Source organism: Croceicoccus sp. BE223, assembly GCF_031457155.1.
Lineage (GTDB): Bacteria > Pseudomonadota > Alphaproteobacteria > Sphingomonadales > Sphingomonadaceae > Croceicoccus.
Genome location: NZ_JAVDWB010000001.1, coordinates 219585 through 333113, shown reverse-complemented (window position 1 = coordinate 333113; position 113529 = coordinate 219585). Strand labels below are relative to the sequence as shown.

General features: G+C 68.0%; 100 protein-coding genes (2 of these 100 running past the window's edge). 50 read left to right on the top strand and 50 right to left on the bottom strand.

Features of this window, described 5'->3' with window-relative positions; genetic code table 11:
• The 14 genes in view from J2X37_RS01655 to J2X37_RS01590 are tightly spaced (at most 51 nt apart) and all read left to right on the top strand, a layout consistent with a single transcriptional unit that may run on beyond the window.
• On the top strand, nt 1–1036 hold the 3' portion of the coding sequence (locus J2X37_RS01655) for an acyl-CoA dehydrogenase family protein (protein ID WP_310017034.1). 137 nt of this gene lie to the left of the window's left edge; 1036 of the gene's 1173 nt are visible here — the last part of the coding sequence; its start codon lies beyond the left edge, outside the window; the stop codon is at nt 1034–1036.
• Complete coding sequence (locus J2X37_RS01650; RefSeq protein WP_310017031.1) at nt 1033–2259, top strand: CoA transferase; 1227 nt, start codon at nt 1033–1035, stop codon at nt 2257–2259. Before J2X37_RS01655 ends, J2X37_RS01650 begins: the two co-directional genes overlap by 4 nt.
• Entirely contained in the window at nt 2256–3368 is a 1113-nt protein-coding gene (locus J2X37_RS01645; RefSeq protein ID WP_310017029.1) for a CoA transferase, read from the top strand. Before J2X37_RS01650 ends, J2X37_RS01645 begins: the two co-directional genes overlap by 4 nt.
• A complete protein-coding gene (locus J2X37_RS01640; protein ID WP_310017027.1) occupies nt 3369–4673 on the top strand; it encodes an MmgE/PrpD family protein in 1305 nt (434 codons plus the stop codon).
• A complete protein-coding gene (locus tag J2X37_RS01635) occupies nt 4670–6046 on the top strand; it encodes a phenylacetate--CoA ligase family protein (RefSeq protein WP_310017025.1) in 1377 nt (458 codons plus the stop codon). Before J2X37_RS01640 ends, J2X37_RS01635 begins: the two co-directional genes overlap by 4 nt.
• A complete protein-coding gene (locus J2X37_RS01630) occupies nt 6043–7212 on the top strand; it encodes an amidase (RefSeq protein WP_310017023.1) in 1170 nt (389 codons plus the stop codon). The genes J2X37_RS01635 and J2X37_RS01630 overlap by 4 nt, the downstream gene beginning before the upstream one ends.
• A gap of 13 nt (nt 7213–7225) precedes the next feature.
• The gene (locus J2X37_RS01625) at nt 7226–7531 is read left to right on the top strand and encodes an REDY-like protein HapK (RefSeq protein WP_310017021.1); all 306 of its coding nucleotides are present in this window, start codon (nt 7226–7228) and stop codon (nt 7529–7531) included.
• On the top strand, nt 7531–8328 hold the full coding sequence (locus J2X37_RS01620; protein WP_310017019.1) for an SDR family NAD(P)-dependent oxidoreductase: 798 nt from the start codon (nt 7531–7533) through the stop codon (nt 8326–8328). Before J2X37_RS01625 ends, J2X37_RS01620 begins: the two co-directional genes overlap by 1 nt.
• Entirely contained in the window at nt 8328–9215 is an 888-nt protein-coding gene (locus tag J2X37_RS01615) for a polysaccharide deacetylase family protein (protein ID WP_310017017.1), read from the top strand. Before J2X37_RS01620 ends, J2X37_RS01615 begins: the two co-directional genes overlap by 1 nt.
• The gene (locus J2X37_RS01610; RefSeq protein WP_310017015.1) at nt 9212–9982 is read left to right on the top strand and encodes an enoyl-CoA hydratase-related protein; all 771 of its coding nucleotides are present in this window, start codon (nt 9212–9214) and stop codon (nt 9980–9982) included. The genes J2X37_RS01615 and J2X37_RS01610 overlap by 4 nt, the downstream gene beginning before the upstream one ends.
• Nucleotides 9979–10884, top strand: a complete 906-nt coding sequence (locus J2X37_RS01605) for a hypothetical protein (protein WP_310017013.1) — start codon at nt 9979–9981, stop codon at nt 10882–10884. The genes J2X37_RS01610 and J2X37_RS01605 overlap by 4 nt, the downstream gene beginning before the upstream one ends.
• Nucleotides 10881–11621 carry an aspartate/glutamate racemase family protein gene (locus J2X37_RS01600; RefSeq protein WP_310017012.1) on the top strand — a complete coding sequence of 247 codons (741 nt, stop codon included), beginning with the start codon at nt 10881–10883 and terminating at the stop codon, nt 11619–11621. Before J2X37_RS01605 ends, J2X37_RS01600 begins: the two co-directional genes overlap by 4 nt.
• On the top strand, nt 11618–12616 hold the full coding sequence (locus tag J2X37_RS01595) for an NADP-dependent oxidoreductase (RefSeq protein WP_310017010.1): 999 nt from the start codon (nt 11618–11620) through the stop codon (nt 12614–12616). Before J2X37_RS01600 ends, J2X37_RS01595 begins: the two co-directional genes overlap by 4 nt.
• A 51-nt stretch (nt 12617–12667) precedes the next feature.
• Nucleotides 12668–13240 carry a carboxymuconolactone decarboxylase family protein gene (locus J2X37_RS01590; RefSeq protein ID WP_310017008.1) on the top strand — a complete coding sequence of 191 codons (573 nt, stop codon included), beginning with the start codon at nt 12668–12670 and terminating at the stop codon, nt 13238–13240.
• A gap of 31 nt (nt 13241–13271) precedes the next feature.
• On the opposite strand, the gene J2X37_RS01585 is transcribed toward J2X37_RS01590, so the two are convergent.
• Nucleotides 13272–14018: an arylmalonate decarboxylase gene (locus J2X37_RS01585; RefSeq protein ID WP_310017006.1), complete on the bottom strand. Its 747-nt coding sequence runs from the start codon at nt 14016–14018 to the stop codon at nt 13272–13274.
• Between the two features lie 13 nt (nt 14019–14031).
• A complete protein-coding gene (locus J2X37_RS01580) occupies nt 14032–15237 on the bottom strand; it encodes an NAD(P)/FAD-dependent oxidoreductase (RefSeq protein WP_310017004.1) in 1206 nt (401 codons plus the stop codon).
• Nucleotides 15238–15426: 189 nt separating this feature from the next.
• Between J2X37_RS01580 and J2X37_RS01575 the strand changes: the two genes are divergently transcribed.
• Nucleotides 15427–16704 carry a serine hydrolase domain-containing protein gene (locus J2X37_RS01575; RefSeq protein WP_310017002.1) on the top strand — a complete coding sequence of 426 codons (1278 nt, stop codon included), beginning with the start codon at nt 15427–15429 and terminating at the stop codon, nt 16702–16704.
• Between the two features lie 83 nt (nt 16705–16787).
• Here the strand turns inward: J2X37_RS01575 and J2X37_RS01570 are convergent, their stop codons facing one another.
• On the bottom strand, nt 16788–18293 hold the full coding sequence (locus tag J2X37_RS01570) for an aldehyde dehydrogenase family protein (RefSeq protein WP_310017000.1): 1506 nt from the start codon (nt 18291–18293) through the stop codon (nt 16788–16790).
• 197 nt (nt 18294–18490) lie between these two features.
• Here J2X37_RS01570 and J2X37_RS01565 point away from each other — a divergent pair, with 197 nt between their 5' ends.
• From J2X37_RS01565 to J2X37_RS01545, 5 genes are all read left to right on the top strand, one after another.
• The gene (locus J2X37_RS01565; protein ID WP_310016998.1) at nt 18491–20539 is read left to right on the top strand and encodes a hydantoinase/oxoprolinase family protein; all 2049 of its coding nucleotides are present in this window, start codon (nt 18491–18493) and stop codon (nt 20537–20539) included.
• Between the two features lie 15 nt (nt 20540–20554).
• Complete coding sequence (locus J2X37_RS01560; protein ID WP_310016996.1) at nt 20555–22432, top strand: hydantoinase B/oxoprolinase family protein; 1878 nt, start codon at nt 20555–20557, stop codon at nt 22430–22432.
• An 84-nt stretch (nt 22433–22516) separates the two neighbouring features.
• Entirely contained in the window at nt 22517–23389 is an 873-nt protein-coding gene (locus J2X37_RS01555; protein WP_310016994.1) for an isocitrate lyase/PEP mutase family protein, read from the top strand.
• Nucleotides 23390–23391: 2 nt separating this feature from the next.
• Entirely contained in the window at nt 23392–24561 is a 1170-nt protein-coding gene (locus tag J2X37_RS01550; RefSeq protein WP_310016992.1) for a zinc-binding dehydrogenase, read from the top strand.
• 103 nt (nt 24562–24664) lie between these two features.
• Nucleotides 24665–25459: an IclR family transcriptional regulator C-terminal domain-containing protein gene (locus tag J2X37_RS01545; protein WP_310016990.1), complete on the top strand. Its 795-nt coding sequence runs from the start codon at nt 24665–24667 to the stop codon at nt 25457–25459.
• A 28-nt stretch (nt 25460–25487) separates the two neighbouring features.
• Here the strand turns inward: J2X37_RS01545 and J2X37_RS01540 are convergent, their stop codons facing one another.
• From J2X37_RS01540 to J2X37_RS01525, 4 genes are read right to left on the bottom strand one after another with little or no spacing between them, the layout of a single operon-like run.
• Entirely contained in the window at nt 25488–26993 is a 1506-nt protein-coding gene (locus tag J2X37_RS01540) for an aldehyde dehydrogenase family protein (RefSeq protein ID WP_310016988.1), read from the bottom strand.
• The gene (locus J2X37_RS01535; RefSeq protein ID WP_310016986.1) at nt 26990–28135 is read right to left on the bottom strand and encodes an FAD-dependent monooxygenase; all 1146 of its coding nucleotides are present in this window, start codon (nt 28133–28135) and stop codon (nt 26990–26992) included. The genes J2X37_RS01540 and J2X37_RS01535 overlap by 4 nt, the downstream gene beginning before the upstream one ends.
• A complete protein-coding gene (locus tag J2X37_RS01530; RefSeq protein WP_310016984.1) occupies nt 28132–29046 on the bottom strand; it encodes a polysaccharide deacetylase in 915 nt (304 codons plus the stop codon). The genes J2X37_RS01535 and J2X37_RS01530 overlap by 4 nt, the downstream gene beginning before the upstream one ends.
• A gap of 50 nt (nt 29047–29096) precedes the next feature.
• Nucleotides 29097–30572, bottom strand: coding sequence for an NAD(P)/FAD-dependent oxidoreductase (locus J2X37_RS01525; protein WP_310016982.1), 1476 nt, complete (start codon nt 30570–30572; stop codon nt 29097–29099).
• Between the two features lie 206 nt (nt 30573–30778).
• On the opposite strand from J2X37_RS01525, the gene J2X37_RS01520 reads away from it, so the two are divergent.
• The 4 genes from J2X37_RS01520 to J2X37_RS01505 all read left to right on the top strand — a co-directional run bounded on the left by J2X37_RS01520 (nt 30779) and on the right by J2X37_RS01505 (nt 34646).
• Entirely contained in the window at nt 30779–31840 is a 1062-nt protein-coding gene (locus tag J2X37_RS01520; protein ID WP_310016980.1) for an alpha/beta fold hydrolase, read from the top strand.
• Between the two features lie 99 nt (nt 31841–31939).
• Nucleotides 31940–33391: a 3-isopropylmalate dehydratase large subunit gene (leuC, locus tag J2X37_RS01515; protein WP_310016978.1), complete on the top strand. Its 1452-nt coding sequence runs from the start codon at nt 31940–31942 to the stop codon at nt 33389–33391.
• Nucleotides 33388–34017, top strand: coding sequence for a 3-isopropylmalate dehydratase small subunit (gene leuD, locus J2X37_RS01510; RefSeq protein ID WP_310016976.1), 630 nt, complete (start codon nt 33388–33390; stop codon nt 34015–34017). Before leuC ends, leuD begins: the two co-directional genes overlap by 4 nt.
• On the top strand, nt 34014–34646 hold the full coding sequence (locus J2X37_RS01505; protein WP_310016974.1) for an isochorismatase family protein: 633 nt from the start codon (nt 34014–34016) through the stop codon (nt 34644–34646). The genes leuD and J2X37_RS01505 overlap by 4 nt, the downstream gene beginning before the upstream one ends.
• A 16-nt stretch (nt 34647–34662) precedes the next feature.
• On the opposite strand, the gene J2X37_RS01500 is transcribed toward J2X37_RS01505, so the two are convergent.
• Together J2X37_RS01500 and J2X37_RS01495 are read right to left on the bottom strand one after the other, a co-directional pair.
• Nucleotides 34663–35643, bottom strand: a complete 981-nt coding sequence (locus J2X37_RS01500) for a hypothetical protein (RefSeq protein WP_310016972.1) — start codon at nt 35641–35643, stop codon at nt 34663–34665.
• Nucleotides 35631–36494: a DUF1838 family protein gene (locus J2X37_RS01495; protein ID WP_310016970.1), complete on the bottom strand. Its 864-nt coding sequence runs from the start codon at nt 36492–36494 to the stop codon at nt 35631–35633. Before J2X37_RS01495 ends, J2X37_RS01500 begins: the two co-directional genes overlap by 13 nt.
• A 187-nt stretch (nt 36495–36681) precedes the next feature.
• Here J2X37_RS01495 and J2X37_RS01490 point away from each other — a divergent pair, with 187 nt between their 5' ends.
• Nucleotides 36682–38253 carry an FAD-binding oxidoreductase gene (locus J2X37_RS01490; RefSeq protein WP_310016968.1) on the top strand — a complete coding sequence of 524 codons (1572 nt, stop codon included), beginning with the start codon at nt 36682–36684 and terminating at the stop codon, nt 38251–38253.
• A gap of 135 nt (nt 38254–38388) precedes the next feature.
• Here J2X37_RS01490 and J2X37_RS01485 read toward each other — a convergent pair whose 3' ends face one another.
• Nucleotides 38389–39426 (bottom strand): DUF1838 family protein, encoded by a 1038-nt coding sequence (locus tag J2X37_RS01485; protein WP_310016966.1) that lies wholly within the window; start codon nt 39424–39426, stop codon nt 38389–38391.
• Nucleotides 39427–39703: 277 nt separating this feature from the next.
• Here J2X37_RS01485 and J2X37_RS01480 point away from each other — a divergent pair, with 277 nt between their 5' ends.
• Both J2X37_RS01480 and J2X37_RS01475 read left to right on the top strand, forming a co-directional pair.
• Complete coding sequence (locus J2X37_RS01480) at nt 39704–40951, top strand: class I SAM-dependent methyltransferase (RefSeq protein ID WP_310016964.1); 1248 nt, start codon at nt 39704–39706, stop codon at nt 40949–40951.
• Entirely contained in the window at nt 40948–41316 is a 369-nt protein-coding gene (locus J2X37_RS01475) for a hypothetical protein (protein ID WP_310016962.1), read from the top strand. Before J2X37_RS01480 ends, J2X37_RS01475 begins: the two co-directional genes overlap by 4 nt.
• A gap of 67 nt (nt 41317–41383) precedes the next feature.
• On the opposite strand, the gene J2X37_RS01470 is transcribed toward J2X37_RS01475, so the two are convergent.
• From J2X37_RS01470 to J2X37_RS01435, 8 genes are all read right to left on the bottom strand, one after another.
• On the bottom strand, nt 41384–42337 hold the full coding sequence (locus J2X37_RS01470) for a serine aminopeptidase domain-containing protein (protein ID WP_310016960.1): 954 nt from the start codon (nt 42335–42337) through the stop codon (nt 41384–41386).
• Between the two features lie 7 nt (nt 42338–42344).
• A complete protein-coding gene (locus J2X37_RS01465) occupies nt 42345–42740 on the bottom strand; it encodes a c-type cytochrome (RefSeq protein WP_310016958.1) in 396 nt (131 codons plus the stop codon).
• A gap of 113 nt (nt 42741–42853) precedes the next feature.
• Nucleotides 42854–43990 (bottom strand): DUF3089 domain-containing protein, encoded by a 1137-nt coding sequence (locus tag J2X37_RS01460; protein WP_310016956.1) that lies wholly within the window; start codon nt 43988–43990, stop codon nt 42854–42856.
• Nucleotides 43991–44114: 124 nt separating this feature from the next.
• Nucleotides 44115–46670, bottom strand: coding sequence for a TonB-dependent receptor domain-containing protein (locus J2X37_RS01455; RefSeq protein ID WP_310016954.1), 2556 nt, complete (start codon nt 46668–46670; stop codon nt 44115–44117).
• A 205-nt stretch (nt 46671–46875) separates the two neighbouring features.
• Nucleotides 46876–47241, bottom strand: coding sequence for a DUF2794 domain-containing protein (locus J2X37_RS01450; protein ID WP_310016952.1), 366 nt, complete (start codon nt 47239–47241; stop codon nt 46876–46878).
• 28 nt (nt 47242–47269) lie between these two features.
• Complete coding sequence (epsC, locus tag J2X37_RS01445; protein WP_310016950.1) at nt 47270–47971, bottom strand: serine O-acetyltransferase EpsC; 702 nt, start codon at nt 47969–47971, stop codon at nt 47270–47272.
• A gap of 69 nt (nt 47972–48040) precedes the next feature.
• Nucleotides 48041–48661, bottom strand: a complete 621-nt coding sequence (locus tag J2X37_RS01440) for an HdaA/DnaA family protein (protein ID WP_310016948.1) — start codon at nt 48659–48661, stop codon at nt 48041–48043.
• A gap of 23 nt (nt 48662–48684) precedes the next feature.
• A complete protein-coding gene (locus tag J2X37_RS01435; RefSeq protein WP_310016946.1) occupies nt 48685–49965 on the bottom strand; it encodes a heavy-metal-associated domain-containing protein in 1281 nt (426 codons plus the stop codon).
• Between the two features lie 126 nt (nt 49966–50091).
• Between J2X37_RS01435 and purM the strand changes: the two genes are divergently transcribed.
• Nucleotides 50092–51201, top strand: coding sequence for a phosphoribosylformylglycinamidine cyclo-ligase (gene purM, locus J2X37_RS01430; RefSeq protein ID WP_310016943.1), 1110 nt, complete (start codon nt 50092–50094; stop codon nt 51199–51201).
• A 21-nt stretch (nt 51202–51222) separates the two neighbouring features.
• Here purM and J2X37_RS01425 read toward each other — a convergent pair whose 3' ends face one another.
• Nucleotides 51223–52278 carry an AI-2E family transporter gene (locus J2X37_RS01425; RefSeq protein ID WP_310016941.1) on the bottom strand — a complete coding sequence of 352 codons (1056 nt, stop codon included), beginning with the start codon at nt 52276–52278 and terminating at the stop codon, nt 51223–51225.
• A 189-nt stretch (nt 52279–52467) separates the two neighbouring features.
• Between J2X37_RS01425 and purN the strand changes: the two genes are divergently transcribed.
• Complete coding sequence (gene purN, locus J2X37_RS01420) at nt 52468–53466, top strand: phosphoribosylglycinamide formyltransferase (RefSeq protein WP_310018034.1); 999 nt, start codon at nt 52468–52470, stop codon at nt 53464–53466.
• A 69-nt stretch (nt 53467–53535) separates the two neighbouring features.
• Here the strand turns inward: purN and ndk are convergent, their stop codons facing one another.
• The 4 genes from ndk to J2X37_RS01400 form a co-directional block, all read right to left on the bottom strand.
• A complete protein-coding gene (gene ndk / locus J2X37_RS01415; RefSeq protein ID WP_310016938.1) occupies nt 53536–53958 on the bottom strand; it encodes a nucleoside-diphosphate kinase in 423 nt (140 codons plus the stop codon).
• 98 nt (nt 53959–54056) lie between these two features.
• Complete coding sequence (locus tag J2X37_RS01410; RefSeq protein ID WP_310016936.1) at nt 54057–54575, bottom strand: hypothetical protein; 519 nt, start codon at nt 54573–54575, stop codon at nt 54057–54059.
• Nucleotides 54572–55006 (bottom strand): DNA polymerase III subunit chi, encoded by a 435-nt coding sequence (locus J2X37_RS01405; RefSeq protein ID WP_310016934.1) that lies wholly within the window; start codon nt 55004–55006, stop codon nt 54572–54574. The genes J2X37_RS01410 and J2X37_RS01405 overlap by 4 nt, the downstream gene beginning before the upstream one ends.
• 64 nt (nt 55007–55070) lie before the next feature.
• Complete coding sequence (locus J2X37_RS01400; protein ID WP_310016931.1) at nt 55071–56531, bottom strand: leucyl aminopeptidase; 1461 nt, start codon at nt 56529–56531, stop codon at nt 55071–55073.
• 163 nt (nt 56532–56694) lie between these two features.
• Here J2X37_RS01400 and J2X37_RS01395 point away from each other — a divergent pair, with 163 nt between their 5' ends.
• From J2X37_RS01395 to rsmA, 4 genes are all read left to right on the top strand, one after another.
• Nucleotides 56695–59049: an LPS assembly protein LptD gene (locus J2X37_RS01395; RefSeq protein WP_310016928.1), complete on the top strand. Its 2355-nt coding sequence runs from the start codon at nt 56695–56697 to the stop codon at nt 59047–59049.
• A 212-nt stretch (nt 59050–59261) separates the two neighbouring features.
• A complete protein-coding gene (locus tag J2X37_RS01390) occupies nt 59262–60665 on the top strand; it encodes a peptidylprolyl isomerase (RefSeq protein WP_310018032.1) in 1404 nt (467 codons plus the stop codon).
• Between the two features lie 52 nt (nt 60666–60717).
• Complete coding sequence (pdxA, locus tag J2X37_RS01385; RefSeq protein ID WP_310016926.1) at nt 60718–61728, top strand: 4-hydroxythreonine-4-phosphate dehydrogenase PdxA; 1011 nt, start codon at nt 60718–60720, stop codon at nt 61726–61728.
• On the top strand, nt 61725–62543 hold the full coding sequence (rsmA, locus tag J2X37_RS01380) for a 16S rRNA (adenine(1518)-N(6)/adenine(1519)-N(6))-dimethyltransferase RsmA (protein WP_310016923.1): 819 nt from the start codon (nt 61725–61727) through the stop codon (nt 62541–62543). The genes pdxA and rsmA overlap by 4 nt, the downstream gene beginning before the upstream one ends.
• A 51-nt stretch (nt 62544–62594) precedes the next feature.
• Here the strand turns inward: rsmA and J2X37_RS01375 are convergent, their stop codons facing one another.
• The 6 genes from J2X37_RS01375 to J2X37_RS01350 form a co-directional block, all read right to left on the bottom strand.
• The gene (locus J2X37_RS01375; protein ID WP_310016921.1) at nt 62595–64259 is read right to left on the bottom strand and encodes an NAD(P)/FAD-dependent oxidoreductase; all 1665 of its coding nucleotides are present in this window, start codon (nt 64257–64259) and stop codon (nt 62595–62597) included.
• A gap of 40 nt (nt 64260–64299) precedes the next feature.
• The gene (locus tag J2X37_RS01370) at nt 64300–65400 is read right to left on the bottom strand and encodes a CaiB/BaiF CoA-transferase family protein (RefSeq protein WP_310016919.1); all 1101 of its coding nucleotides are present in this window, start codon (nt 65398–65400) and stop codon (nt 64300–64302) included.
• Between the two features lie 271 nt (nt 65401–65671).
• On the bottom strand, nt 65672–66379 hold the full coding sequence (locus tag J2X37_RS01365; protein WP_310016917.1) for a TetR/AcrR family transcriptional regulator: 708 nt from the start codon (nt 66377–66379) through the stop codon (nt 65672–65674).
• Nucleotides 66376–68025, bottom strand: a complete 1650-nt coding sequence (locus tag J2X37_RS01360; protein WP_310016914.1) for a long-chain-fatty-acid--CoA ligase — start codon at nt 68023–68025, stop codon at nt 66376–66378. Before J2X37_RS01360 ends, J2X37_RS01365 begins: the two co-directional genes overlap by 4 nt.
• Complete coding sequence (locus J2X37_RS01355) at nt 68022–69044, bottom strand: phosphotransferase family protein (RefSeq protein ID WP_310016912.1); 1023 nt, start codon at nt 69042–69044, stop codon at nt 68022–68024. The genes J2X37_RS01360 and J2X37_RS01355 overlap by 4 nt, the downstream gene beginning before the upstream one ends.
• Entirely contained in the window at nt 69041–69763 is a 723-nt protein-coding gene (locus J2X37_RS01350; protein ID WP_310016909.1) for an SDR family NAD(P)-dependent oxidoreductase, read from the bottom strand. Before J2X37_RS01350 ends, J2X37_RS01355 begins: the two co-directional genes overlap by 4 nt.
• 348 nt (nt 69764–70111) lie before the next feature.
• Here J2X37_RS01350 and J2X37_RS01345 point away from each other — a divergent pair, with 348 nt between their 5' ends.
• The 5 genes from J2X37_RS01345 to J2X37_RS01325 are packed head-to-tail and all read left to right on the top strand — an operon-like array spanning nt 70112 to nt 74624.
• Nucleotides 70112–70864, top strand: coding sequence for a glucose 1-dehydrogenase (locus J2X37_RS01345; RefSeq protein WP_310016908.1), 753 nt, complete (start codon nt 70112–70114; stop codon nt 70862–70864).
• A 37-nt stretch (nt 70865–70901) separates the two neighbouring features.
• A complete protein-coding gene (locus J2X37_RS01340; protein ID WP_310016906.1) occupies nt 70902–72194 on the top strand; it encodes an acyl-CoA dehydrogenase family protein in 1293 nt (430 codons plus the stop codon).
• 7 nt (nt 72195–72201) lie between these two features.
• Entirely contained in the window at nt 72202–72663 is a 462-nt protein-coding gene (locus tag J2X37_RS01335; protein WP_310016904.1) for a nuclear transport factor 2 family protein, read from the top strand.
• 12 nt (nt 72664–72675) lie between these two features.
• Entirely contained in the window at nt 72676–73479 is an 804-nt protein-coding gene (locus J2X37_RS01330) for an alpha/beta hydrolase (protein ID WP_310016901.1), read from the top strand.
• On the top strand, nt 73476–74624 hold the full coding sequence (locus J2X37_RS01325) for a 12-oxophytodienoate reductase (protein ID WP_310016898.1): 1149 nt from the start codon (nt 73476–73478) through the stop codon (nt 74622–74624). The genes J2X37_RS01330 and J2X37_RS01325 overlap by 4 nt, the downstream gene beginning before the upstream one ends.
• A gap of 54 nt (nt 74625–74678) precedes the next feature.
• Here the strand turns inward: J2X37_RS01325 and J2X37_RS01320 are convergent, their stop codons facing one another.
• The 5 genes from J2X37_RS01320 to J2X37_RS01300 are packed head-to-tail and all read right to left on the bottom strand — an operon-like array spanning nt 74679 to nt 81252.
• A complete protein-coding gene (locus tag J2X37_RS01320; protein WP_310016896.1) occupies nt 74679–75821 on the bottom strand; it encodes an aromatic ring-hydroxylating dioxygenase subunit alpha in 1143 nt (380 codons plus the stop codon).
• Nucleotides 75818–76279: a zinc ribbon domain-containing protein gene (locus J2X37_RS01315; RefSeq protein WP_310016894.1), complete on the bottom strand. Its 462-nt coding sequence runs from the start codon at nt 76277–76279 to the stop codon at nt 75818–75820. The genes J2X37_RS01320 and J2X37_RS01315 overlap by 4 nt, the downstream gene beginning before the upstream one ends.
• On the bottom strand, nt 76279–77463 hold the full coding sequence (locus J2X37_RS01310) for a thiolase C-terminal domain-containing protein (protein WP_310016892.1): 1185 nt from the start codon (nt 77461–77463) through the stop codon (nt 76279–76281). The genes J2X37_RS01315 and J2X37_RS01310 overlap by 1 nt, the downstream gene beginning before the upstream one ends.
• A 26-nt stretch (nt 77464–77489) precedes the next feature.
• Nucleotides 77490–79190, bottom strand: coding sequence for an AMP-binding protein (locus J2X37_RS01305; protein WP_310016890.1), 1701 nt, complete (start codon nt 79188–79190; stop codon nt 77490–77492).
• Complete coding sequence (locus tag J2X37_RS01300) at nt 79153–81252, bottom strand: PQQ-dependent dehydrogenase, methanol/ethanol family (protein WP_310016888.1); 2100 nt, start codon at nt 81250–81252, stop codon at nt 79153–79155. Before J2X37_RS01300 ends, J2X37_RS01305 begins: the two co-directional genes overlap by 38 nt.
• 394 nt (nt 81253–81646) lie before the next feature.
• Between J2X37_RS01300 and J2X37_RS01295 the strand changes: the two genes are divergently transcribed.
• The 6 genes from J2X37_RS01295 to J2X37_RS01270 are packed head-to-tail and all read left to right on the top strand — an operon-like array spanning nt 81647 to nt 87346.
• Nucleotides 81647–82438: an enoyl-CoA hydratase-related protein gene (locus J2X37_RS01295; RefSeq protein ID WP_310016886.1), complete on the top strand. Its 792-nt coding sequence runs from the start codon at nt 81647–81649 to the stop codon at nt 82436–82438.
• A 40-nt stretch (nt 82439–82478) separates the two neighbouring features.
• Nucleotides 82479–83378, top strand: a complete 900-nt coding sequence (locus J2X37_RS01290) for a 3-hydroxyacyl-CoA dehydrogenase NAD-binding domain-containing protein (protein ID WP_310016884.1) — start codon at nt 82479–82481, stop codon at nt 83376–83378.
• Nucleotides 83375–84574 (top strand): thiolase family protein, encoded by a 1200-nt coding sequence (locus tag J2X37_RS01285; protein ID WP_310016882.1) that lies wholly within the window; start codon nt 83375–83377, stop codon nt 84572–84574. The genes J2X37_RS01290 and J2X37_RS01285 overlap by 4 nt, the downstream gene beginning before the upstream one ends.
• A 14-nt stretch (nt 84575–84588) precedes the next feature.
• Complete coding sequence (locus tag J2X37_RS01280; RefSeq protein ID WP_310016880.1) at nt 84589–85596, top strand: aldo/keto reductase; 1008 nt, start codon at nt 84589–84591, stop codon at nt 85594–85596.
• On the top strand, nt 85593–86768 hold the full coding sequence (locus J2X37_RS01275) for an acyl-CoA dehydrogenase family protein (protein WP_310016878.1): 1176 nt from the start codon (nt 85593–85595) through the stop codon (nt 86766–86768). Before J2X37_RS01280 ends, J2X37_RS01275 begins: the two co-directional genes overlap by 4 nt.
• A gap of 17 nt (nt 86769–86785) precedes the next feature.
• Nucleotides 86786–87346, top strand: coding sequence for a nuclear transport factor 2 family protein (locus J2X37_RS01270; RefSeq protein ID WP_310016876.1), 561 nt, complete (start codon nt 86786–86788; stop codon nt 87344–87346).
• A 4-nt stretch (nt 87347–87350) separates the two neighbouring features.
• On the opposite strand, the gene J2X37_RS01265 is transcribed toward J2X37_RS01270, so the two are convergent.
• Genes J2X37_RS01265 through J2X37_RS01245 form a run of 5 tightly spaced genes read right to left on the bottom strand, consistent with a single transcriptional unit; the run spans nt 87351 to nt 92926 of the window.
• Nucleotides 87351–88076: a GntR family transcriptional regulator gene (locus J2X37_RS01265; RefSeq protein ID WP_310016874.1), complete on the bottom strand. Its 726-nt coding sequence runs from the start codon at nt 88074–88076 to the stop codon at nt 87351–87353.
• A gap of 31 nt (nt 88077–88107) precedes the next feature.
• A complete protein-coding gene (locus J2X37_RS01260; protein ID WP_310016872.1) occupies nt 88108–88950 on the bottom strand; it encodes a hypothetical protein in 843 nt (280 codons plus the stop codon).
• The gene (locus J2X37_RS01255) at nt 88947–90590 is read right to left on the bottom strand and encodes a GMC family oxidoreductase N-terminal domain-containing protein (RefSeq protein WP_310016870.1); all 1644 of its coding nucleotides are present in this window, start codon (nt 90588–90590) and stop codon (nt 88947–88949) included. The genes J2X37_RS01260 and J2X37_RS01255 overlap by 4 nt, the downstream gene beginning before the upstream one ends.
• The gene (locus J2X37_RS01250) at nt 90583–92061 is read right to left on the bottom strand and encodes an aldehyde dehydrogenase family protein (RefSeq protein WP_310016867.1); all 1479 of its coding nucleotides are present in this window, start codon (nt 92059–92061) and stop codon (nt 90583–90585) included. The genes J2X37_RS01255 and J2X37_RS01250 overlap by 8 nt, the downstream gene beginning before the upstream one ends.
• A 25-nt stretch (nt 92062–92086) precedes the next feature.
• Nucleotides 92087–92926: a hypothetical protein gene (locus J2X37_RS01245; protein ID WP_310016865.1), complete on the bottom strand. Its 840-nt coding sequence runs from the start codon at nt 92924–92926 to the stop codon at nt 92087–92089.
• A gap of 86 nt (nt 92927–93012) precedes the next feature.
• Between J2X37_RS01245 and J2X37_RS01240 the strand changes: the two genes are divergently transcribed.
• From J2X37_RS01240 to J2X37_RS01225, 4 genes are read left to right on the top strand one after another with little or no spacing between them, the layout of a single operon-like run.
• On the top strand, nt 93013–94629 hold the full coding sequence (locus J2X37_RS01240) for a class I adenylate-forming enzyme family protein (protein WP_310016863.1): 1617 nt from the start codon (nt 93013–93015) through the stop codon (nt 94627–94629).
• A 25-nt stretch (nt 94630–94654) separates the two neighbouring features.
• Nucleotides 94655–95461: an enoyl-CoA hydratase/isomerase family protein gene (locus tag J2X37_RS01235; protein ID WP_310016861.1), complete on the top strand. Its 807-nt coding sequence runs from the start codon at nt 94655–94657 to the stop codon at nt 95459–95461.
• Nucleotides 95461–96195 carry an SDR family oxidoreductase gene (locus tag J2X37_RS01230; protein ID WP_310018031.1) on the top strand — a complete coding sequence of 245 codons (735 nt, stop codon included), beginning with the start codon at nt 95461–95463 and terminating at the stop codon, nt 96193–96195. Before J2X37_RS01235 ends, J2X37_RS01230 begins: the two co-directional genes overlap by 1 nt.
• A gap of 5 nt (nt 96196–96200) precedes the next feature.
• The gene (locus J2X37_RS01225) at nt 96201–97193 is read left to right on the top strand and encodes an amidohydrolase family protein (protein ID WP_310016859.1); all 993 of its coding nucleotides are present in this window, start codon (nt 96201–96203) and stop codon (nt 97191–97193) included.
• Here the strand turns inward: J2X37_RS01225 and J2X37_RS01220 are convergent.
• The gene (locus tag J2X37_RS01220; protein WP_310016857.1) at nt 97190–98458 is read right to left on the bottom strand and encodes an aromatic ring-hydroxylating dioxygenase subunit alpha; all 1269 of its coding nucleotides are present in this window, start codon (nt 98456–98458) and stop codon (nt 97190–97192) included. The two genes, J2X37_RS01225 and J2X37_RS01220, sit on opposite strands and share 4 nt — an antisense overlap.
• A 156-nt stretch (nt 98459–98614) precedes the next feature.
• Between J2X37_RS01220 and J2X37_RS01215 the strand changes: the two genes are divergently transcribed.
• Entirely contained in the window at nt 98615–99238 is a 624-nt protein-coding gene (locus J2X37_RS01215; protein ID WP_310016855.1) for a TetR/AcrR family transcriptional regulator, read from the top strand.
• A 21-nt stretch (nt 99239–99259) separates the two neighbouring features.
• On the opposite strand, the gene J2X37_RS01210 is transcribed toward J2X37_RS01215, so the two are convergent.
• The 10 genes from J2X37_RS01210 to J2X37_RS01165 all read right to left on the bottom strand — a co-directional run bounded on the left by J2X37_RS01210 (nt 99260) and on the right by J2X37_RS01165 (nt 112661).
• Nucleotides 99260–100456, bottom strand: a complete 1197-nt coding sequence (locus J2X37_RS01210; RefSeq protein ID WP_310016852.1) for a cytochrome P450 — start codon at nt 100454–100456, stop codon at nt 99260–99262.
• A gap of 210 nt (nt 100457–100666) precedes the next feature.
• Nucleotides 100667–102904: a TonB-dependent receptor gene (locus J2X37_RS01205; protein WP_310016850.1), complete on the bottom strand. Its 2238-nt coding sequence runs from the start codon at nt 102902–102904 to the stop codon at nt 100667–100669.
• A gap of 170 nt (nt 102905–103074) precedes the next feature.
• The gene (locus J2X37_RS01200; RefSeq protein ID WP_310016847.1) at nt 103075–103440 is read right to left on the bottom strand and encodes an EthD domain-containing protein; all 366 of its coding nucleotides are present in this window, start codon (nt 103438–103440) and stop codon (nt 103075–103077) included.
• Between the two features lie 36 nt (nt 103441–103476).
• Nucleotides 103477–104382, bottom strand: a complete 906-nt coding sequence (locus J2X37_RS01195) for a hypothetical protein (protein WP_310016845.1) — start codon at nt 104380–104382, stop codon at nt 103477–103479.
• A 1-nt stretch (nt 104383) separates the two neighbouring features.
• Nucleotides 104384–106504, bottom strand: coding sequence for a PQQ-dependent dehydrogenase, methanol/ethanol family (locus J2X37_RS01190; RefSeq protein ID WP_310016842.1), 2121 nt, complete (start codon nt 106502–106504; stop codon nt 104384–104386).
• A gap of 58 nt (nt 106505–106562) precedes the next feature.
• On the bottom strand, nt 106563–107399 hold the full coding sequence (locus J2X37_RS01185) for an EthD family reductase (RefSeq protein WP_310016840.1): 837 nt from the start codon (nt 107397–107399) through the stop codon (nt 106563–106565).
• 207 nt (nt 107400–107606) lie between these two features.
• On the bottom strand, nt 107607–108038 hold the full coding sequence (locus J2X37_RS01180; protein ID WP_310016839.1) for a hypothetical protein: 432 nt from the start codon (nt 108036–108038) through the stop codon (nt 107607–107609).
• Nucleotides 108039–108161: 123 nt separating this feature from the next.
• Complete coding sequence (locus J2X37_RS01175) at nt 108162–109349, bottom strand: cytochrome P450 (protein WP_310016837.1); 1188 nt, start codon at nt 109347–109349, stop codon at nt 108162–108164.
• 34 nt (nt 109350–109383) lie between these two features.
• Nucleotides 109384–110394 carry a sensor histidine kinase gene (locus J2X37_RS01170; protein WP_310016835.1) on the bottom strand — a complete coding sequence of 337 codons (1011 nt, stop codon included), beginning with the start codon at nt 110392–110394 and terminating at the stop codon, nt 109384–109386.
• A gap of 176 nt (nt 110395–110570) precedes the next feature.
• Nucleotides 110571–112661, bottom strand: a complete 2091-nt coding sequence (locus J2X37_RS01165; protein WP_310016833.1) for a malate synthase G — start codon at nt 112659–112661, stop codon at nt 110571–110573.
• Nucleotides 112662–112886: 225 nt separating this feature from the next.
• On the opposite strand from J2X37_RS01165, the gene J2X37_RS01160 reads away from it, so the two are divergent.
• A protein-coding gene (locus J2X37_RS01160) for a hydrolase (RefSeq protein WP_310016831.1) crosses the window boundary here: on the top strand, nt 112887–113529 show its 5' portion. Its footprint extends 593 nt past the window's final position; only the first 643 of its 1236 coding nucleotides appear in the window; its start codon is at nt 112887–112889; its stop codon lies off the right edge, out of view.

Here is a 113529-nt window from a genome sequence, read left to right as displayed (position 1 = left end):
ACTGGTGGAACAGATGGCCGAGATGGGCCTGTTCGGCGCCACCATCGGCACCGAGTACGGCGGCCTGGGCCTGCCGGCATCGACGTATTCCAAGATCGTGATGAAGCTGTCGTCGCACTGGATGGCGCTGACCGGCATCTTCAACTCGCACCTGATCATGGCCGCGGCGGTCGAACGCTTCGGAACCGAGGAGCAGAAGCAGACGTGGCTGCCGCGCTTCGCCAACGGCGAAATCCGCGGTGGCCTCGGCCTGACCGAACCGGGCGCGGGCACCGACCTTCAGGCGATCCGCACGGTGGCGCGCCGCGATGGCGACGACTACGTCATCAACGGCACGAAGACGTGGATTTCCAATTCGCTCAACGGCTCGTGCTTTGCCGTGCTGGTCAAGACCGATCCCGCCGCCGAGCCGCGCTACAAGGGCATGAGCTTCTTCATCTGCGACAAGCACGAAGGGCTGAGCACCGGCAAGAAGTTCGACAAGCTGGGCTACAAGGGCATCGACAGCGCCGAGCTGGTGTTCGAGGACTATCGCGTGCCGGCGGACCAGCTGATCGGCGGGGTCGAGGGGCAGGGCTTCTTCCAGGCGACGGGCGGGCTGGAACTGGGCCGCATCAACGTCGCGGCGCGCGGCGTCGGCATCGCCGAGGGCTCGCTGCGCCTCGCCACCCAGTACGCGCAGGAGCGCGAGACGATGGGCAAGCCGATCGCCCAGCATCAGGCCATCCAGCTCAAGCTGGGCGAAATGGTGACCCGCGCCCGCGCCGCCCGGCTACTGACGCTGGACGCCGCCGCGGCCTATGACCGGGGCGAGCGCTGCGACATGGAGGCCGGCATGGCGAAATATTTCGCCAGCGAGGCCGGAGCCACCAATTCGCAGGAGGCTATGCGCATCTTCGGAGGCTATTCCTATTCCAAGGAATACGAGATCGAACGCTATTACCGCGACGCCATGCTGATGTGCATCGGCGAAGGGACCAACGAGATGCAGCGCATGATCATTTCCAGGCAGTGGGTGAAGCGGAACCCGGCATGAGCCAAGCCGCTGCCTCCGCGCGCCCCCTCCCCCTCGCAGGCCTGCGCATCATCTCGATGGAGCAGTATGGCGCGGGGCCATACGGCACGATGCACCTTGCCCAGCTTGGCGCCGAGGTCATCAAGATCGAGCCCCCGCGCAAGAACGGCAAGGGCGGCGGCGACACCGCCCGCGCCGTGGGGCCGCATTTCCTGCGCAAGGACGAGAGCCTTTATTTCCAGGCCTTCAACCTCAACAAGAAATCGCTGACGCTCGACCTGAACAGCGCGGACGGCCAGGCCGTGCTCCACAAGCTTGCGGCGACTTCGCACGCGGTGGTCAACAACCTGCGCGGCGACCTGCCCGAACGACTCGGCGTCACTTACGGCGCGCTGAAATGCGTGAACCCCGCGCTGGTCTGCGCGCACCTGTCCGCCTATGGCCGCGACAACGAACGGGCCAAGTGGCCGGGCTACGACTACCTGATGCAGGCCGAGGCCGGCTACTGCATGCTGACCGGCGACCCGGACGGCGAGCCTCAGCGCATGGGCCTGTCGATGGTCGATTTCATGACCGGATCGATCTGGGCGATCGGCGTCGTCGCGGCGATGCTCGACGCGCAGCGCACCGGCCTTGGCCGCGATGTCGATACCGACCTTCTGTCGGCGGCGGTCCACCAGACCAGCTACCCCGCGCTCTGGTACATGAACGAGGGCGACGTCACCGGACGCACCCCGCGATCGGCGCACCCTTCCGCGACGCCGAGCCAGATGTTCCGGGCGAAGGACGGCTGGATGTTCGTCATGTGCCAGTTGCCCAAGTTCTGGGATGTGCTGATGACCGCGATGGCGCGCCCCGATATCGCCGGCGACCCGCGCTTTGCCACCAACGCCGACCGCCTCGCCAATCGCGATGCGCTGACGCAGGTGCTCGACGACGCCTTTTCGGAGCAACCGGTCGCCTACTGGCACGAACTGCTGGCGGGCAAGGTGCCGGTCGCCCCGGTCAACGGGCTCGACCAGGCGATGGACAATCCGTGGCTCGAAACCATCGGCATGCGCGATACCGTCGACCATCCCGACCGGCCCGGGCTGCATGTTCTCGCCAGCCCGATCAAGCTCGACGGCGAGCGGCTGCCCAACCGGGCCGCGCCGCTGCTCGGTGCCGATGCCGACGATATCCTCGCCGAACTGGGCTACGATGCCGCCGCGCGCGAGGATCTCGCCGCCCGGGGCGTGACATGACGAACCGGCTCGAGGGTATCCGGGTCGTCGACCTGACCCAGTTCCTGCCCGGCCCGGCGATGACCGGGATGCTGGCCGACCAGGGCGCCGAAGTCATCAAGGTCGAGCCGCCCGCGGGCGATCCGGTTCGTGCGATGGCCCCGTTCGAAAACGGGCAATCGGTCTGGTTCGCAAATCTCAATCGCGGCAAGCGGTCGGTCGTGCTGGATCTGAAGGCCGAGGCGGGCAAGGCCGTGCTTCGCGATCTGATCGAGGGCGCCGACGTCTTCGTCGAAAGCTTCCGGCCCGGGGTGATGGCGCGTCTCGGGTTCGACTATGCCGCGGTGCGGGCGATCAATCCGCGCATCGTCTACTGCTCGATCTCCGCCTTCGGACAGGACGGCCCCCTCGCCTCGCACGCGGCGCACGACATCGCGGTAGAGGCGCTGAGCGGCTTTCTCTCGGTCAACGACGGGCCCGACGGCACGCCCGTGGTGCCCGGCGTTCCCGCGGCGGACATGGCCGCGGGGCTGACCGCACTGGCCGCCGTGCTGGGGGCGCTACTGGGCCGCGAGAAGACGGGCGTGGGCGAATATCTCGACATCGCGATGTTCGATGCGATGCTGCCGTGGTGCGCGCATATCGCCGGTGAGGCGCTGGGCGGCGGGGCCAGCCCGCGCTCGGCGACGCAGCGTTCGCTGGGCGGGGCGGCATTCTATCAGGTCTATACCACCGCCGACGATCGCCATGTCGTACTGGGCGGGCGGGAGCCGAAATTCGCCAAGGCGCTGCTCGAGGCGCTGGGCCGATCCGATCTCCTGCCGCTGGCGCTTGGCGAGGCGGGACCGGACCAGCAGATCCTGATCGATTTCCTGCGCTCGACGTTTCTCACTCGCACGCGCGACGAATGGGACGCGTTCATGCACCAGATCGATGTGGCCTATGCCCCCGTCCTCGATTTCACCGAGGCTTTCGCCCAACCGCAGATCGCGCACCGCCATCTCCTGGCGAAGGCCGATGGCCGCCACCACATCGCCCCGCCGTTCGGTCAGGGCAAGGACTGGCAACCCGGCCCGGTCCCGGAACTGGGCGACGCCCTGTCGGATAAAGATCTGCAGGACCACGCCTGAATGACGGCGACGGCCCGGATCCTCGATTTCGCCGCGGCGGCCCACCGACTGGGCCCGAGTGTCGCGGATGATACCCGCCGCCTCGTGGCCGATACGCTCGCGGTTGCCGCGGCCGGAACCGCCGCTCCGGGCTACGAAGGCGTCCTGGGCGTGGCGCGCCAGTGGGGAACGGGGTCAGAGGCCCGCCTGGTCGGGCGCGCAGATCGCCTGCCGGCCGGGGCCGCCGCCTACGTCAACTGCTTCGCCGCCCATGCGCTCGAATGGGATGCGGTCCACGAAGGGGCTGTCGTCCATGCCATGACGGCGGTGGTCCCGGCGGTGATGGCGGTGCTCGATCGGCGTGCCGCCAACGGCCTGCCGCGGACCGAGGAGGCCGACGTGCTGGCCGCGATCGCGGTCGGCGTCGATGTCGCTGCCGGCCTCGGCCTCGCGGCGACAAGCGCGCTGAGCTTCTTCCGCCCGGCCGTCACCGGCATCTACGGCGCGGCGCTCGCCGTCGCCCGGATCGAAGGACTGCCGCAGGCGATGTTCGCCGACGTCCTCGGCATGGCCCATGCCCATGCGGCGGGCACGATGCAGGCTCATACCGAAGGCTCCATCGCGCTGCCCCTGCAATTCGCCAATGCCGCGCGCAGCGCCGTTCACGCGGTCGATCTCGTCCGCCACGGGCTGACCGCCGCGCACGACGTGCTCGATGGACCGTTTGGCCATTTCAGCCTGTTCGATCGCGGCACGGCGGCGACCTACGCCGACCGGATCGGCACGCCATGGCTGATCGGCGAGATCAGCACGAAACCTTTCCCCTCCGGCCGCGCCAGCCATGCCGCGCTGGCCGCGCTTCGGCCCTTCGCCGGTCAGGACGTCGCCGCCGTCGAGGTGCAGGTCCCGCCCCTTATCGGGCATCTCGTCGGCCGTGTGGCCCATGCCGGCATGGCCGCCTCGCACGCGAGACTGTGCCTGCCGTTCCTGGCCGCGATGATGCTGCGCGACGGGGCGATCGACCCGCTGCGGTTCGACCCCGCTGGCCTGTCTGACGCGGCACTGCTGGCCTTGGCGGAAAGAGTGACGGTCGTTGTCGACGGCAATCCCGATCCCAACGCAATGTCGCCGCAGCGGGTCATCGTCACCATGGCCGACGGCACGATCCACGACATCGCGGTGCCCGCCACCCTCGGCTCGCCGAAGGCCCCGCTCGACCCCGCGGCGCAGCAGGCGAAGCGCGACCAGTGCCGCGCGCTTGCCCCCGACGCGACCGACCCGCGCCTTTTCGCGGCGCCCATCGACTACCTGCTGGACCTGACATGACCCACCCTACCTATTTCGAGAGCTTCGACATCCGGCAGGTCCTGTCCGATCACCCGCTGGGCACGCCCTTTACCGACCGGTTCGGCGGGATCAGCCGCGACGCGATGTTCGCGATGCAGGACGCACAGTTCCGCAAGGTCATGGCGCGGGGCTGGGAGATTCCCTTCTACCGCCGGTTATGGGGTGCGCAGGGCATCGAACCCGGCGACATCGCGGGCCTGGCCGACATCGCAAAGCTGCCCGTCTATGACAAGAGCGACCTCATGGCATCGCTCGCCGAACATGGCCCGCTGGGCGATTTCACCGGTATGGACAGCTTCGGCGGGGGCGGTGCGGCGCGCCCACCGGTGGTTTTGCACACCACCAGCGGCACCACCGGTCGCCCGCAACCGCTGATGTTCGGGCCGAAGGGCCGCGAAGTCATCAACCTCCTGGTCGGGCGCATCTATCGCTGGCTGGGGGTCGGCGCGGACGACGTGATCCATTCGGTCTACGGCCATGGCATGATCAACGGCGGCCACTTCATCCGCGAGGCGGCGCTGCATTTCACCAACGCGCTGTTCCTGCCCGCCGGCACGGGGATCGAGACCCGGTCGGTACAGCAGGTCCGGCTGATGGCCGACTTCGGCGTCACCACCCTCGTCGGCTTCGGCGACTATGTCCGCAAGCTGGCGCAAGTGGCCGAGGCGGAGGGTGTGCTCGATCGCATTCCGATGCGCCTCCTCATCGGGCATCTCGGCTCGGACGAGCGGGCCCTGCTGGAACAGGCCTGGGGCGGCGCGAAGGCCTACGACTGGTACGGCGTGGGCGATACCGGCCCGATCGCCGCCGAAGGGCCGTCGCGCGACGGCTTGCACGTGTTCGAGGATGCGCATTACCTCGAACTGCTCGATATCGACAGCGGCGCGCCGGTCGGCATGGGCGCGACCGGCGACATGGTCGTCACTTGCCTGTTCAAGGACGACATCGCGCCGTGCATCCGGTTCAACACCCATGACGTCACGCACGAACTGGGCATGGGCGGGGACGTTGCCCTGCGCCGCATCGCCGGGTTCAGGGGGCGCAGCGACAACATGGTGAAGCTGCGCGGGATCAACGTCTTTCCGCACGCGGTCGCGGGGCTGATCGACGGTCGCGCGGACCTCACCGGCGAATACGTCTGCCGCCTGCGTCGCGACGGGGCGGGGCGCGAGGAAATGCAGGTCACGCTCGAATCGCGCGGCGGCAGCGATCTTGCCGAATTGGCCGAGGCGCTGCGCCGCGGGCTGGGCGTGGAAGTCGCCGTGGTGCTTTGCGAACCGGGCGGAACCGCGGCCCATACCCAGGTCGAGACCCGCCAAAAGCCGATCCGCCTGATCGACGAACGCGGATGATCGATCTGGCCACCCTGAAGGCGCGCGACGCCGCCACCCACGCCTTCAACGCGTGGGACGACGCTGCGGCGTTCGGCACGGGGCCGCTGGCCGGCACGACCGCCGGGATCAAGGCGAACATCGCCGTCGCGGGCCTGCCGTGGACGGCGGGCATGGGCCACCGCCAGGACGTGATCGCGACGGAAGACGCGCCGGCCGTGGCCCGCCTGCGCGCGGGAGGCGCGGCGATCCTGGGCACGCTAAACATGCATGAAGCGGCGCTAGGGGCGACAACGGCGAACCCCTTCACCGGCACGACGCAGAACCCGCACCGCATCGGCCACACGCCCGGCGGCTCCTCTGGCGGCAGCGGCGCGGCGGTGGCGGCGGGCCTGTGCGATCTCGCGCTTGGCACCGATACACTCGGCTCGATCCGCATTCCGGCCGCATACAACGGGGTCTATGGCCTCAAGCCCACCCAGGGCCTGATCCCCGACGCGGGCGTCGTCGCGCTCGAGCCCGCGTTCGACTGCGTGGGGCCGCTTGCCCGCGACCTGTCGGTGATCGAGCGCGCGATGGCGGCGATGGCGCCGTCAGACCACCGGCGTCACGAACTTTCACGCGTTCTCGTCCTCAAGGATGGGGGCGGCGTCGCCTGCGAACCGGATGTCGCCGATGCGCACGCCCGCGCTATCGCGGCGATCGGCATGCCCGTGTCCGAAATCGCCCTGCCTGCCAAGGCATCCAGCATCAGGCTGGCCGGATTGCTACGCTGCACCGGTCACTTGCGCGCGGCGCTGGGTCCCTTGCTGGAGCGCGCCTCGCCGGATCTGCAACGCACGGTCGAGGCGATCGAGGGCAAGGCGATCGACAGCGCGCTGCCCGCGACCGTCGCCGACTGGCTGGTGTCCGCCCTTGGCGAGGATGGCTTGCTGGTCATGCCGACCACGCCGCATGCCGCCTTCGCGCATGGCACGCCCGCTCCCGCTTCGCAGGCCGATTTCACCGCGCTGGCCTCGCTCGCCGGGCTGCCCGCGCTCGCCGTGCCCTCCGGGCGCGATGCGCTCGGCCTGCCGGTCTCGGTCCAGCTTGTCGGCCCGGCACGCAGCGAGGCGGCGCTCATCGCGCTCGCCCGGCGGATCGAACCGGCGCTGGGCGGTGCCATCGTTCCCGAACCGACGCCCTGACTAGGAGAGGCCCATGCGTATCGTCGTCCTGTTCAACCTGAAGCCCGAAGCCGACCCCGCCGCCTACGAGGCATGGGCCCGCGGCACCGACATTCCCGGCGTCAACGCGCTGTCCTCGGTGCATGGGTTCACCGTGCACAAGGCAAAGGGCCTGTTCGGAAGCGATGCGCCCTCGCCCTACCAGTACATCGAGATCATCGACATCGCGGGCGTCGACCCCTTCGTCGCGGACATCTCGACGCCCGAGTTCCAGGCCGCCGTCGCCGCCTTCGGCGAATTCGCCGACAATCCGCAGTTCATCGTGACGGAAGACCTGTGATGGCCCGCTTTGCCGGCAAGACGGTCGTCGTCACCGGATCGGGACGCGAGAAGGGGCTGGGCCAGGCGATCCTGCAGCGCTTTGCCGACGAGGGCGCGACCTGCGTCGTATCCGACATCGCCATAGGCGAGGAAGCCGGACGAGTGGCAGACGAGCTGCGGGCCCGCGGAGCCGAAGTGGCGACAATCGCCTGCGACGTGGCCGACCCGGCGCAGTGCGAGGCGCTGGTGGCGCAGACCGTCGAGGGGTTCGGCAGCATCGACGTGATGGTCAACAACGCCGGCATCGGCTTCATGATGACCCCCCTGCTCGACGTAAGGGCCGAGGACTGGAGCAAGGTGATCGGCGTCAACCTTTCCGGCGCGTTCTTCTGCACCCAGGCGGCGGCGGCGGCGATGGTCCGGACCGGCAACGGCGGGCGGATCATCAACATCGCCAGCCAGGCCGCCAAGACCGGCTTCCCGCACCTTGCCGCCTATGTCAGTTCCAAGCACGGCATGATCGGGCTGACGCGGGCAAGCGCGGTGGAACTGGGCGCGCACGGCATCACCGTCAACGCGGTCTGCCCCAATCACGTCACGACCGCCCTCGGTGCCGAGCAGAACGCCTATTTCTCGCGCCTGCTGGGCTACGACAGCGTCGAGGCCTACCTTGCCAACATGGCGGCGAAGAACCCGATGGGCCGGCCAGGGCTGCCCGGCGACACCGCGGGCGCCTGCGCCTTCCTGGCCAGCGACGATGCCGTCTACATCACCGGCGAGGCGATCAACGTGTCGGGCGGGGAGGAGATGCACTGATGGCAGCGCAGCGCGATATCTGGGCCGAGGAGCGGATCGACTGGCCCGGCAATGCGGCCATGGCGCTGTCCATCGTCGTCAATGTCGAGGAAGGGTCGGAACAATCGCTGCTTCGCGGCGACAAGGGGATGGAGCCGGTCGACGAACTGGGCCTCTTCGTGAAGGGCGCGCTGCGCAACCACCAGAACGAGAGCAACTACCTCTACGGCATCAAGGCCGGTGCGCCGCGCGTGCTCAAGCTGCTGCGCCGATACGACATCAAGGCCAGCTGGACCGTCGCGGCCATGAGCCTTGAAGAATACCCCGAGCTTGCCGCCGCGATCGTGCAACTGGGGCACGAGCCGGTCAGCCACGGCTATCGCTGGGTCCACCAGTTCCGCATGGACGAGGATGCCGAGCGCGAGTTCATCCGCCAGGCGGTAGCCTCGATCGAGCGGACCTGCGGGGTGCGGCCACACGGCTGGCTGTCGCGCTACATGCTGACCGACAACACCCGCCGCCTGCTGATCGAGGAAGGGTTCTCCTACCACATGGACGACCTGTCGGGCGACGTGCCGTTCTGGGACCGGGAAACGGTGCCGGGCCGCCCCATCGCCATCGTGCCCTACCAGATCGACAACAACGACATGAAGATGTGGACCGATCCCGCCTACACGCCGGACGACTGGCTGAACTACGCGATCCGCAACTTCGACCAGGTCCTGAAGGAAGGGCGCGAGGGCAATCCCAAGATGATGAGCCTTGGCCTCCACCTCAGGATCATCGGCAGGCCCGCGCGCATCTCGGCGCTGGACGAATTCCTGCGCCATGTCCGCTGCCACGACGATGTCTGGGTCGCCACCCGCAAGGAAATTGCCGACCACCTCGCCACGGTCGAAGCGCCGTGATCCGGCTCGAACACGAAGGCCCGGTCGCGCGCCTGCTGATCGACCGGGCTGCCCGCCGCAACGCCTTCACGCTGGAGATGTGGGAGGAGATGCCCCGCCTGCTCGCCCGCGCGCAGGAACTGCCGGGCCTGCGCGTGCTGGTACTGGAGGCTGCCGAGCCCGGCGCGTTCTGTGCGGGCGCGGACATCGCAGAACTGCTCGCCAACAAGGACGACCTTGCCTGGCGGCGGCGCAACCAGCAGGCGATCAACGCGGCGCAGTTCGCGCTGGCCCGCTTTCCGCTGCCGACTGTCGCGATGATCCGCGGCGATGCGGTTGGCGCCGGCTGCGGCATGGCGGTCGCCTGCGACATCCGCGTCGCCGCCGACGATGCCCGCATCGGCATCACGCCTGCCAAGCTGGGCCTGATCTATCCGCTTCACGACGTGAAGCTGCTGGTCGATCTCATCGGCCCCGGACAGGCCCGGCGCATGCTGTTCACCGGCAGCCTGCTCGATTCGGAGGAAGCGCGCCGCGTCGGCCTGTTCGAACTGCGCGACAGCGAATTCGACGGGCTGATCGCCGCGATCGTCGCCGCCTCCTCGCACTCGACCCGGCAGCTCAAGGCCTTCGTGCGCCGCATTCTGGACGGACAGGTGGCGGACGATGCGGAAACGCTGGCGATCTTCGCCGATGCCTTCGAGGGCCCCGATTTCATCGAGGGGGTGAACGCGTTCCTGGAAAAGCGCCGCCCCGATTTTGCCGGACGCGAGGGATCGGGGACATGAGCGAGTTCCTGCAACACGGCCGCATCGTCGGCGGCATCGTCACCACGCCGGACCTCGACGCGGCGCTGGCCGACTACGGCACCCGGCTCGGCCTGAACGTGGTGGAACGCGGCACGCTTGCTGATCGGCTGGCGGCCAGCTGGGGCTGCTCGGCCAGCGCCGGCGCGCGCTGCGCGACGCTGCAACCGCAGAGCGGGGTCCATTCGTTCATCCGGCTCGTCGAACAGCCGGTGCCCGCCGGTTTCCGCCCGACGACGACGTTCGGCTGGAACGCCTACGAACTGACGGTGCAGGACGTTTTCGGCTGGCCGACGCGGCTCGACGGCAGCGGCTTCACCATTGTGGGACCGCCCAAGGAGATACCCGGCCTGCCCTATTTCGTGGCGATGCAGATGACCGGGCCGGGGCAGGAGATGATCTACCTCAACGAGGTCCGTTCCGACACGCCGACATCCGACCTGCCGCGCGCCGCCTCTCCCGTAGACCATGCCTTCATCGTGATTCTCGCCACGCCAGACCGCGCGGCGACGATGGCTTGGTATCGCGACACGCTGGGTTTCGTCGACGGCGGCACGTATACGATTCCCTATTCGATGATCAATCGGGCCTTCGACCTGCCGGCCGATCACATGACCACGATCAGCATGGCGCAGGCCGGGCGGATGCCGATCGTCGAGGTCGACGACTATCCCGAACAGGCGACCGAGCGGCGCCGCGAGGACGGGCTGCTGCCGGCGGGCAACGCGCTCGTGACGCTGGCCGTCGATACGCTCGATCGCACCAGCCTTTCCTTCATTACGCCGCCCGCTTGGCACGGCGGCCCGTTCTATGGCGATCGAAGGTCGGCCACGGTGCGCGGGCCGGCCGGCGAATTGCTGGAACTGCTGGAAACGGGATCGTGACGCGCCGCATTGGCCTCGTCGGCACGGCATTCAACCCGCTCGATCGGAACCGCCCGGCGGCGGAACTGGCGGCAATGCTTCCGGCCGGGGTCGAGCTTGTCGGCTATCCCTCGCATGTCCCCGCCTTTCCGCACTCTGCTCTCGAACAGGTGTTGCAGCAGATCGGCCACCTCCACGCCGCGATGCGCGCCGCCGATGACGGTTGCGCCGCGCTCGTCATCGACAGCCTCGGCGATTATGGCCTTGCCGCCATGCGTGCCGGGGTCGGGGTGCCGACATTCGGTTCGGGCGAAGCCGGTGTGGCCGAAGCCATGGCCGGGGGACGGCGCTTTGCCGTCGTCAACGTCGGGGCGGAGGCGGATACGGACAATCTCGGCGGGCCCGACGGCTATCTCGCGCAAGTGCGCGGCGGGGCGCCCGCGCTCCTCGACCGCATCGTCGCCGCTTGCGAAGACGCGGCCCGCGGCGGGGCGGAGGCGATCCTGCTGGGCTGCACCTGCATGTCCCCGCTGGCCGCAACGCTGGCCGAGCGGGTCTTTCTGCCAGTCGTCAACCCGCTGGCGGCGGGGCTGCGAGCCGCCCTCGCCGCACCGGACGTTCCGGTGCCCGAACGCGCGCACCCGCTGCGCGACCGCCGCGCGCTGGTCGACGCGATGGTCGCCGCCGTTGCCGATCAACCGGCGGAGGACTGCCCCGTCTGCGTCGTCGCCAGCCATTTCGAACAGGAACAACCATGACCCGAACCGCCCGCGAAGTCGTCTTGGCGCACGCCATCACCGAACCGGCCACTGCCGCCGACTTCGCCCTGATCGACCGCCCCCTGCCCGACACGCTGCCGCCCGGTTCGGTGCACGTGCGGGTACGCTGGCTGTCGCTCGATCCCTATGTCGGACAGGTCCTGCGCGGCCGCCACATGGGCGAGGCCGCGCCCGCGCCGGGAATGCCGCTGCCGGGCGAAGGGATCGGCGAGATCCTCGCCTCGGCCGATCCGGACCATGCGGTGGGCGATCATGTGGCGGGACACTTCGGCTGGGCCGAGGAAGCCGTGGTTCAGGCCTCCGCGCTGCGCAAGGTCGATGCGGCGCAGGGCACGTTCGAGCATCTCGGCATCCTCGGCATGCCGGGCCTCACCGCTTGGGTCGGCACGACGCAGCTTTCGCGGATCGAACCGGGGATGACCTTCTGCGTCGATGCGGCGGCGGGGCTGGTCGGCGGCACGGCAGGGCAGATCGCCCGCCTCCTCGGCGCACGCGCCGTAGGCATCGCGGGGGGCGCGGACAAGTGCGCGATCGTCACCGGAACCTACGGCTTCGACGCCTGCGTCGATTACCGGCAGGATGGCTGGAGCGATCGCCTGGCCGAGGCCGCTCCGGGCGGCATCGACGTGCATTTCGAGAATGTCGGGCAGAAGGTGCTCGACACAGTGCTGCCGCGCCTGTCGGTCAATGGCCAGGTCATCCTGTGCGGTCTTGCCGACCATTACGGCGACGGGCGCCCCGCCCTCCTCAACGCCGGGTTGCTCGTCGGCAAGCGGGCGACCGTTCGCGGGCTCGTCGTCTACGATTACGTCGGGCGGCGGCAGGAATGGATCGATTTCGCCCTGCCCCACCTTCGCGAAGGGCGCCTGGTCGAGCATGACGACATCGCCGACGGGCTGGAGGCTGCGCCGCTGCAGATGGAACGCGTCGCCGCCGGGACGACACGGGGCAGGCCGCTGGTCCGCGTCGGCTGACCAGGCCTGCCGCCAGAACCCATCCGACATCCCGCCGAAAGGAACGCAGCCATGCTCCCCCAAACAGTCTTCAACCGCGTTCCCCGGCAGGCCATGGCCGAACGCGAACAGGCCATGTGGGACGGCGCCGATGCGCTCCACGGCGACACCACGTTCGTCGAGGTGATGGCCAACTCGCCGCAGACGCTTCGCTGGTACATCGACCGGTTCTACGGAGAGCTTTTCCATTCGGGTCGCCTCGATCGCAAGCTGGTCGAACTGGTGCGCCTGCGGCTCGCCAACGTCCACGGCTGCGCGTTCTGCAACCGGGCCGACCGGATCGCCGCGCTGGAGGCGGGGCTGGGCGAGGCCGAGGTCGATGCCATCGGCGACTACGCGAACGGACCCTATTCGCCGGCGCAGAAGGCCGCCCTGCAACTGGCCGACGTGATGGTGCTGACCAACCCCGCGGGCAGCGTCGACAAGCCGCTCTACGACCGCCTGCGCAACCATTTCAGCGATGCTGAACTGGTCGAGCTGGGCATGATCATGGCCGTACTGACCGGGGTCGCGAAGTTCATCTTCGCCTTCGACCTCGTCGAAAAGGAAGACACCTGCCCCTTCATCCCGCCTGCCGGGCGCTGACGGAAACCGGCGGCTGTCCGGCGCGGCGCGATCAGAATTCGCTCAGCAGCCGTCCCAGCCCTTCGACGCGGTCGTCGATGCCCAGAGTGCGCAGCGCGTGCCAGTAGGTTGCGGTGTTGATGGCGATGACCGGCTTGTCCAGCTTCGCCTCGTACTCGGCGGCAAGGCTGACCATCGACAGGTTGGTGCCGACCTGCACGATCGCATCGACATCGCTGCCGTCGAGCTCGCGGATCACCTCGCGCATGCGCTGCGGCGTCACCTTCGCGATGTCGGTCCACGACCGGCACTTGAGCGGGATGTCGCGCTTGACCGTGAAACCCGATTCCTCGAGGAAGCGGCGCACCTCGGCATTCGCGACCGGGTAGTAGGGGGATACGAACGACACCGTCCGGACGTTGCCATAGGCGTTGAGCGCCGCAGCGACGGATTCCGATCCGGTCGACGCGCCGACACCGGCCAGCGCCTCGATCTCGGCCTTGAACCGGCGACCGCCCTCGACCCCGCCGTAGAAGGTGATAGCCGACATCCCCAGCACCAGGTATTCCGGGCGCAGGGTCATGACCGAGCGAACCGCGTCGTTGGTGTTCTGCGCGATCGCGGTCGTCCCCGCGATGAAGTCGTCGTTGTTAAGCGCGACCGGATCCTCGACATAGATGCGCGAGAAGTGGTTGGTCACTCCGGCGGGACGCATCCGCTCCATGTCGGGCTGGACCGTGGTGTTGGTCGACGGCGCGACAACGCCGAGGCACGCGCGATATCCCTGAACGTCGGTCATGGCGTATTCTCCGTCAGTCGATCGCCGCAGCCTGCTCGAGGCTTTCGAACATGGCCTGCCGCAGAAGGTAGGCCCGGCGTCGCTCGTCGTCGTTGCGAATGGCCAGCATGTCGGCGCGGCGCCTGGCGTGCGCCTCGTCGCTGCCGCCCTTGATGAAGGCCATGTTGGCCTTGGTCTGGGCCTGGGTGAAATCGTGCGTCACCGTGCGCCGCTGCCGGTCGTAGAGCGACAGGCGCTCGTCCATGTCGGCCTCCGCGCGCAGCACCGGATCGAGCTTCTCGAACAGGTTGAACGCGTCGTGCACGCCCGAATTCATCCCGAAACCGCCCAGCGGATTGTTCAGGTGCGCCGCATCGCCGACCAGCATGACGCGGCCCTTGCGGAACGACTGCGCGACGCGCTGGTGAACGCGGTAGAGCGTGCGATGCTCGGTCACGACGTCGGGCTTGCCGATCAGCCGGTCGAAGATGCCCTCCTTCATGCCATCGGACCGCAGCGTATCGTCGTCTAGCGTCCCGTCCGTCGGCACCAGCACGCGCCAGAGCGATGGCACCCGCAGCAGAACCAGCCATTCCTCCGGATCGGACACGTAGTTCACATAGGCGAGGTTGGGCAGATGGTCGGCCAGTTCCTCGCGCGTCGAAAGGCACAGGAACCTTTCGGGATAAGTGAAGCCGTCGAATTCGATGCCGAGCCACTTGCGCACGATCGAGTTGGCGCCATCGGCCCCGACCAGGAAGTCGGCGCGCATCTCGCGCATGCCTTCCATCGTCTCGACCCAGAGCTGAACCCCGTCGTCGTCTTCCCGGAAATAGGTCAGGCGATGGGCAAAGCGCATGTCGGCGTTGCCGCTGTGCGACAGGCGGTCGGCGAGGGCGCGGGACAGGTGGTACTGTTCGCACTGGATGCGGAACGGATAGCGCGTCACGTCCGAAAGCTCGGTCAGGTCGAGCTCGATCACTTCGCCGCTGGTGCGGTCGCGCCAGTGATAGACCGGAGCCTTGAGCCCGCGCTCCAGCAGCATCGGGGTGACGCCGATGCTGTCCAGCATCTCGAGCGTCGGCGGATGGAAGGTGGAGGCGCGCAGGTCCTGCGCACAATCGACACCTGCCTCCAGAACGACGACGTCATGCCCCGCCTGGGACAGGAGGGTCGCCAAGGTCGTCCCTACCGGTCCGGCGCCAGCGATCGCGACGCGAAACCGTTCAACCCCCGCCATGAATCCCGTACTCCAACTTCTTTCCATCACGTCTTCGGGCTATGAACGTGCGGGCGACGAAGGGGAGCGAGGCTCGGCATTCTATCCGCCTTGCGGGCATTGGGGACCGTCAGGCCCGAACGCGACCGTTGCTGCTGCACAGTCGCCGGGCGGGTTCGGCAGCGTGTCCCGCCCTGACAGGAGATGACGATGATGGCCCCTTGCCGCGCCGCGACCGCAGCGCTCGTTCTTGCCGCATTGGCGGCGCCTGCCGCGGGCCTGGCCGATGACGGCGGCACTCCGGCGGCGCAGGCCTCCACCGCCAAGCTCCATTCGCCGCCGCTTCCCGCCGCAGAGGCGGAGCGCATCTACCTTGAGCGGCTGAAGAGCTTTCTCACCGGCTACGACAACTTCCGCTACGAACCGATGGTGGCGCTGCGCGGCGCGAGCACGGTGACGCCGCTGCCTCGCGCGACGAAGCGGCAGCGGACGATCTCGGCAGAGGCGCTGGCCAACGCCCGCGCATATGCCGAGGCAATGAACAGCGACGCCTTCATCGTCTGGCGCGGCGGACGGGTGGAGGCGGAATGGTACGGCAACGGGCATGACGCGAAGAGCGAACTGGTGTCCAAGTCGCTGTCCAAGCCGCTGATCGCGCTCGCCATCGGGCGGGCGATCGCGCTGGGCCATATCCGTTCGGTCGACCAGTCGATCGCCGATTTCGTGCCGATGGCGCGCGGCACCGACAAGGAAGCGATCACCGTGCGCTACCTGCTCGACATGCGTTCGGGCATGCTGGACCAGGGCTTCTCGCCCGATCCCGCGCATCCCTACAACACCGCCTACCTCGGCACCGATCACGGGACCGCGATCGTGCGCGACTACCCGATGGCGCATGTGCCGGGGCAGACCTACTCCTATGCCAACGCACCGGCGGACCTCGTCGCCATGGTGATCGAGGGGGCGACCGGACAGCGGTTCGAGGATTTCGTCGCCGACCAGCTGCTGGCCCCGATCGGGGCGCCGGGCGGCAGGATCTGGCTCAACCGGCCCGGTGGCCTCGCCCATTCCGGATGCTGCCAGATGCTGCCGGCGGACACCTTCCTGCGCCTTGCCGTGCTGATGCAGCAGGACGGGACCTGGGGCGGAGAGCGTCTGCTGCCGCGCGGATACGTGAACCAGATGCGGGCCGGGACCCCGGCCAACCCCAATTTCGGCATGGGGGTCTGGCTGGGCGAGCCGTGGAAGGAACGGCGCGGTTTCGGCGCACCGGGCACGCTGGGGCCGCAAGTGCTCCATTCCGAGCCGTTCCTCGATCCCGATCTCTACCTGTTCGACGGCAATTCGAACCAGATCGTCGCGATCAGCCCGCGCCACGACCTCATCGTCCTGCGCATGGGCCGGACGCCGCCCAAGGCCGGTGACGGACGCAACGAGTGGGACAACGCCTATCTTGCGAATACCCTGATTCGCGGCATCAAGGATTGAACCGGCGGCGGGCGCGGGCCCGGAGGCTCGCTCCCGCCCAGTTTCATCCGGCGGGTTTCACCCGGCAGGTTTCAGGCAGCCGATCACAAGACTGCGCACACCGTCTTCCATTCCAGATAGCTGTCCAGCGCCTGCCGCCCGCTGTCGCGTCCCCAGCCGGACTGCTTGATGCCCCCGATGGGCAGCGCCGCGTCGTACATCGCGTGGCAGTTGATCCAGACGGTGCCCGCGTGGATCGCGTCCGACATGCGGTGCGCGTGCGACAGGCTTTCGGTCCACACGCTGGCGGCAAGCCCGAACTGGCTGTCGTTCGCCGCCGCGACCACCTCGTCCACATCGTCGAAAGGCTGGACGACGAGCACCGGCCCGAAAACCTCCTCGCGCACGATCTCCATGTCGGCGTGCACGCCGGCCAGGACAGTGGGGCTGATGAAGGTCCCAGCGTCGCCCGACCGTTCGCCGCCGCAGACCACTTCGGCCCCGTCGGCACGGGCACGGGTCAGAAAACCTTCGACGCGTTCGGCGTGGCGGGCCGACACGACGGGGCCCATCTGCGTCTCCGCATCGAGGCCATGACCCATCCGCAGCCCGGCGGCATAGGCGGCCACGCCTTCGACGACGCGGTCGTGGACCGCGCGATGGGCATAGAGCCGCGACCCGGCGATGCAGACCTGCCCGCCGTTGAAGAAGATCGCGTTGGCCACGCCGGGAACCGCCAGATCGAGATCGGCGTCGGGCATCACGATGGTCGGCGACTTGCCGCCCAGTTCCAGCGTCACCCGCTTGAAATCGGTCTTGGCGGCGTCGAGCACCGCGCGGCCCGTGGCGGTCGAGCCGGTGAAGGCGATCTTGTTCACCCCCGGATGCGATGCCAGCGCCGCCCCGGTCGCCGCGCCGGTGCCGGTCACGATGTTGACGACGCCGGGGGGGAGCCCCGCCTCGTGCATCAGTTCGCCCAGTCGCAGCGCGGTGAGCGAAGTGTCCTCGGCGGGCTTCAGGACGATCGTGCAACCCGCCGCAAAGGCCGGCGCCAGCTTCATCGCGGTGAGCACCAGCGGCGAATTCCACGGCACGATGGCGGCGACGACGCCGACCGGTTCGCGCCGGGTCCAGCTGCGCACCTGCTTGCCTTCTGGCTGATAGGCGATCGAGCTGTCGATGGTGTTGCCCTCGATCGCCATCGCCTGTCCGGCAAAGAAGCGGAACTGGTTGACCGCGCCGGGAATCTCGGCCCACCGTCCGACGAAGAGCGGCTTGCCCTGGTCGAGCGTTTCCAGTTCGGCGAGCGCGTCGATATTGGCCTCGATCAGGTCGGCGATGGCCCACAGGATCCGGGCGCGCTCGACCGGGACCGTCGCTTTCCAGCCCGGCAGGGCCGACCGGGCGGCAGCCACCGCGGCGTCGACGTCGCCGGGCCCTGCGGCGGCGATGCGCGCGGTCTCGACGCCGGTTGCCGGGTCGAGCGTCGCAAAGGTCTCGCCGCCCGAGGCTGCATGCCACGATCCGCCGATCAGCAGCCCCTCGCCCCGCCCGCGACGGTCGAGGAATGCGGTGTTGTCCGCGCAAAGCCGTGCGAGATCGAATGCCATGTCCTGAATGTCTCCGCCTGCGAGCAAGGTGTTGTTCCTGCGTCCATCCATCCGGGCAGGGCTGCGCCGAGGCAATCCGGCAGGACGCAAAATCCGAGTGTCGGACAAGTCCGTCCAAAACTGCTTCAGGTCGCGAGCCGATGTTACCGGTCGGGCTTCAGGCGCATCGATTGGGCGCGGCGAAAACGGAACGGGACATGACGTATCGACTGGGAGTGGACGTGGGCGGCACGTTCACCGATCTTCTGCTGCTGGATCAGGCCAGCGGCGCATTCTGGCGGCACAAGACGCCGTCGACGCCGCACGACAGTTCGCAGGGGATCCTGAACGGCCTGGCGGCGATCTGCGGCGAAGCGGGCGTCACCCCCGGCGACATCGAGTTCTTTTTGCACGGCACCACCGTCGCGACCAACGCGGTGCTCGAAGGAAAGGGCGCCCGCGTCGGGCTGATCACCACCGAAGGCTATCGCCAGGTCATGCAGATCGCGCGCAGCTTCGTGCCCGGCGGGCTTGCCGGCTGGATCGTCTGGCCCAAACCCGAACCGCTCGCCGCGCTGGAGGATACTTTCGAGATCAGGGGCCGGATGAACGCTCGCGGGGTCGAGACCGCCCCGATCGACGAAGCGCAGATCCGCGACGTGCTGGCGCAGCTGAGGGACAGCGGCGTCGAGGCGCTGACCGTCAGCCTGATGAACGGCTACCTCAACGGCGCGCACGAACGCCGGGTCGGCGAACTGGCCGCCGAGATCATGCCCGATGTGCCGGTCTCGCTCAGCCATGTCGTCCTGCCGGAAATGCAGGAATACGAACGGACCTTGACCACCGTCGCCAACGCCGCTGTGCGCCCGGTCGTCGGCAGCTACGTTCGCAACCTGCGCAGCAGTCTGCGCAGCAGCGGCATGGCCGGCTCGCTCTCGCTGCTGCGGTCCGACGGCGGGTTGATGAGCAGCGAGAAATCGGAGGAACACCCGGTCGCGCTGTTGATGAGCGGTCCTGCGGGCGGCGTCACCGGCGCGCTTTGGGTCGGCAAGAACGCCGGCATCCACAACATCCTGACGCTCGACGTCGGCGGCACGTCGACCGACGTGGCGCTGATCGAGAACCTCGAGGCGCGCCGTGTGCGCACGACCGAAGTCGGCCACCTGTCGGTCCGCGCCTCCGCGCTCGACGTCAAGACGGTCGGCGCGGGCGGCGGATCGATCGCCTACGTTCCCGAACTGACCGGCGCGCTTCGCGTCGGGCCGCAGTCGGCGGGCGCCGTTCCCGGCCCGGTCGCCTATGGCAATGGTGGCACGCTGCCGACCGTGACCGATGCCAACGTGGTGCTTGGCTACCTGCCCGAGAACCTCCTTGGGGGCACCTTCAAGCTCGACCGCGAAGGCGCGAAGGCCGCGGTTCAGACGATCGCCGACAAGCTCGGCATCGGGCTGATGGAGGCGGCGCGCGGCATCATCGACATCGTCAACGAAAACATGTTCGGCGCGCTGCGCATGATCTCGGTCCAGCAGGGGTACGATCCGCGCCACTTCGCGGTCATGGGCTTTGGCGGTGCGGGTCCGCTCCACGTCAACGCCGTGGCCAAGCTGATGGGTTCGTGGCCCGCCGTGTCGCCGGTTTCGCCGGGCGTCCTTTGCGCGCTGGGCGATGCGACGACGCGGATGCGGACGGAGACCGCGCGCTCGTTCTCCCAGCCCTTCTCCGCCACGGAGGAGCAGGCGGTGCTCGACCAGCTCGACGAGATGGCCGAGCAGACCCGCGGCGAATTGCGGGCCGAGGGCATCGCCGAAGCGGACATCACCGTGCAGTTCGAGCTAGACGTGCGGTACGAGGGCCAGGCCTTCGAAGTGCCGCTGTCGATCGATCCGGCGACGCTGCGGGCCGACGGGCTCGAGGGTGTGCGCGCCCGCTTCGATGCCGAGCACGAGCGGTTGTTCACCTTCAACATGGATTCGGAACACGAACTGGTGAACCTGCGTGCCGTTGCGCTCGGCCCGGTCCTCGAACTCGGCGCGCTGCAGCTGCCGGTGGGCAACGGCGACCCGGCGGAAGCGAAGATCCGCGATCACGAACTGTGGGCCGACGGCCGGATGGTTCCCGCCGTCATCTACGACCGCGCGCGACTGAAGGCGAACGACGTCATCCCCGGCCCCGCCATCGTCGTCGAGATGGATTCGACCACGCTGATCGAGGCGGACTGCGTCGGCACCGTCGACGCCTGCGGCAACATCCTGATCAACCCGGCCTGAGCGAAGGAAGACCCCATGCCCGCACGTATCGTCCAGGACGACGCCACGCCTTTCAACAAGGTGGAGATCGACCCGGTCACGCTCGAAGTGATCGAGAATGCCCTGCGCAATGCCCGCATCGAGATGGATGCGACGCTGGTCCGCACCGCGATGTCGCCCGGCATCCGCGAACAGGGCGATGCCTTCCCCCTGATCGCCGACCACAAGGGGCGGATGATCGTCGGCCAGTTCGGCAGCTACATCGGCCCGTTCCTCGACGGATATGACGGCACGGTCGAGGAAGGCGACATGATCTTCCTGTCCGACCCCTATTCGGTCGGTGGTGCGATCAGCCACTGCAACGACTGGCTGGTCCTGCTCCCGGTGTTCAAGGACGGGCGGCTCATCGCCTATACCTCGATGTTCGGGCACCAGTCCGACATCGGCGGCATGGTCCCCGGATCGATGCCGATCCACGCCCGCGAGATTTTCCAGGAAGGCGTGCGCATCCCCCCGGTCAAGATCTGGAAGAAGGGTGAATACAACGAGGACCTGGTCAGGCTGGTCATGCACCAGTCGCGCATGCCCGACTGGTGCAAGGCCGATCTCAACGCGCTGATCGCCTCGTGCCGGGTCGCCGCGAACCGGGTGATCGAGATGGCGGGCCGGTTCGGCGACGACGTCTTCGTTTCGGCCACCGAACTGCTGCTCGACCGCAACTACCGCGCGATGCAGCATCTCATCGAGACCTCGATCGGCGAAGAGAAGGTGAGCTTCGAGGACTACGTCTGCGACGACGGGATGGGTTACGGCCCCTACCGCATCAAGTGCACGATGTGGCGCGAGAACGGGCGCGTGGTACTTGACTTCGACGGCACCGACCCGCAGTCGCAGGCGTCGATCAACATGTTCCTGAACGAGAACATGATGCGCATGTTCTTCGGCATCTACATGATCATGGTGTTCGATCCGCAGATCCTGTTCAACGACGGCTATTACCCGCTGATCGACGTTCGGATCCCGGAAGGATCCTTGCTGAAGCCCAGGTTCCCCGCCGCGCTGTCGGGCCGCACCCACGTGCTGGGCCGCCTGTTCGATATCCTGGGCGGCCTGCTCGGCCAGAAGACGCCCGAATTCCTCAACGCCGCCGGCTTCTCGTCCAGCCCGCACCTGTTTTATGCGGGGCACGACCGCGACGGGAAATGGTTCCAGCTGTTCCAGATCGGCTTCGGCGGCATCCCTGGCCGCCCGCTCGGCGACGGGCCCGACGGGCATTCGCTGTTTCCCGGCTTCACCAACGTGCCGAACGAGTTTCTCGAGCGCTACTTCCCGCTTGAGATCGAGCGCTACCAGACCGTACCCGACAGCGGCGGAGCGGGCCTGCACCGCGGCGGCAACGGCATCGAGATGGTCTACCGCTTCCTCGAACCCGGCGTCATCGCGATTCACGACGACCGCTGGTTCGTGCCGCCGTGGGGCGTCAACGGCGGCGAGCCGGGCGCGCGGGCGCGCAAGGTGCTGGTCAAGGCCGACGGGCGCGAGATCGTCGTCGGCAACAAGCTGGAGGACTACCCCGTGGAGGCGGGCGACAGGCTCCACTTCATCACCTGGGGCGGTGGCGGCTGGGGCGATCCGCTCGATCGCGATCCCGCCATCGTCGCCAGGGAGATCGTCCAAGGGCTGGTCACGGTCGAAGGCGCGCGCCGCTATGGCGTGGTGATCGAGGGCGGCGCGGTCGACGTCGCCGCCACCGACGCCCTGCGCGCCCGGATGCGGCAGGAACGCGGCACGATCGAGACCTTCAATTTCGGTCCCGACATCGAGACGCTGCGCGCCAACTGCCTTGCCGAAACCGGCCTGCCCGCGCCAAAGGCACCGCAGTGGACCTTGCCGCTGGCCGAGGCCGCCGAATAAGGCGATCATCGCCCAGCCGATTGCCGGAGCGGACCATCGTTACTGTCCGCTCCGGCCAGAACTTCAGACTTTCAGGAGAGCCCCGTGGCCGATCCGATCTTCCGCCAGAAACTGCAGAGCGGCAAATTCTTCGTCGTCCCCGGCATCCAGGACATGATCGCCGCCGTCGTCGCCAACAAGGTCGGCTTCGATCTCGTTTACGGCACTGGCTACTGGCTGACCGCGTCGGCCTGGGGCCTGCCCGATGCCGGCATCGCCAGCTACACCCAGATGGTGAACCGCATGGAGACGCTGGTCCGCACCAGCCACGGTGCGGTCATCGCGGATGGCGACACGGGCTTCGGCGGCCTGCTCAACGTGCATCACACGGTGAAGGGCTACGAGGCCGCGGGCGTCACCGCGATCCAGCTCGAAGACCAGGAATTCCCCAAGAAGTGCGGCCATACCCCGTTTCGCCGCACCATCCCGGTCGAGGACATGGTCGAGAAGATCAAGGTCGCCGTCGCTGCGCGCGTGAGCGAGGATTTCCTCGTCATCGCGCGCACCGACGCGCGGCAGAGCGAGGGGATGGACGGAGTGCTGCGCCGGCTCGAGGCCTATGACAAGGCGGGCGCGCACGTCCTGTTCCCCGAAGCCTTGACCAGCGAGGAGGAAATGGCCCGCGCCTGCGCCGCGTTCGACAAGCCGCTGATGGCCAACATGTCGAACGGCGGTTCCAGCCCCGTGCCCGTCGCATCGGTCCTGGCCGAGATCGGCTATGCCTATGCGATCTACCCTTCGCTGACCTCGCTGGCTGCCAGCGCGGCGATGGAAAAGGCGCTGGTCGACCTGAAGGAAAAAGGCATCGGCCAACCCGACGGCCTGTTCGACTTCAACGAGTTCTGCTCGCTGATCGGGTTCGAGGAAGTGTGGGACTTCGAGCGCAAGTGGGGCAAGGCCCCCGCCACGGTCGCCTGACGATGGCCAACGGAAACGGTGACGCAGGGGCCTTGCGCATCGCTGCGGCCACGCTGTCTCGCTGCGGCGGCCACGCCCTTCCCTACCGGGACAGCGCTCCGCTGACGGTCGAGACGCTCACCCTCGCCGATCCGCGCCCCGGCGAGGTGCTGGTCCGCATCGACGCGGCCGGCATCTGTCATTCGGACCTGTCGGTCATCAACGGCGATCGCGCACGGCCGATGCCGATGGTGCTGGGACACGAAGCTGCCGCCACCGTCATCGCACTCGGCTCGGATGGCACGCGCGGGGAGCGCGCAAGCGGGGCGGACGATCTCGCTCCGGGCGACCGGGCTGTCCTGGTCTTCCTGCCCGCCTGCGGCGAATGCGTCGATTGCCGCTCGGGCCAGGGATATCTTTGCTCCTCCGGAGCCGCGGCAAACGGCCGGGGCGAGTTGATGGCGGGCGGCTCACGCCTGTCCGACGACAGCGGTGCGATGCGCCACCACCACCTCGGCATTTCCGCCTTTGCGACCTACGCCGTCGTCGATCGCCGCTCGCTGGTGCGGATCGACCGCGACATTCCTCCCGAAACCGCGGCGCTGTTCGGCTGCGCGGTGCTGACCGGCGTCGGCGCGGTCATGAACACCGCGGCAGTCCGGCCGGGCGAATCGGTGATGGTCTTCGGCCTTGGCGGGGTCGGGCTGGCGGCTCTGATGGGCGCGATCGCTTCGGGCGCGCAGCCTGTCGTGGCGATCGACCCTTCGCCGCAGAAGCGGGCGCTGGCGCTGGAGCTGGGCGCCGCCGCCGCCTTCGAACCGGGGGCCGACCTCGGCGACGTCCGGCCCGACGTGGTGATCGAGACGGTGGGCAAGGCGGCCGTGCTGGCTCAGGCCTATGCCGCGGCGCGGCGCGGTGGGCGTATCGTGACGGTGGGCCTGCCAAATCCGGCCGAAATGCTGGAGATCAACGCCCTCTCGCTGGTCGCCGATGGAAAGACGCTGATGGGCAGCTACATGGGATCGTCGATCCCGCAGCGCGACATCCCCCGCTACATTGCGCTCTGGCGCGCAGGCCGTTTGCCGGTCGAGAAGCTGCTGACCGGCACCGGGCAGCTGGAGGACATCAACGCGATGATGGATCGGCTGGCCGACGGCTCGGCGATCAGGCAGGTGATTGTTCCCGCTTGGTGACATTTTTATCCGCCAAGCGGATATTTCTGGCGAAAGCCGCGACGGCAGGGTTACAAATACCCCCTCTTCGTGTCCGACACGCGAAAAGAGGGAGTATTGCGCCGTGGAAAAAGGGGTTCCGATTCGGTCCATCACCCGGTCGATCGCCGCGCTGAAGGCGATCAACCGCCACGGCTCGCTGTCGATGATGGAAATCGCGCGCGCCGCGAAAGTGCCCTACCCCACCGCCTGCCGCATCGTGCAGACGCTCGCCTACGAAGGGCTGATCGAACAGGAACCCGCACGCAAGCGCTACCGCGCGACGCCGCTGGTGCAGACGCTGGCGACCGGGTTCCAGCACGACGACGAACTGGTCTGCATCGCGCGGCGCCACATCGTCGATTTCACCCGCCGCGCAGGTTGGCCGATGTCGATCGCGATCCGCGTCGGACGCGAGATGATGCTGCGCGATTCGACCCATTCGAACTCTTCGCTGACGTTCGAGAACTACTACCCCGGCTTCACCCTGCCCATCCTCGACAGCGCGTCGGGGCGCGTCTCCATCGCCTTTGCCGATGACGAGGAGCGCGAGCAGATCCTGCAGTTCATGTGGATCTCGCAGGATATCGACAACGCCTACCTCTCCACTGCGGAAATCAGCCTCGATGTCGAGAGGATCCGCGCCGAAGGTTACGCGGTCCAGGGGCGCAACCACCACAACCTGACGCCGGGACGCACGTCGTCGATTGCGGTGCCGGTGTTCCGCAATGGCCGGTTCGAGGCGGCGTTGACGATGATCTTCTTCGTGGCCGCGATGAAGATCTCCGAAGCGGTCGAACGCTACCTGCCCGAGATCAAGGCGACCGCCGCGGCAATCAGCCACGATCTCTCGAACGGCGCGCCGGCAGGAAGCGCCTGACGCGGAGGTCGATCCGCGCGGCGGTCCGTCAAAGGCGAACGGTCACCGCCTTCGTCTCGAGATAGCCGTCGAGCCCTTCCTGGCCGAATTCGCGGCCCCAGCCCGACTGCCCGAAGCCGCCGAAGGGGATGTTGGTGCCGACCGCGCCGTGGCAGTTGACCGACACGTGCCCCGCCCGAATCCGCGCCACCAGCCGGTGCGCGACCGACAGGTCGCGCGTCCAGACGCTGCCCGACAAGCCATAGGGCGTATCGTTGGCGAGCGCGGCGATCTCGTCGAGATCGTCGGTTTCGAAGGCCTGGATGGCCATGACCGGGCCGAAGACCTCCTCGCGCATCAGCGCCATGTCGGCGCGGCAACCGGTGAAGATCGTCGGCTGGACGAAATGGCCCGCGCCCTCGGCCCGCCGCCCGCCCGTGACCAGCGTTGCCCCGTCCGCCACCGCGCGTTCGATATGGCCCATGACCTTTGCCGCATGTCCGGCGGAGATCAGCGGCCCCTGCATCGTCGCGGGATCGAGCCCGTGCCCCATCGTCATGCCTTCGGCAAAAGCGGCCAGTCCTTCGACCAGCCGGTCATGGATCGCGGCATGGGCGAAGATGCGGGTCCCCGCCATGCAGTTCTGGCCCTGCAGGAAGAACGTCGCCATCGCCACGCCCGGCACGGCGAGCGAGAGATCGGCATCGGGCATTACCACCACCGGGCTCTTGCCGCCCAGTTCGAGGCCGACCTTCTTGAGGTTGCCGAGCGCCGCCTGCACGATGCGGCGGCCCGTCGCGGTCGATCCGGTGAACGAGATCTTGGCGATGCCGGGATGTTCGGCCAGCGCCTGCCCGGCCTCTGCCCCCAGGCCGTTGACGATGTTGAACACGCCGTCGGGAAAGCCGGCCTCGCCGATCATGCGGCCGAGCGCCAGCACCGACAGCGGGGTTTCCTCGGACGGCTTCATCACCACCGTGCAACCCGCCGCCAGCGCCGGCGCGAGCTTGAGGATCGCGGTCGACAGCGGCACATTCCATGGCACGATCTGGCCGACCGGCCCAACCGGCTCGCGCAGGGTATAGGTCAGCGCCTCGGTCTCTTGCGCCACGTGGTGCGGCGGGGCGGTGGTGGTGCCCTCGATCCGCAGCACCGCTCCCGCGTAGTACTCGATCATCTCGATGCAGTTGGCGGTGGTCAGCCCGGCGATGAATCGCGGCATCCCGTTGTCGAGAACGTCGAGTTCGGTCAGCAGCGTTGCGTTGTCCGCCATGATCCGCGCCAGGCGATAGAGCATGTTCGCGCGGGCCTGCATCGTCAGAGAACGCCACGGCCCGGCGAACGCGCGCCGCGCCGCGGCCACCGCGGCATCGACCTCGTCGGCCCCGCCGATGGCGAAGCGGGAAAGCTCGAGGCCCGTCGCCGGGTCGAAAGTCGCCATCGTTCCGCTGCCCGCAACCTCCCTGCCGCCGATCAGCAGGGGATGTTCGCGGGCGAGGAAAGCAAGCGTCTCTGCCGAGACCGGGTGACCGCCGAACGGGGCCGCGCCCGTCATACCGGCACGGTCCGGCAGTCGTAGGTGAAGAGGCCGAGCGATTCCTCGTCCTTCATGTCCTCAAGCCCGAAGAAGTCGGTCTGCTGTCCCTGCATCCGGTCGGCGTTGGCGTTCGATTCCATCTGGATGAAAGTCGCGCGTTCATGGCGCGCGGCCTGGTATCGGCGCAGCGCCTCGCTCACGCTCTCGCTCTGGGCCAGCGCGCGGGCGAGCACGACCGCGTCCTCAATGCCGCAGGCCGCCCCGTGCCCCAGGAAAGGGGTCATTGCGTGGGCCGCGTCGCCGATCAGCGTGACCTTGTCCTCAACGATCCAGCTGTCGAGCGGCTGGCGCGCGTTGAGCGCCCACTTGAACATCGGTTCGCGGCAGGCAGCCTCGATCAGCCGCTGCGCATCGGGGCACCATCCCGCGTAGACCTGGCGCAGTTCCGCCGGATTCACTGGCGTGGTCCAGCCGTCGTCGGTCCACCCTTCCTGCCGCGCGAAGAAGACCAGGTTCATGAAGGCAAAGTCGCGGATGTTGTAGCGGGTGATCATCGCGCCGGGGCCGATGATGATGCCGGGAAAGTCCGACAGGTCGCGCAGATCCTCGCTTACGGGAACCAGCGTGCGCCAGGCGACATGGCCGGTGAAGTGCGGCGGGGTCGTCTCGAACCGTTCGCGGATGACCGACTTGACCCCGTCGGCGCCGACGAGAACGTCACCCTCGACCACGCTGCCGTCCGCCAGGATCGCCGCCGCGCCGCGGCTGGACACGACCGGAGAGGCACAGCGCAGGTCCACGCCGGCATCGCGCGCGGCACCGGTCAGGATGGCGTGGAGATCGGCGCGGTGGACCGTGACATAGGGTGCGCCGTACGTCTCGCGCTGGCCGGTGCGGTCCATCGCGACGAGCGTGCGCCCGTCCTGCCAGTGCTGGATGCGCTGGCGGGTCGGCTCGACCCCGGCGGCGGCCACCGCCTCGCACACCCCGATGTGGTCGAGGCCGAGCATCGCGTTGGGCGACAGGGTGACACCGGCGCCGATCTCGCCGAACTGCGGCGCGGACTCGAGCAGGGTGACATCCGAGCCGGCGCGGGCAAGCGCCGCGGCGGCGGTCATTCCCGCGATGCCGCCCCCGGCGATAACGACTTTCGCCTTCATGCGAGCTGACCCGGAATGTGGCTTTCGTGATTGGCGAGATACCACTCGGCGATTTCCTCGCGCGTTGCCCACCATACGCCGGGCAGGCTCTTGGCGTGTTCGATGAATTCGCGCAGCGCACGGACCCGGTGGGCCCGGCCCGACACGTGCGGGTGCAACCCCACGTTCATGATCCGGCCCGAAGTCGCCCCCTCGGCGTAAAGGACATCCAGTTCCTCGACCATCGCGTCGCGGAACTGGTCAGTGGTGTAGTTCTTGCGGGTGATGAAGGTGAAGTCGTTGATCTCGTTCGAATAGGGCACCGACACGATCGGCCCGTGCGGCGTGCGCAACAGGTAGGGCTGGTCGTCGTTCATGATGTCGCAGTAGAATATGCAGCCCTGTTCGGCGAGGATGTCGGCGGTCTGCAGGGTGCCGCGCAGCGACGAGGAGAGCCAGCCCTTCGACTTTCGCCCGGTGAACGTCTCGAACTGCGCGAGACTGCGCAGGACGATGTCGCGTTCCGCTTCGGGATCATGGGCGAAGTTGCTGAGCAGTTCGCCCTGTTCCCAGTTGTGGGTCAGCAGTTCCCAACCGCGTTCCAGCACCGCGTCGGTCATGGCCTTGCGCCGCTCGAAGGTGACGGCGTTGGTCGTGCAGCTCGCCTTCACGCCCAGTTCGTCGAACAGGTCGAACAGGCGCCAGATACCGACCCGCTGGCCATATTCGCGCCAGGTGAAGTTGGGGAAGTCGGGCGTGTTGCCGGGCAGAACGTCGGGCAGGATCGCCGGTCCGCCCGCGTAATAGGGCTTGTCGGTGTCCTTGGTGAGGTCCCAGGTTTCCAGGTTGAAGGTCAGGATCAGCGCCACGCGCGCGCCATCGGGCCATTTCAGGGGCTGGCGCTGCGGCATCGGGACGTAATCGTATTCCATGATCTGGCTTTCGCTGTTCGTTGACAGGGTCGTCGCGGGCTGCGCCGCCCTCAGGCCTCGAGCACTTCGAAACTGACGCGCTCTGCCGATTCCAGTGCGCCCTCCAGCCCGCGCGCGCCCGTCGCGGTGTGCTCGCCGGCAAAGTGCAGCCTTCCGGCCGGCCTTGCCATCTCGTTGACGAAGTCGCGCACCTGGCCCGGCTCGAAGTACGAGACGTCGCCCTGGTTGAAGCGCTGCTCGGCCCAGCTGAAATAGGAGTGGGCGGTGAGCTTGCCCTTTGCGGCGGGGCGCAGTTGTTCGATGCGGGCGACGACCATCGCCTTGGCCGCGTCGTGGCCCATCCGGTCCCAGTAATTGGCAAGGTTGCCGCGCGCCTGGACGATGAAGCCGGTGATCTGGTCGGGATCGTCGCCGAACTTCTGCGGCATGACGGTGCCCAGCGGCCCGTCGCTCCACATGCCGGGGGCCAGCCCGTCCTGCTCCCAATAGGGCGAACTGGCGGTCACGAAGATCATCGAGATGGCCTGGTAGCCAAGCTGCGCCACCGCCTGCGCCTGCCGCCCGGTCAGCGCCGGCACGATGTCGACATTGCGCAGGGTCGAGAACGGCAGCGTGCACACGATGCGCCCGGCGGTGAACTGCGATCCGTCACGGCAGTGGACGGTGGCGTCGTTGGCCGTGGTGGTGATCGCCACGACCTCGCGGCCGAGCAGGAGATCGCCCTTGAGCAGCTTCGCCATGCCGCGCGGCAGCAGTTCGTTGCCGCCCTTGACCGCCCACGAATTGGTTCCCGCCGCCATCTGCGACTTCACGAAACCGTCGTTGAACTGCATCATCAGCGCCGACACGTCCCAGGCCGTGCGACCGTAATAGGGCGAGTGGTCGTTGGCCAGCTGGATCGCGGCGTCGGACAGGCCCTGCGCCTTGAGGAAATCGTAGACCGGGATGTCGAGCGCGGCCTTGACCGGATCGGTCCACGCGCCCCAGTCATCGAGCTGCGAATGTTCGGCGAAGACCCGACTGACCAGCTCGCCCGGCATCGTCGCCTTCAGCGCATCGGGAAAGGGGTTGCCGGGAAAACGGGCCCACTCCTCGCGCGTCATCGCCTTGTCGCCGATGTAGAGCAGTGGCGGCGGGCCGGAACGCCAGCGCGCCCCCACTTCCCACATTTCCACCCCGGCACGTCCCGCCGCGTCGAGACCGCGGCCATAGCCGTCGCCCATCGAGTTGAAGCCCATCTCGGGAAAGCCGGGCTGGTCCATCAGCGTCAGCACCCTGCCGCCGACCCGGTCGCGTCCCTCGATGACGGTGACGTTCAGGCCCTGTTGCTCGAGCATCCAGGCGGCCTGCAGACCCGACACGCCCGCGCCCAGCACGATGACGTCGCTCTGCCCCGGACGCCGGGCCGTGGTTCCGGCTGGCGCGGTCGCGGCGCGAGCCAGCCCCGTCCCGGCGCAGCCCGAGGCCAGCGCGCCAAGCCCCAGCCAGGCGGCACCCATCGCGAAGCGGCGGCGGTCGATGCTCATCGTCAGTTTCCTTGCATGCTCGGCGGCGAAAGTCGCGGCGGATCGGCCCGGCCGCGGCGCGCGTGCGGACGCCGGCGATCTGCCATGCGCCGGAAACTCGGCCCGAGCCGGGTCGGAAGTCGATCAAGAGGATGCGAGTTCACCACCAGTCGGATAACATCGCCGCCTCTCGAAACCCACCTGCCAATCGGGGTAGGATCGCCGGCATGACAATTCTCCGCCATCCCCTGACTGTCCTGCTTGGCGCCGCACTTGTTACAGGTTGCGCGCCGCTCGTCTCCGCCGCCAACGCACCAGATCGCCTTGCCGGCGGACCCGCGGCGGAAGGCCCGGTCATCGTGACCGCGCCGCCCTATCCGCGCCTGACGCTGGCCGAACTGCGCGCCCGCTACGCCGATGCCGACAGCCGCTTCATGACGGTGCGCGGCATCGATCTGCACTACAAGGACGAGGGACCGCGCGGCGCGCCGGTGCTGTTGATGGTGCACGGCTCGCAAAGCACGCTTCGCACGTGGGACGCAATGGTCGCCCGGCTGAAGGATCGCTACCGCATCGTCCGCTACGACGTCGCGCCCTTCGGGCTGACCGGCAGCATATCCGACGCGGCGGCGGACGGCATCGAACCCGCCGCGATTGCCGAAGACCTGCTGACCGCGCTCGGCATCCCGAAGGTCACGGCGGTCGGCGTGTCGAGCGGCGGGACGCTGGCGATGTACCTGGCCGCGCGCCGGCCCGACATGGTGGAGCGGCTGGTCCTGTCGAACACGCCGTCCGATCCGGTCAAGACCGATCACCTCGTCATGCCGCAAGCGTTCCTCGATGCGCAGGCGCGGCAGAAGGCGACGGGCTTTGCCGACCGCGACTTCTGGGACCAGTACTTGTCCTACTTCGCGGGCGACCCGGCCCGCATCCCCCCGGCAAAGCGCGCGGAATACTACGATTTCAATCGCCGCGCGCCCGAAGCGCACCTGCTGGAGGGAACCGCGCGGATCGGCGACGGCGTGCAGGCCAGCGTCGAGATGGCGAAAGTGACGGCCCCGACGCTGCTCGTCTGGGGCGGCGCGGACCCGTTGCTGCCCAAGGCCGCGGCCGACGCGATCGAACGCTACCTGTCGAGCGCTCCCGTCGACCGGGTGGTCATGCCCGATGTCGGCCACTATCCGCCGCTGGAGGTGCCGGACCGCTTCGCACGGCTGATGATCGCCTGGATCGAGGCAGGCGTGCCGGATGAGGCAGTTGCCGGAAGGGGCCGCGGGGCCGCCCGGTGATCGCGCCTCGCGGCAGGACGAAACGGCGGCTGCCCGCTGTGCGGACATCGCGCCGCGCCCTGCTCCCGCCGAGCCTGTCGGGCGATTAGGCGGCGCCGGATGAATACGCCGCGCACGCTCTACGCCAAGCTCTGGGATGCCCACGTCGTCCGCGCGCTGCCCGACGGCGAGGCGCTGCTCTATATCGACCGCCACCTCGTCCACGAGGTTTCCAGCCCGCAGGCCTTTGCCGCGCTGCGCGAGGCGGGGCGCGTGCTGCGCCGTCCCGAAACGCACCTCGCCGTCGCCGATCACGCGGTGCCGACTAGGGCCGCCGCGCCGGGTGCCGACCCCGCCGACGGCCCCCGCCCGTGCGACGATCCGCTCGCCCGCGGCCAGATCGCGGAGCTGGAGGCGAACGCCGCGCAGTTCGCGATGCCCTATGCCGGGCTCGACGGCCCGGAACAGGGCATCGTTCACGTCATCGGCCCGGAAACCGGCCTGACCCTGCCCGGCACCACCATTGTCTGCGGCGACAGTCACACGACCACCCACGGCGCCTTCGGCGCGCTCGCCTTCGGCATCGGCGCGAGCGAGCAGGCGACGGTGATGGCGACGCAGTGCCTGCGCCAGAAAAGGGCGCGCACCATGCGCGTCACCCTGACCGGCGCGCTGCCGCCCGGCGTTTCGGCCAAGGACGTCGCACTTGCCTTCGTGGCGAGGGTCGGCAGCGACGGCGCGACGGGGCATGCCGTCGAATTTGCCGGGCCGGCGGTGACGGCGATGTCGATGGCTGCGCGCATGACGCTGTGCAACATGGCGATCGAGGCGGGCAGCCGGGTCGGCCTGGTCGCGCCGGACGAGACGACGTTCGCGTTTGTCAGGGGCCGCCGCATGGCTCCTGCGGAAGCCGAGCTCGACCGGGCTGTCGCCTATTGGCGCACGCTGGCCAGCGATGCCGATGCGGTGTTCGACCGCGAAGTGACGCTGGACCTCTCGGCTCTCGTTCCACACGTCAGCTGGGGCACCAGCCCCGGCCAGACCCTGCCCGTCGGCGGCTCCCTGCCCGATCCCGCCTGTCTCGGCGATGTCGACCGCGCTTCGCCGGCTGCGGCGCGCGAAGCGGCGCGGGCGCTGGCCTACATGGGCCTTGCAGCGGGCGCTCCGATCGCGGGCACGCCGATCACCCATGCCTTCATCGGGTCGTGCACCAATGGCCGGATCGAGGACTTGCGCGAGGCCGCCGCCGTGCTGGCCGGACGCCATGTCGATCCCGGGGTCAGAGCCATCGTCGTGCCGGGTTCGGCCGCGACCCGGCTCGCCGCCGAGGCGGAGGGGCTGGACGAGATCTTCCTCAGCGCCGGGTTCGAATGGCGCCTGCCGGGCTGCTCGATGTGCGTCGCTATGAACGACGACAGGCTCGAGCCGGGCGATCGCTGCGCCTCCACATCCAACCGCAACTTCGAGGGGCGACAGGGCCCGGGCGGGCGCACCCACCTGATGAGCCCGGCGATGGTCGCCGCCGCCGCCGTGACCGGCCGGATCGTCGATGCAAGGGGACTGCTGCCATGAAGCCGGAACCGTTCGTCCGGGTCTCCGGGATCGCCTCGCCGATGCCCGAAGACAACATCGACACCGACATCATCTTCCCGGCACGTTTCCTGCTCCTCACCACGCGCGAGGGGCTTGGCGAACATGCCTTTGCGGACCGCCGCCGCCACCGCGACGGCAGCGAGGTGGCCGGCTACGTCCTCAATCGCGCGCCGTTCGCCGCGCCGCGCTTCATCGTCGCGGGCGACAACTTCGGCTCGGGGTCCAGCCGCGAACAGGCGGTCTGGGCCTTGCTCGACCTTGGCGTGCGGGTCGTCATCGCGGGCAGTTTCGGCGAAATCTTCCACAACAACTGCCTGCGCAACGGCATCCTCCCGATCCGTGTCGAGGGACCGCAACGGCAACGGTTGATGGCCTTGGCCGAAGCGGAGGCCACCTTTGTCGCCGACCTGCCCACACAGACCCTGACGGTGGCGGGTGCCGACCCGATCGCGTTCGCCATTGATGCCGAGCGCAAGGAGGCGATGCTGCACGGCTGGGACGAAACCGACCAGGTCGTGGCCCGCTTCGCCGACGACATCGCCGCTTTCGAAGCCGCTCAGGCTCGCCTACAGCCCTGGCTCTATCCGGTGGGAGTGCCCGCATGACCGACGACGAACTGCTTGCCAACTACAAGCGCGCCTATGACAACCGGGTCGGTTTTGCAGAGCGCCCGGCCCTGATCCTGATCGATTTCTGCCGCGCCTATTTCGAGCCGGATTGCGACCTTTACGCCGATGTCGACGACGCCATCGCCTCTGCCCTGCGGGTGCGTGCAGCGGCGCGCGAGGCGGGTGTGCCGGTGTTTCTCACCAACGTGGTCTATCACGACGGCGGGGCGGACGGCGGACGCTTCTATGAAAAGGCGCTGCCGCTCAGGCATTTCACGCGCGGCAACCCGATGGGCGAATGGGGTCCGGGGCTGGTTCCCTTCGACGACGAGTTCGTCGTCTCGAAGCAATATCCCAGCGCCTTCTTCGGCACCTCGCTCGCCTCGACGCTGACCGCGATGGGCCGCGATTCGGTGATCCTGACCGGGCTGACGACATCGGGCTGCGTGCGAGCGAGCTGCATCGACGCGATGAGCCACGGCTTCCGCGTCGCTGTGGTCGAGGAAGCCTGCGGCGATCGGCACGACGGTCCGCACCAGGCCAATCTCTTCGATATGAACGCGAAGTATGCCGACGTGGTGAGCGAGACCGAGACGATCGCCTACTTGCAGAACCTCGCCCGCTAGGCTGACGCCGGGCCTGTCAGGCGGCGATTGCCTCCAGCCGTGCGCCCCACGGCGTGATCGCCGCGACCGCCCGGCCGCCGCCCCAGGGCGCCCAGTCAAGCTCGACCGGCCCGACCACCTCGCACCCGCCGTCGGCGGTGCGCCGGGCGAAGTCGTCGGCATCGGCAACCGCGAAGCGCAGCGCGGTCCACCCGCGCCGCGGCGGGACGGTCTGCGCCGAAAAGTCGCGCCCGCCCGCGCCGAAGGCGATGATCTCGACCGACCCCGCCATCGCCCCCTGCGCCTGGTAGATGCCGATTCGCATCGGCACGCCGGGGGCAAGACCGGGCGGAAGGCCCATGCAGTTCTCGCCGCTGGCATCTCCGGCTGCGAACCCGTCGGTTTCCTGCACCGGCAGCCAGCCCAGCGCATCGACGTAGAGCCTGCGCGCGGCTGCGAAATCGGGGACGATCTGGGTGGAATTGAAAACCCACGAGGCGGGTCCCTCCAGCCCTTCGTAGCCGGTCAGCGGCGGTCGGATGCGCTGCATCAGCGCGATCTCGAGCCCCTCGCTATCGCGCTCGATCACTTCCTTGACGGCAAGAGACCCGAAATCCCACGCCGTCACCGGTGCGATCGCGTGCCAGCCGTGCCGGCCGAACCGCGCGTGCAGATCCTCGATATCGCCGAGAGCGCGGAGGTTCACGTCGAATATGCCGCCGCTGTCCCAGGCCTGCGCGCCGTCGCGGGCCAGCGGTTGCCATGCGCCGCCGGGCGCGACCAGGCGAATACCGCCGCGCCCTGCCTGCGGGTGCATGACGAGGACTTCCTCGCCCCCCGCCTCCTCCAGCCCCAGCAGGCGGAACGTGCCCAAAGCGACCTTCCCGGCATGGCGCAAAGCGAAGCCGGTCGCACCGCAAAGACGCGCCGCCGCGGCCTGCGCGTCCGAGACGAGCGCGACCGCTTCGTGGAAACCGTTGTCGCGCGAAACGAGGTCGCCCGGCGTCACGTGTTCCACAGCGGGGCAAGGATGGCGGCAGGGTCCTGGATCACCTCGGGCCGGCGAGCTCGGGTCGCGCGCATCCACGCCTCTGGCATCGTATCCCACGTCGCGTTCTGGCGGCCGTAGCCGGCGGCTGTCAGGTGGCCGGGGCGGTCACCCATCTTCATCCACGGGCGCCAGGACGTGACGTTGGTGAAGCTGACGTCCGCCGGGGCAAAGGTCGCGCCCGGCGCGCTCAGCGCGGCAAGATCGGCGCGCAGGGTGTTGGTTTCCGAATAGCGGAAGGGCTTCTGGCCGGGGATCGCGGCGGCGGTGCGCGAACGCTCGGTCAGCCAGACATCGTCGCCACGCACGTCGATCGGCATGACCTCGTGCTCGACGGTCAGGCCGGGGCGCGGCTCGGGCAGCTCGAAGGAAAGATGGCGGTTGATCAGCAGACGGCTGGGCGGCAAGCCGCCGCTGGGCACCGTGACCGTTTCGCCGGTATAGGGATTGACCCAGTCGTCGAGCGGATTGCCGGTGGCCGGGTCGGTAAACCAGGCCAGCTCGAAGCTCGCCACCTCGAACCCTGCGTCCACTTCGCGATAACGGGCGAAGGTCGCGGCGCTGACCTCGAAGATCGGGTCCATGCGGTCGTCGATGATCGCGTAGTACCGGGCCGAGACCCAGCCCATCACCAGCCGCCCGTCGGTCGCGCCGCGCAGCTTGATGTAAGTGCGCAGCCGCTCCCGCTCGTCGGACCACAGCCCCGCCGTGCCCTTGCCGGCGACAGGCGTGGCCGCGCTTCGCGCCAGCGACGGCGAACAGCCGGCCAGCGCTCCGCCAAGGGCGAGCCCGGCAAGGGCGTTGCGACGATCGAGATTCATGGGGCACCTCCGCACCGGAACAGGTCATGCACGATGGCGGTGCGGCGCTGAGCCGGTGCAACTGGCTCCGACATATCCGACAGGCGGCGAACCCTTGCACCGAACCGGCCACACCGGTCGCCTCTTGCTTCATCGGGCGGTCGGATCGTGCCAAGATCGATCCACGGCAACAAGGAATTTACGCAAGATGACGATCGAGACGCAGGCCCGCCCGGCGCAGGACGCGCTTCTCGGAAAGCTTCGGGCGGCGCTCGGCAATGGGGCCGTCAAGACCGACCCGGCCGCGCTCGCCGCGTTGGCCAGCGACGTCTACGGCACCGGCGGCCTGCCGCTCGCCGCGCTGCGCCCCGAAACCGTCGCCGACATGCAGGAAGCGGTGCGGATATGCGCTGCCGAAAAGCTGGCGATGGTGCCGCGCGGCGGCGGCGCGTCCTACACCGACGGCTACCTCGTGCCCCGGGGCGGGCACGTCATCGTCGACACCGGCGCGCTCGCCGACATCGCCATCGATCTCGAGAACGCGATCGTCACCGTGGGGGCGGGCACCACCTGGGCCGCGCTCAAGGCGGCGCTCGACGCACAGGGCATGCGCACGCCGTTCTGGGGTCCGTTCTCGGGCCTTGCCGCAACGGTCGGCGGATCGATGAGCCAGAACACGCTGAGCCACGGCAGCACCGCGCACGGCATCTCGGCCCAGTCGGCGCTGGGCTTCGACGTGGTCACCGCCAGCGGCGAAGTGCTCGTCACCAACGCGGCGGACACCGTGCGCTTCTACGGCCCCGACCTCACCGGCCTGTTCACCGGCGATTGCGGCGCGCTCGGCATCAAGGTGCGGGTGCGCCTGCCGCTGCTGCCCGCGCTGAGCGCGTTCGAGGCGCTGTCCTTCGCCTTCGACGACTTCGCCGCCTATCACAAGGGCATGCGGCTGGCGCAGCTGGCCCGGCTCGACGACAGTCATTTCGGCATCGACCTCGCCCTGTCACAGGGCCAGATCGCGCGGCAGGAAGGGCTGAACGCCCGGTTGCAGATCGCGGGCCAGGTCTGGCGCCGGTCGCCCAGCAAGGCGAAGGCGATCAAAACACTGCTGCGCATGGCCGTGGCGGGTGAGAACCCGATGCGCGCCGGTGCCTTCATGGGGCACTTCATCGTCGAGGGGTTCGACGCGCAGGATGCCGCCCATCGGGCGCGTCACCTCCGGCAACTGCTGGGCGGGATCGGGCGGGAGATCGCCAATACCGTGCCCTCGTTCGTGCGCTCGGTTCCCTTTGCGCCGCTGTTCAACATCCTCGGCCCCGGCGGAGAGCGCTGGGTGCCGCTGCACGGCGTGCTGGCGCACGACAAGGCGGTGGCTTTCGACGGGGCGTTCCGCGCTCTCCTCGCCCGCCGCAAGGACGATATGGATCGCCACGGCGTATGGATCGGCACCATGTTCTCGCCGGTCGGTCCTTCGGGTTTCCTCTACGAAATCGCGCTCTACTGGCCCGACGCGCGCACCGCCTACCACGATACGGTGCTGCCGCAATCGCACCTGGCCGCCATCGCCACCTATCCCGCCGCGCCCGATGCGCGCGCGTTCGTCGACGTTCTGAAGAACGAGATCATCGCCGAAATGCAGGCCTTTGGCGCGGCGCATTTCCAGATCGGGCGGGCCTATCCCTATCGTGAACGGCTGTCGCCGGGCGCGCAGGCCTTGTTGCGCTCGATCAAGGCGGAGCTCGATCCGGACGGCCTGATGAACCCCGGCGTGCTCGGTCTCTGAACCGCACGCATATCTCTCCCGAACAGGAAAAGGCCGGCGCGCCCCATCGGGCCGCCGGCCTTTGCGTGTCACCCGAAGGCCTTGCCGGCAAGTGTCGGGCCTGCCGGCCATCTCTTCGGTTATGGACCCGTGTGCTTACTGGCCCATCCCGCTCGGCGCCTTGGGCGGAACCCAGCCTGCCGGAACCGGCGCCGGCGTCTGCTCGCGGGCATAGTTCTCCAGGCTGGAGAGCGACGGGCCGTAATCCTCGGTCGGCGCGCTCAGCCATTTCGGGTCCATCGCACGCGCGGCAGCGACGATATCCGCAGGCAGATCGGCGATGCCGTTCTTGGCGGTGCCGAAATGGGTGAAGTAGCTGATGTGTCCATCCGCCTGCCCCATCAGCATCCACGGCAGCCACGGCGTGATCCGGCTCCACGACCCGACCGCCGGGATATGCGTCAGTGCCGGGTTTTCGACATCGGCCCGGTCGACGACGTAGATGAAGTGTTCGGACACCCGGTTCATCGGGCCGGAGGATTCGCGCACCCACTTCTTGGGATCGAGCGCGTTGGGATAAATCATGTCGATCCCGGTCTGCAGCACCATCTTGCCGTCCGCGCCGAACGACCAGTCCTGGAGGAACGGCTTCATCGACGCCTGGGTCTTCTGCAGCCCGCCGTAGCTCGGTCCTTCGGGCTGGAATGCGGTGATGGTGAAGTTGAACGGGTCGTTGGCGATCGGCACGACGCGAACCGTCTCGCCCGTGTACGGGTTGGCCCACTGCTTCAGGATCTCGCCGGTTTCGATATCGCGGTAGAACACGATCTCGCGCAGCATGCGCCGCCACGAACCGTCTTCCAGCCGCTTGGTGCGCACCACGCTGAAACCCTCGACCTTGAACAGCGGACGCACCTTCTCGTTCGGGCGCACGCCGAACGCCTTGCCGCTGATCCAGCCCACCTTCTCCTTCGTCGGATCGATGTCGGCGTCGAGGCGGGCGTAAGTGTCGCGCGTCCAGTACGGATCCTTGAAATCGATCTTCGTCACGAAGGGCGCTGCCCCACCTGCCGCCAACGGGGCCGCAACGGCGGGCGCCGCTTCGGCACGGGCGCATCCTGCGAGGGTTGCCGAGCCGACCGCCAGCGCGGCGAGGCCCAGGCTCTGGCGGCGGGAAAAGGTCTGTTCGTCCATGTGGCTCAATCCTGTGGCGCGGAACGGCACAAGGGCCGGCGCGGGGGTTTTCGAACAATTGCTTCGAACGGTATGAGGCGGCCCGTGGCAAGGGCGCAGTTTGCATCTGCTGCCTATCCGACTGACGGACAGGTCGCTCGTTTCGCGCTTGCCGCCATGCCGCTGCCGGGCCAATCCTTAGGCATCGAGGCACCCCGACGCCAGCGATCCGCGCCCGGATCGCGCGGTTGACGGATTGCAGAAAGGTCCGGCCCAGGCCGATCCGCCGGGCCGCGGCATGGAAACGGAGACGACGATGCTCAACACCTTCCAGCAGGCGGATCACCCCGTCCTGCCCAAGGCGACCGCCGACGAAGCGGCTCGCCAGGAATTCGCCAAGAGCCTCAAGGGTTTCATCCAGTCGACGCTGCTGCCAGGCTTGGACCCGGTCTATCGCACCCGCGCCCGTCCCCGCTTCGAGAACGAGACCGGGCGCAGCGCGAACGACCGCCGCGACATTCGCGACGCGATGGTCGGCGACACCTATTTCCAGCATTACGCCGCCACCAACCGCATCGCGCAGGAACTCCTTTGGGAATCGGTGGCCGGATCGGTCAGCCGCCAGCTTCCCGAACTGATCGAGACGGCGCGCACGCTTTCGGCCCGAAGCCCTGCACGCCTCGACATTCCCGACGGTTTCGTCCCGCCCCGCTATGTCACCGCGCTCGACATCCACTGCATGCCCGGCGGTTATTGCAGCGAGGTGTGCGAGGACGACATCTCGGTCGGCGCGCTCTACGACCGGGGGGTCTATCTCTACTCGATGGGCTATACCGGTCCGAACAACGACGACATGGGCCGATCGGTCTGCAACTACATCCGCCGCAACTTTCCCGACTTCAGGCCGCGCCGCATCCTCGACATGGGCTGCACCGTCGGCCATTCGACGGTGCCTTACGCCGAGATGTTCCCCGATGCGGAGATCTGGGGCATCGATCTCGGCGGACCGTGCGTGCGCTATGCCCATGCTCGTTCGGCCGGCATGGGTCATCCGATCAACTTCGCGCAGATGAACGCGGAGGAGACGAGCTTTCCCGACGGACACTTCGACCTCGTCGTCAGCCACATCCTGCTGCACGAGACGAGCGGCAAGGCGATGCCGCGCATCTTTGCCGAGGCGCACCGCGTGCTCGCGCCCGAAGGGCTGATGATCCACGCCGACCTGCCACCGTTCGACCTGATGGACCCGTTCACCCAGTTCATCCTCGATAACGAGACCTGGTACAACAACGAGCCGTTCTGGGGCGCGATGCGCGACATGGACCAGATCGCGCTGGCCGAACGGGCAGGCTTCGACAGGGCCAGCGTGCGGTTCGACACCGCACCGATGGCGGTCATGGAATTCGCCGGCGCCCAGAAGGGCTACAGCGAGGACGCCGCCGGCTCGGTCGCGGACCGGGAATTCACCGCGGGCGAATTCGCGCCCGGCGGCGGCTGGGAAGTGCTGATCGCGCGCAAGGGCGCGGCCAAGGCGCTCGCGGCATGAACGGAGAAGCGCAGATGGACCGACCCGAGATGATCCGCACCGCCCGCGGCAAGCGTCCGCAATTCTACGATACCCCCGGGCTCGACGAGGCGATGGGCATGATCATGGTGCTCGCGTCGGAGATCTCGACCCTGCGCGACCGGATCGACGCCGGCGAGCGGGTCGCCAGGGCCGCGGGGATCGATCTTGCCGCCGGGATCGAGGCGCTTGAACTGGACGAAGCCGCCCTGGCCGAGCGCGAGGAGCGGCGGCAGGACTTCCTGCGGCGGCTTTACTACCTGCAGATCAAGGATGCCGAGGATGCGCGCGAGCGCCAGACGGCAAAGGGCTACGTCGATACCATCGCGGAGATCGCGCAGACCTGATCATCCCTCATCGCCGCAACGCGCGACGGCCGGGCATGTCCCGGCCGTTTGCGTTTCTGCGGGCGGATCAGCGCGTCGAAAGGCGCACGGCGCCCCGGTCCGCCACCCTGTCGCGCAGGTCGCGCCGGGCGTCATCCTGCCCCGCCGGTCCGAAGCCGCGCGCGAACAGGACCGACAACGAATTGAAATCCGCGAGCCGGTCAAGCTGCATGGGCCCGGGCAGGTCATGGCGGCAGATCGCCCCGCCGAAATAGTGGTCCACCCCTTCCAGCACGAGGCCGAAGCGATCGCCGCCGGGCGCGGGAGCCTCGAAAGCGGCGAGATGCGAGCGCCAGCCTTCGCCGTCGGTCGCGGTGATGCCCGGCACGATGTCCAGCGTACCCGTCTGCACCATGGCCGGGACGCGCAACTGGCCATAGCCTTCCTGCGTGATCAACACCGGGATCGGCGCGGGCGGAGAAAGGGCGATGACGCACGCCGCTTCCGGGCGCGACAGGGGACCGGCAAATCCGTCGGGCGCTGTCGCCCCCGCGCCGCCAAGGGTCAGCGCGGTCAACCCGCCATAGCTGTGCCCCGCGGCGATCCAGCCCGCGGTGCCCGCCCCTTCTCGCCGCACCATGTTGGCAAGGGCGTGCATGTCCTCCAGCCTGGCGCGCCAGCTGGCCAGCCCGGCAAATTCGGCGGTGCGAGGATGCTCGGTCGAATCGACGTGGAGCGGGGCGAACACGCGATAGCCGGCCAGCGCCCAGGGCCGCAGGACGCGATCGTAGAACCGCGGAGACGACGCCGCGCCGTGGCTGAAGAGGATCGTCCCCGCCTCGCCCGCCGGCCCCCAGACGTGGACGTCCATACTGCGACCGGGCGCGGCCTCGATCGTCAGCACGCCCGCCGCTCCGGTGGCGGTCGGGCCGGGCGTGGTAGCGGGGGGCGCGCGCACGCCCGCCGCCGCTCTCGCGGAACCGATCAGCCCTGCGCCGACGAGGGCGGCGCCGCCCGCCAGAACGGCACGCCGATCGGTCACGGGAAACCTACTTCAGGGTCTTGAGATAGGCGATGAGATCGCGGCGCTGCGTTTCGTCGGCAATGCCGGCAAAGGCCATCGAGGTGCCGGGAACGACCTTCGACGGACGCTGCAGCCACGCGTCGAGGTTCTTTTCGTTCCAGACCAGTGCCGACTTGGCCAGCGCCGGCGAATAGCGTGCATCCTTCACCGCACCGGCCTTGCGATTGACGACGCCCGCCATCGTCGGGCCCATCTTCTGCGGTCCGCTTGCGCTGACCGTGTGGCAGGCGGCGCAGCGCATGAAGACCTTCTTTCCTGCAGCCGCATCGCCCGCCGGCGCGGCAGTGACCGGCAGTGCGGCGACGGTGGCGGCAATCCCGGCCATCGCGGCGGCCGAAACAGTCAGGAAACGCTTGGTCATCAGGTCTTTCCTCGATCTATGAAATGCGGTGCAGCGGGTGTGCGATGCCCCCTTCACCGTTACGGCATGGCGGTGTTGCGATGTCATCCACCTGAACGGCGGGCGGCAATATCTCAGGGTTTGCCCGCCTGTCGGATATTCCGCTGAAATTCGCGCGACCGTGCCAACGCATTGGCGCGGATGTCTGACCAGAACAAGCTGATATCGTGGAAATGCATCGAACCGCCCGGCAGGGATTGGAGGTTCAGGCCCGGCGCGGTCCAGACCGTGAGCACACCTTCGTCGCACCGCGCTGCGACCATCCCCTTGCGGGGCGCCGCCATCGGACCGGCGCCCGGCGTTCCCGGAATGGCGCCCTGCGCCTCCGCCGACGGGGTCAGCGGCCTTGCCGCAGCGAAGCTCACCGGATTGACGCAGAGCGTCCGCGCGCCCTCGCCCGTGCCGGTCCGCGCGCGATAGTCCTTTTCGAAGGCCGTACGGATCGCCGCCAGGTCGCTGCCCGCCATGACCGCGTTCCATTGCATCACGCATCCCGTCTGCCGCGCGGTTTTGCAGGGCCGCAGCGTGGGGAAGCGGGTGCCGAAATCGCCCTCCGCAAGATTGATGCCGACGACATAGGCGGCGACCAGCCGATCCTTCAGCGCGGTCCCCTCTATCCGCCTTTCGAGCAGCGTCGCGACGTGTGCCGCGCCCTGGCTGTGCCCGGCAAGGATGAAGGGCCGCCCGCCGTTGTCATGGGCGAGATAGCGGTCGAAGGCCCGCTCGATGTCGGAGTAGGCAAGGTCGAAGGCCTCCTCGCGATCGGCGGAGAACAGGGCGCCGCTGGTCGCCGCCCGGTAACGCGGCGCGAATACCCGGCAGCAGGCGGAAAAGGCGCTGCCCTGCCGCGCGATTGCGCTCTCGTCCGTCCAGACCAGCACCGCCGGGTCGAGCGGGTCGTGGTTGGTCAGCCCCTTCGTGGAGGTCGTCGTGGGATGGATGTAGAACACGTCGACCCCGGCGAGGTCGGCGTCTTGCGCCACGTCGGACAGCAGGGCCATGGGAGCCTCCGACCAGTAGCGGGCGTCGTCATAATCCGGGGCCGCGACCTCGGCCCGAACGGCCGGGGCGATGGCGATCGCGATCAGCGCTGCAAGACTTGCCGCCAGACGCGACAAGGCACGCGGCCCGGCCAGGGGAAAAAGGCCGAAACGCCGTGCCGATCGTGACATCAGAAGTCCCGGTTCGGACATGGTGCGGGCGATGAACATCTTGCGAAGCGCTCTCCGGCGTGGCGATCGGTCTATGGCCACGCCGGATCGCTCCCTCACTGCGGGCCTGCGGTCAATCGAAATAGGTCGGGACCGGCCACGGCGGCGGTCGGCCCCTGGGCGATCAGAAGTTGACCGTCGCCGTCACGCCCACGCGGCGCGCTTCGCCGGCGTAAATTTCGTTCAGCGTGTAGACGAACGGGAAACCGGCGCGAGGCTGGTTGATCGAGTTGGCCACGTACTTCTCGTCGAACAGGTTCGTCGCCCACAGCGCCACGCTGTACATGTCGTTCGCCAGCGTCAGGCGCGCGTTGGTCAGCGTTCGCTTGCCGAACGAGGTCACGTTGATCAGGTTCGAATAGGCGGGGCCGGAGTAGTTCACGTCGACGCGGCCGGTGAGATCCCAGTCGTTGGAGACCGGCACGGACACGGTCGCGTGGGCGTTCCACTGGTTCTTGACCGAACGCTGCGGGCGCAGGCCTTCGAGGCTGGGAACGACGCGGGTTCCACCGTTGGCCAGAGTGACCGTGGTGACCGGCGGGCAGCCCGGCGCGGCCGCGCCGGCTGTCACGCACTGCGACACGGTCGAACCGTCGTACGAGCCTTCCTGGAACTGAGGGTCGGTGTAGATGTAGCTGCCGCCCACGGTCAGGAAATCGGTGGCGCGCAGTTCGGCGCTCGCTTCCACGCCCCAGACTTCGATGCTGCCGGTGTTCTGGACGATGCGGGCAGGGTTCGAGGCGGTGGGGTTGGCGGTGAAGGCCGAAACCTGTGCGTTCTTCCAGTCGGTGTAGAAGGCTGCCGCGTTCAGCTGCAGGCGGCGATCCAGCAGCTCGCTCTTGAAGCCGACCTCGTAGGTCCAGTTGGTCTCTTCGTCGTAGGACACCTCATCCAGCAGGATGCCGGTCGTGCTCACCGGGTTCTGGGTGTTGAATCCGCCCGCGCGCAGGCCCTTGGCCGCCGAAGCGTACACCATGATGTCGGGGGTCACGTGATAGTCGACCGTCAGGCGGGGGCTGAAGCTTTCGTAGGTCTTGGCATATTGGGGGCTGACGACCGGGAACGCCGCGTCGTCAGGCGTGTCGAAGCTGGTGATCGGCTGGTTGACGCCCGGCTGCGACAGTGGGTTGGACACCGAATGGGTCTGGGCGAGCTTCCGCTCGATGTTGTAGCGACCTTCGGCATTGACGCGCAGTGCGCCGAGTTCGAGCCCGATACCGGCGAACATCGAGAAGTTCTTGGTCCGCGCGACGGTATAGGTCGAGAACCGGTACTCGTCCGGGCTCGAGACCAGGAACGGGTTGGCGGTGAAGTCGTAGGAGCCGGTGCCGGTCGCGGCGGGCGTGCCGAACTGCGTGACCTGGACCAGGCGATCGGTGGCCTGGCGGCCCGCGTAGGAGGTTCCGATGCCAAGAGCGGCGAGCGGCACCTTCGAATCGAAGTAGTTGGCGCCGAACATCCACTGGAACGGCGACTCGTAGTCCGACTGGACGCGGATTTCCTGGCTGAAAGTCTTGACCCGCTCACGGTTCTGGGTGGTCAGGTTGACCTGCGCCAGCGACGAGTAGGGGACCGGCGCGCCGACGAACGGGCTGAAGGAGAGGCAGGCCGAACCGGCGGTGCAGACGCCGAAGGTCGTTCCCGTGCCCGACAGGTCGTAATCGGCATAACCTTCGACGCTCGACCGGGTGAAGCCGGTGACGCTGGTTACCTTTACCCCGCCCATGCGCCCTTCGAGGAGGAGCGAGAGCTGGCGGTTCTTGGCAACCGTGTCCGGGATGTCCGACACGCTGAACTGATCAGGATAGGGCAGTTCGCCGCAATAGAGGACGTTGTTGTTGCCGCAGTTGAGGATGTTGAGCGGAATGCGCGCGACGGCGCTCGGCTCGGCCTCGGAGTGGGTGACGAAGCCGGAAAGGAGGGCGCGGAAGTTCTCGCTCGGCTCGAACTCGAGCGCGGCGGAAACCGCATACTTCTCGTACCCGCCGAGGTTGTCGTCGGGATTGGCCTCGTTCTTCGCCCAGCCGTCATAGCTGACGTAGCCGGCGGCGACGCGCGCGCTCAGCGTCTCGCCGAGCGGGGCGGAGATGAAGCCCTTGAGGCGGTAGTCCTCGTCGGTGCCGACGGTGCCGCTGACCGAGCCGGTCAGTTCGTCGGTGGGCCGGCCGGTGCTGACCGCGAGGGCGCCGGCGAAGGTCGAACGGCCGAACAGCGCGCTTTGCGGACCCTTGGCGACTTCGATCTGGCCGATGTCGAGCACCGAGATGATGTCGAGCGTGTTGCGGCTGGTCTGGTAGATGCCGTCGATGAAGACGCCGACGTTCGCCTCGACGTTGAGGTCGTTGGTGGTGTTGGCCGGCGCCAGGCCGCGGATGTAGATGGTCTGGACGTTGCCGCCCGAGATCGAGTTGATCGCGACGCCGGGCGTCGAGTTACCGAGGTCGGCCAGCGAGTTGATCGAGCGCTCGGTCAGGTTCTCCGCCGTCAGCGCGGTTATGGTGATCGGCACGTCCTGCACCGATTCGTCGCGCTTGCGGGCGGTGACGACGATCTCGTTGCCGAAATCCTCGGTCAGCGCAGCCGTGTCCTGGGCAAGCGCGGGCATGGCGACACCGAGACTGCCTAGCGCAGTACCGGCAACGAGAGCATGGCGGGTCAGACCCCGGACCGACTGGAACATGATAACACCCCTTTGTGTGCCGGATCGCCGCGCTGCGATATCTTAGGAGAGGCGGCAATCAGGCTCCCTTGAACCTGCCGCCCGATCGCACCGGACCCAGCGGAAGCGGCATAAGGTCACCTCTGCCGTCGCGGGAAAACGGCGGCAACGGCTCTATCCGCCATGCGGTCACAATCGCGGGAAGCCCCGCGACGCCCCGGACCGGTCAGTCTTCGACCAGCTTGACCAGCCTTCGCTCGATCACGGCCAGCACGCCGGGCAGTTCGTGCCCGCGCTTCAGCACCTGTCCCGCTTCGCCGAAGAGGGTCCACATGCCCTGCCTCTGGCGCAGGGCCGGGCGCTTTTCCAGCCGCACCTCGGGCCGTTCGGCCGCGCGGCGAAAGGCGGCGAAATGGGCCGCGTCCTTGTGGAAGTCCATGGCATAGTCGCGCCACATCCCGGCGGCGACCATGCGGCCGTAAAGGTCGAGGATGCGCAGCAGTTCGCCGCGTTCGAAGCCCACCTGCAGCGGTTGCCCCCTGCCCCCGCCGGGTCCGGCCGGGCCAAGGGGGAGATGCACGATATTGTTCATTCACACCCTGCGGCAGGGGCGCCGCAGGTCATGCGCTGCGCGTTCCGTCGGTTTCGATCGGCAGCGCCGCCGGCTCGGCCTCGGCGCGCAGGCGGTCGATCTCGGTCTTCAGCGCCGCGATCTGCGCTTCCAAATCGTCAAGCCGGGGCGAAGGCTCGCACGGGTCCTTGCAGGGCGTGCCGTAGGGCACGAACTCGCGCTGGTAGGTTTCGGCCGACACCAGCGTCGAGCGCGCCTTGACGCCGACCATCGTCGCGCCGTCAGGCACGTCCTCGGTGACGACCGCCGCCGCGCCGATGCGCGCGCGCCTGCCGATCGTCACGGGGCCGAGGATCTGTGCGCCGGAGCCGACGATCGAACCGTCGAGCAGCGTCGGATGCCGCTTGCCCGCAACGCCGTTGGTCGGGTTGGTGCCGCCTAGGGTCACGCCCTGGTAGATCGTGACGTTGTCGCCGATTTCCGCCGTTTCGCCGATGACGGTGAAGCCATGGTCGATGAACAGGTTCTGCCCGATCTTTGCGCCGGGGTGGATGTCGATCGCGGTGAGGAAGCGGGAGAAGTGGTTCACGAAGCGGGCGAGGAAGAACATCTCCGCCTCGAACAGCCAGTGCGCGACCCGGTGCAGGCCGAGCGCGAGGACGCCCGGATAGAGCAGGATCTCCCAGCGCGAGCGCGGGGCGGGATCTCGCGCGCGAACGCTGTCGAGATAGGCGATGAGGTCGTCCCACATTTCGTCAATTCTCCCACCTCGACCGCGATCTGGCAAGAACCCGCGAAGGGCCCGCCCCGGTCGGATGTGTCACAACAGGTCGCCCTGCTCCGGTTCCCCGCCAGCCAGCGCCTCGCGCCAGATCGCCTGCCGGGCCGGGACCTTTCGCTCCAGGCTGAGGCGGTCGATCTCGGCGACCAGCGATTCGACCGCGGCGAAGCTGCGCTCCACCCGCGGCACGAGATAAGTGGTGGCACCCTCGTCCAATGCAAGCCCGCGCTGCGCGGCATGGGCCTCGATCAGCGCGGCGAGCATCCGGTCGTCGGGCGCACCGATGGCAAGGTTGAGCGCGGCCCCGAGCCGGGACGCGAGGTCGGGCAACCGGACCCGCCACGGCGAGGGCACCGGGCGTCCCACCAGCAGCAGCGGCCTGCCGCTGGCCTGGGCGCGGTTCCAGGCGTGGAACAAGGCGTCCTCGTCGGCCTGCTCCGCATCGTCGATGGCGGTGCCGAGCCCTGCCTGCTCGAACCAGCGGGCGATCAGCGACTTGCCCGAACGCGGCGGGCCGGACAGGATGGCAGTGCCGAACGGCCAGCGGGCGGTTTCCTCGCAGGCGCGCAGCACGGCTTCGTTGGCGTTGCCGACGACAACCGTCTGCGCCTGTCCGGCGCCGGTCAGCGGCAGGACGATCTGGACCGGGCGGCGCCCCATGCGTCTGCTCCCGCGGCCGGAGCCTAGCGGCTGATCCGCAGCGTGTCGCCGCTCTGCGAAACCTGCCAGCCCCGCGCCTTCAGCGCATTGGCCAGCCCTTCGGCGGTGCCGGCAAAGCCGACGCGGAAGACCGAGGTGCCGCCGATGGCGAGGCTGGAGGCGGTGGCGCCGGTGACGCCGGGCACGCCGCTGAGCCCGCGCAGCGCCGCCTCGAACGCGGGGGCGTCGGGCGTCACGACCTGCACCGAAAGCGCGATCGGGGCGATGGCCGGCGTGGTCGGTTGCGGCACGGGGGCGGCGGTGCTGTCGTCCCGTTCGGCCGCCTCGCCTTGCGCCGCGGCGGCGAGCGCGGCGAGCAGTTCGGGGCTCAGCGCGTCTTCGTTGACGTTCAGCGTCTTGTCCGCGCCGAGCAGGCCGCTGGCCAGCGCACCGGCATAGATCTGGTCGAGCTTCACCACCGCCTGCGCCAGCATGGCGGGCAGCTCGTCGTCGTTCTTCGCGGTCATCGTGAAGCTGGACATGAAGCGGTTGTCGGCGCCGTAGCGCGCGGTGAAGGTGCCCTTCACCGGCCCGCCCGGCCACTGCCGTTCCAGCCGCGCCACCGGGAAGATGACGTTGGACGCGCCGAATTCGTCGAGGATCGTGCGCCACCACGTGCGGCTGCGCCGGCTCTCCTGCCCCGCGGTCAGCAACAGCGATTCGCCGCCGCCGCCATAGGGACGGACATAGTCCATCGGGCTCGACGAACTGCGGAATTCGGCCCAGGCGCGCTGCCAGGGGGTGCGCACCTCGTAAAGCTGGCCGACCCCGCCCTGGTAGACGATGGGGATGACCAGTTGCGGGGCGGAACGGGTGGCGCTGCTCGTCGTGCCGAAGATCTCGCCGGTGCGCGCCCGGTCGAAGATGACGCCAAGCGTGGCGACATAACGGCGCGGACCGATCTGCTCGCTTTCCACGACGACGGCGGAAATCATCGAAAAGAGCTGCGATTCGGGCAGCTGGGGCGCCTTTTCGCCCTTGTGGGTCCGCTCGTAGAGCAGTTCCCACGCCTTCTTCTGGGCTTCCTTCCACCCGTTTTCGCGCGCTTCCATCGCGGTCTTGCCGGTGGTGTTGACCTTGATCCCGCCGACTTCGAAATCGCCGGTGTTGGCCAGCGGTGCGATGCCGCGCTCTCCCTCCACCTGCGCGGCAATGCGCCATCCGACGAGCAGCGCGAGCGCCAGCAGCACCGCGGCCAGCAACGCGCGACGCGGCGCGGGGCGAAGGGCCGGATGCGAGCCGGACGGAACGGTGGCGGCGGTCATGGTCGGAAAAGTCAGCCGAACGAGAGCAGAGGCGCAGAAGCGATCATCGTTGGCCCTCTTTGCCGAATGAGGCGTGGAAATCCAAGCGCGAAAGCGATAAGCGCCCGGCAACTTGCGAGAGATTGAATGACCGACACCCCTGACAGCACGCCCGAAAGCTACACTTACGCCAAGGCCGGCGTCTCCATCGCGGCCGGCAATGCGCTGGTCAAGGCGATCGGCCCGCTCGCCAAATCGACCGCGCGCGCCGGCGCGACGAGCGAACTGGGCGGATTCGGCGGCTTCTTCGATCCCAGGGCGGCGGGCTATTGCGATCCGTTGCTCGTCGCCGCCAACGACGGTGTCGGCACCAAGGTCAAGCTCGCCATCGACCACGACCGCCACGACGCCATCGGCATCGACCTCGTCGCGATGTGCGTCAACGATCTCATCGTGCAGGGCGCAGAACCGCTGTTCTTCCTCGACTACTTTGCCACCGGCAAGCTGGAGAACGGCGTCGCCGAGCGGGTCATCGCGGGGATCGCCGACGGCTGCAAGCTGGCCGGATGCGCGCTGATCGGCGGCGAGACGGCGGAGATGCCCGGCATGTACCAGGCGGGCGACTACGACCTTGCCGGGTTCTGCGTGGGCGCGGTGGAGCGCGGGGAGCAGCTTACCGGCGACAAGGTGGCCGATGGCGACATCCTCCTCGGCCTCGCCTCCTCGGGCGTCCATTCCAACGGCTATTCGCTGGTGCGCCGGCTGGCGGCGGACAAGGGCTGGAAACTCGACCGCCCGGCCCTGTTCGACAACGAGGTGCTGCTGATCGACGCGCTGATCGCGCCGACGCGGATCTACGTGCAGAGCCTGCTCGGCCCGATCCGCGCCGGGCGCATCCATGCGCTGGCTCACATCACCGGCGGCGGATTGCTGGAAAACGTCCCGCGCGTCCTGCCCGAAGGGCTGCACGCCCACATTGACGTCGGCGGCTGGACGATGCCGCGGCTGATGGCGTTCCTGCAGGCGCAGGGCAATATCGAGTCCGAGGAAATGGCCCGCACCTTCAACTGCGGCATCGGCATGGTGCTGGCGGTCGCTGCGGACGAAGTCGCCTCGCTGAAGGCCGACCTCGAGGCGGCGGGCGAAGAGGTCTTCGTGATCGGCGCGATCAGGCGCGGCGAGAAGGGCTGCACCGTCGCGGGCCGGGCCGAGGAATGGTCCGCGCGCGAGGACTGGAGCGCGACACACCTCGGCTGACGGCGGCCGTGGCGTGCGGCGTCAGGTCATCGCGTCCTGCGGCACGCCGTCGATGTCCTCGCCAAGCGTGTCGCGCAGGTAGAGCTCGCGCACGCCGACATAGGCGACGACGAGCAGAGCACCGGCAAAGAACACGCCGTAGATGCCGAAGACCGCTCCCGCGCCGAGGATCACGAACAGCGTCAGCGCGGGCGGGATGTTGACCACCTGCCGGTTGACCAGCGGCGTGATCATCCACGCCTCGACCACCCGCACGACGAGAAAGGCGATCAGCGTGTACGACAGGACCGATCCGCCCTGCGTCGCGGCGATGCCGATCGCGGGCAGCATCGCCACCGCCGGGCCGACATAGGGCACGAATTCGCTCAAGCCTCCCAGCAGGCCCAGCGCCAGCCAGTGCTCGACCCCCGCAAGCCACAGCGAGCTGCCGATCAGCACCGTCATCGCGGTCATCGCGATCAGTTTCGCCTTCAGCCACAGGCGCAGCGCGATGCCGATCTCGCCCAGCGCCCGGTCCATCGTCGGACGTCCGCCATGCGGGGTAAGCAGGATGGCGGCGCGGCGATAGGGGCCGGGGTTGGAGGCGATGAACATCGCGCCGATCAGGACGATGACGAAGTTGAGCAGGACCTGCCCGACGCCTGCGACCAGCTGGCCCAGGCGATCGGCGATGGCGCTGCCCGCCACGGCGGCGCGCACCGCCTTGACTACCGCGGCGCCCACCGGGTTCGCGCCCACGGCGCGTTCGATGGCGGCGACGGTTTCGGGCAGATTGTCGATCAGGTTGGCGATCTGCACCCCGAACTGCACCGTCAGCAGGTAGCCCATCACGCCCAGCACGGCGAGGCAGAAGAGGATGCCGAGACCCAGCGCGACGTCGCCGTTGCGAACGCCCAGCTTTTCGAACATGCGCCCGGCGCTCTGGATCACCACCGCGCCGAGGATCGAGCCGAACGCGAGCAGCAGCAGGTCCGCCGCCCGCCACGCGACGATCAGCACCGCCGCGATGGCGAGGGTGTAGAGCAGGCGGCGAAGATAGGGGCGGTCCTCCTCGCGCGGACGGAACGGCGCGGTCATGCGCGGTCGGCCTGCCACGGCAGCGGCGCGGGGGCCTTGGCCTGCACGTCTCTTGCCTGTTCGGGGGGCGCGACGTAGGGACTGCGGCCACGCCGCCGGAGGTTCCGTCTCATAGGACAGGATAACCGCCCCCGGCCCGTCCTGTTCCACGCCCGAGGTTGCCGCTTTCGCATGACTACCGCCCGCACCATGGAGAACGACCCCGCGCCCGGCAACGCCGCCAAGGCCGCTCCCAAGGCGCGAGTCGCGGTGCTGATCAGCGGGACCGGATCGAACATGGCGGCCTTGCTCTACGCCAGCCGCCGGGCGGACTGCCCCTACGAGATCGTGCTGGTCGGATCGAACGATCCGCAGGCAAGGGGACTCGCTCTTGCCGCCGCAGAGGGCGTCGCGACCTTCGCCTTGCCGCACAAGGGCATGAAGCGCGCCGAACACGACGCGGCGATGGAGCAGGCGGTGCTCGACGCGGGCGCGCAATACATCGCGCTGGCCGGGTACATGCGCATCCTCAGCCCCGAATTCGTCAGCCGCTGGGAGGGCCGGATGCTCAACATCCATCCCTCGCTGCTGCCGAAGTACAAGGGGCTCGACACCCATGCCCGCGCGATCGAGGCGGGCGACAGCCATGCGGGCTGTTCGGTCCACCTGGTCACCGCCGAGCTCGACGACGGGCCGGTGCTGGGCCAGACACCGGTGGCGATCCTGCCCGGCGATACGCCCGAGACGCTGGCGGCCCGCGTGCTCTACGCCGAACACCAGCTCTATTCGCGGATGCTGGAGGAACTGGTCACCCGGCCCTATCGCGCCGACTGGCTGCTGGCGAAAGTCGGCGAACTGGCGCTCTCCCTGCCCGAAGCGGAAGCGCGCGAGAGCCACGGCGCGCCGGGCTGGCGCACCGGCGGCAAGAGCGGCAAGTACTTCGCCTATTTCAACGACCGGCACCACGGCGAACCGCATGTTGCGCTGCTGGTGAAGACCGACGGGCCGGACGAGCTGGCTGCGCTGGTGGAGCGCGATCCCGACATCTGGTTCCGCCCCGCCTATTACGGCGCGAGCGGCTGGGCCGGCCTTATCCTAGACCGCCCCGGCGTCGACTGGGACCACGTCCGCGGCTGGCTGGAACGCAGCTGGCGCACGGTTGCGCCGCGGCGGCTCACCGCGCTGATGGACGCGGCGGACGAATTCTAGGCGCTGCCAACGAAAAGGGCCGCCTCCCCACCGGGAAGCGGCCCTTTGGCGTTCAGCAAATCGCTGCGATCAGCCGACGATCTCTTCGGGCTTGAAGAAGTAGTCGATCTCGATCTTCGCGTTCTCTTCGCTGTCCGAACCGTGGACGGTGTTCTCGCCGATCGACAGCGCGTGGGTCTTGCGGATGGTGCCCTCGGCCGCTTCGGCCGGGTTGGTCGCGCCCATCACGTCGCGGTTGCGGGCGACGGCGTCCTCGCCCTCCAGCACCTGGACGACGACCGGCTCGCTCATCATGAACTCGACCAGCTCGCCGAAGAAGGGACGCTCGCGGTGAACGGCGTAGAAGCCCTCGGCCTGCTCGCGGGTCATGTGGATGCGCTTCGACGCGACGACGCGCAGGCCGGCGTCTTCCAGCATCTTGGTGACCGCGCCGGTCAGGTTGCGACGGGTCGCGTCGGGCTTGATGATCGAAAAGGTGCGGGTCACCGCCATCGGAAAAGTCCTTCGAAAGGGAAATGGGAAATGTCTGGCCGCGCCCACGGCACGCCTGCGCGCGCCCCTAGCGCCCCCGGCCTGCGGGCACAAGGGGGCTATGGCTGCGGCGTCGCTTCGGCGGGAAGCGCCGGCCCGGCGCTGGCGACGAGCTGGATCGAGGACCCCGTCTGGCCTGGGGCGATGTCACGCGGGGAAGCGCCCAGGCTGAACTCGCGCCCGTCCGCCGCCTCTCCGGTCACGGCCAGCAGTGATCCGGCGCGCAGCGGCGTCGCCACCTCGTATCCGGCCTTGCGCGCGGTTTCGGCATACCAGTCGGCCACCTTCTGCGCCGGGTCGCGGCTCGTCATCGCCACCAGCGTGCCGCGCCGCCTGTCGGGCAGCGCGACGTTCGACACGCCTTCGACCCTGGCTCCCGGATAGACGGAAAGGCCGTCGGGCAAGTCGGGCGTGCGATCCGCACCGGCTGCGGCGCGGGCGGCCGCGCCGCCATCGAGTGGCCTGTCGCCCGCCGCATAGGCGACATCGTCGTCTTCGCTGTAGGGTCGGTCGCGGTCCTGCCCGCCGCACCCGGCGAGGAGAAGGACAGAGGCCAGTGCGAGCGCGCGCCGCGTCACGGCCCGACGACCCAGCGGCCTTCGACCAGCTTCCAGTAATGCCGCTCCACGTCCTCGCGCTCGCCCAGCATGCGCCACGCGCCGCGCGCGGCATCGATGGTGGCGGCGTCGAACAGCAGCAGCGCGCGCTCGAAGCCGAGGGCCTCGTCCCGCCACGCGCCATCGGCCAGCGCCACGATCGGCGCGGCGTTGGCGGGTGCGGCGGCGGTGTCGGCGATCAGTATCGGTTGCGCCGCCTCTCCCGCTTCGCCCGCCATGCCGTTGGCGAGGAAGCCGGGTGCCTCCCACAAGGCCTCGGACAGCGCGGCACGTTGCGCCTCGTCACCGCTGACGACGAGCATCCGGTGCCCCTGCCCGATCGCCTTGGCCGCGATCTGCGCGAGCGCGACCGGTGCGGGATCGCGGGACAGGTGGTAGAAATCGACCCGCACTGTCCCGCTCCGTTCCCTGATCAGCCCTGCCTGAAACAGCCCTGCCCGGCTCGGCCCTGCCGCCTCAGCCCTCTGCGGTGTCGCGCACGAAGCGGTCGAGCAGGCGCACGCCGAAGCCGGTTGCGCCCTTTTCCCACGTCGCGCCCGGCTTGTCGGCCCAGACCACGCCCGCGATGTCGAGGTGCGCCCAAGGGGTGTCGTTCTCGATGAAGCGCTGCAGGAACTGCGCCGCGGTGATCGATCCGCCCCAGCGCGGGCCGACGTTCTTGATGTCGGCGATCGGGCTGTCGATCAGCTTGTCGTAGGCGGGCGAGAGCGGGAAGCGCCAGAGCGTGTCGCCGCTTTCCTTGCCCGCCGCGATCAGCGCGTCGGCCAGGGTATCGTCGTTCGAGAAGATGCCCGCGTTCTCGTGGCCCAGCGAAATCACCATCGCGCCGGTCAGCGTGGCGAGATCGACGATGCGCGAGGGCTTGAAGGTCGCCTGCGCCCAGGTCAGCGCGTCGCACAGCACCAGCCGCCCCTCGGCGTCGGTGTTGATGACCTCGATCGTCTGGCCCGACATGCTGGTGACGATGTCGCCGGGGCGCTGGGCGTTGCCGTCGGGCATGTTCTCGGCCAGGCCGCAGATGCCGACGACGTTGGCCTTGGCCTTGCGCGTGGCGAGCGCGAGCATCGTGCCCGCGACCGCGCCGGCGCCGCCCATGTCCCACTTCATCTCTTCCATCCCGGCGGCCGGCTTGATGCTGATGCCGCCGGTGTCGAAGGTGACGCCCTTGCCGACGAAGGCAATCGGCGCGGCGGCTTCATCGCCGCCCTTCCAGCGCATGGCGATGATCCGCGACGGGCGGAACGAGCCCTGGCCCACGCCGAGCAGCGCGCCCATGCCGAGCCTCTCCATCGCCGGCACGTCAAGCACGGTGATCTCGATGCCGGTACCCTCCAGCCGCGCCTTGCAGCGTTCGACGAAGGCCTCGGGATAGATGACGTTGCCCGGTTCGGAGACCAGTTCGCGCGTGAACTCGACCCCCAGCGCAACGGCGGCGGCATCGTCCCACGCCGCGTCGGTCCCTTCGGGCGCATCGACCGCGACCACGTCGGTCAGGGTCGGCTTCTGCTCGTCCTTCAGACGGGTGCGATAGGTGTCGATCCGCCATGCCCTAAGCCGCAGGCCCATCAGGACCGCCGCGGCCTGCTCGGCGGAAAGGCCGGAATTGGCGAAATCGACCGCGATCGCCTTCTCGCCCGAAGTCAGGAAACGCCCTGCCAGCGCCGCGCCCGCCTTCTCCAGGTTGGCGAGCCGTTCGGCGGCATCGGCCTTGCCCGCCCCCGCCAGCGCGAGCCGGCGCACATGCCCGTCGATCTCGGCAAAGCCGTCGAAAATCTGTCCCGGCTTGCCCGAAAAGCGCGAGGCCGAGGCCCCTTCGCTCACTGCGCGCGGAAGGCCGCCGGGCAGGGTATCGGCATCGGCGATCATCGCGACAAGGCGGACGTCGGCGGGGACTTCGCGGGCGAAACGGATGTGCATGGAGACTCCTCGAGGAACTGCTTGGCGGCCCGTATAGTCACTTTTGAAACCGGAATCGACCGGCAGTCGCCAGATCGCAGGAAAGCCGCGCCATCGCCGTTGCAGTTAGGCATGAGCGGTGCGATAGGCAAGCCATGCCGCCCGGATCGCAGACCCTTCCCGCATGACCGAGATTGCCCGTCCCCGCGCCGCGGGCCGATTCGCCGCGCTGTCGCGTCTTGCGCTCGTCGCCGGGCTGGCCGCCGGCACCCTTGCCGCGCCCGCCTTCGCGCAGGATGCCGCCATGGGCAAGCAGCCGCGAAGCGACGCCGCCGCCGCACAGGCCGAGGCCGATTTCTTCTGGACCGGCGGCAAGGATCCCGAACCCGCGCCCGTCGCGCCCTTCCTGATCGATGCGCCCGCCGAAGGCTCGATCGGGTTCGAGGCCGATGCGCTGGGCTACAACGACGGCAGCGACACGGTCACCGCATCGGGCAACGTCGTGCTGCGCCGGGGCGACCAGCAGCTGACTGCCGACGAGGTGAGCTGGAACCGCGCCACCGGGGTCATCGTCGCCAGCGGCAACATCCGGTTGCGCGATGCCAGCGGCAACGTCATCTACACCGACCGGCTGGAATTGACCGACGAATTGCGCGCCGGGGCGATGGAGAACATGCTCCTCGTCATGGAGGGCGGCGCCCGCCTCGCCGCGCGCGACGGATCGCGCGCCGAGGACGGTTCGATCCAGCTCAACTACGCCGCCTACAGCCCCTGCGCCATCGAAACGCCGCAGGGCTGCCCGCGCGAGCCGACCTGGCGGATCACAGCGCGGCAGGTCAATTACGATCCCGCCACCCAGCAGATCCGGTTTCGCAAGGCGCGGATCGAGATCTTCGGGATCAGCTTCCTGCCGCTGCCCGGCCTTGCGGTGCGGACCGACGGGAAGCCGGTGTCGGGCTTCGGCACGCCGAACCTGCGCTTCTCCGATTCGAACGGGGTCGAGATCAGCGGCGAATACTACTGGCGCCTGGCCGAAAACCGCGAGCTGACGCTCGGCACCACGGTCTATACCGACGTCCTGCCGCTGGTATCGGCACAGTATCGCGCGCTGACCGAGGACGGCGCCTACCAGGTCACCGGCTACCTCACCGACAGTTCGCGCATCCCGGTCGGCGACAGCGCGCTGGCGGGGGCAGACAGCCAGAAGGACCTGTGCGGCTATCTCGACACCAACGGGCGCTTCCAGCTCGACCCCAACTGGTCTGTCTCGCACTCGATCAGGGTGGCGAGCGACCGCACCTTCCTGCGCCGCTACGACATCAGCCGCGACGACCGCCTGCGCTCGACCCTGTCGGCGGAGCGGATCGACGAGGACAGCTACTTCGCATTGACCGGCTGGGCGACGCAGACCCTGCGCCAGGGGGAGGACCAGGGCCTCGTCCCCTTTGCCCTGCCGCTGCTCGACTATCGCCGCCGCCTGTCCGATCCCTTGCTGGGCGGACGCATCATGCTGCAGGCCAACACCCTGCTGCTCGAACGCGACGAAGGGCAGGATACCCAGCGCGCCTTTGCCGGCGCGACCTGGAGCCTGCGCAAGCTGACGCCGTGGGGCCAGGACGTGACCCTGACCGCGCTGACCCGCGCCGACGTCTATCACTCGACCGAGAACGCACTCACCACGGTCGATTTCTATCGCGGCGATGCCGGCTGGCAGGCCCGCGGCGTGGCCATCGGGGCGGCCGACGTGAAATGGCCCTTCGTCGGCAGCTTCCTCGGCGGGCAGCAGGTGCTGACCCCGCGCGTGCAGTTCGTCGCCAGCCCGCCGATCCGCAACCTCGCCATCCCGAACGAGGATGCCCGGGCGGTGGACCTCGAGGATTCCAATCTCTTCGCGCTCAACCGCTTCCCCGGCTACGACCGGGTCGAGGACGGGGCGCGGATGACCTATGGCCTCGACTGGCGCTTCAGCGCGCCGGGCTGGCGCATCTCGACCAACGTCGGGCAGAGCTACCGCCTCTCGAACCAGAACGACATCCTGCCGGACGGCACCGGCCTCACCTCGCGCACCTCCGACATCGTCGGGCGGACCGAGGTGCGCTTCCGCGATTTCGTCGCCTTTACCCACCGTTTCCGGCTGGACAAGGACAACCTCGCCCCCCGCCGGACCGAGGTCGACCTCACGGTGGGCAGCCGCAAGACCTATGTCGAGGCCGGTTACCTGAGGCTCGACCGCAACATCCCGGCGGTGCTGGAGGATTTGCGCGACCGAGAAGAGCTACGCCTTGCCGCGCGCGTCGCCTTTGCCAACTACTGGTCGGTGTTCGGTTCGACGGTCATCAACCTCACCGACAAGCGCGAGGACCCCTCGCTCACCTCGGACGGGTTCGATCCGCTGCGCACCCGGCTCGGCGTCGCCTATGCCGACGACTGCCTCGAGATCGCCTTCACCTGGCGCAACGACCGGTTCGACAACGGCGACGCGCGCGACGGCAACAGCTTCCTGTTCCGCTTCCGCCTGAAGAACCTCGGCGCGCCCTGAGCCGCCGCGCCGGCCGGGTCGGCGCCGCATTTTTCCGCCGTGTCGCACGCCATCGTGGTTGCCCTCCCGACGGGCGCATCCTAAACGCCCTTCTTCGTACAGGGGGCGTGCGGCTCAGCTATCGTTCAGCCGGAAACCGCCATGCGCCCTGCCTTGAGGCTGTGCTTCTTGCCCGGCCGAAGAGATGTGCAGATGGGATGTCAGGCTTGAAAATGACCATGGGCGAATTCGGTACCCTGCGCGGCAACGTCACCCGGAAGGCCGGGCGCTTCGCGCTGATGCTCGGCGCGGGCGCGCTCGTCGCCGGCCCGCTGGCCGCACAGGCACCGACCCCGGCTGCGGCCGCCGCGAACCAGGAAGATCCCGGCGCCAGCGCCCCGCTCGACCTGCCCGCCAACCCGACCATCGGCACGCCCGCCGCCCCGGCGTTCCGCGGCGCCACCGCGATCGTCAACGGCACGATCATCACCGGCACCGACATCGACCAGCGCCTCGCGCTCGTCATGGCGGCCAACCGCAACGCGATGCAGGGCGAGGAGCTGGAGCGGCTGCGCTCGCAGGTCCTCTCGAACCTCATCGACGAGACGCTGCAGATCCAGGAAGCCGAGGCTTCGGACGTGGGCGTCAGCGATGCCGAAGTGGACGCGACCTACAACCGCGTCGCGCAGCAGAACTTCGGGATGACACCCGACCAGCTCAGCGCCTACCTCAACAAGGTGAAGTCCTCCCCCGCCTCGATGAAGCGGCAGATCAAGGGCGAGCTGTCGTGGCAGCGCATTCTGCGCCGCAACGTCGCGCCCTTCATCAACGTGTCCGAGGAAGAGGTGAAGGAGCGGCTCGAGAAGCTGAACGCCGACAAGGGTACCGACGAATACCGTCTCGGCGAGATCTTCCTTGCGGCCACTGCCGATGCCAAGCCGCAGGTGCGCAGCCAGGCGGAACAGATCATGGACCAGCTGCGCCAGGGCGGCAGCTTCGTCGCCTACGCCCGGCAGTTCAGTCAGGCCTCGACCGCGGCGGTCGGCGGCGACCTCGGCTGGGTGCGCCTCGCCCAGCTTCCGCCCGAACTGGCCCAGGCGGCCAACACGATGCAGCCCGGCCAGCTCGCCGGCCCGGTGGAACTGCGCGGCGGCTATTCGCTGCTCTACCTGATCGACAAGCGCCAGGTGCTGGTCGCCGACGCGCGCGAGGCGCTGCTCAGCCTCAAGCAGATCTCGATCAGCTTCACCCCCGGCATGACCCAGGCGCAGGTGGAGGCCAAGGCCAAGAATTTCGCCGCCGACGTCAAGACCATCAACGGCTGCGGCGCGGCCGAGGCGGGCGCGGCGGCGATCGGCGCCGACGTGGTCAGCAACGACAACATCCGCATCAAGGACCTGCCGCCGCAGTTGCAGGACGTGGTCATGAACCTGCCGCAGGGCGGGATCACCCAGCCCTTCGGCTCGCCGCAGGAAGGCGTGCGCGTGCTGATGCTGTGCGGCAAGACCGAGCCGCAGACGGCGGGCGGCCCGACATTCGACGAACTGATGGCGCAGATCGAGGACGAGCGGGTCAACAAGCGCGCGCAAATCTACTTGCGCGACCTGCGCCGCGATGCGGTGATCGAATACAACTGACGGCCTGACCGACTCTTTTCGCGGGGTCGGTCGCAACAAGGGGAATAGGGGCATGATAGAGGTCGGACCGCTCGTCGCGTCGTGCGGCGATCCGGCGGGCGTCGGCCCCGAATGCCTGGTCCGCGCCTGGCAGCAACGCGGTGCGCTCGCCCTGCCGCCCTTTGCGGTCGTGGGCAGCGCTGCGCATCTCGCGGGCCTTGCCGGGACCGTCCCGGTCCATGCCGTGGCCTCGATGGAGCAGGCGGGCCGGATCTTTGCGGAAGCCCTGCCGGTCATCGATCTCGGCCCGCTCGACATCAAGCCGGGGCAGCCCAGCCGCAAGGGCGCGGCGCTCGCGCTCGCGGCGCTCGATCTTGCCGCCAACCTCGCCGTTTCGGGCGAGGCGTCGGGGCTCGTCACCGGTCCCATCGCCAAGGCGGGGCTGCAGGACGTGGGATTCGCCCATCCCGGCCAGACCGAATTCGTCGCCGCGGCCTGCGGCATAAAGCCCGAAGGCGCGGTGATGATGCTGGCCGGTCCAACTCTGCGCGTCGTGCCGATGACGGTTCACGTACCGCTGGCGAGCGTGGCGGACGCGCTCTCGGCCGAATTGATCACCGGCCGCATCCGCATCGCCGCCGCGGCGCTGACCCGCGATTTCGGCCTGCCCCGCCCGCGCATCGCGGTCGCCGGACTCAATCCTCATGCGGGCGAACAGGGCCGCATCGGCACAGAGGAGATCGAGGTCATCGTCCCGGCCGTCGAGCAGCTTCGCGCCGAGGGCTACGCGGTCACCGGGCCGATGGCGGGCGACACGATGTTCCATGCAGAGGCGCGCGCGCTCTACGACGTGGCGATCTGCATGTATCACGACCAGGCGCTGATCCCGTTGAAGGCGCTGGACTTTGATCACGGCGTCAACGTCACGCTCGGCCTGCCGATCGTCCGCACATCGCCCGATCACGGCACCGCCTTCGGCATCGCGGGCACCGGGCAGGCCAGCATCGGCCCGACCGTCGCGGCGATCCGCATGGCGGCGGACTGCGCGCTGCGCCGCGCCGGGGCGGACAGCCTGGCCGCATGACGCTTCCGCCGATCCGCGAGACCATCCGGCAGCACGGGCTGTCCGCGTCGAAGGCGCTGGGCCAGAACTTCCTTCTCGACGAGCAGTTGCTCGACCGGATCGCCGCGATCCCCGGCCGGCTTGAAGGGCACGCCGTGCTGGAAATCGGGCCCGGCCCCGGCGGCCTCACCCGCGCACTGCTGCGCGCCGGCGCCAGGGTCACCGCGATCGAGATGGACCCGCGCTGCCTGCCCGCCTTGGCCGAGGTCGAGGCCGCCTTTCCCGGGCGGCTGACGGTGATTCGCGGCGATGCCATGGCGATCGATCCGGCGACGCTGTTCGACGGGCCCTACGCCGTGGTCGCCAACCTGCCCTACAATGTCGGCACGGCGCTGTTCACCGGCTGGATGAGCGGGCGCGAATGGCCGCCGCAGTGGGTGTCGTTGACCCTGATGTTCCAGCAGGAGGTTGCCCAGCGCATCGTCGCCGAACAGGACAGCAGCGCCTATGGCCGACTGTCGGTGCTGGCGCAGTGGCGTTCGCGCGCGCGGATCGCGATGCGCGTGCACCGCAGCGCCTTTACCCCGCCGCCCAAGGTGATGAGCGCCATCGTCCACGTCACCCCGGTGCCCGCGCCGCCCGGCGTCGACAGCACGGTGCTCGAAGCGGTGACCGAGGCCGCCTTCGGCCAGCGGCGCAAGATGCTGCGCCAGAGCCTCAAGCGCCTGCCCGGCGCGCTCGACGCGCTCGCCGCGCTGGGCATCGACGAGACTCGGCGGGCCGAGACGCTCTCGGTGGGCGAATTCGTCGCCATCGCCGAGAGGCTCACCGCCTGACGCCCGCCCGGCACGTCCCGCGGACGGGAAAGCCGGACGACGACGCCTGGATCATTCGAATTCGAGTTCGGGGAAGCCCTCGCTCGCCGATTCCTCCATCGCGTCGTAATAGCGGTTGGCGCCGCCGAAGTAGATCAGCACGCGCGCGCCCTTGTCGTCGCGGTTCGCGCCCATCATCCACGAATTGACCTTGTCGCCCTGCGCCATCAGCGTCTGTCCATGGATCTCGGCGGTCTGCCGGGTCCACTCGATCTCCGCCTCCCGGCGCGGATGGAACAGGCTGAGCCCTTCGCTTTCCATCTTTTCCATGCACTTGGTGATGTAGCGCACGTTCTGCTCGATCGAGGTCGGCAGGTTGGCGAAGGGCGCCTGCGGGCCGGTGATCATGAACAGGTTGGGAAAGCCCGAGACGAAGACCCCCATGATGCTGCCCGATTCGGCCTGCCACTTCTCCGCCATGGTGCGGCCGTCCTCGCCAATGATCGGAAAGGCTTCCAGCGCGCCGGTATAGGCCTTGAACCCGGTCGACAGGACGATGATGTCACAGTCGTAGTGCGCCTTGGTGGTGACGATGCCGGTCTCGTCGATCTCGACGATCGGTTCGGCTTTCTTGATGTCGACCAGGGTGACGTTGTCGCGGTTGAACGCTTCCAGGTAGCCGTGATCGAGCGGCGGGCGCTTGGCGAACAGCGGATAGTCGTCGAAGGTCGGCACCAGCAGATCGGCAATCGCCGGATCCTCGACCCGTTCGCGCATCTTGGCCCCGATGAAGTCGGCAGCCATGCGATTGGCCTCGGGGCTGGCGAGGAGGTCGTCGAAGGTCTCGAAGACCCACCGGAAACTGCCGTTCCAGTGCTCTTCGAAGATCCGCTGCCGCTCTTCCGGATCGGTATCCACCGCGTTGCGACCGGGCGGTCCCTCGAACGCCATGCCGAACACGTGGTTGCGGCACTTGGCGATGATCGCGTCGTAGTTCTCCTTGATCTCGCGTTCCCATTCGGGAGTCATTTCGCGCTGCATGGCCGGAAGGATGTAGTTCGGCGTGCGCTGAAAGACGGTGACCTGCGCGGCGGTCTTGGCCAGTTCCGGCACCATCTGCACCGAGGTTGCCCCGGCGCCGATCACGCCGATGCGCTTGCCGGCGTAATCGAGGCCGTGGCTCGGCCATTTCGACGAATGGAACAGCGGGCCTTCGAACCGGTCCATCCCCTTGATCCTGGGGATCATCGGCTCGGAGATCATGCCCATGCCGCTGACGAAGTACTTGGCCGTGTAGCTCTCGCCCGCGCCGGTCTTTATCCGCCAGCCGCCCAGCGCCTCGTCGAAGCGAGCCTCGGTAATCTCGGTGTTGAGCTGGATATGCGGCCACATGTCGCACTTGTCGGCGACGAAGCGCATGTAGGCCTGCGTCTCCTCGCGCCCGGGATAGCGCTTGGTCCACGACCATTCCTGGAGCAGTTCCCTGGAGAAGGTCAGGCAGTAGTAGTAGCTCTCGCTATCGGTCGCCGCGCCCGGGTAATGGTTCCACGCCCAGGTGCCGCCGACGTCCGGGGCGCGGTCGAACACTCGGATCGACAGCCCCGCCTCGCGGAAATAGTGGATCATGCACAGCCCGGCGAACCCCGCGCCGACGCCGATCACGTCGAAATCGAACGTGCCGCCGCCCGTCTTTTCGGCGGACGGGGCATCCTGCACACCGGTTGCACTTCCAGTCATCTCTGCTCTCCCAAGCTGTCCCGGCGTATCGTCGCCGGCCTTATTCGATGCCGAGTTCGCGAAGGATCGCGTCCCGGTCGGAATCCATCTTCCACATCCGCGGTTCGACCGTTTCGGTGCCGAGGAAGCGGGGGGCGGGTCGCGGCTGGATCATGCCGTCCGCGGTGACGAAGTTGCCTCGCGCCCGATTGTGTTCGTGGTGCGGCGCCTCGTCCATCGTCAGGACCTCGGTGTAGCAGCAGTCGAGGTGCGCCAGTCGCCCGGTCCATTCCGCACGCGGGCGAGAGGCGAAGATGGCCGCCAGCCGCGCCTTCATCTCGCTCCACCTGCCCCGGTCGTGCTGCGCCGCGAACAGCGGATCGGCGGCCAGTCCGAGCCCGTCGACGAGCCGCCTGTAGAACTTTTCCTCCATCGCGCCGATCGCGACGAACCGGCCGTCGGCACAGGCGTAGCAGGCATAGAACGGCGCGCCGCCGTCGAGGAGGTTGCGGCCACGCGGCGCGTCCCAGACGCCGTTGTGCTTGAGCGACCACATGGCCGCCATCATCGCCCCCGCCCCGTCCGACATGCTGCAATCGATGACCCGGCCGACGCCGCTGCCCCGCGCGGCCAGCAGCGCGGTGACGAAGCCGAAGGCCAGCATCATCCCGCCCCCGCCATAATCGCCGATCAGGTTGAGCGGCGGCAGCGGCGGCGCGTCCTCCGGGCCGAGGGCGTGCAGGCAGCCGTTGAGCGAGATGTAGTTGAGATCGTGACCCGCCTTGTCCGACAGGGGGCCGGACTGGCCCCAACCTGTCATCCGCGCGTAGACCAGCGCCGGGTTGCGCTGCAGCAGCACCTCCGGACCCAGGCCCAGTCGCTCCGCCACGCCGGGGCGGAAGCCTTCGAGGAAGCCGTCGGCCGTCTCGACCAGCCGCAGCACGATAGCGATCGATTCGGGTTGCTTGAGATCGAGCGTGAGCGAGCGCCGCGAACGGAGCATCACGTCGCGGCCCTGGTCCTGTTCGAGCGGATCGGTGCCGCCGGGCCGGTCGATGCGGATCACTTCGGCCCCGTGATCGGCCAGCATCATGCCGCAGAACGGCGCGGGCCCGATGGCGGCCAGTTCGATCACCCGCACGCCCGCGAGCGGAGGCGGCAACAGAGGTTCGGAGGAGGTGCCGGGCCCCGTCATGGCCTGCGCCGCCCGTGAGGCGGGAAAGTGGCGGACGAAAGCATGAGGCTCCCTGCACGAGCAGGGCCCATCGACCGGATAGGGGTGAACGACCGACTACTCACTTGCGCATCCCCGACCCAGCCGCCTGCTCGTTTTCTTATTTATTTGTTAGCGTCTAGCAACTTGCTTTTCAAGTCGCAAATGGGTCTTCGCGGGCGCCGGGTCACCCAGTGCAAACCCATGTTATTGCGGCAGTTCAGTTCGCCGGGAGGCCGAATTCGCGGACGGTCGCGCCGCGGTAGCTTTCGAACTGGCGGGCAAGGTCGACCTTCTCGGGCGCGACCAGCCACTGATAGATCGTGCCGAAGATGAAGCTGCAGAACTGGAAGGCATAGGCCTCGGCATCGACGCCGGCCTTGATCTCTCCCCGCGCGATCCCTTCACGCACCCAATGGGTGACGTCGCGGCGATAGATCGCCTGGTAGGCCGCCAGATGGCTTCGCGCATCGCCCGGCGAGCTGATCGATTCGAACCACAGGATGTACATGGCCTTCATGTACTGCGTGTTCTTGGCGAGAAATCCCTCGACCGCGTGCAGCGCCGCGAGGCACGCCTTCGCACCGCTGCGATCGCCGATCGCGCCGGCCAGTTCCCTCGTCCAGTCGTTGTTGAACTGCAGGGTCAGCTGCGCGAACAGCGCGTCCTTCGATCCGAACCGGTTCGATGCGAGGCCACGCGAATAGCCCGCCCGCTCGCCAACCTCTTTCAAAGTGGTCGCGTGGGTGCCCTGCTCGACGATCAGCTCGATGGCCGCCTTGAACATCCGCGCGTCGGATAACGCGGTCCGCTCGGCCTGGGTCCGGCGCTTGTTGCGTGGCGACTTGGGCGCGGCGGGCATCGCCGGCTGGCCATCGCGGGAATCGCGAAGCGTGGCCTTCGCGGCCATGGGAGTGGAGGCGTTCATGCCGCGCCCTCTACCCGCTCGAACCCGGTTTTTCCAGTTGCCACCATCTCGCGCAGGGCCCGCTTGTCGATTTTGCCGACCCCGGTCAGCGGCAGCGAGGCGGCATGCGCCCAGTATTCCGGGATCCAGAACCCGGCGACCCGCGATCGCAGACCGGCTCGCAGCGCGCCGAAATCGGGCCGAGCGCCATCGCGGGTCGTGACGATCGCCAGGGGCCGTTCCTCCCAGCGCGGATCGGGCACGGCGATGACTGCGGCGAGGTCGATTCCCGGCAGGCCGCAGATGTGATTTTCCAGCTCGGCCGACGAAATCCACTCGCCGCCCGACTTGATGAGATCCTTGAGCCGGTCAGTGACCTGGACATAGCCGCGCTCGTCAATTGTGCCGGCATCGCCGGTATCGAGCCAGCCATCGGCGGTCAGCACTTCGGCGCCGACCCCGCCGTGATAGCCGCGTGCGATCCACGCTCCGCGCAATTGCAGCCGGCCGACCGATTGTCCGTCCTCGGCCACCGCCTTGCCATCATCGTCGACGATGCGCACCCGAACGCCCGCCACCGGCCGCCCGCTCTTGGCGCGCAACCTGCGCGATTCCGCCGGATCGACATCGGCAGGCGGGTGCGACAGGACGCAGACGGGGCTGGTTTCGGTCATGCCCCAGCCCTGGATCAGCGGCACGCCCCAGCGCGCCTCGACCTGTTCGATCAGCGCCTCGGACACCGACGATCCGCCGGCCACGATGACCCGGAAGCTCGTCATGTCGATCGGGTCGGCACGATCGGCGGCAAGCAGGTCGTTGAGGATCGTCGGCACCGTCGCGGTGAACGTCGGCGCCGTCTGGCGGACCATGCGGCGGATCATCTCGGGGCCGAGGTGCCGGCCCGGCAGCACGAAGTCCGCCCCGGCCAGCCAGCCCGAGAACGGCAGACCCCAGGCATTGGCGTGGAACATCGGGGGAAGCAGCAGGATGCGGTCGCGATCGCTCAGCGCAAAGGCGTTCGCCGCCATCGAGCCGAGGCTGTGGAGGAAGACGGTGCGATGCGAATAGACGACGCCCTTGGGGTTTCCGGTCGACCCGCTGGTGTAGCAGGCCGCCGCCGCCGAGGTTTCGTCCGGTTCGGGAAATGCCTCCATAGGGGCATGGCCCGCGATGAAGTCCTCGTAGGCGACGCAGGGTATGCCGAGGTGCGCGATCCTGCCGACATCGCCGGTCACGACCAGCAGGTCGAGGTCCTGCAGGGCGCCAAGCTCGCGTCCCATCCCGGCGAGCAGGTCGGCATCGGCGATTAGCACCCGGTCGCCCGCATCGCGCATGATGAAGTCGAGCTGTTCGACGTGCAGGCGAAGGTTGAGCGTGTGGAGAACCGCGCCCATCGCCGGCACCGCGAGATAGGCTTCGAAATGTGCGAAATCGTTCCAGCTCAATGTGGCGACCCGCGTGTTTCTCGCGACCCCGGCAGCGGCGAGCGCGCTGGCCAGCTTGCGCGCCCGGTGCGCGGTTTCGCGGTAGCTGCGCCAGGCGACCGTTTCCCCGTCGAACAGGCCGATGCGGCTCGAGGCGTGGATGCGCTCGCCGTGCGCGACGATCGCCGCGGTGCCCAGCGGCTCGTGCATCATCGTGGCGTGCATCGTCGCGGCGTCCGTCATTTCATGCCCTCTGCCCTGGCGATGGCTTCGGCGGCGGCCAGCAAGGCCGGCACGTCGTGTTCCAGCCCCCGCTCGTAGTCGCCGTCGATCTGGCCGCGGCGATAAAGCACGTAGGCCCCTTCGACGATCGCGGCGAGACGCCACAGGGCGAAGGCGCGATAGTAGCCAATCCGGTCGATCGACAGGCCGGTCTTGCCCGACCAGCGCGCCGCCAGATCGTCGCCGGACACGACACCGGCGCGATTGGAAACGCGCTGAATGTGCGGAAAACCGATCGGCACCCCCTCGTCTCGGTTCCACAAGGCGGTGACGAGGCCCAGATCGACGAGCGGATCGGCCAGCGTCGCCATCTCCCAGTCGAGGATGGCGTTCACCCGCGGCTGTGCCGGGGCCATCAGCACGTTGTCGAGGTGATAGTCGCAATGCACGATGCGGATCGCTTCCGGCGTCGGCGCATTCTCGGCCAGCCAGCGGCCCACGTGCTCGATCAGCGGCAGATCGCGGACCGCCGCATCGGCCCTGACGGCGCGCCAGCGTTCGATCTGGCGAAGCACGAAGCCGGCGGCCTTACCGGCATCGCCCAACCCATCCGGCACCGGCTCGATCGCGTGCACACTGGCCAGGGCGTCGATCAGGGCATGGCCCAGCGCGCTCACGCCTTCCGGGCTATCGTCTTGCCCGGCAGGCAGGGTGTCGGTGATCGCATCACCTGCGACAAAGCCGGTGAGGGAGAACGGTGCGCCGATGACCGCGCGGTCGCTGCAGAAGGCGACCGGCTCTGCCACCGGCGCCTTGCCGTGCAGCGCGCCGAGGAAACGGAACTCGCGCGCGATCCCGGCGCTGGCGAGGTCGGAGATCGTGTCGGTCGGCGGATGACGCAGGATGAGGGGGCCGCGCGCGCTTTCGACCAGGCTGGTCACGTTGGAATTGCCGCCGGTCAGGGTGCGGACAATCTGCACCCCGGCAATGCCGGCCTCTCGCCGGGCCCAGTCGGCAAGGCGTTCCGCAGCCTGGGTCACAGCCGCGCCATCAGCCCGCCATCGGTCGCGATGGTGGAGCCGGTCATGTAACGCGACTGCGCCACCCACCAGACGACCTGCGCGATTTCCTCCGGCGTTCCCTCGCGCCGCAAGGGAATGTCCTGAACGATGCTCTCGCGCGCGGTCGGCGAAAGTTCCGCGGTCATCTCCGTCGAAACGAATCCGGGCAGGACGAGATTGACCCGGATGCCGCGCCGCGCCAGCTCGACCGCGAGCACCTTGGTCATGCCCTCCAGGGCCATCTTGCTGGTGCCATAAGCGACGTCGCCGGCAAAGCCGCGAAAGCCGACGACCGCGCCGATGTTGACGATGGCGCCGCCCGCATCCGGGAAATGGGGGAGACAGGCCCGTACCGCGTTGAACGGGCCGGACACGTTGGTGTCCAGCACCGAAGCGAAGTCGGCGTCGTCGATGCGATCGATCCGACCGCCGCGATGCAGGCCGGCGTTGTTGACCAGCACGTCGATGCCGCCCCACCGCTCGCTGAGCGCTTCGGCGGCGGCCTGCAGATCGGCGGGCTTCGTCACGTCTGCCCGCAGCGCCATCGCGCGCCCGTCGTGGCCCTGGGGAAGTTCGGCCCCGCCGCGCGACAGGAACGCGACCCGCCCGCCGCCGTTCAGCGCCGCCATGGCGATCGCGAAACCGATGCCGCGCGATGCTCCGGTCACCAGCCACCGCTGGCCCTGCTCACCCGTCATCACCGCCTCCGGGTCATGCTTCGACCTGAAAGGTACGGTTCGTCGGCATCTGGCACCCCCTCGACTTCAAGCGTATATCGTTGTCCGGCGCTGGCTCTTCGACATGGCCCTGATCGCACCTGAAGGAACATGCCGAACCGGCTTGCTTTCGACAAGCAAATTAGTTTCGCCGCCTGCCCGCTGCTCCGGATGCGGTGATCTTCGGCATTCGCCCTCGACTCGTCAAGCCATTGAACACGTTGCACAAAAAGTAGCTTCGACGCGCAACTTCATATTCTTGCTTGTTCTAAGCTAGTAAGGATGTAGAAGCTAAGTCAACGAATCCGACAGGATCTGGGAGAGAGAATCATGACCGGGCGGTTACAGGACAAGGTCGCGTTGATATCGGGCGGCGCCAGTGGCCTCGGCGAAGCGCAGGCCAAGCTCTATGCCGCCGAAGGCGCCCGCGTCACGATCGGCGACATCCAGCACGAAAAGGGCGCCGCCGTCGTCGCCGCGATCGAGGCGGCGGGCGGCGCCGCCCAGTATGTCGCGCTCGACGTGACCAGCGCCGAAAGCTGGGCCAAGGCGGTCGAGGCGACGACATCGGCTTATGGCAAGCTGACCACGCTGGTGAACAATGCCGGCATCTTTCACCCCGGCGGCATCGTCGATGAAACGCTTGCCGGGTGGGAGCGGATGATCGCGATCAACCAGACCGGCGTGTTCCTCGGCATGAAGACCGCGTCCGATGCGCTGCTGGCCAGCGGCAACGCCGCCATCGTCAACATCAGCTCGCTCTACGGCCTCATCGGCAGTCCGAACGCCATTTCCTATCATGCGTCGAAGGCTGCGGTGCGCCTGATGGGCAAGGCCGGCGCGCTCGAATTCGCCAGGCGCGGCATCCGGGTCAACACGATCTTCCCGGGCCAGATCAAGACGCCCATCCTCGCCGACATCACGCCCGAACAGGACGCGGCGATCAAGGCGGCGATCCCGATGGGCGACACCGGCGATCCCATCGACATCGCCTATGCCAGCCTCTTCCTGGTCTCGGACGAGGCGAAATACGTGACCGGCGCGGAAATCTGGGTCGACGGCGGCTGGTACGCCGGCCAATGACCGGGCTTCCCGTTCAACTTGCGGAGAATGCGGGCTGATGGCCTGGGACTTTTCGACCGACCCCGAATTCCAGCAACAGCTCGACTGGATGCGCGAGTTCGTGCGCGACGAGATCGAGCCGATGGATCTCGTCTTTCGCGATCCCGCCGCGCATGTCGACCCCCGGTCGCCCGCCGCACGCGCGATGGCGCCGCTGAAGGAAGAAGTGAAGAGGCGCGGCCTGTGGGCCTGCCACCTCGGGCCGGAGCTCGGCGGCGAGGGCTTCGGCCAGCTCAAGCTCGGCCTGATGAACGAGATCCTCGGGCGCAGCCGCTTTGCACCGACCGTCTTCGGCACCCAGGCCCCCGATACCGGCAACGCCGAGATTCTCGCCCGCTTCGGCACCGAGGAGCAGAAAGCGCGTTACCTCCAGCCGCTGCTCGATGGCGAGATCGTCTCCTGCTACTCGATGACCGAGCCGCAGGCGGGCGCCGATCCCGGGCAGTTCGAATGCCAGGCCCGGCTCGACGGCGACGAATGGGTGATCAACGGCGAAAAGTGGTTCGCCAGCCACGCCTGCGTCGCCGAATTCCTCATCGTCATGGCCATCACCGATCCCGACGTCCCGGTGCATGAAGGCTCGACCATGCTGATCGTGCCGGCGGGCACGCCGGGCATGGACATCGTGCGCAACACCGCCGTCGGCCCGAAGGACGAGATGGGCAGCGGCGTGCACGGCTACATCCGCTTCACCGATTGCCGCATTCCCGAACGCAGCCGGCTCGGCCCGGTCGGCGAGGGGTTCAAGGTCGCGCAGTCGCGCCTTGGCGGCGGGCGGATCCATCACGCGATGCGCACCGTCGGCATCTTGAACAAGGCGATGGACTACATGAAGGAGCGCGTCGTCAGCCGGATGACCAAGGGCGAACGGCTGGCCGACAAGCAGATGGTGCAGGAAAAGATCGCCGACAGCCACACGCAGATCCTGCAATTCCGGCTTCACGTCCTCTACGCCGCCTGGCTGCTCGACCGTGACCAGGCGTATACCCGCGACGTGCGGCGCGAGATCAGCGCGATCAAGGCGGCCATGCCCGAGGTGCTCAAGGACGTAGTGTATCGCGCGCTGCACCTGCACGGATCGCTCGGCATGTCGAACGAGACGCAGTTGATGGACATGTGGCAGTACGTGCCCGAAATGGGCATCGTCGACGGACCGACCGAGGTCCACAAGGTCGTCGTCGCGCGCGACGTGCTGCGCGACGTGACGCCATCCGACGGCCCCTTCCCCAGCTATCACGTTCCGCCCCGCCTCGCCGAAGCCCGCGCCAAGTTCGCGGCCTATCTCGATTGAGCGCGGCATGAGCCAGACCATCGAGCAACGCCTGGACCTGATCGAGAGCCGGTCGGCGATCCACGACCTCGTCAGCGACTACTGCCACGGCTTCGACAAGCGCGACTGGCCGCGATTCCTCGCGATCTGGTGGCCCGATGCGGTCTGGGACATCGGCCCGCCCTTCGGCAGCTTCGAAGGGCACGACGGGATCGCCCACGTGACCAGGTCGATCCTGTGGGAGGCCTGGCTCGCATCCAGCCATTTCACCACCAACCTCGTCGTCACCTTCGACGGTGCGGACAGGGCAAGCGGGATCAGCGACGTCGACTGCATCGGCACCACCTCGGACGGGCAGGCCCAGACCGTCAGCGCGACCTATCACGACATGTTCGAACGGCGAGACGGGGTGTGGAGGATCGCGCGGCGCAAGGTCCAGATGCACCACTTCAACCCCCTCCCCGGCGTGACCCTCAGCCCGCCAGCATAAGGAGCGTCATCGATGGCCTTTCTCGAAACCGACGGCGGCAGGGTCCACTACGATCATTACCGCGGCGATCACGGCACGACGATGGTGCTGATCCACGGCTGGGGGATGAGCGGGGATTTCTGGAACTCCGCCGTGGAGGCGCTGGCCGATGCGGGCGTGGGCGCGATCGTCGTCGATCATCGGGGTTGCGGCCGGTCCGACCGCGATTTCGCCGACATGTCGATCGAGGCGATCGCCGGTGATGTCGCCGCCATCGTCGAGCGCAGCGGGGTCGATCGTGTCGTCCTCAACGGCTGGTCGCTGGGCGGCGCGGTCGCGGTCGCCGCGGCAGGCCGGCTGGGCGACAGGGTGGCGGGGCTGGTCCTCACGTGCGCCGCCTCGCCGCGCTATACGCAGGCTGACGGATTCCCCCACGGCGGCAAGGCGGAGGACGTCGAGGGCATCGCCGGCGCTATCACCGCCGACCGCGCCGGTTTCTTCCGCGTCCTCGCCAAGGGGGCCGCCGCCGAAGGGGCGAACCCGGCGCTGACCGACTGGTTCGAGCGCGGCTTCCTCGCCAGCGGGCCGCGGGCCAGCAAGACGCTGCTCGACCTTACCACGCTGGACCAGCGCGACCTGCTCGCCTCGTTCGCGTTTCCGGTCCTGTCCATCGGCGGCGAAAAGGACACCATCGCCGATCCCGCGATCGCCGGCTTTGCCGCGAACTGCGCGCGGTACGGACGCCTGCTGATGATGGATACCGGCCATTCGCCGCATCTCGAAGACCCGCCCCGATACAACGCGGCCATCGTCGAATTCATGGAGAGCCTGACGTGAGCGCAAATAACCACGGCCGCGATCTCGCCGCCCTGCTGGAACCCTTGCACCAGCCCTTCGCGTGCAAGTCGCTGCGCGCCAGCAACCGTTTCTGCATGGCGCCGATGTCGCGCTATTTCGCCCCGGGCGGCGTGCTGCCCCCGGAAGGTGCGGAATATTACCGGCGTCGCGCGGCCGCCGGGATCGGGACGATCATCACCGAAGGCACCGGGGTCGCCATCGACCACACCGTCGCGGCCACCACCGTGCCGATCTTCGACGGCGAGGAGGCGCTGGCCGGCTGGCAGCGCGCCATCGATGCCGTACATGGCGAAGGCGGAGCCTTCGTGCCGCAGTTGTGGCACGTCGGCGGGTGCGAGGATTTCAATTATCCCGACGATCCGCACGCGCCGCTGGTGAGCCCCTCCGGCTTTGCCGGCCCCGACGTGCCCGGCGGCCGGGCGATGAGCGACGAGGACATCGCCGATACCGCCGCCGCCTTCGCCAAATCGGCGGCCCATGCGAAACGGATGGGCTGCGACGCCATCGAGCTGCATGGCGCGCACGGCTATATCTTCGACCAGTTCTTCTGGGACGCGACCAACCGCCGCACCGACCGCTACGGCGGTCCCGATATTGCCGCCCGCACCGCGTTCGCCGCCGAAGTGATCGCCAGGTGCCGCGAGGCGGTGGGCGAGGATTTCGCCATCATCTTCCGCCTCTCGCAGTGGAAAACCTACGATTACGAGGTCAAGCTGGCCAGGGATCCGACCGAACTGCAAAGCTGGCTCGCGCCGCTGATCGATGCGGGGGTCGACATCTTCCACGCCTCGCAGCGCCGCTTCTGGGAGCCTGAATTCGAGGGCGACGCCAGGAACCTGGCGGGCTGGGTCAAGGCGGTGTCCGGCAAGCCGGTGATCACCGTCGGCTCGATCGGCATGGACCGCGACCTGATGGAGGATTTCGTCGAGGGCATTTCTTCGCCCTTGCTCAACCGGCTCGACGAACTCGTCGCGATGTACGAGCGGGGCGAATTCGATCTCGTCGCGCTGGGCCGGGTGCTCCTGGCCGATCCCGACTGGCTCGAAAAGATCGAGGCCGGGCGCATCGCCGACCTGACCCCCTACGACCGGTCGACCGCCCTGAAGCAGTACGAGCACGGTTGACCGGCCTCACTCCGGCCCGGTCCGGCAGGTGCCGGCCGGCCAGGGACGGGCCGGTCAGGCGGAAAGCTCGGCCACCGTCTTATGGTAGTGCTGCAGCCCCGGCTCGTTGCGACCGATGACGAAATGCTCGTTGGCGCCAGAGGCAAGCCCCGCCTGAATGCCGAAACCGATCGGATAGTCCTCGAGCTCGACCGCGTTGAAGGCCATGTCGCGGAAGGCTTCCGCCGCCGCCACGTCCTCGCTCGTTTCCGGCTTCTTCGCCGCCAGGATCGTCTGGATCGTTTCCGAGCGCGTCGCGCATTCGCCCGGCAGGATCTGGCTGACCAGGAAATAGCCGCCGACGATCCCCGATATCTGGAAGTTGGGGAAGACGGCGTAGATCCGGCGCAGATAGTTGCCCGCCTGCCATTCCGCTTCGGGCAGGCTCGCCAGTTCCGGCAGGTTGCGCCGCGACATCGTCAGGATCTGGTGGTGGCCGATGATGTCGTGGACGAGCATGTTGCCGATGGTGTGCTGCGACAGGGTGGCGGCGTGGACGGTGTCGTGGTGATAGGCCTCGAGATAGCCGTCCATCGTCACCTTCCACCCGGGCGACGGTATCGTCCGCTGGGTGAAGACGACGCATTCGCCGAGCCTCAGCAGTTCGAGCTGGTGCCGCATCGCACCGAGCCAGTCATCGATGTCGGTTTCGATGCCGGGCGTCAGGGTGGCCCAGATGACCCCGGCCGCCTCCTGTGACGACAGTTCGGTGAGACCCAGCTTCGCCTTGTCCACCTCGCCGAAGGTGCTCGCTCCGAGCACGCCGACGAGCTTGCCTTCGCGGTCGTAGGTCCAGGCATGGTAGGGACAGGTGAAGCGGGGCGCCCGGCCCGATCCCTCGGGACACAGCCGCGCGCCGCGATGGCGACAGACGTTGAGGAATACGCGGGCGACACCGTCCTTGCCGCGCACCACCAGCAGAGGCTTGCCGAGAAACGTGCGGGCGACATAATCGCCGGGCTCGGCCACTTCGGTGGACAGCAGAACCGCTTGCGGCCGGCGCAGGAAGATCGCGTCGAACTCGCGCTGGTAGCACTCTTCGTCGAGATAGGCCGCGACCGGCAGGTCGAGGGTCTGCGGCGCCTGGTCGGTGGTGCCCTCCGCCAGGTGCTTCAGGGCGCGAACCGCCAGTTCGGTCGTGTCGTTGGCGATGGTCATGATCGATCATCCTCCCTTTCCTCTGGCCGGAGCGTGAAGGCTGGCAGCACCCTGCCCGGCGTGGGTTCGATCCAGGTCAGCGCGACGGGCGCATCGACGCGCAGCGCGCCGATCGGACAGTCGACGATGTTGCTGATCAACCGGATGCCCTGCGCGTCGGGAAATTCGACGACCGCCGGCACGTAGGGTAGCGATTGCTCCATCCCCTCGATCAGCACGCGGTCGACGATGGTGTAGCTGTAGAGCATGCCGCACCCGTCGTGCCGGGTCCAGTCGATCGCCTGCGAACGGCAGGCGGGACAGAACGGCGTCGGCGGCATCCGATAGGTGCCGCAATCGGCGCAGCGCGGCAGGACCAGCTCGCGGCGCGCGGCGGCCTCCCAGAACGGTTCGGTCCAGGCGTCGGTGACGATCCGGTTGCCGATCACCGGGGGATGGCGGGCGATCCGCGCGTCCATCACCCGCGCCCCAGGATGAGGCCGCTGACGGGCAGGTTCGACGGCCCGCCGGTAACCAGCGCCACTTCGGCATCGGGCACCTGGTTGCAGGCATCGCCGCGAAGCTGGTGCACCGCCTCGCGCACGTGGGTCATGCCCCAGACATAGCCTGCCGAAAGCTGGCCCCCGTCGGTGTTGATCGGCAAGGCCCCGCCAAGCCGGATGTTGCCGTCCGCGACGAAGGGACCGCCCTCCCCCCGCTCGCAGAAACCGTAGTCCTCGATCTGCATGATGACCTGGCTGGTGAAGTGATCGTAGAACTGCGCGCAATCGATGTCCTGCGGCCCGACGCCCGCCTCGGCATAGAGCCTGGCCGCGACCGAGGCGTGACCGGACGAGGCGAAGACCTCGTCGGGCATGTTCATCCAGTAGATCGAGCGTCCCCAGTCCCGCGATCCGCCATGGGTGCTGGCCATGACCGGGATCGGCCGCCGGCGCAGGTCGCGGGCGCGCTCGGCGCTGGTCAGGACCACGGCGACCGCCCCGTCGGTTTCGAGGCAGAAATCGAACAGGCCGTGCGGATCGGCCAGCATCGGCGCGGCGAAATAGTCTTCCCGGGAAAGCGGGTCGCGCATCCGCGCCTCGGGATTGGTCACCGCGTTGGCCCGCGCCGACAGCGCCACTTCGGCGAAATGATCGCGCGTGGTGCCGTAGAGGTGCATGTGCCGGCGCGCCAGCAGCGCGAAGATGTGGCCCGGTCCGACCAGCCCGGTCGCGCCGAAGAAGGCGTTGCTCGGCGTCGGCGGATAGGCCGACGTGATCGCCCCGAACCGCTGCGCCCCCTGCTGGTTGGCGCCGACGCAGACGACGACATCGGCCATCCCCGCGACGATCGCGGCGGCGCCAAGGCCGATCGATCCTGCCGAACCCCCGCCCGATCCGGTCAGCGAAGCGGTGAAGCGGACCTCGGGAATGCCCAGCGTTTCCATCAGGTAGCCGGTGTCGAAGCCGCCGGAGAAATAGGCGAAACCGTCGATGTCGCGCGGCGCCAGCCCGCAATCATCGAGCGCGTCGAGAATGGCCTTGCCGACCAGCTCCTCCAGCGTCTGCGGCGCGGAACCGCCCCGCCGGTAATAGGGCGTCGCGCCGACACCGACGATGGCCGTCCGGTTGCGAATGCTGCGGGTCGGGTCGGGCGAAATCATGGCTACGGTGAACCGGTTCCCATGGTTCACGCCCCGCCGGGCGCGGCGGCGGCCTCGGCCAGCCTGTCCCAGGTGGTGGCGGTGATGCCCATTTCGCGCAGCTCCTTCTTGCGGACCTTTTCCGTCGCCGTCAGCGGCAGGGCCGACAGGAACTGGACATAACGCGGCACCATGAAGGCCGGAAGTTCCCTTTCGCAACAGGCGATGATCGCGGCGGGATCGGGTTGCGCACCCTCCTTCGGCACGACGAAGGCCATGACCTCGTCCTCGCCTCCCGCCTCGTCGGCGCGGACGCCGACGACGGCGCAGTCCTGCACGTCCGGATGGGCCCTGACCCCTGCCTCCACCTCGAACGAGGAGATGTTCTCGCCGCGCCGGCGCAGGGCGTCCTTCACCCGGTCGGCGAAGTAGTACCACCCTTGCGCATCGCGGCGCATCCCGTCGCCGGTGTGGAACCACAGGTCGCGCCAGGTCTCGACCGTCTTTTCCGGCATGCCGAGATATTCCATGCAGATGATGCCGTCGGCGCGCGGGCGCACCAGCAGTTCGCCGACTTCGCCCTCGGCGACGTCGCGCCCGGTGTCCGGATCGACCAGCCGCACCTCGAACCACTGGTCGACCAGCACGCCCGACGCTCCGGGCGGGCGCGGCGCACCGGGCGGGGTCATGAAGACGTTGGAAATCTCGGTCTGCCCGAAGCCGTCGACATAGTCGGAGACGCCGAACCGCTCGGTAAAGCGGCGGCCCAGTTCGTGGTCGAGCGGGGCCGCATAGATGGTCCGCACCGCGTGCGCGCGGTCGTCGGGCGTTTCCGGCTTGGCCAGGATGAAGGACATCGTTGCGCCCAAAAGGTTGGTGACGGTCGCCCCGCTGCGCACCGCGCGGCTCGCCCAGTCGCCGGCGCTGAACCGGGGATAGAGGGCAAGGCCCGCCCCCGCGATCAGCGCCGGATAGACCGAGAGGAACTGCGCGTTGCCATGGAACAGCGGAAAGCCGGTCATGTAGGTATCGTCGGCGGTGAGGCGCGTGAGCCGGAGGTCTTCCTCGGCAAAGAAATGGAACTGGGAATGCGACATCAGCACGCCCTTGGACACGCCGGTCGTGCCCGACGTCATCAGCACCGCGACCGGATCGGTGGGCTGCACCCGCACCCCCGGATCGTCGGCATGGTCGCTGACGAGGTCGCCGAAGTCGCGCACCTCGATCCGGTCGAACTCGGGGCAGGCGTGTCCCGATCCGTCGTCGACCAGGAAGATCGTCGCCAGGCCCGGCAGGTCGGCTTCGATCTCTCGCACCCGTTCGGCCAGTTGCGCCGTCGTGACCAGGATGCGCGCCTTCGACAGGTTGATCGGATGGGTGAGGAACCGTCCCTTGTAGGCATCGCTGATCGCCACCTCGACCGCGCCGATCTTGGCAAGGCCGAACCAGGCGAAGATGAATTCGGCGCAGTTGGGCAGCAGCAGGCCCACCATGTCGCCCTTGCCCACCCCGTGCGCCGCAAAGCCGTGGGCGACGCGATTGGCCATGGCGTTGGTTTCGGCAAAGGTGAAACAGGCCTCGTCGTTCCAGTTGAGGTAGCGCGCATCCCCGCGCACCCGCGCCTGGTGCTCCAGCACGTGCGGCAGGGTCCACTGCTCGCGCGGGAAGGTCGGCTCAAAGTGGGGAAAGGTCAGCAAGGCCTTCGCTCCGTCATTCGGCTCTCGCCCCGGCGTCGGTGCGATCTGCACGCGCCATGGCGAGGATGTATCGGCGAACCTGTTCGCGCTGGGTCGCGCTCAGCTCGTCGAACTGCGGCATGCCGCGCGATGCGAGTATTCCATCCCGGAGCACCGCGGTAAATGCTTCGTCGGAACGCACCGCCATCGATGCGCGCAAGTCGGGCGCCGGGCCGACCGCGACGGCGCGCATGCCGTGGCAGACGGCGCAGCGCTGCGCATAGATCGGAAAGCCTGCCGCTTCCCCGACGGGATCGGGCGCTTCCAGTCCCTCGCCGGAAATCTCGAGCGGGACACCCGCCTCGACAGGCAGCCGCGCCTTGCCGCCAATCGCAAAGGTCAGCACGCGGCGCTTCTGCCGGCCCGGCGTCAGGTTGTACTTCGCCAGCATCGGGCCGAGATAGGCGCTGGACGTGCCGAGGCCGCTGAGCACGGTGACGTATTGCCGGCCCCCTGCGCGGTAGCTGATCGGCGGGCCGATGATCGCGGTGCCCGCATCGAACGACCAGACCTTGCGCCCCGTGGCCGCATCGAAGGCGTTGAAGGTGCCGTCGACGTGGCCCTGGAAGACCAGCCCGCCGCCGGTCGCCAGCACGCCCCCGCCGACGAAGCCGGGCGTCTCGATGCGCCAGCGCTGCTTCTGGGTCAGCGGGTCGATCGCCACCAGCGCGCTGGAAGGCTGGTTGTCGAGCGGAAAGCTGGCCGCGATCCCGCCGTCGAGCACATTGTCGGGCGGACGCTGCCAGGTTGCCGGATCGATCACCGTCGGATCGAACACCGTCGAGGACAGGATCGCGGGAATATAGACCAGCGAGGTCTGCGGGCTGAAGGCCATCGGCATCCAGCTGTGCGCGCCGAACGTGCCGGGCGCCATCGTGAACGGCCGGTCGGTGGCGCGCAGTCCCTCGGCCTCGATCGGGCGACCGGTCTTCAGGTCGATGCCGGTGGCCCAGGTCACCGGAACGTATTTCTCGGCCGAGATCAGCTTGCCGTCCGCCCGGTCGATCACGTAGAAAAAACCGTTCTTGGGCGCGGTCATCAGCACCTTGCGCGGTTTTCCGCCGATCGGCAGTTCGGCCAGCTCGATATCCATCGATGCGTTGTAGTCCCAGCTTTCGCCGGGGTTCGTCTGGTAGTGCCAGGCATACTTGCCGGTGTCGGCATCGAGCGCGACGATCGAGGACAGGAACAGGTTGTCGCCCTTGCCATCGGACCGGATGCGATAGTCCCACGGAGCGCCGTTGCCGGTGCCGATGTAGACCCGGTCGAGGTCCGCGTCGTAGGTGATCGCGTTCCAGACGGTGCCGCCGCCGCCGTGCTTCCACCATTCGCCCGACCAGGTCCGGGCCGCCATGGCCTGCGCCTCGCTCTCGAACCCGTCGGCGGGATTGCCCGGAACGGTGTGGAAGCGCCACAACTGCCGGCCGGTCTCGGCGTCGTAGGCCGTGACGTAGCCGCGCGTCGCCGCCGCGTCGGCCCCGCCGTGCCCGATGATGACCTTGCCGTCGAAGACCCGCGGCGCGCCCGAGATGAAGCGATAGTCGCCCTCCTCCAGCGTCATCACGCTCCACACCGGTTTGCCGGTGCGCGCGTCGATGGCGATCAGTCGCCCGTCCTGCGTGCCGGTATAGACCTTGCCGTCCCACCACGCGACGCCGCGGCTGCCCCAACCCTGGCGAAGCCGCCGTCCCGCGGCCTCCGCGGCGCCCGGGTCGTATTCCCACAACAGCTTGCCCGTGACGGCGTCGATGGCGTGCACGTGGCTGTAGCCGCTGGCGAAAAAGACGACGCCGCCCACTTCGATCGGGCCGGTCGCGCTGTTTTCGTTGGGCGCGAGATCGTAGCTCCAGGCGAGGCCGAGCTCGCCCACCGTCGCGGCGTCGATTTCGGTCAGGGGGCTGTAGTGCTGCTCGCCGTAAGTCCGGCCGAACGCGGGCCAGTCATCACCGCTGGAACCGTCCACAAGCTGCGCGATGGCGGAGTCCGGGGCTGGCACCCTGACGAGGTCCGCCGGTTGGCACGCGGCCAGCAAGGCGAGCAGCGCAGGCAGCAAGGCGGCACCGGTTCGACCCATTGTTTGCAGACCCCTCCCGCGAGATTGCGCGACGACATGGCGTAAATGCCACCCGACGCCTCCTCATCCGAGAATATACGGAAATGACCTCGTGTGAATACCAAAACGTGGAACAGTGCCACTTTTCGGTGCCGCGCAGCGCACGGGCGGACCTTCCGCACGACGCAGGTGCCGATCGGCAAAAGCGGGCATGCGTGTTCGCGAAACCGCTGATTTGGCGCTTTAGCGCGGATCAAAATCGTCAATCGCAGCCGCCGTTGGAAAATATCCTTGCACGAAACCCCGTTCCGTATATTTCTGATGCGACGGTTGTATAAAATTCCATTTTCGCGCGGTCAGGCAAATCAAGGACGACCGCGCAGCGTCGCGCCGCGGGGAGGGCAAGATCGATCCGATGACCGAAGCGCAGCAGCCCTTGCTGGTGACACGACAGGGGTTCGTGTCCACGATCATGCTCAATCGGCCGGAATCCATCAATGCCTTCAACGACGCGATGCGTGGCGCCTTCAGGGAAACCGTGCGGCAACTGGAGGCCGACGAGGACACGCGCGTCATCGTGCTGTGCGGCGCGGGGGAGAGAGGCTTCTGCGCCGGCGCGGACGTGAAGGAAGGCCGCACGGTCGGCGGCCCAGTCGCCGAACGCCGCCGGCTCGTTCCCAACAGCTGGATCGAGGTGCTCGACGAGTGCACCAAGCCGACCATCGCGGCGGTCCACGGCGTCTGTTACGGCGGCGGCCTCGAACTGGCGCTGGCCTGCGACATCCGCATGGCGGCAAGGGACGCGAGGTTCGGGCTGACCGAAACGCGGCTCGGCCTGATCCCTGGCGGCGGCGGCACCCAGCGCCTGTCGCGGCTGATCGGTCTCGGCCCGGCACTCGACCTCGTGCTCACGGCGGACAGGATCGACGCAAGCCGCGCCTACGAACTGGGTCTGGTGACCCGGCTCAGCCCGGATCGCGAGGCGCTGGAGGGCGACGCCATGGCCCTTGCGACGGCGATGGCGGAACGGCCGCCCGCCGCGCTCGCCTATGCCAAGGAAGCGATGATCGAAGGATATTCGGCGGACCTGCGCGGTGGGCTCCGGCTCGAAAAGGCGCTGTTCGCCCTCCTGATGGGAACACGCGACAGGCGCGAAGCCGCCGAAGCGTTCCGGGACAAGCGCTCGCCCGTCTTCAAGGGCGAGTGAGGGGCAGCGGGGACGCCGATGACTACGGGGTGGAAGGACGATGCCTGAACGGGAAACAGTGATCGTGGTCGGTGCGGGCCTGATGGGGGCCGGGATCGCGCATGCCTTTGCCGCGTCCGACTGCGACGTTCTCCTCGTCGACACCTCGCGCGCCGCGCTCGACAAGGCGCTCGACACGATACGCGGGACTTTTGCGGCGGGGGTCGAGCGGGGGAAGATCACCGCCGAGGTCGCGGAGGCCGGGACCGCCGCCATCGCCACCGCCGAAGCGCTCGACGAGCGCGCCGGTCGCGCCTCGCTGCTGATCGAGACGGCGACCGAGAACCTTGCCGTCAAGTGCGCGATCATGGCCGATGCGGCCGACCGCCTGCCGCCCGACGCGATCATCGCGACCAACACCTCGGCACTCTCGATCAGCGAGATCGCCAATGCCGGCCCCGCGCCCGACCGCGTCATCGGCATGCATTTCTTCAACCCGGTGCCGAAGATGAAGCTGGTCGAGATCATCCTCGGCCTGGAAACGTCGCGACAGACGCTGGAGCGGACGATCGGCTGGACCGGCCGGATCGGCAAGGACCATATCGTCGTCAACGAAGCCCCCGGTTTTACCACCAGCCGCATGTCGGCGCTGATGGGGAACGAGGCGATGCACATGCTGTCCGAAGGGGTGGCGAGCGCGGAGGACATCGACAAGTCGCTGCGCATGGCCTTCAACCACCCGATGGGCCCGCTGGAAACCGGCGACCTGACCGGCTGGGACACCCGGCTCAAGGTGCTCGAATACCTCTACGAGGTGATGGGCGAACGCTTCCGCCCCTGCCCGCTGATCCGCAAGATGGTGAAGGCGGGGCGTCATGGCCGCAAGACCGGCAAGGGCGTCTACGAATACGACGCGGCGGGCCAGCGCATTCCCGGTTCGGGCCTGAAGGTATCGCGATGACCGGCACCGCACCGTCCGCCCTGCGCGAGGTCTGCATCGTCGATGCCGTGCGCACCCCGATCGGGCGATTTCGCGGGGCGCTGGCCGAAGTAAGGGCCGATCACCTTGCCGCCGGCCTGCTCAACGCGCTGGCCGCCCGCAACGGCCTCGACCCCGCCGAGATCGACGACGTGGTCTTCGGCTGCGTCACGCAGGTCGGGGAGCAGTGCGGCAACATCGCGCGCACGGCGCTGCTGTCCGCCGGGTGGCCGGACGCGATCCCGGGGATGACGGTGGACCGCAAGTGCGGATCGTCCGAAGCGGCGCTGCATACCGCCGCAGCCTTCATCGCGTCGGGCATGGCCGATCTCGTCGTTGCCGGCGGCGCCGAGAGCATGAGCCGCGTGCCGATGGGCGGCAACCGCGACGTCCATGGCGAACCGTTCGGCTGGATGTTGAACGAACGCTTCGCGCTTTCGTCGCAGGGCGAAGCGGCGGAGCGGATTTCCGACATCTGGCACATCTCACGGGCGGACCACGACGATTACGCGATGGAAAGCCATCGCCGCGCCGCGGCCGCCGCCGATGCCGGGCATTTCGCCAACGAGATCGTCCCGGTCGATATCGCAGCACTTGCCGAAAAGGGCGCCGAGCCCGCACGCACCGTTCTGGCGGAGGATGAGACGATCCGCCGCGACACCAACCGGGCGAAGCTCGATACCCTGAAGCGCGTCTTCCGGCCCGATGACGGGCGGGTATCGGCGGGTAACGCATCGCAGATCTGCGATGGCGCATCGGTGGTCCTGCTGGCCAGCCGCGCGGAAGCCGAGCGGCTGGGCCTGCGCCCCCGCGCGCGGATCGTCGCGACCTCGGTGGTGGGCTCCGACCCCGAACTGATGCTGACGGGACCGATGCGCGCGACCCGCGAGATCCTCGCGAAGACCGGCCTTGCGCTCGACGACATCGACCTGTTCGAAGTGAACGAGGCCTTCGCCTCGGTGCCGATCGCCTGGATGAAGGAACTGGGCGTGCCGGGCGACAGGCTCAACGTCAACGGCGGCGCGATCGCGCTCGGTCATCCGCTGGGCGCGACCGGCGCGCGGCTCATGACGACAATGCTCAACGAACTGGAACGGCGCGGCGGGCGCCACGCGATGCAGGCGATCTGCTGCGCCGGGGGCATGGGCACGGCAACCCTGATCGAACGGCTGGACTGAATATGGCAACTGGCATGCGAACCATCGGAATCGGGCGATCCGGCGTGACCTCCTCGGTCCTTGGCCTCGGCTGCATGGGGATGAGCGAATTCTACGGCGAGGCGGACGACGAGGAATCGCTGCGCACGCTCGACCGGGCGTTCGAACTGGGCGTCACCCACTACGACACGTCCAACGTCTATGGCCGCGGCGCGAACGAACGGCTGGTGGGGCGATTCCTGCAAGGGCGGCGCGACAAGGTCATGGTCGCCAGCAAGTTCGGCGTGGTCCGCGACCCCGACGGCCCTCCCGGCAGCACCTACGACCGCGACATCGACAATTCGCCCGCATACATGCGGCAATGCTGCGAGGAATCGCTGGCCCGGCTCGGCACCGACACGATCGACCTCTACTACGTCCACCGCGCCGACCCCCGCGTCGCCATCGAGGAGACCGTGGGCGCGCTGGCCCGCCTGCGGGACGAGGGCAAGATCCGCGCCATCGGCCTCTCGGAGGTCGATGCCGCCACCTTGCGCCGCGCGGCAGGGGAAACCCGGATCGATGCGCTCCAGTCCGAATATTCGCTGTGGACCCGCGATGTCGAAGGCGAGGTTCTGCCCGCCTGCCGCGAGCTTGGCATCACCTTCGTCGCCTACAGCCCGCTGGGTCGCGGTTTCCTGACCGGCCAGATCACCCGGGCCGAGGACCTTGCGCCCGACGATTTTCGGCTGACCTCGCCGCGTTTCCAGGGCGACAACTTCGACCGCAACCTCGCGCTCGTCGACCATGTGCGCGAACTGGCGGCGAGGAAGAACTGCACCGCCGGGCAGATCGCGATCGCCTGGCTGCTGCACCAGGGCGACGACATCCTGCCCATTCCGGGCACGAAGCGGATCCGCTATCTCGAGGAGAACGTCGGCGCGGTCGACGTTGCGCTGACGCAGGACGATCTCGACGCGATCGACGCCATCCTACCCCCCGGCGGCGCGGCGGGCGATCGGTACGAAAAGTCCTTCAAGGGCAATCCGGAGGCGACACGATGAACGAAGGCTTCCCGGACCAGGACTGGTATCTCTACGACTGGCCGTTCTTCGAGCAGGCGCATCACGACCTCGCCCAGCGTGCGCGCGACTGGGTTGCGGCAAGGGCCGATCAACCGCACGACGCCGATTTCGCCGCGCATTGCCGATCCATCGTCGCCTCGCTGGGCAAGGCAGGCCTGCTCGAGGCGGCGGTGCCGCAGCCGGACGAGCCGTTCGACGCGCGCTCGCTGTGCGTCCTTCGCGAAGTGCTGACGTACGAGGACGCGCTCTACGACGCGCTGTTCGCGATGCAGGGCATCGGCACGCTTGCCATCCGCAACCACGGCACGGCGGAGCAGAAGGAACGCTACCTGCCGGGTTGCCGCGACGGATCGCGCGTCGCCGCCTTTGCGCTTACCGAACCCGATGGCGGATCGGATGTCGCCGCCACCGCCACGATGGCGCGCGAAACCGACGACGGATGGGTCATCGACGGTCGCAAGACGCTGATCTCCAACGGCGGCTTTGCCGATCAGTACATGGTCGTCGCGCGCACCGGCGAAGCGCCGGGAGCACGGGGGCTGTCGGTCTTCCTGGTCGATGCGGACGCGCCGGGGATCAGTTTCGGCGAACCGATCGAGTTCATTGCCGAGCACCCCGCCGCGCCGGTGAACTTCGACGAATGCCGCGTGCCCGCCAGCGCGCTGCTGGGCGAACGCGGCAAGGGGTTCTCGGTCGCCATGGGCGCGTTCGACGTGTTCCGCCCCTCTGTCGGCGCGGCAGGGGTCGGACTGGCCCGCCGGGCCATGGCCGAAGCGCTGAAGCGCGTGCGCGAACGCACCCTGTTCGGCCAGTCGATGGCCGAGCAGCAGGGGGTGCAGATGATGGTCGCCGACATGGCCGGCGATCTCGATACCGCGGCCCTGTCGGTCTATCGCGCGGCGTGGATTCACGACGTGCGCGGCGACCTCACGCCCTATGCCGCCAGCATGGCCAAGCTCGTCGCCAGCGAGGCGGCGGGACGGATCGTCGACAAGGCGGTCCAGCTTTCGGGCGGGGCCGGCGTCACGCGCGGCAACCTCGTCGAGAAGCTTTATCGCGAGGTGCGCGCCATGCGCATCTACGAAGGGGCTTCGGAAATCCAGAAACTGATCGTGGGTCGCGGACTGCTGAAGGGCAACGCGCGCCCCTGACGCCAATGCGATGGGAGATGGCCGACGTGACAAGCCTTGAAAGCCGCCTGGACAGGATCGAATCGCGCTTCGCCATCGAGGACCTGTGCATGCGATACTGCATCGCCTGCGACGATCGCGACACCGCGCTGCTGGCCGGCTGCTTCACGCCGGACGTCTCGATCGTCGCCAGCAACGGTTCGATGAACGCGCAGGGGCGCGACGCGGTCATGGCGATGTACGACCAGCTTTTCCGCGTGCGAGGGCCGGGCTTTCACTGGTCGCATGACCGGACGATCACGATCGACCGCGAAAACCCCGATCGCGCGACGGGGCACATCCTGGCCCATGCCGAAACCTGTCCGGCCGGACGGGTCAGCATCGCCGGCATCCGCTATTCCGACCGCTACGAACGGCACGACGGAACTTGGTATTTCGCCAGCCGCGTGCTCGATTTCGTCTACTACATGCCGCTCCGCGACTATCTCGACCGCTTCCCGAAGCGCGAGCGCGTGCTCACTCCCGACGGCTGGGCCGAGGCCGACTTTCCCGAAGGCGCGGCAAGCTGGTCGCAGTGGCACGAGGCCGAGAGCGGGTGAGCGATCAGCCCTGCGCGTCGGCCAGGACGCTTTCACCCATCGAGATGTAATCGGCCAGCACGTCGCCCGACAAGGTGACGTGGCGGCGCATCGCGTCGGCGGCGCGGTCGCCGTCGCCGGCCAGGATCGCGGCGAGGATTTCCTCGTGGAAGGCCTGGTTTTGCTCCGACAGGCCGGGGCGGCTCAGCTGGAAACGGCGATAGGCGAGCGTGTGCAGGGCCAGCTTGTTGACCGTCTCGACCAGCACGCTGTTGTGGGTGGCCTGCATGATGATGGCGTGGAAATGCCGGCCATAGCGCGCGTAGTCGGCGGCGTTGCCCGCGGCCAGAGCCTCTGCGGCGAGACGATGCACGTCCTGCAGTTCCTCGCGCTCCCGCGAATTGATGCGCGTGGCGGCATAGCGCGCGCACAGCGCCTCCAGCTCGGAGACCGCCTCGTACATGTGCACCAGCCGCGGCAGGTCCAGCTTGACCACGGTCGGGTGCCGGCGCGGCTGCTTGTCGATCAGCCCGCCCTGCTGGAGCTGCAGCATGGCCTCGCGGATCGGCGTGCGCGACACGTTGAAGCGTGCGGCCAGCTCTTCCTCGTCGATCGGGCTGCCGGGTTTGAGGACGCCGGACAAAATGTCGTTCTCGATAGCCTGGCGAATGGCGCTCGCCTGGGTGATGCGCGCCTTCGGCCTCGCGCCCGGGTTGGCTCGGTCGTCGACTGGAGTGGTGTTGCTTGCCATCGTGCCTCCCTTGTCACCTTGCGCCGCCATGTCAATCTCGTGCCCGGTCGGCCAGCCGCCTCGCCGCTTCCCGCGCCGACATGCCCACCTCGACACCCGCTGCGCGCGCCAGCGTGTTGGCGCCGGTGATGATCCCGTCGCGATAGCTCGAAAGCCCGTCGCCCATTGCCGCAAGGCGCGCATCGACGGTCGCCCCGGCCAGCCCTTCGCGCTCCACGATCTCCAGCGCGGCGCGGCCCGATCCGTCGCGGCCCCCGCCGCCGTCGGAACAGATGAAGCCGTAAGGCGCGACCTTCAGCAGGTAGGGCACCGCGCTGCGCCCGGTATGGCCGGCGGTGACGAGCACGTTGTCGGCATCCTCGGGCAGGCCGAAGGCGATCGAATCGGTGCACACGATCTTGCGGCCGCTGGTCCCTGTATCGACCACCATGCGGTTGGTGACCTGCGACGCGCTGGGCGCTGCGGGATCGTTGTCCAGCATCAGCCGCGCCGCAAGGCTGACGGCCATGCCGGGTTCCACGCCGCAGTCGGCGGCAGCGCGATTGACGAAACTGATGACGCCGCGCTCGTAAAGGTCGACGCCGTTGCCCAGCTCCACCGTCATGACATCGGCCACCGCCGCGGGCATGTTGAGCGCCTCCAGATACCACAGCCCGGCGATCGACGCGCCGCCCGGACCGACCCCGCAATCGACGCCGATCACCGCGCGCGGCGCTTCCGCCGCCAGGAACCGGGCCGGCAGCACGCCGCAGTAGGACGCATTGACGACCACGTCGCGCCCCCGGTTTTCCGGCACGACGTGATAAGCCGAATCGCACGCGACGACGCGCCCGCGGTCGTTCTTCGCCATTTCGGTCTGCAGGTCTCCGGTCATCGCGCGGCCGCCGCGTCCTCCCTGATGATGTTGCTTGCCCGCCACGCCACGGCCATCGCGGGCGCGCCGGTGTTCTGCGAGGTCTGCGTCGGAAAGACCGAGATGTCGACCACGCGCAGCCCGTCGACGCCGTGCACCTTCAACCGGTCGTCCACCACCGCCATCGCATCGTGCCCCATCCGCGCCGTGCCGCACGCATGGTAGCCGGGGCCGGAGTAAGTGGAAAAGGCATCGAGTATCTCGGCGTCGGTCTGGACATCCTTACCCGGGATCGTTTCCTCTCCGACAATCCCGGCCAGCGAAGGGTGTTCGATCAGGGCGCGCATCTTGCGGAACATGTGGATCGAGACGCGGCGATCGTATTCGTCGGTCAGGTAGTTCACCCGGATCTCGGGCGCTTCGGCCGGATCGGCGGAGCGGGCATGGACGCTGCCCTGGCTCTGCGGCTGGCTCGGGTAACCCATCAGCTGCATGCCGGGCAGCTTCTCCAGCTGCGGCCCCTTGGTCCAGCCGTCCCACGACCCCAGGTCCATCGACGTGCGCGAGAAGATCAGGTGGGCATCGGGATGGGTCGCCTCCGGATCGCAGGCGACCAGCGCCGCCGCGTCGAAGCCGGGAAAGGCCATCGGACCGGACTTGAAGGCCAGCCAGCGCGCGACGTTCTTGCCGAGCCGCCAGCCCTCGAACTGGCCGTTGAGGCTCCATGGCTTGAGCAGGCGGCGCTGCATGATGATCAGGCAGTGCTCGCGCATGTTCTCGCCGACGCCGGGACTGTCGTGGATGACCTCGACGCCGATCTCCGCCAGACGCGAGGCCGAACCGATGCCCGAGAGTTCGAGCACTTGCGGCGTCTGCAGCGCGCCGCAGGCAAGGATCACCTCGCGGCCCGCCGCAAACTGGCGCACCCGGTCGCCGGTCCGCACCACGACGCCGGTGGCCCGGCGGCCTTCGAAGGTCACCCGCTCGACCAGCGTTTCGGCCAGCACGGTCAGGTTCGGGCGGCCCTGCGCCGGGCGCAGGAAGGCCTGCGCGGCGGCCGAGCGCCGTCCCTTGCCGATGTTGTAGGGGGTATAGCCGATGCGGTCGCCGCCCGGTTCGTTGAGGTCGGCCACTTCGTCCCAGCCGCACTCGCCCCCGGCCCGGATGACTGCGTGCATCAACCGGCTGCGTTCGGGATTGATCGTAACCTTGACCGGGCCGCCGACGCCGCGCGCTTCGCCCGGGCCCAGGACGTGGTCCTCCATCTTGCGGAAGATCGCGCGGATCTCGGCCCAGCCCCAGCCGCGGTTGCCCATCGCCTCCCACCGGTCGTAATCCTCGGGCAGGCCGTGGAAATAGAGCATGCCGTTGATCGAACTCGACCCGCCGATCATGCGACCACGCGACCAGACCTCGCCGCCCGGCTTGGCGCCGTTGTCGGGACCGGTCTGGAAATAGCGGGCGCGCGCTTCGCTCAGCAGCATCTTGGCAAAACCGCGCGGCATCGCGATCAGCGCGTCTTCCTTGTCCGGCCCCGCTTCGATCAACAGCACGCTGACGGCGGGATCCTCGCTCAATCGCGCCGCGACGACGCAGCCTGCCGCGCCGCCGCCGCACACGATGTAGTCGAAGCTCGCCTCCGCGACGCCGTCGTCAGGCATCCAGATAGCTCCCGCTCATCAGGATCTGCTTCTGGTCGGTGAATTCGAGGATGCCCTCGGCCCCGCATTCGCGGCCCCAGCCCGATTGCTTGAACCCGCCGAACGGTTCGGTGAGCGAGACCCCGGCAGCGTTGATCGCCACCCCGCCCGACTGGATCTTGCGCGCGACGTTCATGGCGAGGTCCGGATCCTGCGTGTAGATCGAGGAGGCGAGGCCGAATCGGCTGTCGTTGGCGATGGCGATCGCCTCGTCCATGTCGCGATAGGTGATGACCGCGGTGACCGGTCCGAACACTTCCTCCTGCGCGATCTCCATGTCGTTGGTGACATCGTCGAGCAGGGTCGGCTCGTAATACCACCCGCGGTTGAGATGGGCCGGACGGCGACCGCCCGCGACGACTCGTGCGCCCTGTTCCACCGCGCGGTTGACCATGGCCTCGGCGCGGTCGCGCGCGCGCTTGACCGCGATCGGGCCGCGATCGACGCTGGTGTCCCAGGGGACGCCGACCTTCAGCCCCCGATAGGCTTCGCCGATGGCGTCGACCACTTCGTCGTGGCGCTTTTCCGAAACGAGGATGCGCGACAGGCTGACGCAGACCTGGCCGAGGAATCCGCTCGCCCCGGGAACCAGCGTCGGCATCACCGTGTCCAGCGGCGCATCGTCGGCGATGATCGCCGGGGACTTGCCGCCCAGTTCGAGAATGGTCCGGCCCAGGCGCGGCGCGGTGCGCTTCACCACGTCGACCGCGATGGCCGTGCCGCCGGTCAGGGCGACCATGTCGACACCCGCGTGGCTGACGAGGTGCTGGGTGACCGCCGTGCCCGCGGCCAGCACCGAGACGACGCCTTCCGGCAGGCCCGCAGCCTCGATCGCCTCTGCCACTAGCCGCGATGTCAGCGGCGATTCCGGGGCGGGCTTGACGATGACGCAGCAACCGGCGAGCAGCGCAGGGATGACTTTCATGCCCATCAGCACGATCGGGCCGTTGTAAGTCAGGATCGACAGCACGACACCCAGCGGTTCGCTTCGGATCACCGTACGGCCCATCGGTCCGTCGCGCGTTTCTTCGAACGGCAGGGTCCGCGCCTTGGCGATGGCGTTGCGCCAGACCATCTTGCCCGCGCCCGAATTGATCATTTCGCCATGCGCGACGGGGGCACCCGCCTCCAGCATCCAGGCAAGGTTCATGGCCGGCAACCGGCGTTCCAGTTCGTCGGCAAGGCGGCTGCAGGCATCGGCCCGCTCGTCCACGCTCATCCGCGGCCACGGCCCCTTGTCGAACGCCTTGCGCGCCGCAGCAACGGCGCGGTCGGCGTCATCGGTCGACGGCATGCGGACGCTGGCGATCACCTCCTCGTCCGCCGGGCAGACCACGTCCTCCATCTCCCCGCCCGACGATGCGACGAAACGGTTGGCGATGAAGACCTCGTCAAGGCCGGGTATGGGCGGAAGCTCTGGCTTCTGGGTCATCGATGATCTCTCCGGTTGCGCCGCTTCAGACGGCTTTTCGATTGACTAGGTGGTGGGCCGCGACGCGGGCCGGCATGCCGACCACGACACCGCAGGCGAGCGCGAGGTCGTTCGCCGCGCTGATCGTGCCGTCGCGATATGTGCTCATCCCGTCGCCCAGCCGCGCGGTGCGCGCGTCGACGGTCGCTCCGGCAATGCCGAGCGCGTTGGTGATCGGCAGGCCCGCGATGCCCGAATTGTCGCGGCCCATGCCGCCGTCGGAACAGATGAAGCCGAACGGGCCGACCGTTTCGATATGGCGCGCGCCGCTGCGGCCGGTGTGGCCCGCCGTGACCAGCACGTTGCGCCGGTCCGCCTCCGTCCCGAAGACGATGGAATCGGTGACGACGACCTGGCGACCGTCGGGCCCGTCTTCCACCACCGTGCGGTTGGTGACGGCGTAGGCACCCGGTTTCGCCGGGTCGTTTTCCAGCATCAGCATCGCGGCGTCGTGCGCCGCCATGCCGATCTCCACCCCGCAATCGCGGGCGGGTCGATTGGCGAAGCTGATGCGGCCGTTGCGATAGGCATCGATGCCGTCGCCCAAAATGATGCTCATCACGTCGACCGCCGCGGCGGGCACGTTGAGCGCCTCGTAATACCAGAGCCCGGCGATGCCGACGCCTTCGGGACCGACCCCGCCGTCGAAGCCGATGACGGCACGCGGCGCATGCTCCATCGCCAGCCGCGCGGGCAGCACGCCGATATACGACGCCGTGACCACGACATCGGTGCCGCGATTGCGCTCGTCGAGATCGGCAGCACTATCCACGGCGACGATGGCACCGCGTGCCGTGCGCGCCATCTCGTGCTGAAGATCTTTCACGCGCTCTCCGAAAATATATTTGACACGGCTGGTTTCTATACAGACAAAACCTTGCCAGCAACAAGGAAATGGTGCGGAGGGATGCGATGAGTGGGGCCGAAGCTGCCCGGACAGCCGCTCGATCGGGCGGGCACGCAGGGGCTCTGCTCGACCAGCCGGGCCTGCTGTTCACCGACATGATCCGCATCAACGCGAAGCGTTTCGGCGACAAGCCCGCGGTGATCTGCGGCGAGGACCGCCTGTTCTGGCGCGACTTCCACCGCCGCACCAACATGGTCGCGAACGCGCTGATCGCCGAGGGGCTGGCCAAGGGCGACAAGGTCGCTCTCGTGATGAACAGTTCGGTGCTGATGTTCGAACTGATCTGGGGCACGGTGAAGGCGGGCGGCGTGATCGTCCCGCTCAACCGCATGATGTCGGGCGACGGGCTCGAAGCGACGATCGACAATTGCGACGCGCGCTTCGTCTTCGCCGATCCCGACGCGACCGGCGCGCTCGACCCGCTGCGCCAAAGCCTGGCGAAAGTGGCGCAGGACGGCTGGTTCGTCGGCGGCGCCGCCACGCCGGGCTGGCGCGAGGCGGGACCGCTGATCGACCGCGCCGCCGAGGACGACCCCGGCGTCGCCCTGACCATGGCCGACCCGATGAACATCATCTACTCGTCGGGATCGACCGGTGCGCCCAAGGGCATCGAGCACAGCCAGATGGCGCGCCACATCTATACCTTCGGCTTCGGCCCGGGGCTGGAGATGACGCGTTTCTCGGTGCCGGTCTGCTCGACCCCGCTTTACACCAACGGCACCTGGATCACGATGCTGCCCGCGGTCTACCTCGGCTGCACGACGGTCCTGCTGACGAAGTTCACCGCCGACACCTTTCTCGACGCGGTCCAGCGGCACGGCTGTTCGCATGCCTTTGCCGTGCCGACGCAGTTCATCGTCCTCCTCGAATCCGGGCGCATCGGTTCGTACGACACACGCAGCCTAAAGGTGCTGATGAGCGGCGGGCAGGCGATCGCGTCGGAAACGAAAGCGGGCATCGCGCGCCAGTTGCCGCATGTCCGGCTCTATGAATGCTACGGCATTACCGAAGGGTTCAGCACCCTCGCCTCGCCCGAGGACAAGGCGCTTCCCGGCAAGGAGAAGACGGTGGGCATGCCGCTGTTCGGCGGCGAACTGGTCATCCTCGACGATGACGGCAATATCCTGCCGCCCGGCGAGATCGGCGACATCACCGGCTATGGCCCGGCGCTGATGACGGGGTACTACCAGAACCGCGAGGCCACCGAAAAATCGATCTGGCGCGACGCGCGCGGGCGCACGTTCCTGCGGTCGGGCGACCTCGGCTTCATGGACGAGGACGGCTACCTCTACATCGCCGGGCGGGTGAAGGACATGATCAAGTCCGGCGGCATCAACGTCTACGCCTCCGACATCGAGGAGGTGTTCATGCGCCACCCCGCCGTCGCCGAAGTCGCCGCGATCGGCATCCCGCATCCCCGCTGGCTCGAGACGCCGCTGCTGCTGGCGATCCTGCGCGAGGGGCATCAGGTCGACGCCGACGAGCTGCGCGACTGGGGCAATGCCCGGCTCGGCAAGTACCAGCGCGTCTCGGCGGTCGAGTTCCGCCGCGAATTCCCGCGCGCCACGCACGACAAGATCCTCAAGCGCGCGCTGCGCGATCCCTACTGGGCCGATGCCTGACGCCCATTCCCGCGAAGGATTCCCGATGGCTTACCGATATCCCGAATACCAGTCGCTGACGTTCGACCGACCGGCCGACCGCATCCTTCGCATCACGATGGAACGGGGCAAGATGAACGCGATGGATTTCGAGTTCCATCACTCCATCGCCGAGGTCTGGCGCCACGTCGAGGAGGATCCGGACACCAGCGTCGCGATCCTGACGGGCGCAGGCCGCGCCTTTTCGGCGGGCGGCGACTTCGACCTGGAGGAACAGGTCATCGCCGACTTCGACTGGAAGGCACGGATGTGGAAGGACGGGCGCAACCTCGTGCTCAACATGCTCAATTTCTCCAAGCCGCTGGTCTCCGCGATCAACGGCGCCGCGGCGGGCGGCGGGCTGGCCGCGGCGATGCTGTCGGACGTGACGATCATGGCCCGATCGGCGAAGCTTGCCGACGGGCACGTCCGGCTGGGCGTGGCGGCGGGCGACCATGCGGCGATCATCTGGCCGCTGCTCTGCGGGATGGCACGCACCAAGTACTATTTGATGAGCGGCAAGGCGCTCACCGCCGAGGAGGCGGAGCGGATCGGCCTCATCACCATGTGCGTCGACGACGACAAGCTGCAGGCGACCGCGCTCGAAGTGGCGCTCGACCTCGCGCAGGCGGCGCCGTCGGCCATCCGCTGGACCAAGCACGCGCTCAACAACTGGATGCGCATGGCCTGGCCGGTGTTCGAGACCAGCCTCGCGCTGGAGATGCTGGGCTTCGCCGGACCGGAAGTGCGCGAAGGGCTCGACGCGCATCTCGAGAAGCGTCCGCCCGCCTTCAATCCGCTCTCGCCGCTATGATCGCGGACCCGCTCGATTTCGCCGGAAAGACGGTGCTGGTCGTCGGCGGCACGACCGGGATCGGCAACGGCATCGCCCGGGCCTTCCGCGACCGCGGCGCGGCGGTGCACGTCTGGGGCACCCGTCCCGACGCAAGCGACTACGCGGAAGAGGACGGCGACCTTTCGGGCATGACCTATGCCCGAATGGACGCGACGGACGAGGCGGCGGTGACCGGCTGGGCCGCGCCCTTCGAGCGCCTCGACGTGCTGGTCTGCTCGCAGGGCCTCGCCCTCTACCGGCGACAGGAGTTCGGGATCGCGAACTTCCGCAAGGTCATGGACGTGAACCTCGAATCGAACATGATCTGCGCGACGCGCTTTCGCGAGGAACTGGCGCGTGCCTGCGGATCGATCGTCTTCGTCAACTCGGTCGGCGCCTTCCGCCCGACGCGCGGCAATCCGGCCTATGCCGCGTCGAAGGCAGGACTCTTGGGCCTGACTCGAGTGCTGGCGCAGGCCTGGGCCCGTGACGGGATCCGGGTCAACGCCATCGCGCCGGGCCTTGTCGAAACCCGCCTGACCAGGGTCACCACCGACAACCCCGAGCGACTGGCGGAGCGGTTGAAGGGCATTCCCGCGGGACGGCTCGGCCGCGTCGAGGACATGGCCGGGGCCGCGCTCTACCTCGCCTCGCCGCTTGCCGCCTACGTCTACGGGCAGACCATCGTGGTCGATGGCGGCAGGATGCTGTGAGCGGCATGGACGATCGCGGCGCATCGCCCGGCCCGCCGGTGCTCGAACCCGATCTCGCCATCGTCGATCCGCACCACCACCTCTGGGATCGCGGCGGCCATCGCTATCTCGCCGACGAACTGCGGGCCGATCTCGACTGCGGCCACCGGATCGAGGCGACCGTCTACGTCGAATGCCGCAGCGCCTATCTCGATGCCGGCCGGGAAGACCTGCGGCCAGTCGGGGAAACGCGCTTCGTTCTCGACAATTGCCAACGCCCCTTGCCGACGGCGCGCGGGCCGGTGGACGCGGCAGCCGGGATCGTCGCCTTTGCCGACCTGACGCTTGGCGACGAAGTGGACCGGGTGCTCGATGCCCACGAGGCGGCGGCGGCGGGCCGCCTGCGCGGCGTCCGCCATGCCGTCGCCTGGCACGAGGGCAGCGCCATCCGCTCGCACTATCCGACCGGGCCGCACATGCTCTCCGACCCCGCCTTCCGCGCCGGGATCCGCAGGTTGGGCGCGCGGGGGCTGACCTTCGATGTCTGGGCCTATTTCACCCAGCTCGACGATCTCGACGATGCGCTCGCCGCCTGCCCCGACACGACCTTCGTCCTCAACCACTGCGGCGGCCTGATCGGCATCGGGCCGTGGCAGGATCGCCGCGAGGACGTGCTCGATCGCTGGCGACCGGCGATCGAACGGCTTGCCGGTCACGACAATCTCGTCGTCAAGCTGGGCGGGCTGGGCATGCCGCTCGCCGGTTTCGGCTTCCACAAGCGCGAGACGGCTCCCGGCCACGCCGAGCTGGCCGCGGCCTGGCGACCGGCGATCGACCATTGCATCGACAGTTTCGGCGCCGACCGCTGCATGTTCGAAAGCAACTGGCCGGTCGATGCCACGGCGGGCAGCTATGGCACGGTCTGGAACGCGTTCAAGGGCATCGCGGCCGGGCGCCCCCTGCCCGAGCGCGAGGCGCTTTTCGCCGGCACCGCGCGGCGGGTCTACCGGCTGGGCTAGGCCGCCACCGAAGCGATCGGCGGCACCCCGTGCGCGACCGGAGCATCCTCGAAAAGACGCAGCAGCGCCGCGTCATCCTCCGCCGCGACGACCTTGGCCACCCAGGAATGGAAGTTCTGGTTGCCCAGTTCGTTGCGGCCCAGATAGAGGTTCTCGATCCGGCTGCCCGGCAGGGTGTCCTGCGCCGAATAGGCCATGGCGATATCTTCGCGCTCGACCACTTCCTGGAGGAAGGCGAACTGCGCCTCGGCGCTGTCGGCCAGTTCCTGCGTTTCGGGCAAGTTTTCCATGATGTAGTACTGGTAGGTCGTGCTCTCGCCCACCGTCTCGCCCGGCAGCACCTGCGAGATCATGACCCCGCGCCCGCCCCCGCCGAACGAGGCGATGGAGATGCAGGGAAACACGGTCCAGACACCGTAGGACATCGTCTCCAGGTCCCACTCGGCCTCCGCCAGGTGGGCGATGCGGGCCATGTAACCCAGCGTTTCGGTGGCGACATGGTCGGGGGTCAGGTCTGGCGTCTTGATGTGCTGGTGCGGACCCCAGGTGTAGTAAAGCGCGCGGTTGGTCGTATCGCGCCCGAAGGTTTCGCCGTGCAGCACCGGGACGTGGTAGTATTCAAGGTAGCCGTCGAACGACAGCTTCCAGTTCGGGCACTGGAACGAGCGCTTGGAAAAGAACTTCCACTCGGCAAAGCCGAACAGGGCGAGGACGTCGTCATAGCCCTTGAGGAAAGGCTCGATGGAAAGCTTCGTGTCCGGGTTGACGATGGCCCAGATCAGGCCCGCCTTTTCGAGCACCGGGAACTCCCGCAGGCCCAGCGCGGCCTTGTCGATCTCGCCGAAATCCTCGCGCGCGGAAATGCCGATCAGCTTGCCGTCGATGCCGAAGGTCCAGCCGTGGAACGGGCAGACGAAGCGGCTGGCATTGCCACACTTCTCCTGCGTCACCTTGACCCCGCGATGACGGCAGGCGTTGATGTAGCCGCGCATCCTGCCGGTCTTGTCGCGGGCGACGATGATCGACGCCTTGCCGATCTTCATCGTCTTGAAATCGCCGGGATTGGCCAGCTCGCAAGACGGGCCGAGGATGATCGGCAACCGCGCGAAGATCCGCTCCATCTCCAGCGCGAACTGGCCTTCGTTCGAATAGGTATCGCCGGGCAGGGCCATGACGGCATCGGCGTATTCCATCGACTGGCGATGACCGAGGCCGATCGCGTGGCGCGCCATGGACTTGAGAAGTTCGAGGGGCTCTCGGGTCATCGTTCGCTCTCCACCCAGGTCGATCCGCTTTTTGCGGTTGCAGCGAATATTAGATCAGGGTCCATTTTTTGCAAAGCGCTTTTCGACCGGCCTTCCCTGCCCGCCCGCAAAGTGCCAGACCGGGGGCATGACGCCAATATGTTCGATGCGCGATCGATGAGCGGGACGGAAACGACAGCCGCGCCGCGGGCCTATGCCAGCCAGCGGATGCAGGACCGGCGGCGCAAGGTGCTGGCCGCGACCCGCGCGGTCATTGCCGAAGCGGGCCTCGACGGGTTCACGATGCGCCAGATCGCGGACCGTGCCGGCGTGGCGACGGCGACGCTGTTCAACAACTTCCAGTCGCGCGAGGCGCTGGTAAGCCAGGCCGTGCTCGACACCTTCGTCGTCGCGCGCGAAACGGGCGCGACCGACGAACCCGAGAGCTTCGAGGCGCTGGACGCGTACGTACGCTGGACCGCGGGAGAGATCATCGCACTCGGCCGCTACGTCGATGCCGTCGTCGCCGCCTATTTCTCCCGCGCCGCGCCCAATCCGATCCGGGAGATCCTGAAGCACGAGGCGGAGGCCCCGTATATCCACTTCCTGCGCTGGCTGGAGGGCGAGCGCATGCTGCGACCGGCGACCGACATCGCGCTTGCCGCGCACACCATCTCGAGCCACGTGTTCGCGCAGATGCACGCCTGGTCGATCGGCGAGATCGCCGATGCCGACCTGTCCGACACGCTGGTGGCCGGCGTCAGCTCGATCGTGCGGGGCCAGCTCGCCCGGTTGCCGTAAGTCGCGCCGTTCGCCAGCCGCCTATTGCGAAGGCCAGACCAGGTGCAGATCGCGCATCGAGCGCATTTGCTCGCTGGTATGGCCCGGCCAGGTTCCGGGCTTCAGCGAGAAGTCGGGGATGCGCTTCAGGAATTCCTCGATCACCACCTTGATCTCCAGCCGGGCAAGGTGTTCGCCAAGGCAGCGATGCGGGCCCACGCCAAAGGCGGTGTGCACGACATCCTCGCGATGCAGGTCGAATTCCTGCGGATTGGCGCAGGCTTCGGGATCGCGCGATGCGGCGGCAAGGTTGAGCGCGATGCGATCGCCCGGCTCGAACGGGACGCCCGCGATCTCGACCGGTTTCGTGACGGTGCGCGCGGGCGCCACGACGGGCGCATAGAGCCGCACGGTTTCCGCCACCGCGTTGTCGACGAGGTGCGGATTGGCGAGGAGTTCGCGCCGGATGTCAGGGTGCGCGGCAAAGTGGAAGATCGCGGCGGCGATCGCGTGGGTCGTGGTGGCCAGCCCGCCGAACACCACGTCCAGCGCGGCATAGACCCGGTCTTCCCAAGGACAGGTCTCGCCGTTCTTGTCGACCCCGGCGACGATGCCGTCGACGATGTCGCCCTGCGGCGGCGATGCGTGGCGGTTGCGCAGGAATTGTTCGAGATAGGCATGGACCCGCTCGAACGCGGCGACCCGTTCTTCCAGCGGCCCGAACGAGTAGACGTCGATATCGTCGAACAGCTGTGGCAGGTCTTCGAGCGGGACCGGGAAGATCCGTTCGAACAGGATGATGCCCGGGAACCGGGCCGCGAAGTCCGCTACGAACTCGCACTCGCCCCTTGCCACCATCGGGTCCAGCAGGGCCGCCGCCTTCTCGCGGACGTAATCGGTCAGCTTGGCGACCGACGGCTTGCTGAACGGCGGGTTGAGCACCTGCCGCCACTTGTCGTGATAGGGCGGATCGCAATCCTCCGGCAGGATCGTGACGTTGCCTTCGGGCGCGTTGAGCATCCAGCCGCCCTCGCTGCTGAAGGTGCGCCAGTCGAGCGCGCAGGCGCGGACGTCGCGGTAACGGTTGATCACCGCGTAGCCGGTTCCGGTGCGGCTTTTCGCGACCGGGCAGCGGGCGACGAGTTCGTTCATCACCTCTTCGAAATTGGAGCTGAGCGACGGATCGTCGATGTCGAAGTCCGTGTGCAAGTCACGGGGATATGCGCGAATGTCCGACATGGTGACCCTCTCCTGCGCCCTGTCCGGGCAGTTTACGCCCACTGGCCGTGGACGTCCGTATATTTATAGCCGCCTTTTTTATCCAAAACAAACCGTTTCGGCGCGGCGCGACGAATGGTCTGGCGAACCCTGGGTTGCGCAAAAGGAAGGGGCGGCGACCGCGTGCGCTGAGCACGATGTCGCCGCCCCGGTCTTTCGGGCTGGTTCCGATCAGAACGACTTGCGGACTTCGACCCCGTAGCTGCGCGTCGGGCCGCGATAGTTGACGCTGAAGAAGCCCAGCAGCGGCACGATTTCCTGGTAGTACTTCTCGTTCGTCAGGTTGTCGCCGAACGCCGAGACTTCCCAGCCGCCTTCGCCGCGCAGGCTGAGCCGCGCCTTGATGAGACTGAGCGGATCGCGGCGCGTGCCCGGCGTGTTGTTGGCGTTCTGCCAGAACGGGCCGAAGCGGGTGAATTCGACGCGCGGCACCAGCATCAGCGTGTCCGACAGCGCGATGTCCTGCGCCACGCCCAGCGAGAACGTATATTCATACGTCTTGGGCGACACGTTGCCGACGAAGTCCGGGTTGCCGTCGAACTGGGCGATCCGGCCATGGACATAGCCGGCACTGCCATAGACGTTGAGACCACCCGGGGTGTTGAGGTTGAAGTCGGCGTCGAGGCCTTTCAGCTTCACCTTGTCGATCTCGACGATGGTCTGCAGGCCCACGCTGGGCGAGAAGTCGAACTGCTGCGCGCCGGTCACGTCGGTCTTGAAGGCGGCGACGTTGAACGACAGCATCCGGTTGAAAAGCTGGGTTTTCAGGCCGACTTCCCAGGACTTGGACACTTCCTTGTCGTACTGGTCCTCGACGAAGACGCTATCGGGATCGGCACCCGCATCGATGGCCGACTGGCGCAGCGCCTCGCGCGAACCGATCGGGTTGAACCCGCCCGACTTGAAGCCCTTGCCGTAGCTGGCGTAGGCGCTCACTTCGGGCGTGAACTTGTAGGTCACGCTGGCCTTGGGCTGGAACGCCTTGAAGGTCCTGCTGTTGTAGCAATCCTCCAGGCTCCGGCCGGTCAGCGCGACGCACAGGTTGTAGCTGGCCCCCGTCAGCGGATTGATGTCCGCCCGCGTCAGCTCTCGAACCGAACGCTTTTCGGTATCGTAGCGCCCCGCCAGCGCCAGCGTCAGCTTGTCGGTCACGTCGAATTCGATGTTGCCGAACGGTGCGTAGCTGGTCGTCTCGTAGAAGGGATTGCCGAACGCGACGGTCGGGAAATCCGAAGTCGGGGGAAGGATCGAACCCACGGTTTCGGGAACCACGCCCAGGGTATCCACCATCAGGTGCGAAGTCTGGTCGCGCTCGTACTTCAGGTAGTAGAAGCCGACCTGCCAGCGGAACGCCTGCGACCCGGGCGAGGTCAGGCGCATTTCGCCCGAATAGCTCTTGTCCTTGATCGTGTATTGCTGGACCGTCGCACCCGGAGTGCCCGTATCCGGCACATAGGGCACGCCGTCGCTGCCGTAATACTGGTCGAGGTTGTTGTAGGCCCCGATCGCGGTGAGCGTCGCGAAGCCCATGTCGTATTCGGTCTTCAGCGTTGCGTCCCAGAACGTTTCCTCGAAGATGCCGCGCACGTCGCTGACGAAGTCGATGACGTAGTTGGCATCGATGCCCCGGTCGACCGGCAGGCCGCCGATGCCCGCGCCCGCGATGTGCGCGTTGTAGGCGATGCCGCCGCCCTTGGTGTCGTTGATGCCCATCTTGGCATCGATCGTGAAGCCCTCGCCGTTGTCGAACAGCAGCCGGCCGCGACCGGACATGACCCGGTTGCGCAGGACATTTTCGCCGGTGGTGATGCTCTTGAACGGACCGTCGGTGTCGCGATACGAACCGGCCAGCGCAAAGCCCAGCATGTCCGACATCGGTCCCGAAACGTTGGCGCTGAGGCGCTTGGTGTCGTGATTGGCGTAGGATGCGACGATGTCGCCCTCGAACACGTCGGTCGGCTTCTTGGTGTTGATGATGATTGCGCCCGCCGCAGCGTTGCGGCCGTAGAGCGCGCTCTGCGGGCCCTTCAGGACTTCGATCTGCTCGATCGCGAAGAGATCCTGGTTGAACGGCTTCAGGCTGGACAGCGTGACGCCGTCGATGACGATCGCAACGTTCGGGTCACCGTTGCGCGCGCCGGTCTGGCCGCGGATGTTGACGAAGACCTCGCCCGCGTTGTCCGCGATGAACACGACGTTGGGCGTGGTGTTGAGGAAGTCCGCCGGGCCGGTGATGCCGCGATCCGAAATCGCTTCTTCGGTGAACACCTGCACCGAAATCGGCACGTCGACCAGGCTCTGGTCGCGCTTGTTGCCGGTCACGATGATTTCGTCGGGAAGCGCGGTGCTGGTTTCCGATGTGCTGGTCTGCTCGTTATCGGCCGTCTGCGCGTACGCCGGCACGGCCATGCAGCAGGCTATCGCCAACGCCGATGCGGTGCACTCTCTCGCTCTTTTCATGGTTCACCCTCCTGTATTTTTCTGCGCGAACGCTCGATTTCCGGCGTTGGCAGGATCCTACACTACTTGCTTGCCGCAACCAAGTGAATAAGTCGCGAAAATGACTCCTCGCATGCCCGTCAGAAGCGCGACGTGTAGCCGTGGTTCAGCTCGGTTTCGGCGTCTTCGACCGTGACGAACCGGATGGCGCTGCGATCGAACAGGTTTTCCTCGTCCTCGCCGATGATCCGCGCGTTTTCCGGCTTTGAGATGTTCGCCATCCCCGCATCGAAATCGGCCCGATCGTCGAACCAGATCTCGGTGATCACGTCATAGGGCAGGTCGCCACCCTCGTCGCCGACCGGGTTCAGATAGTGCCGGACGTATTTCTTCGCGTTCGGCAGCATGTCCTTGCCCAGCTTGGCATGCGTCGTTTCGTAATAGGACCGGAAATCCTCGACGCTCATCCCGTCCTTGCGCTTCAGAAGTACGAAAGCCTTGAACATCCCACCGCTCCTTTCCCGTGATTTTTGTCGTCGTCGTCACACTTCGTCGAAATCGAACCCCGTCGCCCGCAGGTAATAGAACAGGCCGGAATCCTGCGACACGAACGAAGTCATGCGCGAGGCGCCACGGTTGTAGATGGCGTGCACCGCAGTCGGCGGCGTGATCTGGACCAGCCCGTGCCGCCACGGGCAGGACGCGCCGTCGACCACCGATTCGATGGCGTCCTCGCTCAGGCACAGCGTGATGGCGGTGGCGTTGTGATGGTGCGGGCGCTGGACACCGCCGGGCTCGAGCGTCGTGATCGTCGAGATCAGCGCCGCCGTGGTCGTCCCGTAATCGCCGCCTCCATCGTGCGTCAGGAAAACGGCGCGCCCGGTCAGGTCCTCGTCGTCGCCGCGCTCGTAGACCGCCGTAAGTTGCCGCTCGATTTCCGCCGCGGGGTAGCGGATCGCGGGCAGCGCGGCCTTCGGCACGGCGCCGAGGAAGGAAAACAGCGGCTCGTCCGACAGGACGAACACGATCGCATCGGCGGCGGCCTCGATCACGGCGCCCGGCGGAAGCAGCATGGCATCCCCCGTGGCCCAGTCGAGCGAACCGGCCGCAAACCTCGCCACGCCCTCGCCGCGCAGCACGTAACCGGCAAGGCCGGTCGTAGCCGCCGGACAGGCCAGCGTCTCGCCCGCGCGGACAATGGCGTATCGGCCCAGCATCGCGGGCGTCGTCGCCGGGTAGGCAAAGCCGTAATGGGCGGAAAGGTCGAGCGGCACGAAACCGGTCGACCGGCCCGGCGCGAAGGCATCGTCGCGCTCCGTGGCGAAGGCGTGGATCGGCACCCCGGCCTGCCGCGTCCGGAACACGTTGATCGGCGTCAGGTACCGCGCCTTCGTGTCGGCCCTGTCGCGGGCTTGCCGCTCGTCCATGCCCGTTTCCGCGATCGTCATGTCAGGGCTTCTTCGCCCCGCGACCGGCCAGCGTCCTTGCCTGATCGCCCACGAAGTGCCGGATCGATTCCGCCTGTGACGGCGTCAGGGTTTTCGCAAAGCCGACCATGCCGTTGTCCTGCAGCGCGCCGCCGATGACGATGTCCTGCCAGACCTGCGCGTCGTGCAGCGCGCCGGAGCGGCGCAGGTCGGGGACGATGCCGCCGGACCATGCCTCCAGCCCATGGCAGGCGGCGCAGACCTTGCCGAACAGCAGGCGCCCCTCCTCCACCCGCTCGGCCGACATCGCGAAGGTCGGCGCGACGATCGGCGGCGGGGCCGCATCGCTCTTCGGCGGCAGGCTGGCCATGCCGTCGAGGCTGAAGACGAGCACCCGGCCATTGATCGGAACGGTCGGCCCGTCGAAGGACGGCAGCGACAACGGCACCGCCCCGCCGTAACCGGCCAGCACCGCGATATACTGCCGGCCGCCCACCTGGAAACTGACCGGCCCGGCCATCACCCCCGACTGCGCCGCGAACGACCACAGCTTCTGCCCGTCGCTCGCGCGGTAGGCGTCGAAGGTCCCGGCAGCGGTCCCCTGGAAGACGAGGTCGCCCGCCGTGGCCAGCGTGCCGCCGTTCCACGGCCCGCCGTGCTGCCCGCGCCAGACTTCCTTCTGCGCCACCGGGTCCCACGCGCTCAGCCAGCCCGTCAGACTGGCCCTGATCTGTGCCTGCACCGCCGGATCGCCCGGCATCCGGCTGGTCATCATGTCGTAGCCGAGATTCCATTGCCCCGGCTCGATCCGGAAACCCTTTTCATGGTTGTAGAGCGCGGCGATCATCTGTGTCGGCAGATAGACCAGCCCGGTCTTCGGGCTGTAGGACATCGGCTGCCAGCTGTGCGCGCCCGCGCCTGCCGACGTGGCGAGAAACGCCTCGCTCTCGTAACGCGCACCGGGGGCCTCGACCGGCCTGCCGGTGGCAAGGTCGATGCGTTCGGCCCAGTTGACCGGCGCGAACTTCTCGGCCGAGATCAGCGTCCCGGTCTTGCGGTCGATGACGTAGAAGAAGCCGTTCTTGGGCGCATGCATCAGCACTTGGCGCGGCATGCCGCCGATGTTCAGCGTCGCCAGCGTGATCTGCGCCGTCGCGGTGAAGTCCCAGGTTTCGCCCGGCACTTCCTGGTAATGCCACAGATAGCGCCCGGTATCGGGATCGAGCGCGACGATGGAGGAGAGGAACAGGTTGTCGCCCTTGCCCTCCGACCGCTCCTTCAGCGTGAGCGGCGAGCCGTTGCCGACGCCGATGTAGAGCTGGTTCAGGTCCTCGTCGTAGACGATCGCGTCCCAGACCGTGCCGCCGCCGCCCAGTTCGAGGTACTTGTCGCCGAACCATGTCGGCGCCGCCAGCCGGGACAGGATGTCATCGGACGCGGCGCCGTCCTTGGCGCCCGGCTTTCCGGGCACGGTGTAGAAACGCCACGCGAGCTTGCCGGTCTCCTCGTCATAGGCGGAGACGTAGCCGCGCACCCCGAAATCGGCCCCGCCGTTGCCGATGAAGACCTTGCCCCGCGCCACGCGCGGCGCACCGGTGATGGTATAGGGCTTCGTCGTGTCGGTGGTCTGCGTGATCCAGTCGGGCTTGCCGGTCTTTGCATCCAGCGCGACGAGCCGACCGTCGAGAGTGCCGACAAAGATGCGGCCCTTGCTGTAGGCGACGCCGCGATTGACCACGTCGCAACAGGCGTTGACCGCCGCCTTGCCCGGAACCTGCGGATCGTATTGCCACAGCGTCCGCCCGGTCGCCGCGTCGAAGGCATAGACCTTGCTCCACGCGGTCGAGGTGTAGAGCACGCCGTCGACGACGAGCGGCGTCGCTTCCTGTCCGCGGGCGGTGTCGAAATCCTGGTACCACGCCAGTTTCAGACCCGCGACGTTGCCCGCGTTGATCTGGTCGAGCGGCGAATAGCGCTGCTCGTCCGCCGTTCCGCCATGCATCGCCCAATCCTGTGCGGCGACCGGCGCGGAAACGGGACTGGCCGCCGAGCCGGGCGGCGTGTCGGTCCCGGCGTATGTGCCGCAGGCGCCGAGCAGAGCCGCGGCGATGATCGGGAGGACGGTCGGATGGCGGCGGGTCATGGGCACGGTGCGGTTCCTGGTCGCGGTGCATGGCGGCGGGGCTTGGGGCAGGGCGGAATCATGGCCAGATCACGCGCTCCTCTTGCGCGAGGAAGCCGCGCGAAGCCGCTCGGTCGGCAAAGCTGTCCAGCAGCGCGAGCGCATCGGCCGGGCCGTCCTTGCCCCAGGCCGCCTCGAACTGCGCCTGATCGGCGAAGGACACCTCGACGACGCCGTCGAACATCGGCGCATTGCCGCTGTCGACGGGGAGCGCCGCGCTCAGCCCGATGACCCCGGGCAGGCTTCCCACCGATTTCGCGAACTCGGCCAGGTGCCGTTCGAAATCAGGGATTCCGGGCCTCTGCCTGACGAAAACCTGCGCCTTCACCGGCACGAAGGCCCGGTCGGCGGGCGAAGCGCACCGAACGAATTCCCGCGTGAACAGCCAGGCGGCCTGGTCGCGGATGTAGAGTTCGTCGATGTCACGGTCGAGCGGGGCGTAGAGCGGATCGGCCCCCGCCGCCTCCAGGTCGGAAAGCCGGTCGACCCAGACCGTGGGAATGCCGAGGTAGGGCGTGGGGGCAAGGCCGGGCAGGGTTGGCACGCTGCCGATGCCGTGGTTCTGGATGTAGCGCCGGAAGTACGGCAGCCGCGTCGTCAGCGTCCCGTGAGGGTCCCGCCAGTGCGCGTGGAACTGCTCGTCGGTCAGGCCCGGCTTCTTGACGATGAAGGCATAGACCTTGACCCCGGGCCTTTCCTCGCCAAGCGATGCCGGCTCCGCGGCGATGCCGGCGCATGGGGCGGAAGCGGCCATGTCAGGCGCGCCCACCATGGCGCCGACCGGCACTGCAGCAACGCAGAGGCCGGCTGCGGAAAGCAGGCCCGATGCGGAAACAAAGGTGGCGGCGATGCGCATGGGATTGTCTCCTGTTCGCGCCGGATGTCGGACGGACGGTTTGGGCCGGCGCCGGTCGGATCGTCGGACAGCTTGCACCTCTCTGCGTGGACAACCTGGCCTCCCTCTCCCGGCGTTTCGCGAACCGACCGTATATTCGGTACCATGCCGGAGTATTCAGATTTGTCAGGCGCGGCGAGCCGGATGGCCGCGGCGGCGTGGCTGCCTCTATTCGGCCCTGACGACGTGCGTCTCGGCGCCCTTCCACTGGACGTCCATCGGGCCGGCGCTGACCAGCAGGAACGTGCAGCCGTCGGGACCGGCTTCCTCCGGGCCGTACATCACGCCGGCGCGCGCCCAGCGCAGGTCGCCTTCCCGGTACCAGCCGCTGCCGTCGTTAAAGGTCATCGTGCCTTTGATGATGTAGTAGATCGTGTCGTAGTTATGGGCGTGCGCGTCCGCCTTGCAGTTGGGCGGAAACTTGTTGGGCACGATCCATGGCCCCTTCTCCCAGTTCTCGCCCAGGAACTGCACCGGGATCGGCTCGCTCATGTGGCTGAAGAAGCCGGGATCGGTTTCGGGGTCGGCAAAGAATTGCCATTCGTTGTCCTCGATCCGGGAGCGACCCACCCCTTTTTCGACCAGCGCCTGTCCCTTCACCGCACCTCTCCATATATTTATGATGTTTGTGTATATAACGCTGAACGCAGGCACAAGTGCATTATCCGCAACCGCGCTATCGAAACGATACGGTCTTGGCCGCGCCCGGCGGCAGCGCCCGGCCTAGGCCGAGACGGGAAGGGTGCGCGCGCCGCGTATCCAGAGCGAGGGCAGCCAGTCTGTCTCCGGCGCAAGCCGGCGGATGCCCGGCATCCGTTCCAGCACTTTCGCGATGGCGATGCTGGCCATGCGCGTCCCGAGCGAGGCGCCCGGGCAATAATGCGGCCCATGCGCGAACGAGAGATGGCCATGCGGATTGCGCGACAGATCGAAGCTGTCGGCGTTATCGTACTTGCGATCGTCGCGGTTGGCCGAGCCGATGTAGGACAGCACCTGCGATCCCGCCGGGATGTGCCGCCCGTGCAGTTCGATGTCGCAGGCCGCAGTCTGGAACACGAGGTTGACCGGCGACCAGTAGCGCAGCGTCTCGTCGACGAGATTGCCGACAAGCTCGCGGTCCGCAAGCACCGCCTCGTGCACGTCGCGATGGTCCAGCATGGCGACAAGCGAACTGCTGATAAGATGCGAGGGCGTTTCCGATCCGCCGAAATGGGTCAGGATCGCCGTGCTGAGCACCTGGATCCCGGTCAGCGTATCGCCGCCCTCCTCCGCCTCGATCAGCATCGAGATGAAATCGTCGCGCGGCTCGGCCCGTCTCTCGCGGATAACCTGTTCGAGGTATCGGCGCAGTTCGGTGACGCTGGCGCGGATGCGGGCAACGTCCTCGTCGGCGAGATTCGCCCGGTTGGCGGCATTGAGGAGGTCGGCGGTCCAGACCTTGAAATTCTCCCGCTGCCGGGGATCGACGCCGAGCAGTTCGGCGGTGACGCTGACCGGGATATAGGCGGCGAAGTCGTTCACGAAATCGAAGGTGGTCCCCTTCGCCTCGATCTCGTCGAGCAGGCCGTCGACGATCGCCTCGATCTTGCCGACCATCCTGCGGGTGACGCCGGGCGCGAAGGCATGGCTGGTCAGCTTGCGCAGCGGCGTATGCTCGGGCGGGTCCATCGCGATGAGCGAGGGCGTTTCCGGCACGGGGTCGAGATCGCCGAACGCCTGGCGGATGAAGTCCTTGGCCGAATACTGCTCGGGATGAAGGAACGCGTTCTTGCAATCCTCGTACCGGAACAGGCCCCAGGCGTTCAGCGGTTCGATGAAGTGGACCGGCGCCTCTTCACGCAGCCGCGCATACCACGGATAGGGATCGATCTGGACCGATCGGCGGGTGGGGTCGAACTCTATTTGCGACATGGTTGCATTCCTCTCACCCGGTTCTGTCAGCCGACTATCGGTGGGAAGCCACCGTGACGCAATGCCCGACATCCTGGCTGACAGCCTCGAACGTCGCGCCAGCCTGCCGGGCGAAAGCCACCATCAGGCCCGAGCCCATGCCGCCCGCGGCGCTGGCCGGGGCCGTCTCGGCCGCCTCTCCCACACCGTCGTCGCGCACCGTCGCGATCCACGCGCCTTCGCCCTGACAGGCGAAGCTCACCTCGATCGAACCGCCGCGCCCATCGGGAAAGGCGTACTTGGCGCAATTGGTCAGCGCCTCGTTGACGAACAGGCCGATGCCGACCGCGACCTGCCGCGACAGAGTGCAGGGATCGATCCGGGTCTCGACCCGGACGTTGTCGAGAAACGCGCCCTCGGTCACCCGGCGCACGACTTCGGGCAGGTAGACGTCCATCTCGACGCTGCTGCCCTCGCCCTGGCTGTCGACGAGATTGGCGTAGGCGCGGGCGAAAGTGTGGACGCGGCCTGACGCCTGTTCGATCGCCTGGGCGACGGCGGCGTCGCTGGTGCGGCGGCGCTGGATGTCGAGCAGGCTGACGATCAGCGCGAAGTTGTTCTTGGTGCGATGTTCCAGTTCCGCCATCAGCATGCCGCGCCGCGCGATCTCGGCATCGCGCGTTTCGGTGGCGCGCTGCACCGCGCTGCGAAACGATTCGGCCAGGATCGCGATAACCGCCACGCAGATCGCGTTGATCGCGACCCGCGTCGCGTCCTTGGCCAGCGCGAATTCGAAACTGCCGCTATAGGGCAGGACATACCACCAGGCGTAGAAGAAGCTGAACAGATAGGCGACCAGCCCGCCGCGCCAGTGACCGAACAGGGTCGCGATGAGCACGGTGGGATAGACCATCGCGAAGGGGCCCGCCCCGTCGGCCACGGTGTCGAGCATGGCGCGCAGGGCGACCATGACGATGGCGCAGAACAGGCCGAACGCAGCCTCTGCGCCCGTCTTCGCCGCCGGCGATTGAAATCGCGCGCTGATGTCGAAGCTGGCCAGTCTCAAGACGTGCGATCCCGTTTTTCGGCGCAATCGCACCCGACCGGCAGAGTGGACCAAAGGCGCACCACCTGCCGGCAGGATCATAGACTAAACCTCAGGTCATGGCGATTCGTTTGAATTCAAACGTTTGCGCCAGCCTGCATCCGCCAGTCACGCCACCATGGCGGCGCGCTCCTTCTTCACTTGGCGCCCTTCTTCACCTGACGCCACGCGTGGAGCAGCGGCTCGGTATAGCCCGAGGGCTGCTCGACGCCCTTGAAGACAAGATCCTTCGCGGCCTGGAAGGCGCAGCCGTCCTCGTTGCCGACCAGCGGTTCATAAGCCGGGTCGCCCGCGTTCTGCGCGTCGACCTTCGCCGCCATACGGCGCAAGGCATCCATCACCTGCTCTTCGGTGACGACGCCGTGCAGCAGCCAGTTGGCCATGTGCTGGCTGGAAATGCGCAGCGTCGCGCGGTCTTCCATCAGGCCCACGTCGTTGATGTCGGGCACCTTGGAACAGCCGACGCCCTGGTCGATCCAGCGCACGACATAGCCGAGCAGCCCTTGCGCGTTGTTGTCGAGCTCCTCGCGCAGCTCCTCCGCCGACCAGTTGACCCCGTCGGCAAGCGGCACGGTCAGCAGCCGTTCGATGGCGGGCACGCCCTGCGCGGCGATGGCCTCGCGCAGCGCGAAGACGTCGACCTGGTGATAGTGCAGCGCGTGCAGCGTCGCGGCGGTGGGCGACGGGACCCACGCGGTGTTCGCACCGGTCCTGGGATGCCCCACCTTCTCGACCAGCATCTGGCCCATGCGGTCGGGCGCGGCCCACATGCCCTTGCCGATCTGCGCCTTGCCCGAAAGGCCGTGCTTCAGCCCGATCGCGACGTTGCGCTTTTCATAGGCGTCGATCCAGTCGCTCGTCTTCATCGCGCCCTTGCGGATCATCGGCCCGGCCTGCATCGAGGTGTGCATCTCGTCGCCCGTGCGGTCGAGGAAGCCGGTGTTGATGAAGACGATGCGGTCCTTCACCGCATGGATGCAGGCGGCCAGGTTCGCGCTGGTGCGACGCTCCTCGTCCATCACGCCCACCTTGATGGTGTGGCGCGCCAGGCCGAGCAGGTCCTCCACCGCGTCGAACAGCGTATTGGTAAAGGCGCACTCTTCCGGCCCGTGCATCTTGGGCTTCACGATATAGATCGAACCGGCGCGGCTGTTGCGGTACTGGCCCAGCCCGTCGAGATCGTGGCGGGCGATCGCGCTGGTGATCACCGCGTCCATGATGCCCTCGGGAAGCTCGCTGCCGTCGGGCAGCAGGATCGCCGGGTTGGTCATCAGGTGGCCGACGTTGCGCACGAACAGCAGGCTGCGGCCCGGAAGGTCGAGAGTCTCGCCATTCGGCAGCGCGTACGTGCGATCCGGCTCCAGCGAGCGGGTCATGGTCTCGCCGCCCTTCTGGAATTCGGCGGTCAGCGTGCCGTTCATCAGGCCGAGCCAGTTGGCGTAGGCGAGCAGCTTGTCCTCGGCATCGACGGCGGCGACCGAATCCTCCATGTCGATGATCGAGGTCAGCGCCGATTCCAGCACGACATCGGAAATGCCCAGTTCGTCCGTCGCGCCGACGGGGTGGTCGCGGTCGACGTGGATCTCGATGTAGAGGCCATTGTGCTCGAACATCACCCCCTTGGCCCCGCCGGTCAGCGTGGCAAAGGCGTGCGGGCAGGCGCCGCCGGTCAGCGCCGCGTCCCAGCCGGGGAGGGCATCGTTCAGGAACTTGCGCCCCGCCGCGACCACCGCCGCGCCGCGCGCCGGGTCGTAACCCTTGCCGGCCGCCAGCGGAGCATCGGGCAGCGCGTCGGTGCCGTAGAAGGCGTCGTAGAGACTGCCCCAGCGGGCATTGGCGGCGTTCAGCGCGAAACGGGCGTTGAGCACCGGCACGACCAGCTGCGGCCCGGCCATGGTCGCGATTTCCGGATCGACGTTTGCGGTGCCGATGACGAAATCGCCCGGCTCGGGAACGAGGTAGCCGATCGCGGTCAGGAACGCCTTGTATTCCGTCATGTCGATGGGCTTGCCGGCGCGCTCCTTGTGCCAGGTGTCGATCTGCGCCTGCAACTCGTCCCGCTTTGCCAGCAGCGCGCGGTTGGTCGGCGCGTGCTTCGCGAGCAAATCGGCAAAGCCCTGCCAGAACGCGCCGGCATCCATGCCCAGCGGGGCGAGGACGTCGTTTTCCACGAACCGTGCGAGTGCCGTCTCCACCCGGAGCCCAGCCTTTTCGACGCGATCAACCATTGCCTGCCTGCCTTCTATGCCAAGGGGTTATGTCACGATCCTTCGCCGCGCGACGCCAATGATGGCAGCTTCGCACGTCGTCGGAGAGGGAGGATGTAGATTCGCCGCCGCGGCTCATGCCAACCCGGCGCCGTCGTGGCAAGTGCCGCCGCGGCCATGACGGCCTGCGCGCGACCTGGGAGGGCACTGGCCAAGTGCGCGGATCGCGGCTAGGCATCGTTGCCGATGAAACCGCCTTCCGCCCCCCTTCCGCCGCCCCTTGCCGACCCGGCGCTGGCCGCCATGGTCGAACGGGTCGACGCGCCCGGCATGCTGGCCCGGGCGGTGGGGTGGAGCGAAATGCAGACCGGCACCGGCAACCTTCCCGGGCTGGCCGCGCAGGCGACCGCGCTGGCCGACGCCTTCGCCGCGCTGCCGGGCGAGGTCGTGCTCGAACCCGCCGACCCGGTCAGCGCCATCGATGCCGAAGGGCGCGAGACGCTGATCGAGCGCGGGCGCAATCTCGTCCTTTCCGTCCGCCCGGATGCGGAGCGGCGCTTCCTCCTCACCGGCCACATGGACACCGTCTTTCCCGCCGACACCGGCTTTCGCAACGTGCGCGAGATCGAACCCGGCGTGCTCGGCGGGCCCGGCCTTGCCGACATGAAGGGCGGCATCGCCGTCATCCTCGAAGCGCTGCGCCTGTTCGAGAACGTGCCCGAAGCGGGCCGGGTCGGTTACGACGTGATGATCAATTCGGACGAGGAAACCGGCAGCGGCGGCAGCGCGGCGCTGATCGCGCGGCTGGCGCGCGGCAAGTACGCGGCCCTGACCTACGAGCCGTCGACCCTGCCGGACGGCACGTTCGCGGGCGCGCGCGGCGGATCGG

Excerpts from the sequence above, each read along its gene's own strand:
- J2X37_RS01650 (WP_310017031.1), top strand. The coding sequence starts at position 1,033 with ATGAGCCAAGCCGCTGCCTCCGCGCGCCCCCTCCCCCTCGCAGGCCTG.
- J2X37_RS01645 (WP_310017029.1), top strand. The coding sequence starts at position 2,256 with ATGACGAACCGGCTCGAGGGTATCCGGGTCGTCGACCTGACCCAGTTC.
- J2X37_RS01640 (WP_310017027.1), top strand. The coding sequence starts at position 3,369 with ATGACGGCGACGGCCCGGATCCTCGATTTCGCCGCGGCGGCCCACCGA.
- J2X37_RS01635 (WP_310017025.1), top strand. The coding sequence starts at position 4,670 with ATGACCCACCCTACCTATTTCGAGAGCTTCGACATCCGGCAGGTCCTG.
- J2X37_RS01630 (WP_310017023.1), top strand. The coding sequence starts at position 6,043 with ATGATCGATCTGGCCACCCTGAAGGCGCGCGACGCCGCCACCCACGCC.
- J2X37_RS01625 (WP_310017021.1), top strand. The coding sequence starts at position 7,226 with ATGCGTATCGTCGTCCTGTTCAACCTGAAGCCCGAAGCCGACCCCGCC.
- J2X37_RS01620 (WP_310017019.1), top strand. The coding sequence starts at position 7,531 with ATGGCCCGCTTTGCCGGCAAGACGGTCGTCGTCACCGGATCGGGACGC.
- J2X37_RS01615 (WP_310017017.1), top strand. The coding sequence starts at position 8,328 with ATGGCAGCGCAGCGCGATATCTGGGCCGAGGAGCGGATCGACTGGCCC.
- J2X37_RS01605 (WP_310017013.1), top strand. The coding sequence starts at position 9,979 with ATGAGCGAGTTCCTGCAACACGGCCGCATCGTCGGCGGCATCGTCACC.
- J2X37_RS01595 (WP_310017010.1), top strand. The coding sequence starts at position 11,618 with ATGACCCGAACCGCCCGCGAAGTCGTCTTGGCGCACGCCATCACCGAA.
- J2X37_RS01590 (WP_310017008.1), top strand. The coding sequence starts at position 12,668 with ATGCTCCCCCAAACAGTCTTCAACCGCGTTCCCCGGCAGGCCATGGCC.
- J2X37_RS01585 (WP_310017006.1), bottom strand. The coding sequence starts at position 14,018 with ATGACCGACGTTCAGGGATATCGCGCGTGCCTCGGCGTTGTCGCGCCG.
- J2X37_RS01580 (WP_310017004.1), bottom strand. The coding sequence starts at position 15,237 with ATGGCGGGGGTTGAACGGTTTCGCGTCGCGATCGCTGGCGCCGGACCG.
- J2X37_RS01575 (WP_310017002.1), top strand. The coding sequence starts at position 15,427 with ATGATGGCCCCTTGCCGCGCCGCGACCGCAGCGCTCGTTCTTGCCGCA.
- J2X37_RS01570 (WP_310017000.1), bottom strand. The coding sequence starts at position 18,293 with ATGGCATTCGATCTCGCACGGCTTTGCGCGGACAACACCGCATTCCTC.
- J2X37_RS01565 (WP_310016998.1), top strand. The coding sequence starts at position 18,491 with ATGACGTATCGACTGGGAGTGGACGTGGGCGGCACGTTCACCGATCTT.
- J2X37_RS01560 (WP_310016996.1), top strand. The coding sequence starts at position 20,555 with ATGCCCGCACGTATCGTCCAGGACGACGCCACGCCTTTCAACAAGGTG.
- J2X37_RS01550 (WP_310016992.1), top strand. The coding sequence starts at position 23,392 with ATGGCCAACGGAAACGGTGACGCAGGGGCCTTGCGCATCGCTGCGGCC.
- J2X37_RS01540 (WP_310016988.1), bottom strand. The coding sequence starts at position 26,993 with ATGACGGGCGCGGCCCCGTTCGGCGGTCACCCGGTCTCGGCAGAGACG.
- J2X37_RS01535 (WP_310016986.1), bottom strand. The coding sequence starts at position 28,135 with ATGAAGGCGAAAGTCGTTATCGCCGGGGGCGGCATCGCGGGAATGACC.
- J2X37_RS01530 (WP_310016984.1), bottom strand. The coding sequence starts at position 29,046 with ATGGAATACGATTACGTCCCGATGCCGCAGCGCCAGCCCCTGAAATGG.
- J2X37_RS01525 (WP_310016982.1), bottom strand. The coding sequence starts at position 30,572 with ATGAGCATCGACCGCCGCCGCTTCGCGATGGGTGCCGCCTGGCTGGGG.
- J2X37_RS01520 (WP_310016980.1), top strand. The coding sequence starts at position 30,779 with ATGACAATTCTCCGCCATCCCCTGACTGTCCTGCTTGGCGCCGCACTT.
- leuC (WP_310016978.1), top strand. The coding sequence starts at position 31,940 with ATGAATACGCCGCGCACGCTCTACGCCAAGCTCTGGGATGCCCACGTC.
- leuD (WP_310016976.1), top strand. The coding sequence starts at position 33,388 with ATGAAGCCGGAACCGTTCGTCCGGGTCTCCGGGATCGCCTCGCCGATG.
- J2X37_RS01505 (WP_310016974.1), top strand. The coding sequence starts at position 34,014 with ATGACCGACGACGAACTGCTTGCCAACTACAAGCGCGCCTATGACAAC.
- J2X37_RS01495 (WP_310016970.1), bottom strand. The coding sequence starts at position 36,494 with ATGAATCTCGATCGTCGCAACGCCCTTGCCGGGCTCGCCCTTGGCGGA.
- J2X37_RS01490 (WP_310016968.1), top strand. The coding sequence starts at position 36,682 with ATGACGATCGAGACGCAGGCCCGCCCGGCGCAGGACGCGCTTCTCGGA.
- J2X37_RS01485 (WP_310016966.1), bottom strand. The coding sequence starts at position 39,426 with ATGGACGAACAGACCTTTTCCCGCCGCCAGAGCCTGGGCCTCGCCGCG.
- J2X37_RS01480 (WP_310016964.1), top strand. The coding sequence starts at position 39,704 with ATGGAAACGGAGACGACGATGCTCAACACCTTCCAGCAGGCGGATCAC.
- J2X37_RS01475 (WP_310016962.1), top strand. The coding sequence starts at position 40,948 with ATGAACGGAGAAGCGCAGATGGACCGACCCGAGATGATCCGCACCGCC.
- J2X37_RS01465 (WP_310016958.1), bottom strand. The coding sequence starts at position 42,740 with ATGACCAAGCGTTTCCTGACTGTTTCGGCCGCCGCGATGGCCGGGATT.
- J2X37_RS01460 (WP_310016956.1), bottom strand. The coding sequence starts at position 43,990 with ATGTTCATCGCCCGCACCATGTCCGAACCGGGACTTCTGATGTCACGA.
- J2X37_RS01455 (WP_310016954.1), bottom strand. The coding sequence starts at position 46,670 with ATGTTCCAGTCGGTCCGGGGTCTGACCCGCCATGCTCTCGTTGCCGGT.
- J2X37_RS01450 (WP_310016952.1), bottom strand. The coding sequence starts at position 47,241 with ATGAACAATATCGTGCATCTCCCCCTTGGCCCGGCCGGACCCGGCGGG.
- epsC (WP_310016950.1), bottom strand. The coding sequence starts at position 47,971 with ATGTGGGACGACCTCATCGCCTATCTCGACAGCGTTCGCGCGCGAGAT.
- J2X37_RS01440 (WP_310016948.1), bottom strand. The coding sequence starts at position 48,661 with ATGGGGCGCCGCCCGGTCCAGATCGTCCTGCCGCTGACCGGCGCCGGA.
- J2X37_RS01435 (WP_310016946.1), bottom strand. The coding sequence starts at position 49,965 with ATGACCGCCGCCACCGTTCCGTCCGGCTCGCATCCGGCCCTTCGCCCC.
- purM (WP_310016943.1), top strand. The coding sequence starts at position 50,092 with ATGACCGACACCCCTGACAGCACGCCCGAAAGCTACACTTACGCCAAG.
- J2X37_RS01425 (WP_310016941.1), bottom strand. The coding sequence starts at position 52,278 with ATGACCGCGCCGTTCCGTCCGCGCGAGGAGGACCGCCCCTATCTTCGC.
- purN (WP_310018034.1), top strand. The coding sequence starts at position 52,468 with ATGGAGAACGACCCCGCGCCCGGCAACGCCGCCAAGGCCGCTCCCAAG.
- ndk (WP_310016938.1), bottom strand. The coding sequence starts at position 53,958 with ATGGCGGTGACCCGCACCTTTTCGATCATCAAGCCCGACGCGACCCGT.
- J2X37_RS01400 (WP_310016931.1), bottom strand. The coding sequence starts at position 56,531 with ATGCACATCCGTTTCGCCCGCGAAGTCCCCGCCGACGTCCGCCTTGTC.
- J2X37_RS01395 (WP_310016928.1), top strand. The coding sequence starts at position 56,695 with ATGACCGAGATTGCCCGTCCCCGCGCCGCGGGCCGATTCGCCGCGCTG.
- J2X37_RS01390 (WP_310018032.1), top strand. The coding sequence starts at position 59,262 with ATGACCATGGGCGAATTCGGTACCCTGCGCGGCAACGTCACCCGGAAG.
- pdxA (WP_310016926.1), top strand. The coding sequence starts at position 60,718 with ATGATAGAGGTCGGACCGCTCGTCGCGTCGTGCGGCGATCCGGCGGGC.
- rsmA (WP_310016923.1), top strand. The coding sequence starts at position 61,725 with ATGACGCTTCCGCCGATCCGCGAGACCATCCGGCAGCACGGGCTGTCC.
- J2X37_RS01375 (WP_310016921.1), bottom strand. The coding sequence starts at position 64,259 with ATGACTGGAAGTGCAACCGGTGTGCAGGATGCCCCGTCCGCCGAAAAG.
- J2X37_RS01365 (WP_310016917.1), bottom strand. The coding sequence starts at position 66,379 with ATGAACGCCTCCACTCCCATGGCCGCGAAGGCCACGCTTCGCGATTCC.
- J2X37_RS01360 (WP_310016914.1), bottom strand. The coding sequence starts at position 68,025 with ATGACGGACGCCGCGACGATGCACGCCACGATGATGCACGAGCCGCTG.
- J2X37_RS01350 (WP_310016909.1), bottom strand. The coding sequence starts at position 69,763 with ATGACGGGTGAGCAGGGCCAGCGGTGGCTGGTGACCGGAGCATCGCGC.
- J2X37_RS01345 (WP_310016908.1), top strand. The coding sequence starts at position 70,112 with ATGACCGGGCGGTTACAGGACAAGGTCGCGTTGATATCGGGCGGCGCC.
- J2X37_RS01340 (WP_310016906.1), top strand. The coding sequence starts at position 70,902 with ATGGCCTGGGACTTTTCGACCGACCCCGAATTCCAGCAACAGCTCGAC.
- J2X37_RS01335 (WP_310016904.1), top strand. The coding sequence starts at position 72,202 with ATGAGCCAGACCATCGAGCAACGCCTGGACCTGATCGAGAGCCGGTCG.
- J2X37_RS01330 (WP_310016901.1), top strand. The coding sequence starts at position 72,676 with ATGGCCTTTCTCGAAACCGACGGCGGCAGGGTCCACTACGATCATTAC.
- J2X37_RS01320 (WP_310016896.1), bottom strand. The coding sequence starts at position 75,821 with ATGACCATCGCCAACGACACGACCGAACTGGCGGTTCGCGCCCTGAAG.
- J2X37_RS01315 (WP_310016894.1), bottom strand. The coding sequence starts at position 76,279 with ATGGACGCGCGGATCGCCCGCCATCCCCCGGTGATCGGCAACCGGATC.
- J2X37_RS01310 (WP_310016892.1), bottom strand. The coding sequence starts at position 77,463 with ATGATTTCGCCCGACCCGACCCGCAGCATTCGCAACCGGACGGCCATC.
- J2X37_RS01300 (WP_310016888.1), bottom strand. The coding sequence starts at position 81,252 with ATGGGTCGAACCGGTGCCGCCTTGCTGCCTGCGCTGCTCGCCTTGCTG.
- J2X37_RS01295 (WP_310016886.1), top strand. The coding sequence starts at position 81,647 with ATGACCGAAGCGCAGCAGCCCTTGCTGGTGACACGACAGGGGTTCGTG.
- J2X37_RS01290 (WP_310016884.1), top strand. The coding sequence starts at position 82,479 with ATGCCTGAACGGGAAACAGTGATCGTGGTCGGTGCGGGCCTGATGGGG.
- J2X37_RS01285 (WP_310016882.1), top strand. The coding sequence starts at position 83,375 with ATGACCGGCACCGCACCGTCCGCCCTGCGCGAGGTCTGCATCGTCGAT.
- J2X37_RS01280 (WP_310016880.1), top strand. The coding sequence starts at position 84,589 with ATGCGAACCATCGGAATCGGGCGATCCGGCGTGACCTCCTCGGTCCTT.
- J2X37_RS01275 (WP_310016878.1), top strand. The coding sequence starts at position 85,593 with ATGAACGAAGGCTTCCCGGACCAGGACTGGTATCTCTACGACTGGCCG.
- J2X37_RS01270 (WP_310016876.1), top strand. The coding sequence starts at position 86,786 with ATGGCCGACGTGACAAGCCTTGAAAGCCGCCTGGACAGGATCGAATCG.
- J2X37_RS01265 (WP_310016874.1), bottom strand. The coding sequence starts at position 88,076 with ATGGCAAGCAACACCACTCCAGTCGACGACCGAGCCAACCCGGGCGCG.
- J2X37_RS01260 (WP_310016872.1), bottom strand. The coding sequence starts at position 88,950 with ATGACCGGAGACCTGCAGACCGAAATGGCGAAGAACGACCGCGGGCGC.
- J2X37_RS01255 (WP_310016870.1), bottom strand. The coding sequence starts at position 90,590 with ATGCCTGACGACGGCGTCGCGGAGGCGAGCTTCGACTACATCGTGTGC.
- J2X37_RS01250 (WP_310016867.1), bottom strand. The coding sequence starts at position 92,061 with ATGACCCAGAAGCCAGAGCTTCCGCCCATACCCGGCCTTGACGAGGTC.
- J2X37_RS01240 (WP_310016863.1), top strand. The coding sequence starts at position 93,013 with ATGAGTGGGGCCGAAGCTGCCCGGACAGCCGCTCGATCGGGCGGGCAC.
- J2X37_RS01235 (WP_310016861.1), top strand. The coding sequence starts at position 94,655 with ATGGCTTACCGATATCCCGAATACCAGTCGCTGACGTTCGACCGACCG.
- J2X37_RS01225 (WP_310016859.1), top strand. The coding sequence starts at position 96,201 with ATGGACGATCGCGGCGCATCGCCCGGCCCGCCGGTGCTCGAACCCGAT.
- J2X37_RS01220 (WP_310016857.1), bottom strand. The coding sequence starts at position 98,458 with ATGACCCGAGAGCCCCTCGAACTTCTCAAGTCCATGGCGCGCCACGCG.
- J2X37_RS01215 (WP_310016855.1), top strand. The coding sequence starts at position 98,615 with ATGAGCGGGACGGAAACGACAGCCGCGCCGCGGGCCTATGCCAGCCAG.
- J2X37_RS01210 (WP_310016852.1), bottom strand. The coding sequence starts at position 100,456 with ATGTCGGACATTCGCGCATATCCCCGTGACTTGCACACGGACTTCGAC.
- J2X37_RS01205 (WP_310016850.1), bottom strand. The coding sequence starts at position 102,904 with ATGGCCGTGCCGGCGTACGCGCAGACGGCCGATAACGAGCAGACCAGC.
- J2X37_RS01200 (WP_310016847.1), bottom strand. The coding sequence starts at position 103,440 with ATGTTCAAGGCTTTCGTACTTCTGAAGCGCAAGGACGGGATGAGCGTC.
- J2X37_RS01195 (WP_310016845.1), bottom strand. The coding sequence starts at position 104,382 with ATGACGATCGCGGAAACGGGCATGGACGAGCGGCAAGCCCGCGACAGG.
- J2X37_RS01190 (WP_310016842.1), bottom strand. The coding sequence starts at position 106,504 with ATGACCCGCCGCCATCCGACCGTCCTCCCGATCATCGCCGCGGCTCTG.
- J2X37_RS01185 (WP_310016840.1), bottom strand. The coding sequence starts at position 107,399 with ATGCGCATCGCCGCCACCTTTGTTTCCGCATCGGGCCTGCTTTCCGCA.
- J2X37_RS01175 (WP_310016837.1), bottom strand. The coding sequence starts at position 109,349 with ATGTCGCAAATAGAGTTCGACCCCACCCGCCGATCGGTCCAGATCGAT.
- J2X37_RS01165 (WP_310016833.1), bottom strand. The coding sequence starts at position 112,661 with ATGGTTGATCGCGTCGAAAAGGCTGGGCTCCGGGTGGAGACGGCACTC.